This is a genomic window from Porphyrobacter sp. AAP60, from assembly GCF_001296025.1.
Taxonomy (GTDB): domain Bacteria; phylum Pseudomonadota; class Alphaproteobacteria; order Sphingomonadales; family Sphingomonadaceae; genus Erythrobacter.
Window position 1 is genome coordinate 114,088 of the sequence record NZ_LJHV01000023.1, and the last position, 115,343, is coordinate 229,430.

The following is a 115,343-nucleotide window of genomic DNA, read 5'->3' on the forward strand; positions in this document are numbered from 1 at the left end:
GCGTGGAACGTCGCCCCGCGTCCGGGCCGCTCGCGCGGCGGGCGGGGCATGGGACTGCGGGCATCGTGGCACGCCATCCGCGCGCGGTATGGCCAGTGATCGATGGGCGTAAATGGGCGTAAACTTGCTCCCGGGGCGACTTGCCGCTAACGGGCCTGCCACACCGCGGCGGGGGAAGGCGCGGTCACACCAACACGGATTGACGGAACGTAGATGAGCGGCGCTGTGCGCGAGGGAACGGAATATGCGGTGCCGCACGGCGTGCTGGGTCTGAAAGGCCCGGTCGAAAAGCCTGTGCCCGGCACCCTGCCGCTGCGCGGTGATCTGGCGCATATCGCCCTCGCCGGCACACATCTGGCGGCCCACTACGTGATCCCGCATCTGCGCACCGTGGGCGATGACGGCGCGGGCCTCAGGCTCGCCCCGCGCGATGACAGCGAGGTGTTTGCGAGCCTCGATGCCGCCAGCCGGTTCGAACTGCTTGATGTAGCGGGCGAATGGGCGTGGGGCTGCTCCGGCCCGGCCGGCCCGTCTGGCTGGTGCCGGGCGAGCGAACTCGCTCCGCAAAGCGCCTGAGCCGTGGCGATCCGCCTGTTCATTGACGGTGCGGCTGGCACCACCGGTCTCGAAATCCGCGAGCGTTTGCAGGGGCGTGGCGAGTTCGAATTGCTGGTGCTCGACGACGCCCAGCGCAAGAACGAAACCGCCCGCCGCGATGCACTCCACGCCGCCGATATCGCTATCCTGTGCCTGCCGGATGATGCCGCGAAAGAGGCAGTGAAGTTGGCGGAAGGCTCGAGCACCCGTATCATCGACGCTTCCAGCGCCCACCGTGTGGCCGAGGGCTGGACTTATGGTTTTCCCGAGCTGATCGGGCACGAGGCAATCGCCAATGCGCAGCTCGTCAGCAATCCCGGCTGCTATCCGACCGGCTTCCTCGCGCTGGTCGCGCCGCTGGTCCGCGCGGGGCTTTTGCCTGCCGACTGGCCCTATACCGTCAACGCGGTCAGCGGGTATTCGGGCGGAGGGAACGCCCTGATTGCGCGATTCGAAGCCGAAGGTGCGCCCGCGTTTCGCGCCTATGGCTACGATATGGCGCACAAGCATCGCGCGGAAATGCAAGGCTATGCGGGGCTGAAGCACGGCGTAATCTTCGCGCCGTCAGTCGTCCCGGCGTATCGCGGCATGGTGGTCGAAGTGCCGCTGCACCTCGGTGCGATGGCTTCCGAGCCAACCGCCGATCAACTGCGCGGCGCGCTCAGCGAATTTTATGAAGGCTCGGAAGTCATCACTGCCCGGCGCGGTGCCGGTGTCAGCGAGATCCTTCTCGAACGCAGTGCACCGCCATCCGACGCAATGACATTGCACGTGTTCGGCAATGACGGCGGCTGGCACGCCCGCCTTGTCGCGGTGCTCGACAACCTCGGCAAGGGCGCATCAGGCGCGGCGATCCAGAACCTCAACATCATGTGCGGGCTGCCCGAAACCACAGGCCTGCGCCTATAATCGCCGCAGCGTTGCTTAAAATATAGGCAGGCTGCGATCATATGCTGTGCACCATTGCGCAGCGCACCATAATCTTGCTAACCGCACCTTATCGGCGAAAGACATCCCTACCCTTGAGTCTTCAAGCGGCAAGGATCGTTCGCAGCCACCACCTAAAGGCTTGGCACGATTCTTGTTAAGAATTGGTCAGCAATCCAGCCAGGCGCGGATGGGGACAACGTGAAAAAGATCGAAGCGATCATCAAACCCTTTAAACTCGACGAGGTGAAGGAGGCGCTGCATGAAATCGGCGTATCCGGCATCACCGTGACAGAGGCCAAGGGTTTCGGCCGCCAGAAGGGCCATACCGAATTATACCGCGGCGCCGAATATGTCGTCGACTTCCTGCCCAAGGTGAAGCTTGAAGTCGTGGTGGCCGACGATCAGGCCGAACGCGTGGTCGAAGCCATTGCCGCCGCCGCGCAGACCGGCCGAATCGGCGACGGCAAGATTTTCGTTACCGCGATCGAAAGCGCCCTGCGCATCCGCACCGGCGAAACCAACGACGACGCGATCTGATTTTCCACCCTCTCCTGACCTGCCAAACCGGCGGGTTGTCCTAGATTTACCTCGGAGGCACTACACAAATGTCGAAAGCAAAAGACGTCCTGAAGCTGATCAAGGACGAGGAAATCGAGTGGGTCGATCTGCGCTTCACTGATCCCAAGGGCAAGTGGCAGCACCTCACCATGGTCGCCAGCGTGATGGGCGAAGATGAGCTGGAAGACGGGTTGATGTTCGACGGCTCGTCGATTGCCGGCTGGAAGGTCATCAACGAATCCGACATGATCCTGAAGCCCGATCTGACCGAAACCTGGATCGATCCCTTCAGCGCTTCGCCGATGCTGATCATCAACTGCGACATCGTCGAACCTTCGACGGGCGATTGGTACAGCCGCGATCCGCGCACCACCGCCAAGCGCGCCGAAGCCTATCTGAAGTCGACCGGCCTTGGTGATACCGTCTATGTCGGCCCCGAAGCCGAATTCTTCATGTTCGACGATGTGCGTTTCGAAGATGGCTATGCCGGATCGGGCTTTGCCATCGACGACATCGAATTGCCGGGCAACACTTCGAAGGAATATGAAGGCGGCAACATGGGCCACCGCCCGCGGGCCAAGGGAGGTTACTTCCCCGTCGCGCCGGTTGACAGCGCTGTCGATATCCGCGGCGAGATGGTCACAACCATGCTCGAAATGGGGCTTCCCTGTGACAAGCATCACCACGAAGTCGCCGCCGCCCAGCACGAACTGGGGCTGACCTTCGGCACGCTGGTGCAGACCGCTGACCGGATGCAGATTTACAAGTATGTCGTGCATCAGGTCGCCCACGCCTATGGCAAGACCGCGACATTCATGCCCAAGCCGATCAAGGACGATAACGGCTCCGGGATGCACACCCACATCTCGATCTGGAAAGATGGCAAGCCGATGTTTGCCGGCAACGAATATGCCGGATTGTCGGAAATGTGCCTCTATTTCATCGGCGGCGTGATCAAGCATGCCAAGGCGCTGAACGCCTTCACCAACCCGACCACCAACAGCTACAAGCGGCTGGTGCCGGGCTTCGAAGCGCCGGTACTGCTCGCCTATTCGGCGCGCAACCGTTCGGCTTCGTGCCGCATTCCCTATGGTTCGGGCGACAAGGCCAAGCGCGTGGAATTCCGTTTCCCCGATGCCATGGCCAACCCCTACCTGTGCTATTCGGCGCTGCTGATGGCGGGGCTCGACGGGATCGAGAACAAGATCCATCCGGGCGAAGCGATGGATAAGAACCTGTATGATCTGCCCCCGGCCGAACTGGCCGAAGTGCCTACGGTGTGCGGTTCCTTGCGCGAAGCACTGGATTCGCTGGCGGCGGATTACGACTTCCTGATCAAGGGTGACGTTTTCACCAAGGATCAGATCGAAGCCTATGCCGAGCTTAAGTGGGAAGAGGTGATCCGCACCGAAACCACGCCGTGCCCGGCCGAATTCGACATGTATTACAGCATGTAATTTGAGGTGAGGGGCCACCCGGCCCCTCGTTTTCTTGCTCATGCGGCCTCCACATTTTGGTCGCTGCGCGGTCGCCTTCAGCGCATAATCCAAGCCAAAATCAGGCCGTCCGGCATTCCGGGCGGCCGTTTTTCTGTGCACGCCGCCGCATCAGACGGCACAAATGCCGACCTGCCATGTTAGAAGCAGCGCACAATCAGGGGCTTTCATGACACATTCGATTCTGCTGGTGGCCGCGGGCCTCGTTCTGTTGGCTATAGGCGGCGAACTGCTGGTGCGCGGTGCGGTTGGTATGGGAACGCGGATCGGCATCTCGCCGTTGCTGGCGGGGTTGACCATTGTCGGCTTCGGCACATCGATGCCGGAACTGGCGACCAGCGTGCAGGCCGCGCTTGCCGGTTCGCCGGGCATCGCGCTGGGCAATGTGGTGGGATCCAACGTCGCCAATATTCTGCTGGTGCTGGGCGTTTCGGCGCTGATCATGCCGTTGATAGTCAATCCGGCCTCGTTCAAACGCGATGCCATCGCCATGGGCGGCGCCACTGTCTTGTGCACCGGCGCGATCCTGATTGGCGTGATTGGCCCGGTCATCGGCGCGGTGCTGCTGGCCAGTCTCGTGGGCTATATCTGGTATGCCTACAAGTCAGAGGCTGCCGCGAATGACGATGAATGCCACCGCCACCAGGCCGAGGCTGAAGACCGCCCTGTTCCAGCCGACACCGGCCCGGTCATCCTTGGCGGCATGATTGTCGCGGGTCTGGCAGCAGCGATTTTCGGCGCGGGGTTGCTGGTTGACGGAGCCACGGTGCTGGCCAGCGCTGCGGGGGTTTCGGAAAGCGTGATCGGCCTCACCGTAGTGGCTATCGGCACTTCGCTGCCCGAATTGATTGCCTGCGTCATCGCGGTTATCCGCAAGCATGCCGATGTCGCGCTCGGCAATGTCGTGGGTTCGTGCATCTACAACCTGCTGGGCATCCTTGGTGCGACCGCAGTCATCACCCCGATTGCAGTTCCGGCCGAAATCGCCGGAATCGATATCTGGGTTTTGCTGGCCGTCACGGCGCTGCTTATCGTGCAATTGCGCAGTGGTTGGCGGCTTTCGCGCATCGAAGGCGCTGTTCTGCTGGCGCTTTACTGTGCTTACACCGCTTTCCTTGCCGTGCGGTGAGGCATTTGCGCAACGGTGGGAGCCCGTGTGGCGTCCTCACGTGCGTCTGAATTGTAAGAATAATTCGGGTCGCTAATCTGGCATCACCATGCTCGCCTCCAGCCTGCCTCCCCCTGATCAGAGGTTTCCATCCTGAGCTCGAGAGCCCCCCGCACCCGCTTGCTCGCAGGCAGCGCGTTTTGCGCATTGTCGCTCGCAGTCGTCGCCGTGCCCGCGAAGGCCGTTGTACCGAATGAAACAAAAACGCCGGCCGAAATCATCGACAATAATGATGAATTTCGTGGCGTTGGCATGTTCTTCCGTGCGGATGGCTTTGTCTGTTCCGGCACACTGATCAACCCACGCACCGTATTGTTCGCCGCACACTGCGTGAACGATATTCCGGAAGAGGCGTATAACGCCGATGGCACGCCCGCCGCGTGGTCGTTCAACGTCAATGCCCTGCCCGGCTTCCAGAACTGGATTGCCAACAACTTCGCCAGCAACCCGAACCTGGCCGTGTTCAACATCAACCGGGTTTTCTACGATCAGCGTTCGCTGCAAAACCCGCAGGCGCTGGGCTTTATCGAAGCCGATATTGCGCTGGCCAGTCTTGATACCCCGGCTGCCGGCATCCCCACCTGGGCATTATTGTTCAGCACGCTGCCCGCGTCCAATGCCATCGATCCGGTGACTGGCACCGGCTATCATGTCAACATCGTGGGCTATGGCGCAACCGGCAACGCGGCCCAGGGCGCTGTTCTGGGGGTCGATTTCCGTCGCCGCGCTGCTGAAAACATGCTGGGCGCCTTCGCGTCGCTTGATGATAGCGATGCAGTGCTGTCCGGCCCGTCAGCCCCGTTCTTGCCGCAGAACCTGTATCAGCTCGATTTCGATTCCCAGGAACGCAATTTCGACCAGGACATCAACCTTTTCCGCGATAATGCCCTGCCCAATGAAGGGACCACCGCTGGCGGAGATTCCGGTGGGCCGCTGATTCTGGATGCGGCCAGCAACGCCCTTTCGGCCGAAGATCTGGTGATCGGCGTATTATCGGGCGGATCGCGGGTGTTTGACGTGCCGTTCAGTTCGATTGGAACGACCAGCTTCTACCAGCCGCTGTCGCTTTACTGGCAGTATATCGCCGCAACCAATCCCTATCGTTATGTGGGCGCGGCGGCTGGTGACGGCAATTGGGAAGATGCCGATCACTGGGTCACGCTGCTAGATCCGAATTACCGCGTGATCGGTACCAATGGCGCGGTGGTCAACGGCGTGCCGACGACACCCGAACTGGGCCTCAACGGAACCGAAGGCGATTTCGGCGCGGTCTGCGTCGCATCCGGGAATCCTGGCGATTTCTGTGTCGATCTGGTGACTGGTGAGGAGATCGCGACCTTTGTGCCGCCCGCAGCCATGATCGAAAGGTCGCGGTCACAGGTTCAGGCGCAATACGGAGAGGCTGCGCTGCCTGCCCCGTCGCTCGCCAATGGCCTGCCCGGCGCGACCGGGTTTGTGCCGGACAATGTCGATCCGATCATCAGCGCCGATCCGCAAGCCAATGTCGATCCGCGCTATTACGATGTCACGCTCAGCCAAGCTGGTACCACCACGCTGGGCAGCCAAGTCACCATCGACCGGCTCACGCTGCGCGGCAACGGCGGGCTGGTTGTCGCGGGGGCAGGCGATCTGACATCGCTGATCGACGTGACCCAGTTCGGCGGGCGGGTGAACGTCAATGGCGGGATCACTTCTGTAGGCGATTACACGCTGTTTGCCGGAATGCTGGAAGGAACCGGCACCGTCACAGCGCCGTTCCTGACCAGCATTACCGGCATATTCTCGCCCGGCACGATGGGCACCACCCGAACGCTCAACATCGATGGCAATCTGGTGATGTCTTCGGGCACCACCTTCCTCGTCGATCTTGGCAGCGGCGGCCTGTCCGATCGCCTTGCAGTCACCGGCCTCGCCAACGTCGGCGGGGTTGTGAATATCGGTACCGGCGTTACCCAGCAGGTGAACGGACTTGGCCAGCGCTACACCATCCTCACCGCGACCGATGGGGTTTCGGGCGTCTTCACCAACCGTTCCTTGTCCGCAATCCTCAGCCAATCCTTCTTCCATCAGCCCGACGCGGTGCAGATGGAGATTCAGGCCGCCAGCTACAGCACGGTGATCGACACCAATGATCCGGTGCAGGCTGCCTACGCCCAATTGTTCGACCAGAACCGTTCCAACGCGGCATTGGGGGACCTTTACGATCTGGATTTCGCCACCGCCGATACCATCCGCAGCACCTTTGTCGGGCTGGCCCCGGTCAATGAACAGGCAGTGCGTTCGCTTGCGGGCCAGACAATCAACCTGCTGCAAAACTTCAACAACGCTCGCCTGCGCGAAGCCGACAAAAGCCAGGCCGGTGGTAAGATTGCCGTCAGCGGCGCTCCGCTTAATGTGGTGCGGGCCAGCCTTTCCCCCATCGGCCAGCCGCTCGGCAGCGATCTGATGGCGCTACAGGGCGACGACACCTCGCTGACCGAAGCCAACCTGCCTGACAATGTCGGCATCTTCCTTTCGGGAGGCTATGTCTCTGGCGACATCGGCGATCTGCCGGGCTTTGCCCAGCGGCGCGACATGACCGGCCTATTCGTGGCTGGAGGGATCGAATTCTATCCCGGCGATCGCACGATGTTTGGCCTTTCGGGCTATTACAACGCGCTCGAAGCCGACACGCCGCTGGGTCAGCGGGTGGACAGCGATACCTATGCCGCCTCGCTCACCATGCGGCACAAGTTCGATGGCGGGCCTGTGATCGATGGCCAGTTCAGCATGGGCAGCATCGGGTTCGATACCCGGCGCGCAGTGCAGTTTCTGGGCAGCACCCAGAACCTGACCTCATCGACGGATGATCTTCTGGTCTCGGGCGCTGTGGGCATTTCCTACGATCTCGAAAGCAGTTTCGGCACCATCTCGCCCGGAATTGAAGCGCGCTATGCCAGCGTCAACCTGGGAGCTGTGACCGAAACCGGCGGAAACCTGGGCCTTACGGTTGCGCGGGAAAAATTCACCAGCACGCAAGGCCGGGCCGGGTTCGATTACGAAAAGAAGGGCCAGATGGTCGCCCTCAACGCCAATGCCCAACTGGTGCGGGAGTTTGAAAGAGGCCCGCAACTGCTCGCCGCAAACTTCGCGCAAGGCATTGGCCCTTACGCCAACTTCGCGCTTGATCGCGCCGATCACACTTGGGGCGAAGTGGGCGTCACCGCCACCTTGGGCACTGGCCCGCTGCAACTGAGCGCAGGCTTCGATACCACCATCGGGCGCGAAAACGCCGATGTGCGGGTGGTGCGCGGCACCGCAACCTGGCGCTTCTGATCCTTGGCAGTCAGCACCGCACAAGCGGGCGCCTGCCACGCGGCGGGCGCCCTTTTTGCTGCCCGTGAAGTGCTGCAGATCAGCGCAGTCGCAGCATCCCGCGCCGCCCTGCGGCGATAAAGCTCGCCGCCAGCACCAGCACATAAAAGGCGGTCAGCAGATCAAGCGGCGCAGGCGCAGGGGCATAGCCGAGATGCGCGCCGATTGCCCATCCCCCCACCACCACCAGCACCAACCCGTAGGTGATCGCCCCGGCCTCAAGCTGGGTGGCCAGCATCAATTCATCGGCATCGCGGTATCCCTTGACGGCGAAGACCAGCCCTATAATCAATCCCCCGGCGCCGATCGTCAGAGCTACTGGCGGCGCCAGCGGCCCCACGGGCGCAGCCAAAGCAAGCCCCAGCAGCGCAAGTCCCCACACCAGCATCGCGGCGCCCGAAGTGACAAATTGCGACTGCATCTCGCGCACTTCGTCGGCATCTTCGACATTGAGGATCTTCGCGCCAACCGCCGGGCTGATCGAACCCGCCAGCACCAACGCCGACATCAGGATATAGATTACCGCGACCATCCCGGCGATCGTGACTGAAGGCGGTAAACTCTCCAGCCCACGCGCCGCGGCATAGCCGCCAGCCCAATGGCCCGCGCCATAACCCACCAGCGCGCCGAAAATCAGGCCGCCCATCAACTGGAAAAGCAGTTTGCGCCACTTGGTCGAAGCGCGCGGAGGGGTAGTATCGCTTGTCATGCGTCGGGCTCCCAATGGTCGATGAACAGGTCAGGCACTGCCACCTCGAAGAGCCGCGCCATCCGCAGCGCCAGCGGCAGCGAAGGATCGTATTTGTCGGTCTCGACCGCGTTGATCGTCTGCCGCGATACGCCGAGCCGCCGGGCGAGTTCGCCCTGGCTCCAGCCTTTCGTCTCGCGATATTGCTTCAGACGGTTTTCCACGTGATCCTGACCGGTCATTCGATGAATGGCACCCGAGCGCCGCTTGCGATCATGATGCGATGGCGTTCGGTGGTGACAAGAACTCTTTACTGTAAAGAACTCTTGTCAGTCAAGAACTCTTGTCATGCTCACCGTCAGAACGTCCGCAAAGTCATTTTCCTACTGACCCGGTCTGTGCCTAATCATCCGGCCCCGTTCACCCCGCATCCGAGGCCCGTTGTCATGATCCAGCAAACCACTTCCCCGCTGCTTGCCCTGTTCCGCCGCCTGATCAACCACGCCCAACTCACCCCGCCGCCTGCCTCTGCTGTGCCTCCCGCTGCACCTGTCACAGTCAGTGCGCGCGGGGTTGCACTGATCAAGCAGTTCGAAGGCTCCGCGCGGCTGCGCAGCGATGGCCGTGTCGAAGCCTATCCCGACCCCGGCACCGGCGGCGATCCCTGGACGATCGGATGGGGCGCAACCGGCCGCGATCATGTGCATGGCGGCACCATCGCCAAAGGCACTGTCTGGACGCAGGCCGAATGCGATGCACGGCTGGCGCAGGACCTTGTCCGCTATGCCGCCGATGTCACCAGGGCGCTTGGCAAGGCGCCGGTCTCCCAGCCGCAGTTCGATGCGCTGGTGAGCTTCCATTACAACACTGGCGCGATTGCCCGCGCGACCCTGACTGCCAAGCATATCGCGGGGGATCACGAAGGCGCCGCGCGCGAGTTTTCTCGCTGGAACCGCGCCGGCGGACGGGTGCTGAAAGGTCTCGTGCGTCGCCGCGCTGCCGAAGCCGCGCTTTACCTGTCCTGAGCTTCAGTAATCCCGCGATACTTCCGCAAGAACGCTGTCGCGCCCGATGGTCGATACCGTGCCCAGCAGCGATAGCCAGCTGGTGATGCGGTATTCGACCTGGGTTGCGCTGTAACCGCGCCCATCTGTCACCAGCTCCACATAGATGCTGCGGGTGATGTTCTTGCCAATGGCAATGCCTGTCCCGCGCCCGGTCAACGGATCGGCGCTGATGATGCGCAGCTGGTCAAGCCCGATCGAGCGGCGCAGCTGGCCGATCGGATCAAGCCCGCCCTCGCCGCCCTGCAACGCCGCCAGTGCTGCGGCCAATTGCACGGCATCGGTCGCCGAAAGCGAGGTTACAGATCCGCCAAACAGCAGCCGCGAAAGAATTTCCTCCTGCGGCAAGGCCGGGTCGGAAGAAAACTCGATGCTGGGTGACTGCGCGTTGCCGGTGATCGCGATATCGACATTGGTGCCGTTCTTGGATGTTTCAGCCAGCACGTCGAGGCGCGGATTGATCGGCTCGTTCACGTCGAACTGGATGCGCCCGCGCGTCAGTTCAAACCGCGTGCCCGCGAAGGTGTAATCGCCGCGTACCAGCCGTGCGCTGCCGCCGATGCGCGGGTCATCCACGGTACCGCGCAGCGCAATATCGATGCCCCACTCGCTCTCCAGTCCCAGGCCTTCCACCACCACACGGCTCGGCGCCGATGCATTGACAAGATAGCGCCACGCGCTGTCACGCCCGGAAACCTGCGTGCGCCCGCGCCCGGTCTCGCCATTGATTTCGCGCGTGCTGATCCGCGGCAGGGCGACATCCTCTGCCGCCGTGCCCAGCGCCCAGCGTGCGCGATCAATAGTGACTCTGCCGGCAATCGTCCCGCCCAGCCCGCTCGAAACGATCCGCACCGGGCCGGTGATGGTCGCCTCAAGCCCGTTGGCATCCAGCACGCGGCCATTCTTCACTGCAGCGCGCAAGTCGATCTGCGGGCCGCGGGTTGCGCTCATTCCGCCAAGGTCAACCGTGCCGCTGCCCGTAATCGTGCCGCCGCCCGGCGTATTTCCGGCAAAGCGCGACAGTTCCAGCCGCGATCCGGCAAAGCGCCCGCGGGCGGTGATATTTTCGATCCGCGTGCCGGTAAGCGCGCTTTCCAGCTTGAGATCGTCGCTCGCCACTGTGCCGGTTATCCGCGGCGCCGCGAGTGTACCGGTGGCCCGCGCCGCGATGGCAACCGGGCCGGTAAGGTCGAAGGCTTCGACCGCGGCCAGCCGCCACAATGTTTCCGCCGCCCCGTCAAACGCCAGCCGGGCATCAAGCCGCCCGCCCATCAACCGGTCCGTCAGCGCGCCGTCCTCGCCAAGCCCGGTGATGGCAAGCGACACATCACCGCGCCGGGCATCGCCTTCCAGCAGGCGCCCAGCGGCAGTCAGGCGATCAGGCGTCAGTTCGACAACGCCCAGCACGTTGACCGGTTTGGACGACAGCACCAGCCCTGCGCGGCTGAAACGGTCAATCTGCACCCGCGCCGTGGCCGATGGCGCAGCGCGGCCTTGCTGGCTGTAATCGACTGTCCCCGACAAGCGCCCGCCAAGGCCCAGATCAGCCCCCGCCAGATCGAGCAGCCGCAGCGGCATCCGTGCCAGTTTGAGCGAGAGGTCTGTCGCGCCGCCACCAAAGGTACCCTCGGCAATCGTGTAACCACCGCCGAAGCCGACCTGCGTGGGGGCAAGGCGCCAGCCGCCGTCGTCCTGCGCTGTCAGCACGGCGCGGCGCGGCATCGTGATCGCCGCCGTCCCGAACTGACCGCGCGCCACGGCGGCAATCTGCTGCGGTGCGACATCGGCATCGAAATTGAGCGCAAAGCGATCTGCCCGCCGTCCGGAAATCGCGCCGGTCACCTTGCCGCGCCCGTTATTGATCGCGGCCTTGGCGTTCAGGTTGGCGATGCTGAAAGCGCCGTATTCAAACCCGCCAGCGCTGATATCGGCATCGATCTGCGTGTTGCCGTCAGCAAAGCGTCCGGTGGCGGAAATATCGGCGCGGTTCAGCGTGATCGGAGTCGCGCCGCCGAAGGCGGCATTGCGCGCCGCCAGATCAACCGCAAAGCCGATCGCGCCGCTATCCTGCGGGCGGAAATTCACGGTCCCGTTAACCCCGCCGCCGGCCAGCAGCAGATCACCCGATATGCCCGCATCGCCCAACACCACCTCGCCGGTAACATTGGTGCGATAGACTTCAAGCCGGTCAATCGCGATCCGGGTGGGAGCGTCTTCAGGCAGGAACAGCTGCAGCGCGCCATCGAACGGCCCCAGCAGCGATTGCCCTTCGACATCAAGGCCGAAGCCCTGATCGCTTGGCGCCAGCGCCACCCGCACATCCTTCAGCCCGGCTGCCGGATATGGATCGGCCAGCACCAGCACCGCGCGCGGGCCATCGGCAGCGATTTCGGCATCGAAGGTGAAGGGGCCATATTGCTCCTGCCGTCCGCTCCCTGCCAGTGTCGTGCGGATGCCACCACTGCCCGGCACCACCCTGCTATCGAGCCGGGCATTGAGCCGCGCCGACGAAATCACCGTATTTCGCAGCACAATCGGCAGGCCCGCGCCCATGCCCAATTCGCCATTGAACCGGATCTGTTCGCCCGCAAGGTTGACGATGGTGGCATTGCCGATCCGGCTAAGCACGCCAGCCAGATTGGCACGCAGGCTCCACGGCACATTGGGACCGAACTTGGCAAGAATCTTGGCATTGGCGGTCACATCACCAGCGCCATCAACCTTCAGGCGGCTGGCTGTGATCGGGCCAGCCAGCGCATAGGCGCCCGCGGCGATATCGCCGCGCAGGGCCAGCGTGGCATTCAAGCCGGGGAAAGTGATTTGCGCCCGGTCGGCCTCAAGCCGCTGGCGCGTGATATCATAGACCAGCACACCGTTCAGCGTGCCATCGACCAGTCGCGGATCGGCCAGCGCCACCCCGGTCGCCAGCCGCTGCGCCCGCACCGAAAGCGGCAAAGACAGGCGATCACCGTCAAAGATGGCGCTGCCTTCCTGCACCAGCCCGCTGGCAATCACGCCTCCCGACGCCAGCCGCGCGACATCGATGCGGTGGCGGATCGCCAGATCATCAAACGCGCCGCTGACATTGGCGGCGAGCTTTGCGCCCTCCAGCCGCAAGCTTTCCCCGAACAGGTCAGGATCGCGCAAGGTCAGCATAACCCGTGCGCCATCAACGTTCTTGTCGGCCAGATCGACCACACCGGCGCTGCGCCAGTCGATTGCGGAAGATACAGCGGCAATCCGGCCTTCGATCACACTGTCCACCAGCGTAAAGCTCGCCGCCAGCGCCGTTGTCTCGCCCAAGGCACTTCCTGCCAGCGTGGCATCGTCCAGCCCGGCGCGCAGTTGCCCCAACACGCCGTACTTGCCGGCATCATTGGTTATCCGGAACGCAGCAACCGGGCGATCATCCGTATCGGCAGGGGGACTCACACGCCGCGCCACCGCCGCCCCGCGCCAGCGCTTCCATGTTCCGTCGCCGATGATGCGCGCCGAATAGCCTGCCTCAAATCCCGCCAATCCGGCCAGCACCCCGCCCGCAGGCGCAAGGTAATCGCCTTCGAGATCAAACCGGTCGCCGTCAGGTTCGGCATCGAGCAACAGCGCGATCCGGTCTTCCGCCCCCAGCCGAGCATTGGCATCGATCAACACCCGCCCCTGCCGGATATCGATCTTGGCGGTCAGGTTCGCGCTTTCATCCCGATCGGTCGCCACCCCTCTAGCAATCACCAGATCCTGCACTACAAACCGGTCTACCCGGATATCGAAATCGGGCAGCAAAGGCGCATCGGGATCGCCAGGCAGCAATTCGGGCAAACGGGTCAGCCGCCCGCGTTTGGTCGTCACCTCGCGTATATCCAGCCCGCTCCACAGCCAGGTGAGTGGCCGCCAATCCAGCCGCACCTCGGGGATGGTAAGGAACACGCCCTTGGGATCGCTAAGCTCGACTGCGCGCAGCACCGCCCGGTTGAAGATGTCGCCTTCGATCCGGCCGACCTTGATACGCAGGCCCGAAGCCGGGGCCGCAGCAGCGATCTGATCGGCAACAACGCGTTTGCCGATCGGCGTGCTGAGGAACCCTGCGATCAACACAAAAGGCGCCAGCAGCAACGCCAGTGTCCAGCCAAGGCGCTTACCCCAGCGGCGGCGGGACGAAGGCGCAAGCGTTTCCGCAGCGGGTTCGGGTGTGTCGGCCATCAGAATGCCTGACCCAAGCTGACATAGACCACCACAGGGCTATCGAATTCATTCGGATTGATCGGGGTGGCCACATCGACCCGGATCGGACCGAAGGTTGTTTTGTAACGGATGCCGATCCCGGCGCCGAAGCGGATCTCGTCGAAATCGGGGGTCGATCCGCGACTGACCGATCCGGCATCTACAAACGGCACCACTTGAAGCGCACCGTCAAACAGCGGGGTCGGAATTCGTGCCTCAAGCGCGAATTCCAACAGCGAAGCACCACCGGTCGGATTACCATCATCGTCGCGCGGGCCGACGCCCTGGAAGCCGTAGCCACGCACCGACCCGCCGCCACCGCCGTAAAGCCTGCGCGACGGGGCGATATTGTCAATCCCGGCGCCCTGGATCGTTGCCGCACGCACGCGCCCGGCCAGCACAGAGCCGCCGATCGACTTGTAATAGGCCGCATCTGCCTGCGAGCGCAGATAGAAACTCTGCGTTTCTTCCGAACGCGACACTTCCGGCGCGACGAACAAGGTTGCGCGATAACCTTCGGTCGGATCGAGCAGATCGTCGCTGGCATCAAGCGTGACACTGCCGAACAGCCCGCCAATCAGGAAGGCGCGGCGCGGCAGCGTAAGGTCGGTCTGGTTGCGCGCCCGGCGGTTGAAGTTGCGTTCATCGGTGTAAAGCAGTTCTCCGCCAACCTGCCAGCTGACCGGCTTCTGAAACAGGATGGTCGACAATTTCTCGAAGGTCGCTCGCACCCCGCCACCGCGCGAATCGACCGCGAGCGTGGTGATATCGCTGGCGAAAAGATCGGCGCTCAGCACCTGATCGCGCCCACGGAAATTGTTGCGCCGCACACCGACGCTGGCGAGCGCCTCGCGCGTGCCAAGGATACCGCGCAGCCGCAGCGCGCCTTCGGGCGGGAACAGGTTGCGATGTTCCCACCGGCCTTCCAGCTTGAAGCCATCCTCGGTGCCGTAACCGATGGCGCCGGCGATGGTACGAAGCGGCGCGCGTTCGAATCCGACATCCATCGCCACTTCGCCCGGCTGGTCGCCCTGCGGCGCGCGGGTTTCACGCGGGGTTACAGTGACGCTGGACACCAGCCCGGTGGCGATGATCGCGCGGCGCAGATCGGTTTCCAGGCTCTGCTGGAAGACGTCGCCGGTATCGAACCGGGCAATACGGCCGAGATGGCGCGATGACAGGAACTGCGGATCGCTGCTCACCACCTCGCCAAACACGAACTTGCCGCCCGGCTGGACATCCAGCGTCAGATCGCCTTCGGCCCGCGCGTGATCAATCAGCAGTTCGGGTTCTTCAACCGCAGCAAAGGGATAGCCGCTTTCGCCCAGTGCCACGCGCAGTTCGATCTCGCGTTCGACAATGCGATCGGCGTAAAGCGGATCACCCGGCTTGATGCCGAAGGCGGCGATCAGGCGGCTGGCGTCAGGCTCTGCCAAGGCGGGCAATGCACCAAGATCGACCTTGCCGAAACTATAGCGGATACCGGGCAGGATATCGAAGCGGACGCTGGGTTCGGTGGCGCTGTTATCCGCATCGCCGTTGTCACGCGCGCGGCGTCCACCCGAAAGCTGACGCACCACATCGCCGTTGTAATAACCATAGGTGCGCAGGATATCGCCGAGCAGATCTTCATCCGCCCGCGCTCTGGCGGCGATTTGCGGCACGGAATCGTCCCCGTCATCCAGTTCCTGCAACGATGACAGGTCCTTGAAGCGTTGGACAAATTCATCCCGCTCAGGGAAGGCGTCCTCACCTTCGGGCAAGGCCAGCACCAGCGTCTTGTCGATCCGGGTTTCGGCCAGTTCGGGCAGATCATCCATCATCGGCGCTTCGATCGCGGCGAGCGATTCCAGTTCGGGATCGGCCGGGAGACGGTCTGGCACATCCACCGCGAAATCGGCAAAAACCGCATCGACATCGGGAGTTTGACCAAGCGCCGCATCGGCGCTGAACGGATCTGCGAGAGGGTCACTATCCAGCGCACCCGGGACAGAACCGGCAACGCCCTGCGCTGCCCACGTGTCGGGGTCGGTGACGGCATCAGCCGGGATCAGATCATCCAGCGTCAGCGGGACTTCAGCCGGTTCTTCTTCAGGCTGCGCGACCGGCGCAAGCGGCACCGGATCGGCATCGGGATCGGCCACAGGCGCGGCTTCCGGTGCAACTTGCGCTGCAACAGGCGCGGCGCAGAGCGCCAGCGTGACCGGACCCAATCCTGCGGTGACTGCGAGACCGAGCCTTAAAAAGCGGCGCGCTTCAACTTCCCGGAAACTTGACAGGCTGGCCATCCTTGCCTCGCGCGCCGGCCAGCGACGCATCCTGCGGTTGACGCGGGGCGGTTGCCGCGGCGATCAACCGGTGCTGTTCGGCGGGGTCCATCAACTGCCAGCCTTCCCGAGTCAACCGCTCAAGCGGACGATAGCGAACCTTGTATTGCATTCGCGGACTGCCTTCGACCCAATAACCGAGATATACATAAGGCAATGCCTCAGCCGCGGCCCGGCGAATATGATCGAGTATAATAAAATTGCCCAGCCCGACGCGCCCGGCATCATCGGGTTCGTAGAAGGAATAGATCATCGACAGCCCGTCGCCCTGCCGATCGGTCAGACAGGCGCCCACCAGCCGCCCCGGACGACCATTCGGCCCCGGCTCGCGATATTCGGTCACCACACTGGAAACCGGCGTGTGTTCGATCATGTCGGCATAATCGAGTTCGTCCATCGCCGACATGCCGCCATCGGGGTGGCGCGCGCCCAGATACCGCGCCAGCAGCTCGAATTGTTCATCGGTGGCCCAGGGGCGGCATTCACTGACGATCAGATCGTCATTGCGTTTCAGGTCGCGCTTTTGCGTGCCCGAAGGCTGGAACTTGCCAGCCACCACCCGCACCGAAACGCATGCCTGACATTCTAGGCACGAAGGGCGATAGGCGACTGTCTGGCTGCGGCGAAAACCGATGCGCCCCAGCGCTTCGTTCAACTGATCGGCATGCGGCCCCTTCAGTTCGGTGAAGACCTTGCGCTCGCTTCGCCCCGGCAGGTAGGGGCACGGCGCCGGGCTGGTCACGAAGAACCGGGGAAAGCGGATCGGTGCCGTCACGGGTGGGGCGTATCCTCTGGGCATGAATCGCGGAGCGCAATTCTTAAGAAAATCTTATGCCTGCACTGGTGCTCCGGTAAAAGTCCCTTAACCATGAAAATTGCGCGAATTATGCAGGCAAGCGCACGGCTCACCGCAATTGTGGGTCATCACAAGGTCAAAGCGAGACAGGCGTTGCCAGCGAAACTTTCGCTGGAACCCTCGATATTTCAGCCCAGCTCGACCAGCTGCACCACATATCCCTTGGCACGCAGGCCTTCGACCAGCCGTTCCACCTGCTCGGCATCGCGGGCCTCGCATTCGATATCGGTGATAAGGCCCTTGGCCGGCAGCGTTGTGAAGATGCGCTGGTGATAGATTTCGATGATGTTGACGTTGTGTTCGTCAAACAGGCGCATCACCTTGAACAAGGCGCCGGGGCGATCCTGAAGCGTGATCCGCAGCCGCGCCAGCCGCCCCTGCCGCGCCAGGTCGCGCAGCAGCACATTGGCCAGCAGGCGCGTGTCGATATTGCCGCCGCACAGCGCCAGACCGATGGTTTTGCCCTTGAACCGCTTGGGATTTCCCAGCACCGCCGCCAGTCCCGCGGCGCCTGCGCCTTCGACCACGGTCTTTTCGATCTGGAGCAGCAGCGCCACCGCTTTTTCCAGCGCGGGTTCATCCACCAGCAGGATATCATCGACCCGTTCGGCGATCACTTTCGCGGTGAAATCACCCGGCTGTTTGACCGCAATGCCTTCAGCCAGCGTGTCTCCGCCGCACGGTAGGTTTGCGCCCTTGATCCGGTCGAACATGCTGGGGAACAGCCCCGCCTGCACACCGACGACTTCGATATCCGGGTTCAGCGCCTTGGCGACCGTTGCCATCCCCGAAATCAGACCGCCGCCGCCAATCGGCGTAACGATGCAATCGAGATCGGGCATCACCTCCAGCATTTCCAGCGCAACGGTTCCCGCGCCCGCCGCCACATCGGGATCATCGAAGGGGTGCACGAAAGTCAGCCCCAGTTCGATTTCCAGCTTGCGGGCGAAAGCATAGGCTTCATCAAAAGTCTCGCCCTCCAGCACCACTTTCCCGCCGACGCTTTCGGTCTGCATCACCTTCACCGTGGGGGTGGTGCGCGGCATGACGATGGTCACCGGCACGCCAAGCCGGGTGCCGTGGTAGGAAAGGCCCTGCGAATGGTTACCCGCCGAAGCCGCAATCACGCCGCGGGCGCGCTGTTCGTCATTCAGCAGCAGCAGCGCATTCAGCGCGCCGCGTTCTTTATAGGCCGCGGTGAATTGCAGGTTTTCGAACTTCAGCCAGATATCCGCGCCGGTAATTTCCGACAGCGTGATCGAATGCATCATCGGCGTATTGACCACCGAACCTGCAATGCGCGCAGCAGCGGCGCGTACGGTATCGAGGGTCAGGTCAGCCGGCGTGGCGGCGGCACCTTTGGGGCTGGCGGTTAGCGGCTGGGATGACATGGTGAGCGGCGATTAGAGGCTTGGGCGCACAAGGGCAATCGCTCGCTTGCGGATTTCGCATCGGCGGGGGCGTTGGCAAGCGCGCGCGAAGGCGATAGGCACCGCTGCCAACTGTTCTTGCACGCGCTTCAAGGAAAACCATGCTTCGCACATTCGCCACTGTTCTGGCCGCATCCACCGCCCTTGCCCTTGCCGCTCCGGCGCTGGCTGACACACTTGTCGACAATGTCGACGGCGTCACGATTGACGAACAGGGCGCGGTCAAACGCTTCACCGGGCTGGTCTTCGATGATGACGGCAAGGTTGTGGCTGTGCTCGACCGCGGCGAAAAGCGCCCGCAGGTCGATTACCGGCTGGATGGCAAGGGGCAGGTGCTGATCCCCGGCATGATCGACGCGCATGTCCATGTGATGGATATCGGCTTTGCCGCGCTGACGCTCGACCTTTCGGACACCACTTCACTGGAAGACGCATTGGCGAAGATCAAGGCTTTCGCAGACGAAAACCCCGGCCGCCCGTGGATCCTCGGGCGCGGGTGGAATCAGGAAAAGTGGGGGCTGGGCCGTTTCCCCACCGCTGCCGAACTTGATGCCGTGGTTTCCGATCGCCCGGTGTGGCTGGAACGGGCGGATAATCACGCGAACTGGGGCAACACTCTTGCGATCACCACCGCAGGGGTGACTGCGAAGACCGCTGATCCATCAGGCGGCAAGATCATCCGCGATGCCAAAGGCAATCCGGCGGGGGTGTTCGTCGACAATGCCGTCGGGCTGGTGGGCAAGGTGGTGCCCGCACCCCGGCCCGGCGACCGCGATCTTGCCTTTGCCAAGGCTCAGGACGTGCTGCTCGGCCTTGGCGTCACCGCCGTGGCGGACATGGGCACCGAGATGAGCGATTGGGGCACCTATCGCCGCGCGGGCGATACGGGCCGTCTGCAAATCCGCATCATGGCCTATGCCGACAGCTTCGAAACGCTGGAAACCGCCGCCGGGCCGGAACCGACCGTCTGGCTTTATAACGACAAGCTGCGGATGGGCGGGATCAAGCTTTACCTTGATGGCGCGCTGGGATCACGCGGAGCGATCCTGAAGGCGCCTTATCATGATGATCCGGGCGCGCGCGGCCTTCCGCTGCTGACCCCGGCGCAATTGCGCAACCTGATGAGCCGCGCCGCGATGAGCAATTTCCAGACCGCAGTCCATGCCATCGGCGATGCCGCCAACGCCGAAGTGCTGGCCGCGATCGAGGAACTTTCCGATAGCTACACAGGCGACCGGCGCTGGCGGATCGAACACGCGCAGATCGTCGATCCCGCCGACATCCCCAGCCTTGGCCGCCATGGCGTGATCGCTTCGATGCAGCCATTGCACCAGACATCTGACCGGTTGATGGCCGAAGCGCGGCTGGGGCCGGATCGGCTGGACGGTGCCTATCCGTGGCGCAGCGTGATTGCCGCTGGCGGGCGGCTCGCCTTCGGGTCTGACGCGCCGGTAGAGCCTGCCGATCCCTTCGCCGGGATCGCCGCAGCAATCAGCCGCACCGATGCCAATGGCGAACCTTTCGGCGGGTGGTTCCCGCAGGAAACGGTCAGCCGTGAAGCCGCGCTGGCCGGATATACTTCAGGCGCTGCCTATGCCGGGTTCGCGGAAGGGCGGTTTGGGCGCTTGATCCCTGGCGAGCGCGCCGATTTCCTGCTGGTCGATCGCGATCCGCTGCTGGCCTCGCCGGACGAGGTTCGCGCAACGCAGGTGAAGGAAGTGTGGATCGGCGGGGTGAAAGTCCGCGGCGAGTAGCTACTCCGCCGCAGCCTTTTCTGCTGCCTGCTCCGCCTCGCGCGCGGTCTTGTCTGCCTCGACTGCGCGTTCCTGCAGCCGCATCAGCACCAGCGATGCTTCGAACAGAACGATCAGCGGCAGCGCGAGGATGATCTGCGATCCGGGATCAGGCGGGGTGACGATCGCAGCAATCGCAAAGATGGCCACGATGACATAACGCCGCGCGCCCGCCATCTGCGCGCGGGTGATGATCCCCGCGCGGTGCAGCAGCAACAGCAGCACCGGCAGCAGGAAGGTCAGCCCGAAGGCAAGAATGAACTGCATCACCAGCCCGAGATATTCGCCCGCGCTGGGCAGGGCCTGCACCTGCATGCCGCCCGTTTCCCCGCCAAAGCCGAGGAAGAACTTGAACGCGGTCGGCATGACCACAAAATAGGCCAGCGAAGCCCCGCCCAGAAACAGCACCGGCGTGGCCAGCAGAAACGGCAGAAACGCCTTCTTCTCGCGCGCGTAAAGGCCCGGCGCAACAAACGCCCATAACTGGTTGGCGATCAACGGAAAACTGACCATGAAGCCCGCAAACAGAGCGACCTTCAGCTCGACAAAAAACACTTCGGGCAGCTTGGTGAAGATTAGCTGCCCCTCGCCATCGGGGAACGCCTGCTTGAGCGGCCAGACAAGAAAACCGAGGATATCGTCCGCGAAATAGAGGCACGCGCCAAAGCCCACAGCCAAGGCCAGCAAGGCACGGATAACGCGGGTGCGCAGTTCGATCAGGTGATCGAGCAACGGCGCGCGCGATTCGTCCAGATCATCAACCTTGAACATCGGCGCCGCCCTTGGGTGCATGATCAGAAGGGGGCGTTTCCGGCGTCACTTCAGCAGGAGGCACTTCGACAGGAGGCGCGTCAACAACGGGCGGGCCGGTCATCACCGGAGCTTCGGTATCGGTGGTCAGGGCAGCGGAACGGCGCATGATTTCCTCGTTCTGCGCCTTCCACTTCTTTTCCATGTCTTCCAGCTCGGCCTCGCGCACCATGGTGTCGATGCCGGAGCGGAAATGGGCGGAGACGCGCCGCATCTTGCCGATCCAGCGGCCCGCCACGCGCATCGCAAGCGGCAGGTCTTTCGGCCCGATCACCACCACCGCAACGATGATGATGACCAAGAGTTCTGCGGCGCCGATATCGAACATGTGCGGTGCGGCCAGCCGCCTCCTTCAAGCGGGAATTACGCGCCGGTGGTGTCGGTCTTGTCTGCCGGAGCGGGTGCGGGTGCCGGGGTTTCCGTCGGCGCGGGGCCAGCCACGGGCGGTTCGATCCGGGCGCTGGGCGCAGGATCATCAGCCTCGGTCATGCCCTTCTTGAAGCTGGAAATGCCCTTGCCGAAATCGCCCATCATTTCCGAAATGCGCCCGCGCCCGAACAGGACGAGGACAACCACTGCGATAATCGCGATCTGCCAGACGCTGAGACCCATGGGGACACTTTCCTTACTTTGTTCACGGCCAATATAGGAGCCTTGGCGCAGCTATACCACCGTCAATCTGTGTCGCTGTCCTCAGCGTCCCCGGCATCGAATTGCCCCAAATCGTCCAGGGCAGCCTCCATCGCCTCGTCGACGGGATCGAGCAGCCCTGCGGCGCGCAATTCGTCGATGCCGGGCAGATCGCGGCGGCTGGAAAGGCCGAAATGGTCGAGGAACTCTGGCGTGGTGGCATAGATCACCGGCCGCCCCGGCACCTCGCGGCGGCCCGCCAGCCTGATCCACCCGGCCTCCATCAGCACATCCAGCGTGCCAGCGCTGGTCTGCACGCCGCGGATCGATTCGATTTCGGCACGGCTGACAGGCTCGTGATAGGCAATGATCGCAAGCACTTCGGTGGCGGCACGGCTGAGCCTTCGCACCTGTTCCTTCTCGCGCCGCAGCAGGTGGGCCAGATCGGGCGCGGTTTCGAAATGCCAGCGCCCGCCCCGCTCCACCAGTTGCACCCCGCGCTGCCCATAATGCGCGGCGAGCGCGGCCAATGCCTCGCGCACATCGCCCGGTGCCAGCCCGCCAAGATGGGCGGCCAGCGCATCGACGGTCATGGGTTCCTCGGACGCAAACAGCGTGGCTTCAACCGCGCGTTCAAGCGTCGTCGGCTCGCTCACGCAGGCACCTCGGCCTTGAGGCGGCGGATGCGCAAGGGGCCGAACGCGCCGTCTTGATCCAGCTCCGCCCGCCCGCGCTTGGCCAGTTCCAGCGCCGCGACAAAGCTGGATGCGAGCGCCGAACGCTTGAGTTCGGGCGTTGCGTGGGGCGGCAGGAAATCGCGGATTTCCATCCATTCCAATGTCACGCCCAGCATCGCCGAAACGCGTTCGAGCGCGCTGTCGAGCGTCATCACCGGACGGTTCGCCACGTGATAGATGCGCGGGGCAGTGCGCGCCTTGACCTGACCATAGGCCTGGATCAGCGCGAAAATATCGCTGCGCCACACGGTCTTGCGGTCGGTGCGCAGACCTTCGGGCCTGCCGCGAACGAACACATCGCGCCCGATCCGGTCGCGCCCCATCAACCGCGCTGCCGCCTCGCGCATCGCGCCCAGCCGTTGCAACCGCAGTTGCAGGCGCAGCGCGAGTTCTTCGGGCGAAGGGTCTTCCTGCTGATCCTTGGGCAGCAGCATCGCCGACTTCAGGTACGCCAGCCACGCGGCCATCACCAGATAATCGGCGGCCAGTTCCAGCTTCAGCGCCCCGGCACGCTCGATATAGGTGAGATATTGGTCAACCAGCGCAAGGATCGAAATCTGCAGCAGATCGACCTTCTGCCGCCGCGCGAGATCGAGCAGCAGGTCGAGTGGGCCCTCCCAGCCATCAAGTTCCAGATAAAGCGCATCGGCATCGCCGCGCGCGCCCTCGGCTGGCGGAAACATGAAGGGCGCGTCAGGATCGTTCATGCAGGCGTTCCTGCCAGCGCCAGCAGCGCATCGCGCTTGGCGAGGAGTTCGGAGTGCTCGGGCGCGATGGCGGTGGCAATCCGCGTGCCTGCCAGCGCCCGGTCAAGCCGCGCGGTGGTGGCGTCCGGCATGGCGGGCAGCACGTCGCAGATGCCCTGCATGTCGTCCATTTTCGCCCAGCAATTCAGGATGACATCGCACCCGGCTGCATGGGCACGGGCAGCGCGCTGCGGGATCGTGCCGCCCAGCGCCTCCATATCGATATCGTCGGTCAGAAGCAGGCCATCAAAGCCGATCTGCCCGCGAATAATGTCGCGGATCACCGTTTCCGACAGAGTGGCGGGGTTTTCGGCATCCCATTCTGTGAAAACGAGGTGCCCGGTCATGCCGATCAGCGCATGGTTCAGCGTGCGGAACGGGGCGAGATCGGCCTCCAGTTCGTCTGCCGTAGCTGTGACGGTGGGCAGGGCCTTGTGCGTATCCACATCGGTGCGGCCATGGCCCGGCATGTGCTTGACGCAGCCCGTCACCCCGCCCGCCGCCAGCCCTTCCAGCGTGGCACGGCCCAGCGCCGCTACCTGCATCGGATCGCTGCCGAACGCCCGGTCACCGATCACGTCATGCGCGCCCGGCACGCGCAGGTCGAGCGGGGGGTGGTAATCGACCGTGATGCCCATTGCGGCAAGTTCCAGACCCATCGCGGTGGCATTGGCCCGCGCCGCCTCGATCGCGCTGGCGGGGGCGAGCTGGTAAAGCCGGTCAAACACCTCGCCGCACGGGAAAGGCGACCAATGCGGCGGACGCAGGCGGGCAACGCGCCCGCCTTCCTGATCGATCGACACCAGCAAGCGATCGCGCCCGTGAATCTCTCGCAGATCATCGGTCAGGGCGCGCAACTGCTGCGGATCGACGCAGTTGCGCCCGAACAGGATGTAGCCAGCCGGATCGGCCTCGCGGAAGAAAGCGCGCTCGTCAGCGGTGAGCTGCGGGCCGCCGAGGCCGAAGATTGCCGGAATCATGTGCACAGAATCGCAGGCAAGCGGGGCTCACGCAAGGGCAACAGGGTATCAAGGACGGGGAAAAGCCACCCATGCCCTGCCTTTATGCGCCCCGGCCTTACTTGATCTGCCGCCTTTACTTGATCTGACAATCCAGACCGTCACTCTTCAGCGCCGCGCACAGATTTTCCGCTTCGGCGCGGCTGCCGGTAACAGCCTGCAAGCGATAGACCGTGCCGATATCGACCTTGCCTTCGACGATCCGGTATTTGACGCCCGACAGCTTGTCGGTGCGGCGCGACAGATCGCTCCACCCCTGTTCGGCCCGGGCGCGGGTGCCATAGGCGGCCAGCTGCACGCTGGCACCTGGAATGGCGGCTGGCGCGGATGGTGCAGGCGTAGCAGCGCCGGAAGACGCAATCGGGGTCGGCTTGGTGACGGGCGCGGACTGGGTCACCGGCTTTTCGGCCACCACAGCAGGGCGCGTGCCGCCTTCGCCCACGACAGGCGCGACATTCCCGGTGCCGGCGAATTCCTTGCCGCCGGGATCTTCGGGTCGTTCCTTGATCGGGCCGGCTGGCGCTTCGATCACGCTGCCATCGGCCACGGCATCGCCGCCTGCTGCCCTGTTCGAAACGTACCATACGCCGCCAACGACGGCTGCCAGCAACAGCACCAGTCCGGCTGCGAACAGCATGATCTGCCCCGGATCCAATCCGCCTGCGTCATCTTCATCCTCGTCGGATTCAAGCCACGGCAGGTTATCGGTGTTGGCAAGGTCGAGCTCGTCGCCGTGCTCTCCAGTTCCCTCGTCCAGTTCCTCGTATTCGGCATCGATCATGGTGGAACCCCGCAGCCTTTCACAGGCAACTACCCAAAACTACATCGTTTCGACAGCTTCTACGCCAAGCACGCGAAGCCCGTTGCGGATCACTTGCCCGATTGCCGTGCCAAGGAAAAGCCTTGCCGACGTCAGCGCCGCATCCTGTTCCACGATGAACCGCTTTTCAGGGCGGTCGTTACCCAGATTCCAGTAGGAATGGAGGTCAGCCGCCAGATCATAGAGGTAGAAAGCGATCCGGTGCGGTTCGCGCGCGCGCGCAGCGGCTTCGATTTCGCGCGGGAACTGCGCGGCGCGGGCGACCAGCGCCAGCTCTTCGGTGCCGAGCCGGTCAAGCGCCGCATCGGACGGGGCCAGCCCTGCTTCTGCCGCCTTGCGCAGGGTCGAGCGGATCCGTGCATGGGCATATTGCACATAGAACACCGGATTGTCTTTTGACGCTTCGACCACCTTGTCGAAATCGAAGTCCATCTGCGCATCGGGCTTGCGGGTCAGCATGGTGAAGCGCACCACGTCCTTGCCGACCATGTCCACAACGTCCGCCAGCGTAACGAAATTGCCCGACCGCTTGGACATCTTGAACGGCTGACCGCCCTTCAGCAGCTGGACCATTTGCACGAGCTTGACCTCGAACGGCTTCGGCGCCGCGCCGTCGGCGCTGGTCAGCGCGGCCACAGCCGCCTTGATCCGCTTGACCGTACCCGCATGATCCGCGCCCCAGATATCCACCAGCGCATCGGCGCTCTGCGCCTTCTGGAAGTGGTAGGCGAGATCGGCGCCGAAATAGGTCCACGCGCCGTTCGATTTCTTGATCGGGCGATCCTGATCGTCCCCGAATTTGGTCGAGCGGAACAGCGGCAATTGCACCGGCTCCCAATCCTCGGGCGGGGCCTTCCCCTTGGGGGCCTCCAATACGCCATCATAGACGAGATCATGCGCGCGCAGCCACGCCTCGGCGGCATCGACCTTGCCCGATGCCTGCAATTCGGCCTCGGACGAGAACAGATCATGCTTGATGCCAAGCGTGGCGAGATCGTCGCGGATCATGTCCATCATCGCGGCAACAGCGCGGGTGCGGAACAGGATCAGCCAGTCGGCTTCGGGCGCGGCGGCATATGTGCCACCGAATTCGGTGGCAAGCGCCTCGCCCACCGGGACGAGGTAATCGCCGGGATACAGCCCTTCGGGGATGGTGATGCTCTGGCCGAGCGCTTCAAGATAACGCAGGTGCACCGAGCGGGCGAGGACATCGACCTGCGCGCCGGCATCGTTGACGTAATATTCCTTTGTGACCTTGTGGCCCGCGAATTCGAGCAGCCCGGCCAGCGCATCACCCACCACAGCGCCGCGGCAATGGCCCATGTGCATCGGCCCGGTCGGGTTGGCCGAGACATATTCGATGTTCACGCGGGCGCCCTCGCCCGTGCCGGAACGCCCGTAATCGGCACCCAGCGCGGCAATGGCGGCCAGTTCATCCAGCCATGCCGTCGGCGCGAGACGCAGATTGATGAAGCCCGGCCCGGCAATATCGGCGCTGGTAATGGCAGGATATGCGGCGAGCTTGCCCGTGATCGCTTCGGCCAGGCTGCGCGGGTTCATCCCCGCCCCCTTGGCCAGCACCATCGCGGCGTTGGTTGCCAGATCGCCGTGCGCGGCATCACGCGGCGGCTCCAGCGTGACGTTGGCGAAGCTGGTTCTGGCGGGCAGTACGCCGTCTGCCACCAGATCGGTCAGCACGGTTTCGATCAGCGCCGCATAGGCGGCATAAAGGGTCTTGGGTTGGGTCATCGGGTTCTCGTGGCGATGGCGCGGAATATCGCGCGTGCAAGATAGGAAGCGGGGTCCCGGGTCAAGTCCGGAAAGACGAAGGAAACAGGCGGTTACCGGTGCCAAAGGCACCGCAAGGCCGACCGGCCGCCCGCAGGCGCTCCGCAGCGAAGCGGAGGAAACGCGCCGAGGACGAAGGCGCGGAGGCGCCTTCGCAACACATCAACGCGTCACGTTATACGCCAGCTGATCCTCGGTCAGCTGGAAGCCGACCAGCATTTCGAAGCGGGTGCGCGCAATCGCCGCCTTCACTTCGGGATCGGTCAGCGGATCGAGCGCCGCATCGATATCGCCGGCGCGTCGTCGCTTGGTGATCTTCTGGCGGATATCTTCGGGCAAGGAAGCATCGGCGCGGTTGACGAAGCTGCCGACCTTGGCGCTGGCCGTGGCACGTTCCTGCCCGTCAGCAAAAGCCAGCGTCACCTGCCCCACGCGCTTGCTCACCACGGCGCTGCCGCCGCGCATCACGGTGACAAAGTAAGGCAAGGTGACAGTGCGCGCGCCGCTCGTGTCACTGCGGCGGGCGTGCACATCGAAGCTCGCCTCGCTGTAGACCTGTTCTGCGGTATCATTGCAGGTGGCGCGCAGGTTGGTCATCGCCGCGCTGACATCAAGACTGGCCATACTGCGATCCGCCCCGGCGGCAAATGTGGTGACATCGCCCGTATAGTCGGGAATGCCGACCGACGGGCACAAGGACAGCACGCTGACGATGCCAACGCCCTGATCGACCACCAGTTCGCCCTTGTTGCTGCAGGCGGAAAGCGCCGCCACAGTGGCAAGTGCAAGAAAAGCGCGCGCGCGATGCATCATCAAAACGTCCTACATAACCGATCCGTTGCGCGCATAAGGCGCAAGCACGCCCTAGCGAGGACGTGCACAAAGCGCTAGGGGGAGAGATATGAACGCGCCCTTTCCCGCATCGCCCGGTTCCCAAGCCTCTCATGATGCTGCTGTTGCCGAGCGTCCGCCGCTCAACCTGCTGATTGCCGCCCCGCGCGGGTTCTGCGCGGGCGTTGATCGCGCCATCGAGATCGTCGAGAAGGCTCTCGAACGTTATGGCTCGCCGGTTTATGTGCGGCACGAGATCGTCCACAACAAATATGTTGTCGAAGGGCTGAAGGCCAAGGGCGCGATCTTTGTCGAGGAGCTCGATGAAGTGCCCGATGATGCGCCGGTGGTGTTCAGCGCCCACGGTGTGCCCAAGGCGGTGCCGGCCGAGGCGAAGCGGCGCAAGCTGCTCTATGTCGATGCCACCTGCCCGCTGGTCAGCAAGGTGCACCGCCAGGCCGAACGCCAGATCGAAAAGGGCCGCCACATCATCTTCATCGGCCACGAAGGCCACCCTGAAGTGATCGGCACCATGGGTCAGGTCGATCCCGGCCAGATGACGCTGGTCGAAACGATCGAGGATGTCGACAAGCTGCCGTTCGATTCCGACGAGGCGCTGTCCTACCTCACCCAGACCACGCTTTCGGTGGATGACACCCGCGAAGTGATCCAGGCGCTGGAATGGCGTTATCCCAATATCTCCGGCCCGCGCGCAGAAGACATCTGCTATGCCACGTCGAACCGGCAGGCGGCGGTGAAGGAACTGGCGCAGGATTGCGATCTGGTGCTGGTGATCGGTTCGCCCAATTCGTCCAACGCGCTGCGGCTGGTCGAAGTGGCCGAACGGCTCGGCACCCCGTCAAAACTGATCCAGCGTGCCACCGAGATCGATTTTGCCTGGCTTGACGGGGTGGAAACACTCGGCCTCACTGCCGGGGCCTCCGCGCCGGAGATTCTGGTGCGCGAAGTGGTCGAAGCGCTCGGCCAGTATCGCCCGATCCGCGAAAAGACGATCACGGCGGCGGAAGAAAAGATGGTGTTCAAACTGCCGCGCCAGCTGACCGAGTAACCCGGCGGAGCAGGCGCGTGGCGGTTTACACCCATCTGGGGGCCGAAGATCTGGCCCGGCTTATCGCGCGATATGATGTGGGCGAACTTGTTTCGGCCAAAGGCATTGCCGAAGGCGTATCGAACTCCAACTGGCTGGTCGAAACGACGGGCAGCAACAAATCCGGCACCCGTTTCATCCTGACGCTGTATGAACGCCGGATCGATTATGCCGATCTGCCGTATTTCCTCGATCTGCTCGATCACCTCGCGGCCAAGGGCTGCCCGGTGCCGCGCACCATCCATGATCGCAGCGGCGCATCGTGGCGCATGGAACATGGCAAGGCCGCCGCACTGATCGAGTTTCTGCCCGGCGTCTCCCCCAGCCGTGCCTCGCCCGCGCAGGCGCGCGCCGTGGGCGAAGTACTGGCACGGCTTCATCTGGCAGCACTGGATTTCCCAATGCACCGCGCCAATGCGATGGATTTCGCCAATAGTGCAGCGATTCTCGATGCCTGCGGGGCGGAGCGACTGGCGACCATTCACCCTGATCTTCCCGCGATGCTGGATCACGCCCACGCGGCCGCCGCGCTCGATCTGGCGGCCCTGCCGCAATCGCAAACCCACACCGATCTGTTCCCCGATAATGTGCTGATGCTGGGCAACCGGGTGACCGGGCTGATCGATTTCTACTTTGCCTGCACCGGGCCGATGGTGCTCGATCTGGCGGTCACCCACGCGGCATGGTGTTTCGACAGCGCGAACCGGTATCAGAGCGACATCGGCGCAGCGCTGATCGCCGGATATGAAAGCGTCCGCCCGCTGGAGCCTGCCGAACGCGATCTGTTTCCGGATGTGGCCAAGGGCGCGTGCCTCAGGTTCGTCGCCAGCCGCGCCGAAGACTGGCTTGAAACGCCTGACGATGCGCTCGTCACGCGGAAGGATCCGATGCAATTCGTCCAGCGTTGGCACTTCTACGACGAAGCAGGCGCTGCGCTGCTTGCCTGATGCCCCTTTGCCGCTTTAGGGATGGCGGCGATGAAACAGGTCGAAATCTTCACTGATGGCGCGTGCAAGGGCAACCCCGGCCCCGGCGGCTGGGGCGCGTTGCTGCGGATGGGCGCCCACGAAAAGGAAATGTCGGGCGGAGAGCCTGACACCACCAACAACCGCATGGAAATGACCGCTGCGATCAAGGGGCTGAACGCGCTGATCGAACCCTGCGCGGTCGATCTTTATTCCGACAGCAAATATGTGCTCGACGGGATGAACAAGTGGATTCACGGCTGGCAGCGCAATGGCTGGGTCAATGCCAGCAAGAAACCGGTGCGCAATGCCGATCTGTGGCACGATCTGATCGAAGCCGCGCGCCCGCACAAGGTGACCTGGCACTGGGTGAAGGGCCACAACGGCCACCCGGAAAATGAACGGGTCGATGCGCTTGCCAGCGCCGAAGCGGCGCGGATCGCGGCGGGGGGTTAAAGGTCAGAATTTGCGGTATCGGCTTGGCCGAAAACTGCCCCTTTCGTCATTGCGAGCCGCAGGCGAAGCAATCCATGGCCCAAGATTTCCGGGTGTCTCAAGGTTGGTTCATGGATTGCTTCGTCGCCTCCGGCTCCTCGCAATGACGAATCCGGAGGGCGTTTGCTGAAATCAGCTGTTATCTTCGGTCGGCGCATCAGGGCCGTTCTTTTTGATCGAATCGATGGCGTTCTGTGCGCTGGACTTGCTGGAATAGCCCTGGGTCGAGAACATCACTTCCGAATTGTACTTGAACCGCACGCGAAACTCGCCAGCGTTATCCTTGTAGATTTCAAACTTGTGAGCCATCGTTTTTCCTCCCTGCTTATTAAACAAGGTTAGGAAATGGCAGATTGGCCCTGGCTTGGCTAGGCTGATTGCGCCTGGTTTGCGGACTGAAAACGCAGCGGAGTGAACATCGCCGGATCGATCCGTGCCGTCATTGCATCACGCCCCTGCCCCAGCAGTAATTGCGCCCCCAGCCGCGCGGCGGCGGGCGCAGTCTGGATGCCGAAGCCGCCTTGCCCCGCAAACCAGAAGAAACTTTCCGCTTCGGGATCGGCCCCGTAAACCGGCAGGCGATCAGGCGCGAAACTGCGCAGGCCTGCCCAGCGCCGCTCGACCGCTTCGATCCGCCAGTCGGTGACAGCCATGAACCTGTCGATGGCGACGGCGACGTCGATTTCTTCGGGCGCGGCATCGCAGGGGGCCGAAGGGATTTCGTCATGCGGGGATAGCCACAGGCGCCCGGCATCGGGCTTGAAATAGAAGCCGCCATTGATGTCGAGCACCAGCGGCAGATCGGCGGGTGCGTGCGGCGCGACCCGCAGCACGGCGACCGTGCGGCGGAAGGGGTTGATACCGATGGGGCGCACCCCGGCCAGACCGGCAATCTGATCGACCCACGCCCCCGCCGCATTGACGAGCATGGCCGCCCGCCATGTCTCTCCGCGTTCGCTGGTAATCGTCCATGCGCCGCTTTCACGCACGATCCGGGTGATCCGCGCACGGCAGGCGATGGTCACGCCGTGCCGCCGTGCCGCGCCGAGATAATGCTGGTGCAGGCCCGCCACATCAATGTCGGCGCAGGCGGGCTGATGCAGCGCCTCGCTCCATTCGGGCCGGATGTGAGGCACCTTGTCCGCCAGCGCATCAGGGGCAAGCCGCTTCAGCGTCACGCCCGTGGCGGCGAAGGTGGCGACATGGGCATCCATCGCGGCGCGATCCTCGGCCCGCCCCACATAGAGTGCGCCGCGCGGGGTGAGAAAGCCGTGTTCGCCCAGATATGTGCCCGATGCCAAGGTCAGCGGCACCACACCGGGGCCGCCGTAGCATTCCTCCCAGAAGGCAGCGGAACGGCCGGTGGCGTGGTATCCTGGCGCTTCTTCACCTTCCAGCACCAGCACGCTGGCGTGGGGCGCAAGTTCGGCGGCGATGCTCGCGCCTGCCATGCCGGCGCCGATAACTGCAAAATCGTGGATCATGCCGGGGGAACCACCCGGTCAAGAAACTCGGTTATCGCCGCCAGCGCCCGGTCACGCACGGCATCAACCTCGCGCAGGATTTCATGATGCGCTTCGGGGCCAAAGGCGATCATCTCGCCCTTGGGCAGTCGGGCGGCGGCGCGCAGATTGGCGGGGTGACTGACCAGCTTGTCGGCGGAAGTCGACAGGAACAGCACCGGCACCGCCACCCTCTCCAGCGCGCCCGGCGACTCGATCCGCCGCCACGAGGCATAGGCGCGTTCCACCCAGCGCCAGCTGGCCGGCCCCATCACCAGTTCGGGGCGCTGGGTGCGCCACCACACCTCGTCGGCATAGCGATCAGGATCGTGGGTCAGCAGGTGGGCGCGATCTGCCGGAAGCTCGCCCGGCTTTTCGCTCCATTTCCACGCCTGCCGGAATGGATCGCCGACAAGGCACATCAATCGGGCGACCGTCTGGAGCAGCGGCAGCGGCAAGGGCGGGCTGTTCACGCCTGTCATCGGCGCGCTCAGCACCGCAGCATCGGGTTCGATCCGACCGTCCACCAGCGCGCGCAGCACCAGATGTCCGCCCATCGAATGGCCTGCCAACACGTGCGGCCCCGGAGTCGCGGAGGCCCATTCCTGCCAAAACGCAGCCAGATCATCGATCCAGACGCCGAAATCCTCGATATGGCCGGTCACCGCATCCTTGCCCAGCCGCCCGGAGCCCGCCTGCCCGCGCCAGTCTGCCGCCGTCACGCGCCAGCCGGCCCGGTGCCACTGTTCCAGCGTTTCGAGATATTTCTCGTAGAAGTCGCCCCGCCCGGGAAGGAACAGGATCGATCCGCGCGCAGGAACTGCGGCTCCCGCCCAGTCGATCCGGCGGATGCTGTGCCCGTCCCCTGCCTGCCAGCGGCTTTCTTGCGCATGGGCCGGAATGGCCCTGCGATCGATCGCGGCGCTCTGATCAACGTCGAGAATGGCAAGCCTCCGATCGTGGTTACTATTTGGTAAGCCATAGCCTGTAGCAATGTCCCAATGAAGGATCGCCCGTGCATCGTCGCACGGCAACTTCGGGGGCATTATGTCGATGAGTCTCATTTCCTACGGTCTGCTGATCGCCTTGGCAATTGCGCTGGTCGTGGCCGCTTTAACCGATATCCAGCGGCGCCAGATCGATAACTGGCTGAACGGCGCGATTGCGCTGGGTGCGCCGGTGTTCTGGTGGGCCAGCGGGTTGTCGCTGTGGCCCGATGTCGCGCTGCAACTGGGCGTAGCGCTTGTCGCCTTCGCGCTGCTGGCGGGTCTGTTCGCGCTCAAGATGATGGGCGGCGGCGATGTGAAGCTGCTGACCGCGCTCGCCCTGTGGGTGCGGTGGGACGATTTCATGCAGCTGCTGCTGGTCATGGCGATCGCAGGCGGCGTGCTGACCGTGCTGATGCTCTTATGGCACACCGCACGCCGTCAGAAAGAACGCCTGGCCATTCCCTATGGCGTTGCCATCGCATTTGGCGGGCTGTTCGTGCTCGCACCCAAAATCATGCCGGGCGCTGCCCAGTACGCAATGCAGGCCGCGTGAACCCGATTTTAACCAGTCGGGGCTTACGCATCGCAACCATACCTGCCCGCTAACCAAACCTAGGGCGATTACGAGGGGGCTTTTTCAGCCATGGATAGGAAGAAACTGGTTCTGCTGCTCGGCGCGCTGATCATCGCGATCGGGACTGCCTTTGCCGCAAGGAGCATCTTCGCCGGAGGCGCTGCACCTGATGCAACCGCCGCCGCTCAACCCACTGGCCCTCGTGTGCTGGTCGCCAAGCGGGCCTTGACCTCTGGCACGATCATCACCGCCGATGCGCTGGGCTTCCAGCCCTGGCCCAAGGAGCTGGTGCAGGACGCCTACTTCATTGACGGCGAAGCCGACATGAACAAGCTGATCGGCACCGTGGTACGGTATCAGATCACGGCGGGCGAGCCGGTCACACAAGGCTCGCTGGTCGCGCCGGGTGATCGCGGCTTCCTTGCTGCGGCGCTTGGCCCGGGCATGCGCGCCGTGACGGTGCCGGTGTCGGCCATGACCGGCGTTGCCGGGTTCATCTTCCCCGGCGACCGCGTCGATCTGGTGTTGACCCAGCAGGTCAGCAGCCAGGGCGACGAGGCCCCACTGAAGACGGCCGAAACAGTGCTGCGCAACCTGCGCGTGCTCGCCACCGATCAAAGCACCGAACAGACCACCGATGAAAACGGCAAGACCGTGGTGACCGAATTCCGCACCGTCACGCTCGAAGTGACACCCAAGATCGCGGAAAAGGTTGCCGTGGCGCAAACCGTCGGCACGCTCAGCCTGGCGCTGCGTTCGCTGGCCGACAACCCGGCCGATCTGGAACGGGCAATTGCCTCTGGCGATATCACCCTGCCTGCCAACGCCACGCCCGAACAGGAAGAAAAGTTCCTGAAGGCGGCGATGTCACGCCCGATCGACAAGGGTGCCAGCTTTGTCACCGGCGGCGATGTCTCGCGCTTCCAGCGCACGACCATGCCGAGCAAGTCGCAATCGTCGAACGCTGCGCCGCAGTACAGCCCGCAGCCGTCCAATAGCGGCCCAGCGGCCAGCAATGCTGCCCCTGTCTACACCGGTCCGAGCGTGCGGGTGACCCGTGGCAAGGAAACCACCGACACTCCGGTGAGCGGCAAGGCCAACAGCAGCACCGTCATCAGCGGCAAGACCAGCAGCATGCGCAGCCAGGGCGCCGGCTTCCCTCCCACCGGCACCATCGTGTCGACGAATTGAGGGGCATCAGATCATGAAGACCTTTTTCCCGAATGATCCGCTTTTGACCAAGGCGGCCAGTGGCAAACCCAGGGGGGGCCAACCGATGACTCGCATGTTCAAGACCCGGCTTATGGTGGCTGCCCTTGCGGCAGTGCCGATGGCAGCAATGCCGGCCACCACCGCGATTGCCCAGGTTGTGGCTCGCCCCTCGCAGGAAATCGTCCTGTCGATCGGCAAGGGCGAACTGATCACCCTGCCCGGCATCATGGCCGACGTGTTCGTCGCCAATGACGAGATCGCCGATGTGCAGGTGAAATCGCAGCGCCAGTTGTATGTGTTCGGCAAGGCAGGCGGGGAAACCACCGTCTATGCCAGCAACGAACGCGGCGATGTAATCTTTTCGGCCAATATCCGCGTCGGTTCCAACATCGGCAGCGTCGATCAGATGCTGACCTTGGCGATGCCTGATGCCAAGGTGAATGTGTCCACCATGGGCACCAACACCGTGCTGCTGACCGGCACCGTTGCCGCGCCCGATGATGCTGCCGAGGCTCAACGGCTGGTTCAGGCCTTCCTTGGCGAAGAAGCCAATGTGATCAGCCGCCTGAAGACCGCGACCCCGCTGCAGGTCAACCTGCACGTGAAGATCGCCGAAGTGAATCGCAGCCTTCTGCGTGAAATCGGCGGCAATCTCGCGACCGCAGACGGTAGCAGCGGTTTCCGCTTCGGCGTCGGCAGTGGCCGCCGTTTGGGCCAGGAAGGCGGTTTCAACTGGGGTGGTCCGCTGGGCGTCGGTCAGAACGCCGGCGGTGTAAGCACGACCCGTCCGATCCTGGGTGCCAACGGGCTTCCCCTGTTCGACCCATCGACGGGCGCCCCGCTTCTCCAGACGATCACCGGTCCGGGCGTCGATTCCCAGGGCGGGACAACACTCTCGGGTCTCGGTCGCCTGTTCGGCATGAACATGCTCGGCGCTCTCGACCTGTCGGAACGCATCGGTCTGGTCACGACCCTGACCGAACCCAACCTGACCGCGCTTTCGGGTGAAACCGCCACGTTCCTTGCGGGCGGCGAATTCCCGATCCCGATTGCACAGGGCCTGGGCCAGGTGACTGTCCAGTTCCGCCAGTTCGGTGTCAGCCTTGCCTACACCCCGACGGTGCTGGCCAATGGCCGGATCTCGATGCGCGTGCGCCCCGAGGTGTCCGAGCTTTCCACACAGGGTTCGATCGAGCTGAACGGCTTTCAGGTACCTTCGCTGACAACGCGCCGGACGGAAACCACGATCGAGCTCGGCTCCGGCCAGAGCTTCATGATTGCCGGCCTGATGAGCGCCAATTCGCAGCAGCTGATCGACAAGGCTCCGGGTGTTGGCGACATACCGATCCTGGGTAACCTGTTCCGCAGCCGCGAGTTCCGCAAGGGCGAAACCGAGTTGGTGATCATCGTCACCCCCTATCTGGTCAAGCCGGTGGACGCGAAGGACATCAAACTGCCGACCGATGGCTACCGTGTAGCCAACGAGCTAGAACAGTTCCTGGGCTACCAGAACAATGCCGGTGTTTCGGGCCAACAGCGTCCCGGCCCGGTGGCGGCCGAGCCCGATGCGCCCAATCCGAAGGTGAGCGAGGCCGATCCGGCCGCGATCATCCCGACGCAGCAGGAAAAGCCGCGCCGCGCCGACAAGAAAACCCGCAAGCCAGAGCGCGAGGCCAATGCAGCGGCCCCCGGCTTCAGCCTCTAACGTGAGAAAGGTGAAAACGATGCCTGTAGCACGATACAATTCGCTGGCCCGCCCTGCCCTGTCCCGGATGCCCGCCCTTGCTCTTGCCCTGTCGCTAGGCCTCGGTCTGGCCGGCTGCGGCGGGATGCCCACCAACACCTCGCTTTACAGCACCAAACAACCGGTGGTGGAACGCACCAACTTCACGCTGGATGTGAACACCTCCAACGCGGGGCTGCCGATTTCGGAACAGCAGCGGCTGAACGGCTGGTTCGAAACCATGGACCTGCAATACGGTGATCGCATCGCCATCGATAACCCCGGACAGAACCCGGCGGTGACCAATGCGATCCGCGATCTGGCCGGACGATATGGGCTGATGATCAGCGATACCGCACCTGTGACTGGCGGCTTCATCGAACCGGGCCAGGCCCGCGTGGTGATTACCCGTTCCACCGCTTCGGTGCCGGGTTGCCCCGACTGGTCGGCCAAGTCCGACATGAACTACACCAACGGCACCAGCCCCGGTTACGGCTGCGCCGTGAACAGCAATCTGGCTGCCATGATCGCCGATCCGCAGGATCTGCTGGAAGGAAAGAAGGGCGCGAGCGAAACCGTCATCGCGACTTCGAACAAGGCGATTTCGACCTATCGTGACACGGCACCGACCGGCGCAGGCGGCCTTCAGGACGCTTCGACCGGCAGTGGCGGCTCTGGCGGCGGAGGAGGTAACTAAGCCATGAATGCTCCCTGGAAATCCGGCTTGCCCGGCAATCGCGATCCGTTCGCGGCCTATATCTGCGATGACAATGCGCTGGACGTGATCCGTCCGGTGGTGATCGAACTGGGCTGGCAGCCGGAAAAGTGCAACAAGGGCGGCCTGCGCAACGCGGTGCAATCGCTTTCGGTCAGCGCTTCCCCGGCGATCCTGCTGGTTGACCTTTCGGAAAGCGGCGATCCGCTGAACGACATCAACGCGCTGGCCGAAGTGTGCGAACCCGGCACGGTGGTGATCGCCGTCGGCCAAGTCAATGATGTGCGCCTGTACCGCGATCTGCTGTCCAGCGGCATCCATGATTACCTGCTCAAGCCGCTTTCGGCGCAGCAGGTGCATGATGCGCTCAACCAGGCGCTGGCCGTATTCATGTCGCCCAAATCGGGTGATGGCGATGCGTCCAAGCGGCACATCTCCACCGCAGTGGTCGGCACCCGCGGCGGCGTGGGTGCTTCGACGCTGGCGACATCGCTCGCGTGGCTGTTCGCCGAACAGCACAAGGCACCCACCGCGCTGCTCGATCTCGATGTGCATTTCGGCACCGGCGCGCTGGCTCTCGATCTGGAGCCGGGCCGCGGCCTGACCGACGCGATCGAGAACCCCAGCCGCATCGATCCGCTGTTCATCGAACGCGCGATGGTGCGGGCCGGTGATCACCTGTCGATCCTTTCGGCGGAAGCGCCGATCAACCAGCCGCTGATGACCGATGGCGCAGCCTTCGTGCAGCTGGAGGACGAATTCCGTCAGGCGTTCGAAATGACGGTGATCGATCTGCCACGCAACATGCTGATCAACTTCCCGCAGCTGCTGGCTGACGTGAATCTGGTGGTGCTGACCTGCGAGCTGACGCTGGCTTCGGCCCGCGACACGATCCGCATCCTTTCCTGGCTCAAGACCAATGCCAGCCACGCCCATCCGATGGTGGTGGCGAACAAGGTGCAGCCCAGCCTCGCGGAAATCAGCAAGGCCGATTTCGAAGCCTCGATCGAACGCAGGGTCGATTTCGTCGTGCCTTACGACATCAAGGCAGCATCGAACGCGGCCAAGCTGGGTCAGGTCTTCGTCGATGCCAACCGTTCGAGCAAGGCCACCGCAGCGATCCGCCAGATTGCCGAACGGGTGATGGGTGTCAGCCCGGATGACCTTGGGTCGATCGGCGATGAAAAGAAGTCGCTGCTTGGTGGGTTCGATCTCAAGTCCTTGCTGGCCAAGAAGCCCAAGGCCGAAGCCGTCGTCAGCGAATAAGCCTGCACCTTCGCAGCGCCGCATTGCACCGCAGGTGTAGTTCGGCGCTGCGGCGGGCAGCACCGGAACCAATCCGCCGCAAACCGGCGGGACAAGGCAGGACGCACAGATATGGACTTTTTCCAAACCCTGCTGATCACGCTGGTGATTTTCACCGTGCTGGTCGTCGCCTATCTGCTGGTTTCCGGCTCGGGAGCGGGCAAGGCGCAAAAGCGCCGTGTGGAAGCCCTGCGTTACCGCCACTCCGAAAGCCTGGATGCAAAGGTCGATGCGCAATTCAAGCGCGCCATCGCCGCCCGCAAGCCCAAGGCCTACAAGGTCAAAGGCGCAGGTTCGCGCACCGAAGCACTTGCCGCGCGGCTTGACCGCACCGGCAAGTCGTGGACGGTCAGCCAGTACCTCTACACCACCATCGGTCTGGTGATGGGCATCGCGGTGGTGATCTTCGTGCTCAGCCGCACTCCGCTGCTTTCGCTTGGCGTCGGGCTGGTGATCGGCTGCGGCCTGCCGCATCTGGTCGTCAACTACCTGATCAACAAGCGCACCAATGCCTTCGTTAACAAGTTTCCCGACGGCATCGAATTGCTGGTGCGCGGACTGCGTTCGGGCTTGCCGGTCACTGAAACGCTGGGCATCGTCGCCGCCGAAGTGCCAGGGCCTGTGGGCTACGAGTTCAAGAGCGTGATCGATCGCATCAAGGTCGGCAAGACCATGGAAGACGCGCTGCAGGACACGGCCGACCGGCTGGCAATTTCGGATTTCAACTTCTTCACGATCACGCTGGCGATCCAGCGCGAAACCGGCGGCAACCTTGCCGAAACCCTGTCGAACCTTGCCGACGTGCTGCGCAAGCGCGCCCAGATGAAGCTCAAAATCCGCGCGATGAGCTCGGAATCCAAGGCTTCGGCTTACATCGTAGGTTCGCTGCCATTCCTGGTCGGCGGGATGATCATGTACATCAACCCCGAATACATGTCCGGCTTCTTCACCGATGATCGGCTGATCGTGGCCGGCCTGGGGGGTGCGATGTGGATGAGCATCGGCGTGTTCATCATGGCCAAGATGGTCAACTTCGAAATCTGACAGGCGGGGCAACAGACCATGATGAACCAACCCAATGGCCCGGTGCTGCTCGGCTTCGACGTTCTCCTCGTCGGAACTGTGCTGGCTGCGGTTGCCGCCTTTGCGGTGATGCTGGCGATTTACGCCGCAGTCACTATCCGTGATCCGATGGCCAAACGCGTCAAAGCGCTTGAAGCGCGGCGCGAACAGCTGAAGGCCGGGATCGTCGTTGCCGGATCGAAAAAACGCACCAGTCTGGTTCGCCGCACCGACACGACCGACAGGGTCAAGGGCCAGCTTGACCGGTTCAACGTGCTCCAAGAAAGCCAGATCGCGCAGATCCAGCAGAAGATGGCCTATGCCGGTTTCCGCAACAAGGAACTGGCGGTGCTGATCATCGGTGCCCGCGCCATCCTGCCGATTGTGCTGGGCGGCCTTGCCGCGATCATGATCTACTGGCTGGACATGTGGCCCGACTGGGGCCCGATGAAGCGCGTCATGGCGTTCTCCGCCGCCGTGCTGGTGGGCTACAAGGGCCCGGAAACCTACATCAGCAATCTGGCAACCAAGCGGACCAAGGAAATCCAGAAAGGTCTGCCTGATGCGCTCGATCTGCTGGTCATCTGCGCGGAAGCTGGCCTGACAGTCGACGCCGCGTTCAACCGCGTCGCCAAGGAGCTGGGCCGCGCCTATCCCGAACTGGGCGAGGAATTCCAGCTGACCGCAATCGAACTGTCATTCCTCAATGAACGCAAGATGGCATTCAACAACTTCGCCTATCGCGTCAATCTGGAGGCCGTGAAAGGCGTGGTGACCACCATGATCCAGACCGAGCGGTACGGCACCCCGCTGGCGAGCGCCCTGCGCGTGCTGTCAGCCGAATTCCGCAACGAACGCATGATGCGCGCCGAAGAAAAGGCCGCGCGCCTGCCCGCAATCATGACGATCCCGCTGATCGTGTTCATTCTGCCGACGCTCTTCGTCATCATTCTTGGCCCGGCAGCCTGCGCGATCTCGGACAACTTCGTCAACGCGCCGAAATAGCATCACGGGGATTGGGCCGGACGGGGTTAATACCCTGCGCCGGCCCGCTCTTCTTATTCCAACCTATTCGGGCTGTGCCCCGCATTGGCGCGCGAGCAGCATGGCACGCTGGCGCAGGCCTGCCAGCAGACGGCGCAACGCCTCTTCCTCCCCCGGAGCAAGCCCGTCGAGCAATTCATGCTCGGTTGCGCGGGCCAGCGGCATGACTTCGGCATGGATTCTGCGGCCTTCGACGGTCAGTTCCAATAGGTGCGAACGACCATCGCCGGGATTGGGTACCCGCCCCACCAACCCGCGTTCTTCCAGCACCTTGACCGCGCGGTTGACAGCCACCTTGTCCATCACAGTCGCCGCCGTCAGACCCCGCTGGGTTATGCTGCCCCCGTCGCCCAGCACCGCCATGATCCGCCATTCGGTAACCTTCAGGCCGAACCGCTTGCGATACCGCTCCGCAATCAGCCCGCTGACCGCGTTGGAGGCCACCGAAAGCTGATAGGGCAGGAAGCCTGCAAGCTGGCCCGTGCCTTCATTTATAAAAGTGTCATCATTCATAGGGGCGCGCGTCCCACCACGGGTAGAAATCGGGCATGTCAGCGCTGACCTTGCCGGGATACATGGGTTTGCGCTTTTCAAGGAAGCTGGCGATGCCTTCCTTGGCGTCGGCCCCGCGCGAGAGGCGGTAGATTGCGCGGCTATCGATCTTGTGCGCTTCCATCGGGTGATCGGTGCTCATCAGGCGCCACATCATCGCTCGGGTCATGGCGACGGAGATGGCAGAGGTGTTGTCGGCGATCTCGCGCGCCAGAGACTGCGCCTCATGGAGCAGGTCTTCAGGAGCGTGGATCGACCGAACGAGGCCCCCTGCCTTGGCCTCCTCGGCATCGAAGATGCGGCCGGTGTAGCACCATTCGAGCGCCTGCTGGATGCCGACAATGCGCGGCAGGAACCAGCTCGACGCCGCTTCGGGCACGATCCCGCGCCGGGCGAACACAAAGCCGTAACGCGCCGTGGCGCTGGCAAGGCGGATATCCATCGCCAGCTGCATCGTCGCGCCAACACCCACCGCCACACCATTGCAGGCGGAAATCAGCGGCTTTTTGCTTTCGAACAGCCGCAGCGTCAGCAATCCGCCGCCATCGCGCACGCGGGGATCGGACAGATCATCGACCTGTGTGGGATCGGAGAATACATGCCCTCCCCCTTCCGGTGTCAGATCGGCGCCTGCGCAAAAGGCGCGTTCGCCCGCGCCAGTGAAGATTACGGCGCGCACCGCATCATCGGCATCGATATCGTCCATCGCGGCGATGATCTCCTCCCCCATGGTGCGGGTGTAGGCGTTCATCTTGTCCGGGCGGTTCAGGGTGATGGTGGCGATGCCATCGGCCTTGGTGACGATGATCTGGGTAAAGGTGGTCATGCAAAATCCCTCTCTCGGTGCGGCGCCTGTGATGCCATGCTGCGGCCAAAAGAAAACCCCCGCAAAAGCGAGGGTCTTCCTTTGGGCTATCCTGACCGGGTCCAGGCCGGGCCAGACCCGGCCTAGACCCCCCTTAGGTCGCTCTAGACCCCTTCTTGCCTCACCTTGCCGCAATGTTTCACGTGAAACATCGGGCGTTCTGGTTCAGCGCGGGGCCATCCGTATGCCGCCATCCAGACGCACGTCCTCGCCATTGAAATAGCCGGTTTCGATCATGGTCATGGCGAGCTTGGCATATTCCACCGGCATACCCAGACGCTTGGGGAACGGCACAGAAGCCGCCAGCGCATCGCGTACGTTCTGGGGCGCTGCGGCGAGCAGCGGGGTGTCGAAAATGCCCGGCAGGATCGTGTTGACGCGGATGCCTTCGTTCATCAGGTCACGCGCGATGGGCAGGGTCATCCCGATCACGCCAGCCTTCGATGCCGAATAGGCCGCCTGACCGATCTGGCCATCCTCGCCCGCCACCGAAGCGGTGTTGACGATTGCCCCGCGCTCGCCATTTTCGTCGATCGGATCGAGGCTCATCATCCCCGCAGCCGATTTGGCGATGCAGCGGAAGGTGCCGATCAGGTTGACCTGAATGACGAAATCGAACGCGCTGACGGGGAAGTGCTTGATCGAGCCATCTTCCTTGGAACGGCTGGCGGTCTTGATCGCGTTGCCGATCCCGGCGCAGTTCACAAGGATCCGTTCTTGCCCGTGGGCGGCACGCGCCTTGGCGAAACCAGCATCAACGTCTTCATCGCTGGTCACATTGACCTTGCAGAACACGCCGCCGATTTCGGCCGCAAGCGCTTCGCCCTTTTCCTCGTTCATGTCGAAGATCGCGACCTTGGCGCCCTTGGCCGCCAGCGCGCGCGCGGTGGCCGCGCCGAGGCCCGAAGCACCGCCGGTCACGACGGCAGGGGTATTGGTTGAAACTTCCATCTGAGATTTCCTTTTACCGTTCGCCCTGAGCTTGTCGAAGGGCTGCACTTTCTTCTGTCCCGCGTCCTTTCAGGAAGGACTGTGCTTCGACAAGCTCAGCACGAACGGGGTTGGTTGTTGAACTCAAAGCGCCTCGATAATCGTGACGTTGGCGACACCGCCGCCTTCGCACATGGTCTGCAAACCATATTTCTTGCCGTTGCGCTTCAAGGCGTGAACCAGCGTCGCCATCAGCTTGGTGCCCGAGGCGCCAAGCGGGTGGCCCAGCGCAATCGCACCGCCATGGATGTTGAGCCGCTCAGGGTCAGCCCCGGTGTGCTTCAGCCAGGCCAGCGGCACCGAAGCGAAGGCTTCGTTGACTTCGAACAGGTCGATATCGTCGATCGTCAGCCCGGCGCGCTGCAAGGCGCGGTCGGTCGCGAACAGCGGTTCTTCGAGCATGATCACCGGATCGCCTGCGGTAACGGTAAGGTTGTGGATGCGCGCCAGCGGGGTCAGGCCATAGCGCTTCAGCGCCGCCTCGCTCACCACCAGCACCGCCGAGGAACCATCGCAGATCTGGCTGGACGACGCCGCCGTCAACGCACCGTCGGGCGAAAGCAGTTTGACCCCGGCAATGCCTTCCAGCGTCGCATCGAAGCGGATGCCTTCATCCACGGTATGCATCGCCTGACCTTCGGGTGTTTCGATGGCAACCGGCACAATCTCGCGCCCGAAAGCATCAGCCTTGGTCGCGGCGATCGCCTTCTGGTGGCTGGCATAGGCGAACCGGTCGAGATCATCTTTGGTGAAGCCGTGCTTCTTGACGATCATCTCGGCGCCCATGAACTGGCTGAAATTGATGCCGGGGAACTTCGCTTCGATACCGTCGGCCTTGGCATAAAGGCCTTCTTTCATGTGCAGCGTGACGTTCGACCCCATCGGCACGCGGGTCATGCTTTCCACGCCGCTGGCGATCACGACGTCTTGCGTGCCGCTCATCACGGCCTGGGCTGCGAACTGGATCGCCTGCTGGCTGGAGCCGCACTGACGGTCAATCGTCACCGCCGGGGTCGATTGCGGCAGCAGCTTGGACGCAAGCACGCCCATCCGCCCCACCTGCAATGCCTGCTCCCCTGCCTGACTGACACAGCCGGTAATCACATCGTCAATCGCCGCAGGATCGATCCCGCTGCGTTCGACAATCGCATCGAGCGACTGCGCCAGAAGGTCAACCGGGTGCACTCCGGCCAGACGTCCGCCGCGGCGGCCGCCAGCGGTACGCACGGCTTCAACGATATAGGCAGTGGTCATATCTCTCTCCCTTCGCAGGCCCCTTCACCGGGCCGGGCGCGTGGCGGCGCAATCAGTTTCGCTTCGCCACCCGCTTATGGCACCCGCCTATTGGAGCAAGGGGGTCAAATCAAGCGAGCAAAATGGATGGTAACAATGTGACCGGGTGCTTGCCATGCACGCTGCACAGTGGCAGCAGTCCGCCGTGCCTATGCGAACATTGTTTGAACTCAACCCGGCGCTTGACCGCGCAGGCCTTGCAGCACGATTTGCCGCCACCGGCCGCGTGCAGGTGCGAGATGTCCTCACCCCGCAAAGCGCGCGTGAATTGCTGATGGTGCTGGCCAAAGGCACCGCGTGGGGCATGGCGGTGGGTGCTGGCGATGCCCCGCCGCGCAGCTTTCGCGCCGCCGAAACGCGTGATCCGCAAGCCCAGCAGGCCTTGCAGCAAGCCGCCCGCAATGCCGAAGAACACAGTGCCCGCGGCGAATATGGCTTCCGCTTCGCGCATTACCCGATCCTGACTGCGGTACAGGAAGGCTGGGACCCGGGCGGACCGCACGAGGTGCTGCTTGAACACCTCAACGCGCCCGATTTCATGAACTTTGCACGCGAAGTCACAGGGCTGCCCGGTCTGCACAAGGCCGATGGGCAAAGCACCCTGTACGCGCCCGGCCATTATCTGGGCCGCCACATCGACAGCCACGTGGCCGAAGGCTGGGAAGTCGCCTACGTCCTCAATCTGGCGCGGGAAGACTGGCATCCCGATTGGGGCGGCTATCTTCTGTTCCTTGATGATGATGGCGATGTGGTGGAAGGTTTCCGGCCCCGCTTCAACGCTCTCAACCTGTTCCGCGTGCCTCAGCCACATCTCGTCAGCTATGTCCCGCCTTTCGCGCCATTGGGCAGGATGGCTGTGACCGGCTGGCTGCGCAGCGGATGAACACCAAACCGGCCTCCTCAGCTGCCGAAGCGTTGGTCAAGATGCGCATGGCGCTGCATTCGGGCGATATGGCAGGCGCACGCGCCCTTGCCGAAACTGCGCGGCGGGCGTTCCCGGATGATGCACCTCTGGCCGATGCGGCAGGCGATCTGGCGATGAAGGCAGGCGATGCTACCGCCGCCGATGCGCATTTCGCAGCTGCCTGCGCCGCCGCGCCGGCCGTGAACGACTACGCCGTCAATCACGCCATCGCTTTGCAACAGCTTGGCCGCCATGATCGCGCCATTGCGGCGCTGGCCCGGTATGAGGCCGCTGGCCGCCGCGATGCCCGCCATGCCAGCGTGCGCGCCATGTCAGAACGTGCGCTGGGCCGCCCGGCCGAAGCCGCAAGCTGGTATGATATCGCACTGGGGATTGAACCGAACCGCCCCCGCGCACTCCACGGCCGCGCACGGCTGGCGCTGGAACGCGGCGAGACCGATGCGGTGCAAAAGTTCAACCGAGCACTGGCGGCGAGCCCCGGCGATCCCGAATTGTGGCTGGGCAAGGCACAGGCGCTGGAAGTGGCGGGCGATGTTGGCGGCGCGCGGGCCATTGCTGAACAGATCATAGGCCAGTTGCCCGGCTTTCTCGCCGCACTGACTTTCCTGTCCGGCTTGCGGCTTGCAGCGGGAGAGGCCGATTTCACCGCGCCGTTTCGCACAGCCGCACAGCGCATGCCGCAGGATGCAGCCATCGCAGCCACCCATATCGAAACGCTTGCCGGGCTCGACTTCGCCGCAGAAGCTGCCGAAGTCGCAGCCGAGGCACGCCGCCGTTTTCCGGGCGAAGCCCATTTCGCACTGCTTGAGGCGATTCACGCAGGCTCTGCGGGAGACTTCAATCGCGCGGAGGCTATCTTCGCCTCCCTCACGGATGAACGCCCGCTGCGCTTTCTCCATGAGGCACGGCATCGGTTGCGGGTGCGCGATCCCGCTGCGGCTGAACGCTTGCTAGGGCGTGCGCTGGAACCCGATCCATGGGATATTTCGGCCTGGGCACTGCGCGGTATTGCGTGGCGGCTTGCAGACGATCCCCGTGCCGAATGGCTGCACGGTCAGCCCGGCCTGGTGCAATTGCGCCCGTTGGAGGCCGATGGGGGCCTGTTGGATGATGCCATTGCCGAATTGAGAAAGCTGCACGCCGCGTCATCGATGCCCCTTGGCCAATCGCTGCGGGGCGGCACGCAAACCCGCGGCATCCTGTTTCACCGGACCGAACCGGTGCTGGCAAGACTGCACGATGCAATCCGCGCGACGCTGGAAAGCTACCGCAGTGCGCTTTCCCCGCAAGACGACGCGCACCCGCTGCTGCGCCACCGCGATGCTGCCTGGCAGTTGCTGGGATCATGGTCGGTGCGGTTAACCGGCGGGGACGATGGTGCGGGCGATTACCACACCGCGCATATCCACCCGCAAGGGATCGTCTCCTCGGCGCTGTATCTAGTCGTGCCTGATGCTGCCCGGGACGAGGACGCCAGGAATGGTTGGCTGGAGATCGGACGCCCGCCACCCGATCTCGGACTTGATCTTGCACCTTTGCGCGTCATTGCGCCGCAGGAAGCGCATCTCGCGCTGTTCCCATCAACCCTTTATCACGGCACAACGCGGTTCGGTGCGGCAGGCTCTGCCGCAGCGGAACGAATGACCGTCGCCTTTGATGTCGTGACTGCCCCAGGAGCCCGAACATGAACGACGCCGTAGCATGGAGCGATTTCTGGGCTGCCAATACCGGGGCGGGCGGCGGCGGATGTCTGCCGCAACGCTGGGCCGCGATCGAGGACGCACAACGTTCGGCATGGGGCGGCTTTATCGCTAACCTGCCTCAGGCTGCCCGGGTGCTGGATCTTGCCACCGGGGACGGACGTGTGCTGGGCTGGATGCGGACCGAGCGTGATGATCTGGCGCTCATTGGGGTCGACCTTGCCCCTACCCTTCCCGCATCCCCGCAGGGCACAGAGACGCGCGGCGGAATACCGATGGAGGATCTGCCGTTCGACGCAGACGAATTTGGCGCAGTCGTCAGCCAGTTCGGCTTTGAGTACGGCGATGTGGCCAAGACTCCCGCAGAAATTGCCCGCGTGCTGGCTCCCGGCGGCACAGTGGGCCTGATGGTGCATCGCGGTGACGGGCCGATCCTTGAACATAATCTCTCCCGTCAGGCTGGCATCGACTGGGTGCTGGCTGAGCAGCGGCTCGGCACGATCATGGTCACAGCGCTGGAATCCCCGCAAGGTGGCCCACAGGTCGCTGCGCAAGTGGCGGCAGCGATCAGTATGCTGGGTGCCGACAAATTTGGCGAGGCCAGTCCCGCCTGGGAAATCCCCGAAGCGATGCGCCGGGCGGTTTTGATGGGGGCGGATAGCGGCCTGCCGTCAATCATTGCCACCCTTCACGAGATTGAGGCGCGTGCGCAGAACGAGATCGGGCGGATCAACTCGCTCGCCCGCGCTTGCGCGGTCGCCGATCAGCGCGATGCCATCACTTCTGGGTTCAGTGCGCAGGGGCTGCAGCTACGCTCGGAAAATCAGGTTGCCGAGCCGTCTGGTCGGGCGATTGCCTCCTTCCTGACATTCTCCTGAATTTCCTGCCCTTCGCCGTAGGCGGCGGGTCGCTGGCGCCAGTTTATACGCAGACACGAAAAAAGGCGGCGGACCGAAGTCCGCCGCCCTTCTTTTCGGCTTTCGCCCGTTTGTCTTCTTAGAACGAGAAGGCAACCGATGCGAAGAAGTCGCGACCCAGCACGTCATAAACGCTCGGGTAGGTGTTGCCCTGTTCCTGGTTATCGCCAAGCAGCAGGCTGTTCGGACGGTTGGTGACCGTCACACCGTTGAAGGTCGGCGTCCCGGGCAGGGTGTCGAAGATGTTGTTCACACCGATCGAGAAGGTCACGTTCTCCGTCGCTTCAAAAGCGAAGGTCAGATCGAACAGGTCATATGCGCCGATCCGCTCGATGCCGTTGAAGTCGGCAAAGTTGGTATCATCATCGGCATCATCAACCGCCGACAGGTGGCGCCAACGCACGCTGGTGGTCAGCGGGCCGTCGATCATGGTCAGGCGCGAAGCCCACTTGAACGACGAGATCGGCTGACCGCAGTTGCCGCCAAAGCGTCCGGCGCACTCGTCAACATCAGGCAGACCCACCACGGGGGTGAAGTCGTACTTGTCGGTCCAGGTGCCGTTGAAGTTCAGGTCGAACCGCGACGAACCCGTATCGGTCAGCAGCGAGAACGGCAGGCTGCCACGATAGTTGACCTGAAGGTCGACACCCGAAGTTGCGAGGTTCGCAGCGTTGATGCCACCGATCAGCGGGGGGTTGCCCACGTCGATCCGGCCATCGGCATCGCGAATGCCCACAAACGGCTGACAAAGCGGGCTGTTTACGTCCTGAGCCGTGCCGTAGCACAGGTTCAGAAGGCCCTGCAGACCACCACCAGCGATGGTGATGAAGTCTTCTACTTCAATGTTGTAGTAGTCAGCGGTGATTGTCAGACCCGACAGGAAAGACGGCTGCAGAACAACGCCAGCGGTCCAGCTGGTCGAGGTTTCTTCGCCAAGATCGGGGTTGCCGCCGAACAGTGCAGGGATCTGCGCGTTAAGCTGCACGGCCTGACCGCCGCCGATGTTGCCTGCCGGAACGCCGGTAGCAATACAGGTCGCTGCGGCACCAGGATTGGCAGCGATGAAGTCTGCGCTTGCGCAGGGATCAACAGCGCCCGGGAAGCCGATGGCCTGACCACCAAACAGTTCCTGCACGTTGGGTGCACGAACCGCACGCTGGTACTGACCGCGGAACATCACGTCTTCGAACGGACGGAACTGCACGCCGCCGGCATAGGTCCAGACGCCGCCGACATTCTCGAGCGAGTAGTCGGAATAACGTGCTGCACCGTTGACCGTCAGGCTCAGACCACTTTCGGTTTCGATGATCGGGACGATAACTTCAGCGAAGAGTTCCTTGACGTTGTAAGCGCCTTCGGTGGCTTCACCAGCGTTGAAGCCGACGACATCGCCCGACGACAGCGCCGTATCGGGGATGAACTGGGCGGCAACGCGGCGATATTCGGTACCAACGGCGAAGCCGATGTCATCACCGCCAAAACCGAGGTTGCCGAGGAAGCCATTGATGCTTGCTGCAGCAACTTCAACGGTCGAGATATCGCCATTCTGCGCCTGGATGCTGATCTGCTGGACCATTTCCGGCGTCAGTGTGTCGGGGCCGAAGATGTTGATCGCAGGATCGGTGCCATCAAGACCGCGGTTGAACGCCGAGCGCGAGATATTCCCCGACTGCACGTTCGCATTGCGGGTGCGGGCATAGGAATAATAGGCATCGTAGTTGATGTTGTCGGTGATCGCACCGGTAACACCAGCCAGAACACGGAACGCGTTACGCTCATCGAGCGAGTTACGCGGGCCAGTCTCGGTGGTCCGGCGCAAAACGTTTGCGCGGATAACACCAGGCGTGAACAGCGCGGGAAGGCCGTTGGCCACGCGCTGTGCATCAGCGGCCTGCTGGTTGGCATCGAGCTGGTTGAAGGCAGCCAGAGCAGCCGGATCGAGGAACTGCGATACTGCCGCAATGTTCACATTGGTGGTGCCGGTGATTGGCGTTGCCGCCAGTTCCTGAGCGACGCGGTTGTTGACGTAGGTCACTTCGGTGTAGGCGCGGTGCCCATCGGTGAACTCATAATCAGCATAACCGCCGAACAGGTAACGTTCCTGCGGGATCTGCAGGTAGTTCACCGGAGCGTAGTTGTAAGTATCGCCAGCCGTCGGGGTCGCGGTGCCCGGAGCACGGAACAGGCCGTCACGAAGGACGCTGCCGGTCGCCAGGTTGGCGAAGTTCTGCGGGTTGTCTGCGAAGGTGCCGGGGTTGGCGACGATTGCCACGTTGGCCGGAGCCAGAATACGTGCAACCGGAAGTGCGCCCGAACCAAAGGCCTGCAGCTGCGCGCCCTGGGTTTCACCGCCCAGTGCAACTGCCGAGAAGCCGCGATCGCCCTGGAACACGGATTCACGGTTGAAGTATTCACCATAGACGGTGGCGCTACCGCGGCCATCATCAAAGCTGGTGCCGATTGCGCCATAGAGCTGATAGCGGGCGCCATCGCCGCGCTCGGTCAGCGAGTACTGGCCGCCCATTTCGAGGCCTTCGACCTTCTTGAGCTTGAAGTTCACAACGCCGCCAAGAGCGTCCGAACCGTAAACTGCCGATGCACCACCGGTCACGACGTCAACCGATTCAAGCAGGAAGCTCGGGATGGTGTTGAGATCGACGACCTGGTTGGTGTCGAACGACACCCAGCGGCGGCCATTGACCAGCACCAGCGTACGGGTCGAGCCGAGGCCACGCAGGTTGAGCGTGACAGCACCAGTGCCGGGGTTGTTCGAGAACGCGGTGGTGCCCGGAATAACCTGCGGCAGGGTGTTCAGCACGTTTTCAACGTTAACCGCACCCGACAGAGAAAATTCCTCGGCGCCGACGACGGCGACGGGAGCGGCGGTTTCGACGTTGCGCTGCTGAATGCGCGAGCCGGTGACGACGATGAAGTTGTCTTCACGTGTCTCTGCGGCGACTTCGGCCCCAGCGTCCTGTGCATAGGCGGGCGATGCGATAACGGCACCGGCCATGATCGTCCCTGCGAGGAGCGATGCCTTGTTGAAGCGGTTCATTTTATTCCCCTTGATGCACGTGTCGCCATTACGGCGCACGTTATCCAAAAGTCACGAGCGGGTTGCCCGGATGTTGCGCCATTAGGTCATTCGACTCACCATCTGCAATCTGCGAGCGATTTGACCAGGACAGTTCACTGGCAACTGTTGCAATCACGCTACAGTTATGTGGCGGAGAGGCTTCCTCTGGGAATTGTTTGGCTTTATTGATCCCGCATACAGGGCGCAGCCGCGCTCCAGACCTATGGACAGTACCCCCACGAGGAGAGCCGCAGATGACCCGCCCGCACCTTTTGATCCGGATTATCGGGCCGTGCACCGCTGCTGCGGCCTTTGTTGCAGCCACGCTACCTGTCGCGGCACTGGCACAGGATGCCCCGCCTGCCGCATCTGAGGATTATATCGAAGCGCTCAAAACATGCCGCTCCATTGGCGATCCGGGTGAGCGGCTTGCATGCTATGACGCAAAGGCCGGGGCAATTGTGGCAGCCCGCGATGCAGGGGATGTGCGGATCGTCGACCGCGAAGACCTGCGGCAGACCAGGCGGCAATTGTTCGGCTTTACGGTGCCCGAAATCGAAATCCTGAAAGGCGATGATCGGGACAAGGAAACCAGCGAGCGGTTTGAGACCACGATCACGAGCGCACGCCAGCTTAGCGGCAAGGTTTGGCGCTTCACCACTGCAGAGGGTGCGATCTGGGAAATCAACAATGCCCCGGCCCGGCTTGCGCCGATCAAAGGCGGCGAGGCCGTAGAGTTCAAGAAGGCGTCGCTCGGCTTCTTCTTCATCCGCATCAACGGGCAAATGGGGGTAAAGGGCAAGCGTATTCAGTAGGCCAATTTGTTATGTGAAACAAAAAGAGCCCGGTCAGCAATGACCGGGCTCTTTTTGTTTGTGCAGGCTGTAGCGGTCAGAGCCCGCCCGGCCCGCAATCATTGGCGAGGTAATCCAGCATCTTGGTGTAAAGCTGCTGCTGGTGCGTGTACATCAGCGTGTTCGAAAAGTGATCGGCGCCGTCGAGTGTGATGAACTCACCTTCCTTGCCGGTTTTTTCGAAGGCCTTCTTGTAGTCGGTGAAGTGATAATACAGCACGCGCCGGTCGACGTCACCGTGGATCATCAGCAACGGTATGTTGACCTTGCTCACTTCATCGACCGGATTCACTCCGAAGGCGGTGTCCAGCCAATACTTATCAACCGCGCTGTCACGCCCGCGGCCCCATACCAGCTTTAGCTTCGGCCAGTTTGAAACCGCCGCACCGGCAATCGTGCATTGATAGATGTTTTGCTCGCGGCTCGCTGCAACGAGCGCCGCGTAGCCTCCATACGACCAGCCGAACATCGCGATGCGATCAGGATCGACAAGTCCCTGATTGATCAGATGAAGTGCGCCGTCATCCTTATCATCCTGCATTGCCTTGCCGTATTCGCCGAAGCCGGCAAGGAAATGCTCGCGCCCCCAGCCGACACTGACGCGATACTGCGGCTGAAGCACCATGTAGCCCTGATTGGCAAGAAGTTGGGCCCACTCGTCGTAACTGACGACTTCGTTCACCATCGGCCCGCCGTGCGGCATGACGATGAGGGGGAACGGGCCTGTGCCGTTGGGTTTGGTAAGGTATGCCGGGATCGTTCGTCCGTCGCGCGCCTTGTATCGAATATACTCGACATCGGAGAGCGCTTCCGGACTGACCAACGGGTTCCGGCTGCCGAGTTTGGCAAGTTTGCCATCCTTGACCAGCCAGAATGAACCCGGATCGCGAGGGCCGCGATTGGTCACGATCATCGACTGGCCATCGATCGAACGGCTCGAGATGCTGAGCTGATGGGCGTGAGGGATCTGCTGCTCAAGCGCCTCGTACAGCGCCTTTTCTTCCTGGTCGAACCAGTGTCTTTCCATTTTTGCACCGGAATAGATCGCTGCGACCATCCTGTCGTTGCCAGGGACTGAATGCGTCTGGATGCCCATGACATCCGCATCTTTGTCTTGGAAAATCTTTTTGCCAAGCGTGCCTGAATTGAAGTCGAATTCGAACAACGCGGCCTTGTCCTCCCCTTCGGCCCAATTGATGAAGTAACCAAGATTGGGGTTTTCAGGGTCGAGGCCGGCCAGACCGGGAAGACCAGTGTAGACAGTTGCAACGTTGTTCACATCGTTGAGGTCAAATTCGAGGAATTGCGACCAGGAACCGTCTCCCGGCTTGCGGTAGTAGAATTGCAGCTTGTTCGTTGCCGGATCGATGCTCTGAGTAAAGCGCGGGTTGCCTTCATTGTCGAAGGTCGCCTGGGGATACTTGGTCGAACCGCGCAGCACCAGCGTTCGCGCGCCTGTCTCAAGGTTGAACCGGTAGTACGACCGCGGGCGGAACCGGGCGAAGGGATCGCTGCCTGTGGAGTCGCCGACCGCAGTTCCGGTCGAAACGAGGATCTCATTCGGCTCCTTTGGCAAGGTGTTGACCAAGCCGAAATTGCCATCAACCCGGCTGAACTTGTTCTCGTTAAGATCGTAGAAGAACGAAGCGTATTCCCGCACATCCTCTTCCTGGCCTTTGACCGTCTTGCGGACCACCTGCCATGCGGTCCCGTAAATCTTCGTCCCGCTCACCCAGGTTGCTGTGACGATCTCCATGGGATCAGCGTTGAGCCGCCGCAAAGGCTTAGAAAGATCATCAGCGCTATAGATCTCGAGAAGGTAGTCGCCTTCGCGACTTTCGACCTTGTGGACTAGCACGTTTTTACCGTCCGGCGACAACTGCACCTGACTAACAACATCACGCAACGCCCACACCTCGATCGGAACGTTGCCTTGCGCCTGCGTCGGGACGGGGGCGGCAGTGGCAAGGCCGAGTGCAGAGACTCCGACCAATGCGGCGGTGAGCGAGACCTTGAGAAGTTTCATCGGCGTGGTTTTCCTGAAACTGAAGTTTGAACATAGTGATCGATGGTTGGAAAAGAACCTGATCGCTGTGAGGCAGTAAACGAAAAATGCGGCCCCTCGGCAAGTACCGAGAGGCCGCATCTCTAATTCAAATCAGGACATTCGTCAGAAGCGATAAAGCACCTGGCCGAAGAATTCACGGCCGTTGAGATCATAGCCGTTCCCGATCGGGGTGTTGGATATCTGAAGGATGCCGGCACGTGAAGAAACCTGCGGCGGCGCTTCGTCAAAGAGGTTCCGAACGCCGAGGATCAAGCGCAGATCACCATTATCCCAGCGCACCGAAGTGGTGTGCTCGAAATATTCGTCCGCGGTGCCAACCGGCCGGCAGAACACCCCGTCACCCGGAACGACGCCATTGGGCGAGCCGTTGCCAAGACAGGTCGGCGAGAATTGACCTTCCGGTCCGCCACTGAACGCATCGCCAAACCCGATGCGATCGCGCCAGCCCACACCATCCGAGTCCGAATTCCCGATCGCGTCGATATAACGCACCTGATAGGTGAACAGGAAATCTTTCCACCGCGCCCCGAAGGTCGCAAGACCAGTCCACTCAGGGAAACCGAAGCGGTCGGTGAAGTTCGTCGTCACGAAGGTGTCGACGCCTGTCCGCTGGACGTTGGACCGTTCGATCAGGTGGTTGGCCTGCAAGTTAAGCGACAGATCGATGGTCTCGCTGCCAAGATTCAGCGGATAGCCAAAGCTGGAGTTGAGATCGATCCCGCGCACCGATTCCTGGTCACGATTGAGGAAGCCGGCTTGCACACCGCTGATCAGCGAACGATCGCTCGCATCGATCTCGATACGATCGCAGAATTCGCTGCGAGCAGAATCTTCCCGCAGGTAACAGTCATTGATGATGAACTGCCCCGAAGGCTCGATGATCGCGCCCTTGATCTTGATGTCGTAGTAGTTGAAGTTGAAACCGAAGCGGAAGCCGCTGGCCCAATCTTCCTCGAACGCGAAACCTGCTGTGATCGACCGCGAAGTTTCAGCTTCGATGTCGAGCGAACCGCCCTGGGTAATCTCGCCGCTCACCGATGAGATGGTGTTGAGATTCTCGGAGTCGATACCCACGCGGGTCGGATCGCGACCTTCGCGGGTGCAGTTGTCGATGATGAAGGTTTCACGCTGATCGAGCGTCCCATCATAGGCCCCGCTGACAAATGCAGCATCTGGAACGGCGCACGGATCGAACAGGGTCGTGAAACCGGACTGGCCACGCAGGAAGTTCTCGCGCAGGTTTGGCGCACGGAACGATGTGCCATAGCTGAACTTCAGCAGCAGCGGGGCCACGGGACGCCAGCCGCCCTTGAGCGAGAAGGTACCGTTGGTGCCGTAGAACTCTTCGTCGGTAAGACGGCCCGAGACGTTGACAGTCAACTCTTCGACCATCGTTTTGCCTGCCATAAGCGGGACGTCGACTTCGCCGAACAGTTCGCGGATCCACTTGGAGCCGCTAGCGCCGCCATCAGCGAAGAAGCCGAAAAGCAGGCCGTTCGAGGCAAGGAAGCTCGGCTGAGAGTCGATCTTGTCCTCGCGCCATTCACCACCGAACGACACCCCTACGGGGCCCGCAGGCAGTTCAAAGAGGTCGCCGGTGACATAGCCCGACAACATCTTCTGCTCGTAAATCGTGTTGAAGCTGCGGTTATCGAAGAGGTAATCGCGCTCAGCCTGGCTGGCGAAGTCGCCCACGGCACCCGAAAGCACGCTTGGAGCAAAGAGATTGACCGGCACACAGCCGTCAGCAAGGCCCGGTGCGGCAGCACTGGGATTGGCAAGGCCAGCCACGTTGCACTCACCGATGTAGAGCGGATCACCGAAGAAGATATCGATGGCATCGTTGTAGTCGTCCGCAATGCCGTCACCGTCATTGTCGAATACACCGTCGCCGTCAAAATCCGCGGTCGGGTCGATACCGAGCGAGAGCGCCAGACGATCCTCGCGGATACCGAAGCGCGAGGACTTGCCTTGCGACCGCGAGTAGGTGCCAGCGACTTCGAACGTCCACGAAGAGCCGATGAAGGGAAGGTCGCCGCGCACACCGAGAACGCCGCGGTACTGTTCCTGCACGACTTCGAAGTTGTTACGGTCACCACGGATCGAGACGATCGGCAGCGTCGGCACCGGAATGCCAACCGACAATGCGGGCGGCACGCCATTGGTCAGTCCCTGGAGCGCGTTGTCAACCGAACGACAATCAACCCCGTTGGCGTTGGTCACGAAGTTGCAGGGATTGAAGGGGTTTGCTGCCGGAACCGACGGGAAAATCTGCGGCAGACCCGCGCCCGTGTTCTTGATTTCCGCACGAGTGTAGGCTGCCTCGAAGAAGGGTGTGATGTTGCCAGCGCCCGGGAAGGTGTACTCCCCGTAGGCAAAAACGTTGACCAGCTCTTGCCCCGAAACGATGGTGCGGTCGAGTTCTTCCGGGCTCGCATTGGTGTTGACGTTCTGGAAATCCACGTCCCGGATGCCGTCGCCGTTGATGTCGAGCTCTCGTCCGAAGGCGTTGGTGTTTTCCGCGAAATTGAACGGACGACCGGTGCGAGGATCGATCGGGAAGTTGGCAATATTGCCGTTGGCAGGGAAGTATACCGAACCGAAGCGGGCGTAGGGCTGGAAGATACGGCCACCGATCCCGGTGACGGTGCACTCACTTTCCGAAACACCGATGGTATTGTTCGAACGCGAACGAACCACCGCGTTGTCAGAGATGCCAAGACGATAGATGTTACCATCCGCATCTTCTTCAAGATTGGTCGTACAACCGCGCAGGAAGTCGCGATCGCGCAGCTTCCACTCCTCGCGCACCTGATATTCGGCACCGATGCCGAAGACCCCGCGATCGAAGTTCTTACCCCATGCAGCAGAGATGGTGTAGTCTTCACCCTCACCTTGCGGGTTGATGTCACCAACGCCCTGGATTTCAAGCCCGTTGAAATCCTTGCGCAAAATAACGTTGACCACGCCAGCGACCGCGTCAGAACCATAGATCGACGAAGCACCGTCGGTCAGGATTTCGAAGCGGTCAACCAGAGTGCCCGGAATGAGATTGATCGACGGGCTCGTTGGCGCACCCTCCGCACCCGACGGCGACAGGCGCCGTCCGTTGACGAGAAGGAGCGTGCGGCTCGGATCAAGGCCTCGCAGGTTAATCGTTTGCGCACCCGGGCCGTTATCAAGCACAAAGCCATTGAAAGTAGCATCGATCTGCGTACCGGCAGCAGCAGCCGAACGCTGCAGGATCTGCGCCGGGTCGAACGCGCCGACAGCCTGCTGATTTTCGGTGGTAAGCACCTGAAGCGGCGAAATCGAACTGTAAGTGTCGCGCACGATGCGCGAACCAGTCACCGTGATGTTGCCACCATCAGTGCGGCTCGGGGCGGCAGTGGTAACGTCAGCCTGTTCTTCTTCATCCTGTGCCGGCTCGTCAGCATCCTGCGCATAAACAGGGCCAGCGACGACGAACGCAATCGCGGAAGCGGAAAAGGCGAGCGCCTTGATCGAATTACTGTGAAATTTCTTCATGATCACTCCAGTTGCCCAAACCGGAGACATCAAGGCAACCGCACCCGCCCCACAAAATTGCCCCATGTGGAAGGCGAACGCATCAATGGTTACCCAATTCAGTCCCCGCAGTGACTGTTTTGTGCAATAGCGAAAGTTTGATGTCAAAGCGCCCCGCCGTAGCGCCGAACTTTTCCGGGTGGTGTTGCGTTAATCCCACATTCAGGCTCAGACGACGACAAATGACGCAACTTTGTTACTTCTTGCCTTTGCAGATACGAAATCAGAGGGTGGCCTGCACGCAACAAATCGCTGAGCTGTCCGAATTGAACGCAGTAAGGTTACATTCTTGCGTGGCCGCAATGACCGGATCGCGGCGTGCAAATCAGCGAATCGCCATCGTCAATTGACCATCGCCCTCGTCAATCGCAAGCGTACTGCCATCGGGTAGCTTGCCCTCCAGCAGCATCTCGGCGAGCGGATCCTGCAGATACCGCTGCACCGCGCGCTTCAGCGGCCTTGCGCCGTAAACGGGATCATAGCCGACGCGGCCCAGCCAGCGCAGAGCCGCTTCGGTCAGATCGATGGTGATCTTACGATCGGCGAGCAGCTTCTGCACCCGCTTCACCTGAATCTCTACGATCGGGGCCATGTGTTCCTGCGCAAGGCGGTGAAACAGGATGATCTCGTCCAGCCGGTTCAGGAACTCGGGCCGGAAATGCCCGCGCACCACGTCCATTACGTCCTTCTCGACCGTTGCGGGTTCCGCCCCGTCGGGCAGGTTGGCGAGATACTGGCTACCGAGGTTGCTGGTCAGGATGATCAGCGTGTTGCTGAAATCCACAACGCGGCCCTGCCCATCGGTCAGGCGGCCATCATCGAGCACCTGCAACAGCACATTGAATACATCGGAGTGGGCCTTCTCGACCTCGTCGAACAGCACCACCTGGTACGGGCGGCGGCGCACGGCTTCGGTCAGCACCCCACCTTCTTCATAGCCGACATAGCCCGGAGGCGCGCCGATCAGGCGGGCGACAGCGTGCTTTTCCATGAACTCGCTCATGTCAATGCGCACCATCGCGCTATCATCATCGAACAGGAACCCGGCCAGAGCCTTGGTCAGTTCGGTCTTGCCAACGCCCGTGGGGCCGAGGAACAGAAAGCTGCCGAGCGGGCGGCCGGGATCCTGCAGTCCGGCGCGCGCGCGGCGAACCGCCTTCGATACCGCTTCGATTGCCTGCGATTGGCCGATCACCCGCTTGCCGAGGATCGCTTCCATCTGGAGCAGTTTTTCGCGCTCGCCCGCCATCATCTTGTCGATCGGGATACCGGTCCAGCGGCTGACGATGCTGGCAATGTCCTCCTCGGTCACTTCCTCGCGCAGCATCGCATTTTCGGACAATGCCTGGGCATCGGCGAGCTTCTTTTCCAGTTCAGGAATCCGCCCGTAGGAAAGTTCGCCCGCCTTCGCGAGATCGCCGGTGCGCTGGGCCTGTTCGAGCTCCAGCCGGGCGGCGTCGAGTTGTTCCTTGATGCGGCTTTCCGCTTCAATCTTGTCGCGCTCGTTCTGCCAGCGCGTGGTGAGTTCGGCCGATTGCTGTTCGAGGTTAGCCAGTTCCTCGCGCAGGGCGACGAGCCGATCCTTGGAGTTCTGGTCCGTTTCCTTGCCCAGGGCGGATTCCTCGATCTTCAGCTGGATGATCCGCCGGTCGAGCGCCTCGATTTCCTCGGGCTTGCTTTCCACTTCCATGCGGATGCGGGACGCTGCCTCGTCCATCAGGTCGATCGCCTTGTCGGGGAGGAAGCGGTTCTGGATGTAGCGGTCGGACAGCTTCGCCGCGGCGACGATCGCGCCGTCGGTTATGCGCACGCCGTGGTGGAGTTCATACTTGTCCTTGATCCCGCGCAGGATCGAGATGGTGTCCTCAACAGTCGGTTCGGCAATGAACACCGGCTGGAAGCGGCGCTGGAGCGCGGGGTCTTTTTCGACATACTTCTGATATTCGTCGAGCGTGGTCGCGCCGATGCAGTGCAATTCACCGCGGGAAAGCGCCGGTTTCAGCAAGTTAGAGGCATCCATCGAGCCTTCCGATGCGCCCGCCCCGATCAGGGTGTGCATCTCGTCGATGAACAGGATGATCTGGCCATCGGCGTTCTTGACCTCATCGAGCACCGATTTCAGGCGTTCTTCGAACTCGCCGCGATACTTCGCGCCTGCGATGAGCGCGCCCATGTCGAGGCTCATCAGGGTGCGGCCCTTGAGGCTATCGGGCACGTCGCCGTTGGCAATGCGCAGCGCAAGCCCTTCAGCAATAGCGGTTTTTCCGGTACCCGGTTCGCCGATCAGCGCCGGATTGTTCTTTGTACGCCGTGCAAGAATCTGGATCGTGCGGCGGATTTCCTCGTCGCGGCCGATCACCGGATCGAGTTTGCCGTCGCGTGCTGCCTGCGTCAGATCGCGGGCGAATTTCTGCATCGCATCATAGGTGTTTTCGGCGCTGGCGCTGTCCGCCCGCTTGCCGCCGCGTAGCGCTTCTATCGCCGCATTCAGCGATTGAGGGGTGATGCTGGCCGCCTTCAAGGCCTCGCCTGCGGCGGTCTGGGACAGGGCAAGCGCGACCAAAAGGCGCTCTACCGTCACGTAGGAATCGCCCGCCTTGTCAGCAATCTGTTCGGCAGAATCGAGCACCCGCACCGCGTCATTATCCAGCCCCGGGGTCGCCTGCGCGCCGCTGCCGGTGACCGCCGGAATCTTCGCGAGCCCCGCATCGACTGCGGCCACCGCCAGCGCAGGCTGGCCGCCCGCGCGTTGCACCAAGCCGGCGGCCATGCCTTCGCTATCTTCCAACAGCGCTTTCAGCAGGTGCAGCGGGGTGATGCGCTGGTGGTTTAGGCGGATGGCGACGGTTTGCGCGGCCTGCAGGAAGCCCTTTGCCCGGTCGGTGAACTTTTCGAGATTCATGATCGTCTAACCCCTCCAAAGGTTACCGCGCCGAGATAGTGTTGCACATTGGCAACACAAGCCCCTGCGGCACGAAAAAGCAGCGCATAGGTGTATTAGTCAAGTAAGTGGGTTCGTTCGAAGCGCAAGGCAAGAGGGCCTATGCCTGCGCCAGCAACCTTGACCTCCCCCCATGTCCAAGCGATGGAGCACCACGCGATTTGGGAGAGAAATCCGCATGAAATGGTTGAAGGGCGGCCTGATTGCAGTTGTCGCCGTGCTGGTCTTGACCTTTGCAGCGCTGGCCACGTGGGAGCCCTTCTTTGCCAGCGCGGCCAAAGCACCCGCGACGCGAACCTACTCCTCCGAAATTGCCCGCGATAACTTTGGCGTGCCGCGCATTACCGGCAAGACCGATGCCGACACCGCCTTCGGGGTGGCTATCGCCCATGCCGAAGATGATTTCTTCACGCTTCAGGACGTGGTCGCGATGAGCCGCGGGCGTTACGGCGCGATCGCAGGCGAAGAAGGCGCGAAGATCGATTATGCCTACCATCTGATCGACGCACGCGGCACGGCAGAGCGGGAATATCCCAAACTGCCCGCCGATACCCGCGCTCTGTTCGAAGCCTATGCTGCCGGCCTGAACCAGTATGCCGAACAGCATCCGGGCGAAGTGAAGCTCGCCAACCTGTTCCCCCTCAACGGCATGGACGTGGCGGCCGGTTTTGCCCTGCGCCAACCCTTCTTCTTCGGCCTTGACGGCGTTATCGGGCCATTGGTGGCAGGCGAAGACCTGCGCCGCGAACACGGGCCGGACATCCCCGGCTTTCCGCGGCCACCACTGCCAGGTGCCGAACCTGCCGCGGTCGCCGCGCCGGACCAGGCGCGCACGCTCGTGCTTCCCATCGGCGAAGATGCCGAACACCTCGGCTCCAATGCCTTCGCTGTCAGCCCGAAGAAATCGGGCGGGCCGACCACGCTGATTTCGAACTCGCACCAGCCCCTGCGCGGCGGTGTCGCGTGGTATGAACTTGTGGTCGAAAGCGGCGAAGGCTGGCATTTCGCGGGCGCGAACTTCCCCGGATCGCCCTTCCCGTTCCTTGGCCATAATGAACATCTCGGCTGGACAAATACGGTCAACACGCCTGACATGATCGACATCTACCAACTGGAACTCGACGAGGCCGGCACCCGCTACAAGCTGGACGGCGAGTGGCGGGAACTGGAAAGCAAATGGGTGACGTTGCCGGTGAAAGTCGGTCCGGTGGTGCTGCCAATCCGCCGCGAAGTGCTGCGTTCCGTTCACGGGCCGGTTATCCGCAACGAAAAAGGCGCCTTCGCCATCCGCTACGGCGGCATTGGTGAACTGCAACAGCTCGATGCCTATTACCGCATCAACAAGGCGACCACGTTTGCCGAATGGGAGGCACAGATTGCAAGGCTGGCGATCCCTTCGACCAACTTCATCTACGCCGACAAGACCGGCACCATCGCCTATGTCTACAATGCCGCAATCCCGAACAGACCCGAGGGTATCGAGGCCGACTGGCGCAATGTGCTTCCCGGCAATCGCAGTGACCTGATCTGGCAGGGCGCGGTCGATTATGCCGCGTTGCCCAAAATCGTAAACCCGGCGAGCGGGTGGCTGTACAATTCCAACAACGAACCCTTCACGGCTGCTGGCGCGGGGAGCGATCTTTCGCCTGACGCGTTCTCTCCGGTCATGGGTATCGAGCGCAAACAGACCAACCGTTCATGGCGCGCCTACAAGCTGCTGTCCGAAGCCAGCGTTTTAGACCGGGCAACGCTGGAGGCGATCAAGTACGACACCGGCTATGAACGTCAGGGTTATGTTGCGCGGCTGTTCGACGGGATGGCAGAGGTGAAGGCTGACGGAAAACTGGCCGAAGCGCGCGACCTGATGCTGTCATGGGACTTCACCGCCGATGGCAAGGGCAGCGCCGATGCCCTCGCTCTGCTGATGATCCGTGACTTCATGTCCGCCGATTACAACCAGAAACCCTTCCCCGATGTTGCGGAAAAGCTGCAAGCTGCCGCTGACCATCTCACCACCCATTTCGGCCGGCTCGATCCGCCCATGTCCGATCTGCTGCGGCTGCGGCAGGGCGATCTTGATCTGCCGTTGGACGGCGGTTCGGACACTCTGCGCGCTTCGACCACCTGGGATGTTGCCGAAGACGGGCGGCTCAGCCTGAAACATGGTGACAGCTTCATCATGTGGATCGAATGGATGCCGGGCGAGCGGGTATCGTCGCGCTCGATCCAGCCCTTTGGCGCGGCCACCACCCGGCCGCAGAGTCCGCATTACACCGACCAGATGAAGCTGTTCGTCGATCACAAGCTGAAGCCGGTGCATTTCTGGCGCGATGATCTGCTGGCGAATGCCAGCAGCCGGCGCGTGGTGACCAACAGGGTGGACTCTGCGCGCTAACCACTCCAATTTCCGATGACTTTTCTTCCAATGGAGCTTTCGTTCATGACATCTCGTTTTGCAGCCGCCAGCCTTTCGGCGCTCGCCTTTGCGCTTGCCGTGCCTTTTGCTCCCGCGCTGGCCGATAATCACGCCGCCACCGCCGCGCCGCAGGCGACTGCCGATCTGCCCGCACTGGTTGCGCAGGTGCAGATCCCTTACGAAGAGTTTCAGCTCGACAACGGCCTGACCGTGATCGTGCACGAAGACCGCAAGGCGCCCGTTGTCGGCGTTGCCGTGTGGTACAATGTCGGCTCGAAGGACGAGCCCAAGGGCCAGACCGGCTTTGCCCACCTGTTCGAACATCTGATGTTCAACGGATCGGAAAACGCGCCCGATGACTATTTCCAGTACCTCGCCGAAATGGGTGCCACCGATTACAACGGCACCACCAATTTCGACCGCACCAATTATTTCCAGACCGTGCCCCGCCCCGCGCTGGAACGCGCGCTGTGGCTGGAAAGCGACCGCATGGGCTACCTGCTTGGCGCGGTGACGCAGGAGAAGCTCGATAACCAGCGCGGCGTGGTGCAGAACGAAAAGCGTCAGGGCGATAACCAGCCCGGCGGTCTGGTGTTCTACGAACTGCTGGCAACCATGTTCCCCGAAGGCCACCCCTATCACCACTCGGTGATCGGCTCGATGGCCGATCTTGATGCGGCATCGATGGACGATGTGCGCAAGTGGTTCACTGACAAGTACGGCCCCAACAATGCCACGCTGGTGATGGCAGGCGATATCTCGGCCGCCGAAGCGCGCGTGCTGGCGGAAAAGTATTTCGGCCCCATCGCGCGCGGCCCCGTCAACACTCCCGCCGCTGCCGACGTGCCGATGCTGGCACAGGACGTGCGCAAGGTGATGAAGGATCAGGTCGCCGCGACCAATGTCACCCGTTACTGGCCGGGGCCGGGGATCACCGATGCCGATCTGACCGCGCTCAATGTCGGAGCCGCGATCCTTGGCGGTCTGGCCTCGAGCCGCCTCGATGAAGTGCTGGTGCGCGATGAGCAGCTGGCGGTTGGCGTTTCGGCGAGCAGCAGCAACTTCCAGCGGGTCGGCCTGCTTTCGGTCAGCGCGACCGCCAAGCCGGGCGTGGATCTCGCAGTGCTCGAAGCGCGGCTGGACGAACTGGTGGCCAAGTTTATCGCAGAAGGCCCGACCGAGGACGAAGTGCGCCGCGCCGCCACCAGCAGCCTTGCGCGTACCGTGCGCGGGCTGGAACAGGTCGGCGGGTTTGGCGGCAAGGCCGTGACGCTCGCCAATGGCGAAGTGCTGGCGGGCGATGCTTCGTTCTATGCCACCCAGCTCGAACGGCTGGCCAAAGTCACCCCGGCCGATGTCAAGGACGCGATGGCGCGCTGGATGACCCGCCCTGCCTTCACGCTGGTGCTGGAGCCGGGCGAGCGCGATGGCTCATATGAGGAAGCAGCATCGGTCGGCGGTGATGCCAACGCCAGCGAGCGCGATCGCGAGGCCGAAACGCTGACCGTGACGCTGGAACGGCCCAAGCCGGCAATCGACACCACCGCGGAACTCGATTTCCCCGATGTCGAACGCGCCACTCTGAAGAACGGCATGAAGGTTACCTATGCCCGCCGCACTGCGGTTCCGGCGACGTATGTGACGATGAGCTTCAATGCTGGCGGCGCGGCCGATCCGGCGGGCAAGGCCGGGCTTCAGGACATGACCATGAACCTGTTCACTGAAGGCACCGCCAGTCTGACAGGACAGCAGATTGCCGAAGCGAGCGAACGGCTGGGTGTCAGCATCAATTCCGGCGGAAGCGATGACCGGTCGAGCTTCACCATGTCGGCACTGACCGCCAACCTTGCGCCCAGTCTTGATCTGATGCGCCAGATCATGCGCGAACCGGCGTTCAACCCCGCCGATCTGGAGCGCGTGCGCACCCAGACCGTTACCGGCATCCGCCAGTCGATGAAATCGCCGCAGGGCATCGCCCAGCGGACGCTGGCGCCCGAATTGTTCGGTGCGCAGAGCGCCTATGGCGGGGTCAATACGGTCGAAAGCGTCAGCAGCATCACCCGCGAAGATCTGGTTGCCTTCAAGGACAGCTGGATCCGTCCGGACAATGGCGAAGTCTTCGTGATTTCCGATCGTCCGCTGACCGAGATCGTAACCGCTCTCAACGCCAGTTTCGGTGACTGGAAAGCACCCGCTGCCGCCAAGGGCACCAAGCAGGTTACTGCGACACAGGCAGGCGCGGGCAACCGCATCATCCTCGTGAACCGCCCCAACTCGCCGCAAAGTTTCATCATCGGCGCGCAGGTCACGCCGCTGGATGCGGGCGATCCGGGCTTCATCGCCTTCAACAGCGCCAACAATTCGCTGGGCGGCAACTTCCTCGCTCGTCTCAACATGAACCTGCGCGAGACTAAGGGCTGGAGCTATGGCGTGCGCGGCGGCACGCAGGCGCGTGAAAACGCGGTGGTCTATGCCATTTCGGGTGGGGTGCAGGCTGACCGCACCGGGGATTCGCTGGCCGAAATGCTGCGCGAGACCAAGGAATTCCTGACCGAAAAGGGCGTGACCGCAGCAGAACTGGATCGCAGCATTGCCTCTTCGGTCGGCGCGCTGCCCGGCCAGTTCGAAACCTCGCCCGCCGTGCTTGGTGCGATGCAGGGCAATGCCCTGTTCGGCCGGCCCGACAACTATCAGGAAACCCTGGCCAGCATCTACCGCGCGCAGACCACCGAAAGCCTTGATGCTGCAGCGCGCGCGGCGATCGATGCGGATAAATTCGTCTGGGTGGTGGTTGGCGATGCCAGCAAGGTACGCGCCCAGCTCGAACCGCTCGGCCTGCCGATCGAACAGCGCGAAATGGAAGGCGAGTAACCGGATGGCAGCGCGCTTCGGCCCAAATCCGGTTGAAGCGCGCTGACATTGGTGTAAGTAACGCAGCCTGAAATCCCGGTTCGCCAGACGGGCCGGATCAAGCCAAGGAGTGGATTATGTCTGTTGCAGGTACCTACAAGACCATCGTGAAAAGCCCGATGGGCGACCAGACCGGCACCCTCACCGTGGTTCCCGATGGCGATACCTTTTCGGGTTCGCTGGTCGGCAGCCTCGGTTCGATGGATATCAATGACGGCACTGTCAGCGGCAACACCATCTCGTGGAAGATGAACATGGTCGTGCCGATGCCGATGACGCTCGATTGCGAAGCGACCATTGATGGCGACACGCTGACCGGTTCGGTCAATGCTGGTGCTTTCGGCGCAATGCCGCTTTCGGGCACCCGCGAAGCCTGATCGCTTCTGCCAGATCAAGACGTGAAAAGCCGCCGGAGTTCGCGCTCCGGCGGCTTTTTTCATGGCAGGATGATGCAGCAGATTGCCTGCATTCATCATCGCACCTTACTTTAACGGGCAGTCCATGCATCAGGAGTGACAGGGGATGAAGTTTGGTGTCGTACTTGCCGCCGGTATCGCAATGCTTGGCCTTGGCGCCTGCATGACCATTCCCGATATGCACCCGCTGGCGGGCACCGAATGGCAGCTGGTGTCGATCGACACCTCGGGCAGCACCACCACGCTGACGCCTGCGGTACAGCGGCGACACACGGCGGCGTTCCGTGATGGCGGCGATCTTGAGCTTCAGCTCGATTGCAATCGCGGCCGTTCCAGCTGGACGGCCGGTCAGCCGGCCAACGGGGCCGGTAACATCAACATCGGCCCGGTGGCAGGCACCCGGATGTTCTGCCCGCAGCCCAGCTTTGGCGACCAGATGGCGAGCGGCCTTGCCGATGCGCAGCGGTTCACCACTACGCTGGACGGGCGGCAGCTGGTGATCGAGACCCCTGATCTGCGCTTCACCTTCGCCGCCATCGAGTAGCCTCGCCCCGCTACCCTACATTCCCGGCCATGCGACCAAGGTCTAGCTATCAAGCCGGGCCCTGACGCGCGACGATGCAATCCTCGACAAGGGCGCCGCCATGTGGTCGCCAGGGGACGAGCAGAAAAGCGGGAGACGGATAATGGCGACGGCATATGATGACGCCCTGCCCAAGCATCACAAGGTTACGGGGACGGAAAAGCGCGTCATCCTGGCCTCGTCGCTGGGCACGGTGTTCGAATGGTACGATTTCTACCTTTATGGCCTGCTGGCCACGATCATTTCGGCGCAGTTCTTTTCCGGGGTAAACGAGACCACCGGCTTTATATTCGCGCTGGGCGCGTTTGCAGCCGGGTTTGCGGTGCGGCCCTTCGGCGCGCTGGTGTTCGGGCGGCTGGGCGATCTGGTCGGGCGCAAATACACCTTTCTTGTCACCATGGGGCTGATGGGCTTTGCCACCTTTACCGTGGGTGTGCTGCCGAACTATGCCAGCATCGGTGTTGCTGCCCCCGTCATGCTGGTGGTGCTGCGCCTGTTGCAGGGCCTTGCGCTGGGCGGAGAATATGGCGGCGCGGCAACCTACGTTGCCGAACATGCCCCCAACAACAAGCGCGGGCTGTACACCAGTTTCATCCAGACCACTGCCACGCTCGGGCTGTTTGCCGCGCTGCTGGTGGTGATCGGTACCCGCACCATGATCGGGGAAGAAGCCTTCAAGGAATGGGGCTGGCGCGTGCCGTTCCTGATTTCGGTGCTGCTGCTGGGCGTGTCGCTGTGGATCCGGATGCAGTTGCAGGAAAGCCCTGTCTTCCAGAAGATGAAAGAAGAAGGCACCAATTCCAAGGCGCCGATTTCCGAAGCCTTCGGCAACTGGAAAAACGGCAAGTGGGCGTTGATCGCCTTATTGGGCGCAGTCGCGGGGCAAGCCGTGGTGTGGTACACTGGCCAGTTTTACGCGCTGTTTTTCCTCGAGAAGATCCTGATGGTGGACGGCGCGACCACCAATATCCTGATCGCGGTGGCGCTGGCCATCGGCACGCCTTTCTTCATCTTCTTCGGCTGGCTATCGGACAAGATCGGCCGCAAACCGATCATCCTGACCGGCTGCGCGCTGGCGGCGGTGACATTCTTCCCCGCGTTCCACGCCCTGACCGAAGCGGCCAATCCGGCACTCGCCAAGGCGCAGGCCAGCGCTCCGGTTAGCGTGATCGTGAATGATGATGATTGTTCGGTGCAGTTCGACCCGATCGGCAAGAACAAGTTCGACAGCAAAAGCTGCGACATTGCCAAATCCTTCCTTGCCAAAAGCGGCGTCAGCTACAGCAAGGTCGAAGCCGCAGCGGGTACCATCGCACAGATCACAATCGGCGAAGAAACCTTCTCCGCGCCCGATCCGGCCAAGGTGACAGGCGATGACCGCAAGGCAGCGATTACGGCGTTCCAGGACGAGGCAAAGGCGGCGCTGGTCAAGGCTGGCTATCCCGCCAAGGCCGATCCGGATGCCATTAACACGCCCGCCGTGATCGCCATCCTCACCTATCTCGTGCTGCTGGTGACGATGGTTTACGGGCCGATTGCCGCGCTGCTGGTGGAACTGTTCCCCACCCGCATCCGCTATACCGCGATGAGCCTGCCCTATCACATCGGCAATGGCTGGTTCGGCGGGTTCCTGCCTACCACCGCCTTTGCGATGGTGGCAGCGACGGGCAATATCTACTTCGGCCTGTGGTATCCGGTGGCGATCTGCGCGGCCACGGTGGTGATCGGACTGCTGTTCCTGCCCGAAACCTTCCGCCGCAATATCGACCAATAGCTTGCCCGCAAGGGTCGCAAACGGGGGCGGTGCCGCATGGTGCCGCCCCTTTGCTTTGTCGCAGCCTTGGAGTAGTTTGAGCAACGGGAGCGAGGGGACGCAGACATGATGCTGGGTGCGGCGCTGGTTGCCGCCACAATCTATCTGGGCGGGCTGTTCTGGCTGGCATCGTGGCGCGACCGTGCAGCCGGTGGCGGCGCGCTTGAGCGCCATTCGGGCACGATCTACGGCCTCAGCCTTGCTGTCTATTGCACAAGCTGGACGTTCTTCGGCGGGGTAGGCACAGCGGCCACCGCGGGGCTCGATTACCTGCCGATCTATCTTGGCCCGATCCTGCTGTTCACACTGGGCTTCGGCCTGATCCGCAAGATCCTCGCACAGGCGCAGGCGCAGCACTCCACCTCGATCGCGGATTTCCTCTCGGCCCGGTACGGCAAAAGCGCCAGCCTCGCCGCCTTGGTGACGGTAATCGCGAGCCTGGGCACCTTGCCTTATATGGCCTTGCAGCTGGAATCGGTCGGCACTGCAATCCTGACACTCGATCCGACATTGCGCGCGCAGGTCGCGGCGGACGAGCTGGTGTTGGTGGTGGCAGCGCTGATGGGGCTGTTCGCAATCCTGTTCGGATCGCGCCGGGCCGACCGGGCAGGCGACAATGCCGGGCTGGTGCTGACCATCGCGACCGAGGCGGTGGTCAAACTTGCCGCGCTGCTCGCTGTCGGCGGGCTAGCGGTGTGGCTTCTTTTGACAGGCGATGCGCCGGCACCTGCTGCTCCGGCTCTGTTCGCTGCCGATCAGATCGATGCACGTTTCATCACGTTGACGGTGATCGCCGCTGCCGCCGTGCTGTGTCTGCCGCGCCAATTCCACATGAGCTTCATCGAAGCGCCGGGAGAGCGGACGACCCCGGCGATGCAGTGGGTGTTTCCCGCCTATATTGCGCTGACCGCGCTGGTGATCGTGCCGGTGGTGCTGGCGGGTCTTGCAGTGCTGCCTGCCGGCACCGATGCAGATACCATCGTGCTGGCCCTGCCGCTGGCGACCGACAATGTGGCACTGGCGGTGCTCGTGTTCCTTGGCGGCTTTTCCGCTTCCGCCGGGATGATCGTGGTAGCGAGTGTGGCGCTGTCGATCATGATCACCAATGACCTGATCGCCCCGCTGCTGCTGCGCCGCGCGCTGGCGGGCAAGGGTGATCGCAGCCGCATTGCTGCCCGCCTGCTGCTGATCCGGCGGTTGGTGATCGCGGCGCTATTGCTGGCTGCCTATGCCTTCTACCGGGGCTTTGCCGGGATCACGAACCTTGCGGGTCTTGGCACCCTTGCCTTTGCTGCCGCTGCGCAATTTGCGCCGGGGCTGGTGCTGGGGATGGTGAGCCAGCACGGCAACCGCGCCGGGATGCTGGCAGGGCTCTCTGCCGGGTTCGCGCTCTGGCTCGTCCTGTTGATCTGGCCTGCGGCGAGCGGCGCTGTGCCCCTCATCAGCATCCACTCCGATCCGCTGGTATCGGGCGTGGCAATCAGCCTCGGGATCAACACGCTGCTCTACTGGTTCGGATCAGCACTCGCCCGCCCTTCGCTGCTCGATCAGGCGCAGGCGGCGGCGTTTGTCGGCACGCCCATGCCGGGCAGCGTTCCGCGCCACGCGACGGCCAAGCGGATGGGCGATGTGCGCGCTTTGCTGACCCAGTTTGTCGGACGCGAACGGGCGGATTCCGCGCTCGCCCCGCTGGCCTTGCGCAATGGCGATCCGGCCAATGCTGCGGTACTGGAACTGGCCGAGCGGGTGATTTCCGGCGTGATCGGCACCTCGTCGGCGCGGATGCTGGTCGGATCATGGGCGGGCGGGGATCCGATTCCGCTGCCTGAAGTCGTGGCGATGTTCGACGAGACCCACCGCCGCCTCAGCTTCTCCGCCGACCTGCTCCAGACTGCAATCGAGAGCATCGATCAAGGCGTGGCGCTGGTCGATGACGAGATGCGGCTCGTCGCTTGGAACAGCCGCTATCAGCAGATATTCGACCTGCCCGACACTCTCGTGCAGGTCGGCACACCGATTGCCGATTTGATCCGCTTTAATCTTGAACGCGGGAACCTGCCCGAAACCGAGATTGCCGAGCAGATAGGCCGCCGCCTTGGCCATATGCGCGCCGGGCGCGAACACCGGATCGAGCGCGAGCAGCACGATGGCAGGGTGCTACGCATCGTCGGCGCGCCGACACCGGGCGGCGGCTATACGACCTCATACACCGACATCACCGCCGACCGCAGGGCAGAGCAGGCGCTTGAGGAAAAGGTCGCGACACGCACCCTCCAGCTCAGCATCGCCAACGCCGCGCTGGCGCAGGCAACGCAATCCAAGACGCGGTTTCTGGCAGCGGCGAGCCACGATCTGATCCAGCCTTTGAACGCCGCCCGCCTGTTCGCTTCTGCGCTGGGCGAGGAAGTGACGGGCAAGCCGCAGCTTGAAAAGCTGGTGGCCGATCTCGATGGCTCGATTATCTCGGCTGACCGGCTGATCCGGGCGCTGCTCGATATCTCCAAGCTGGATAGCGGCGGGGTCGTGCCCGTGCCTGAACCCGTTGCGCTCGACCAATTGTTCGAGGATGTCGCGCGCGAATTCGCGTTGCAGGCGCAGGCCAAGGGCTTGCGGCTCAAGCGGGTGCGCACGTCTGCATGGGTCATGGCTGACCGGGCGCTGCTGACCAGTGTGGTGCGCAACCTTGTCAGCAATGCCGTGCGCTACACCCAAGCTGGCGGGGTCCTGATCGGACCGCGACGGCGCGGCACTGACGTATTGATCTGCATTCACGACACCGGACGCGGCATCGCCCCTGCCGATATCGAGCGAATCTTCGGCGAGTTCGAACGCGGGGCTTCGACCGACCGCGAGGGGCTCGGCCTCGGTCTCGCCATCGTGCGCCGCGCGGCGCGGCTGCTGGCGGTGGAAATCGAGACCACCTCGCAGATCGGGCGCGGGAGCCGTTTCGCTTTCGCCCTGCCGGTGTTGCGGCGCGAGGCCACCCCCGCTGCCCCGATGCCCGCCCCCCGCCGCCAGAACAGGCAACTGGGCGATGCGAAGGTGCTGGTGGTGGAAAATGATCCCGCAGCCCTCGCCGCGCTGGCAACGCTGCTCGGCAAGTGGGGGTTGCAGGTCTTGGCTGCGGGGAATCTTATAGAGGCGCTCGCCCTCGCCGCGCAAGCACCCGACATGGCGATCATGGATTACCGCCTTGATGCAGACGAGCGCGGCGATGCCGCCTATGCCGCGCTGTGCGAAGAGTGGGGTGTGCGCCCGCCGGTGATCCTGCTGACGGCGGAAAGCTCCGACGAAACAGAGGCCGCCGCGACGCGAATGGGGGCCAACCGCTTGCTCAAGCCCGCTGCCCCTGCTGCCCTGCGCGCCCTGATCGCCACCTGCCTGGCGCAGCGCCGGGAGGGCAAAAATCAGGCCTTGGCCGAATCCGCCACCGGCTGATCGACATCCAGCTTGGCCGCCAGCAGCACCGCCTGCGTGCGGCTGTTGACGCCGAGCTTGCGCAGGATCGCGGTGATATGCGCCTTCACCGTCGCTTCGCTGATGCTGAGTTCATAGGCGATCTGCTTGTTCAGCATTCCCTGCCGGATCGCTGCAAGAATGCGCCGCTGCGCCGGGGTGAGGCTGGCGATGCGGGCGAGATCATCATCCTGCCCCTCGCCCGTTTCGGGGAACCACAGGTCGCCATCGCGCACGGCGGCCAACCCTTCGCGCATGGCATCAAGGCTGGAAGACTTGGGAATGAACCCCGCCGCGCCCAACTGCGCCGCTGCCGCCGCAACGCGGGGTTCCTCGGAAGCCGAAACGATCACGATCGGCAGCGCTGGGTAATCCTGCCGCAGATCCATCAACACGGAAAGCCCGGTGGAATCCGCCATATGCAGATCAAGCAGCAATGCATCTGCCGCAGCTTCAGCCAACGCGGTGCGCGCCCCGGCCGCGCTGCTGGCTTCGATGATCGCCGCTCCTTCCCACACCTTGCCGACCGCATGGGCCAGCGCGCTGCGGAACAGCGGGTGATCATCGGCGATGATGATGCGGGCCGTCATGGCGTCAGCGGTGCCTGTTCATCGATTTTGGCGCCCTTCGATCAACCGCTCGACCAGCGAAGGATCGGCCAGCGTCGAGGTATCGCCCAGCGCGCCGAAATCGTTCTCGGCGATCTTGCGCAGGATGCGGCGCATGATCTTGCCCGAACGGGTCTTGGGCAGGCCATCGGTAAAGTGGATCACATCGGGCGTGGCAACGGGGCCGATTTCCTTGCGCACCTGTGCTTTCAGATCGGCCAGCAGAGCATCGGAGCCGTCTTCTCCCGCATTCAACGTGACGTAGCAATAGATGCCCTGCCCCTTGATATCGTGCGGGTATCCGACCACGGCCGCCTCTGCCACCTTGGGGTGCAGCACCAATGCGCTTTCAACTTCGGCGGTGCCCATGCGGTGGCCGGAGACGTTGATCACATCATCCACCCGCCCGGTGATCCAGTAATACCCGTCTTCGTCACGCTTGCACCCGTCGCCGGTGAAGTACTTGCTTTTGTAAGTGCTGAAATAGGTCTGGCCGAAGCGTTCGTGATCGCCATAAATGGTGCGCGCCTGCCCCGGCCAGCTGTGCGTGATGCACAGGTTACCCTCCGCCGCGCCGTCAATCACGCCGCCCTCGTTATCGACGAGTTGCGGGCGGATGCCGAAGAAGGGGAGCCCTGCGCTGCCCGGTTTCATGTCGTGCGCACCGGGGAGCGTGGTGATCATGCAGCCGCCGGTTTCGGTCTGCCACCAGGTGTCGATGATCGGGCAGCGGCCCTCGCCGACCACATCGAAATACCAGCGCCAGGCTTCGGGATTGATCGGCTCGCCAACGCTGCCGAGCAGGCGCAGGGACGCGCGCGAGCGGCTCGTCACGTGGGTGTCGCCCTCGCGCATGAGGGCGCGGATCGCGGTGGGGGCGGTGTAGATGATATTGACCTGATGCTTGTCCACCACGTCCCAGAACCGCCCGTGATCGGGGTAGTTCGGCACGCCTTCGAACACCACGGCGGTCGCCGCGTTGAACAGCGGGCCGTAGACGACATAGCTGTGCCCCGTGACCCAGCCGATATCGGCGGTGCACCAGAACACCTCGCCCGGCTGATAATCGAAAATGTAGTGGAAGGTGGTTGCCGTCCATACGCCGTAGCCGCCGGTGGTGTGCAGCACGCCCTTGGGCTTGCCGGTGGAACCCGAGGTGTAAAGGATGAACAGCGGGTCTTCCGCGTCCATCACCTCACACGGGCAATCATCGTCGCTGGCGAGGTCTTCCAGCCAGTGATCGCGGCCTTCCTGAATCGCGATTTCGCCGCCGGTATGGCGGATCACCAGCACGCCATCGACCGCGACGCCATCATGCGCGAGCGCCGCGTCGACATTGGCCTTCAGCGGCACCCGCTTGCCGCCGCGCAGGCCTTCATCGGCGGTGATGACAAAGCGGCTGCCGCAATCCTCGATCCGGCCTGCCAGCGCCTCGGGCGAGAAGCCGCCGAACACCACCGAATGCACCGCGCCCAGCCTTGCGCAGGCGAGCATCGCGGTCACCCCTTCAAGGATCATCGGCAGGTAAAGCGTCACCCGGTCGCCGCGTGTCACGCCCAGCTTTTTCAGGGCATTGGCCATGCGCACCACTTCGGTGTGAAGCTGGCCATAGGTGAGGCTGCGGCCTGCCGAAGCAGGATCATCCGGTTCGAAGATCAGCGCGACTGTTTCGGCGTGGGTAGCAAGATGCCGGTCAACCGCGTTGTGGCACAGGTTGATCTGCCCGTCTTCGAACCATTTGATCGCCACGGGATCGTATGACCAATCGCCGCCCTTGGTGGGCGCATTCACCCAGTCCAGTCGCTGCGCCTGTTCCAGCCAGAAGGCGTCCGGCGTTTCCACCGATGCGCGATACATTTCGGCATATTGCTCGGGCGTGCAATGCGTGGGGGTGTGGGCTTGGGGCCGCTCGACTGCGTGGATCATCTCGACTCTCCCTATTCTTGGGGACGCTTTTACAACAGGCTACACGCCCCGCCCCATCAGACAAAGGTCTTACGACCATCCGCTAGCTGTGCGCGGCCCACCGATCCCGCCATCCTTGCCCGGATAAAAGAATGCGGGAGGGTCTTATGGTTCACACAGCTTCAGCCCGGATATTGCGGGCGGGGTTGCTGGCGGCAACGATGCTGACAGCAACCCCCGCGCTGGCGCAGGAGGCGAGCGTCGATGCCGATGTCAGCGCACGCCTCGCCCGGCTGGAACGGCTGGTCGAAGGGCTGGTGGCGCGGCTCGATGCCGATGCCGGCACGCAGGCGCAGCAGGCTGAGGCGCTGCGGGCCATCCGCGCGGAAACCGGCGCGATCCAGGCCCAGCAGCAGGCGATGCGCGCCGAGGCCGATGCCGCGCTCGAGACTACCCGCACGCTGGCGACACGTCAGGCGGAGATGTCGGAAAAGCTGGTCGATTTCGCGATTGCACCGGGCGAAGGTTTCCGCATGGGCAGCACCCGCGTCACCTATGGCGGCTATGTCAAACTCGATGCGACCAGCCAGCGCACCAGTGGCGGGCAGTTGCCGGGCAATTCGATCCTGCGCGATTTCCTGTTCCCCTCGTCGACCCCGGTCGGCGGGCAGCCGAGCGGGTTCGATACCGATTTCTCCGCGCGGCAGACCCGCTTCCTGTTCAAGACCGAAACCGATGTCGGCACCGATCACAAGCTGAGCGGGCTGATCGAACTCGATTTCAACGTCACCGAAGGCGGCAACGAACGGGTATCGAACAGCTTCGTGCCGCGCATCCGCAACGCCCTGATCAATTACGATAACTGGACCTTCGGGCAAGGCTGGTCGACCTTCCAGAATGTCGGCGCGCTGCCGGATTCGCTCGATTTCATCGGGGTCACACCGGGCACGGTGTTCGATCGCCAGCCGCTGATCCGTTACACCAAGGGCGGGTTGCAGATCGCTGTCGAGCAGCCAGAAACCGTGGTCACCGCCCCGAACGGCAGCATGGCCACGCCGGGCGACGACCAGATTCCGGACATTGTGGGCCGTTACAACTGGAGCGGTGACTGGGGCAGTTTCACTGCGGCCGGGATCGTGCGGCAGTTGCACATTTCGACTGACGATCTGCTGGGGGTAGACGATTCCGAATGGGGATATGGCCTCAGCCTGTCGGGCAAGCTCAAGGTGGGGGAGCATGACGATGTCCGCTTCATGGCTACCGCAGGCGATGGGCTGGGGCGCTATATCGGGGTCAACATCGTCAATGATGCCGCGATCAGGCCGGACGGCACGCTCGATCCGATCTTCACATATTCGGGTTTTGCCGCCTACCGCCATGTCTGGTCGGATCGCCTGCGCTCCAATCTGGCAGGATCATATTTCAAGGCGGATAACCCTGTCGCGCTCACCACCAATCAGGTGACCGACGAAAGCTGGAACGCCTTTGCCAACCTGATCTGGAACCCGGTTGGCCCGCTGAATGTCGGGGTGGAGGTGATGTATGCCGCCCGCACGCTGGAGGACGGTCGCAGCGGCAATCTGCAACGGGTGCAGTTTTCAACCCAGTACAATTTCTGAAGCCCGACCACGTGAACCGATTTGGTAATGTTTCACGTGAAACATTACCGGATTGGCAAGCGAAACGGCAGCAAATAGGGGTCACGACGAGGCTAGAGGGGGTCTAAATCGACCTAACCGGCACCTGGATCGGTCTGCACAGGCCCGAAAAACCCCGCCAGCGCATCCACTGGCGGGGTTTTTTGATTCCGCAATCCTGACGGGATCAGAAGCGGTAGGCAAGCCCGGCGCTGATCACCCACGGATCCAGCTTGTGTTCGGTCTCGATCGCCAGCGTGTTGCCCACAAACCAGCGCGCGGTGGTATCGATGAAATACCGCTTCACATCGACGCTGAGGCCCAGCCCCTTGTCATTCACCGGCAGATCGAAACCGGCTTGCAGCGCAAAACCGAATTCGTCCGACAGGTTGGTTTCCGTCACCCCGAGCGGCAGGGTGGCTGCGCCCGGATCATCCTTCAGCCAGATGAAATAGGCCACACCCGCGCCGAGATAGGGTTTGAAGCCGCCAGCATCGAAGTGCACTTTCGCCGTCACGGTTGCTGGCAACAGCAGCGCGTCCGACACCAGTTCCGCCCCTGCGGGTAGCCCGGCGACCGCATCGACATCATGCTGGGTGGTTCCGGCGATGGTCTCGATCGAGACGTTGTTCGTCAGGAAATATTCCACCGCCAAAGTCGGCACGAAATTGTCGCTAGCCTTCGTCTGGGTGGTCGCGGGCAGGCCCGGCAGGTTCACGTTGATATCGGTGATCTTGCCATCCGGCAGCACGGCGGTGCCCAGCACCTTCACCTGAATGTCACCTGCGCGGTCATCATTGTCCTGCGCCATCGCGGGCGTTGCGGCCATTGCCGCGGCGGCGCCTGCAAGCATCAGAAAAGTCTTCATTTTCCTTATCCTTCAGCGGCAGCAGTGGCCACCATGTGCGGCCCAGGATTGTTGCTGCCTGTGAGGGCCGGATAGAACCACGTGCCCCGTCCGCTCATTGATCCGGATCAAAGACCGTTGAGCAATATTGCCTCATTCCGGCTGGCATCATGGCGACGATCAGCCCTCCTCAGCCCGACACCGGGCCCGACACCGCAATAGCCGCCTTCCGCGCGGCATTGCCGCTGGATGCGGGGTCCGGTTCCGGCGATGCGCTGATAGCAGACCGGCTGTGTGCCATCGGCCGCCCGGCGCATCTCGCCAAGGGCGAAGCCTTGCTGCCCGATCCCCGCGAAGACCGGCTGGTTTTTATCGCCGCAGGCTGCGCCAAGCTGGTTGCGCCTTCGGGCCAGAACGCGCCCGTCAATCAGGTGCTCGCATTCCATTTTGCCGGCGATCTGGTGTCGGTGCAGCGCCGGAGCCCTGGCGAACCACGCGGCGATTTCCGCCTGATTGCGCTATCCCCGTGCGAGGTTGTGATTTTCCCCGCCGATCGCTTTCTCGACATTGCGCAGGGCGATCCGGCCGTCCTGCGAGCAGTGTTGACACGTTCGCTGCAAGCCCTACACCGAAGCCGGACCCGGATGATGCAGATGGGGCACAAATCCGCAGGAGCGCGGATCGCCGATTTCCTTGTATCCATGGCCGAACGGCTGGCGGACTGCACAGCAGGCGCCTGCGCCTTTTCCCTGCCGATGAGCCGCCGTGATATCGGCGATAGCCTTGGCCTCACGATCGAGACTGTCAGCCGCCAACTGACCGAATTGCGCGACGCCGGGCTGGTTTGCACCGAGGGGCGATCAAAGGTCTGGCTTTCCGACATTGCCACGCTTGCCCGCATTGCCGGGCGTACGCACTGCCAGCCGGGCCTCACTTCCAAAAACTGATCAGATTTGATCTGGATCAACAACACAGGTTTCAGACGCGCGCAAAGCGGGCCGACGAAAGGGATTTTTCAACATGGAAGCAGTCGTGAAACGGCTGGGGGTCTGGGCGTTTGTCCTGCTCGCAGCCATTGCCGCTATCGCGCTCACCCCCGACAGCGGGTTTGCCATCCACATGGGGATCGTGGCGCTGGTCGCAGTGATCCTGATCTTTGCCACGGCCACCAGCTATGATCCGCTGGCGCGCGCGCAGAGCATTTTCAAAATGCCTCCCGGCCCGTCGCGTTATGATGATGACGTGGTGCGCTGGGGCGTGATCGCAACCATGTTCTGGGGTCTGGCAGGGCTGCTGGCAGGCGTGTTCATCGCCGCCCAGCTGGCCTTCCCCGATCTCAACCTTGAACCCTACCTCAATTTTGGCCGGGTGCGCCCGCTGCACACCAGCGCGGTGATTTTCGCCTTCGGCGGCAATGCCCTGATCGCGACCAGTTTCTATGTGGTGCAGCGCACCTGCCGCACCACGCTGGCCTTCCCCGGCATGGCCCGCTTTGTGTTCTGGGGATACCAGCTGTTCATCGTGCTGGCCGCGACCGGTTATCTGCTCGGCATCACCCAGTCGAAAGAATATGCCGAGCCCGAATGGTATGTCGATCTGTGGCTGACAGTGGTGTGGCTGGCCTATCTGGCAGTGTTCGTGGGCACGCTGCTGCGCCGCCATGAACCGCATATCTACGTGGCCAACTGGTTCTATCTCGCCTTCATCATCACTGTGGCGATGCTGCATGTGGTCAATAATCTGGCGATGCCGGTCAGCCTGCTGGGCGGCAAAAGCTACAGCGCCTTTGCCGGCGTGCAGGATGCGCTGACCCAGTGGTGGTACGGCCACAACGCGGTGGGTTTCTTCCTGACCGCAGGCTTCCTGGCTATGATGTACTACTTCGTGCCGAAGCAGGCGAACCGCCCGGTCTATTCCTACCGCCTGTCGATCATCCACTTCTGGTCGCTGATCTTCCTCTATATCTGGGCTGGTCCGCACCACCTCCACTACACCGCCCTGCCCGATTGGGCGCAGACGCTGGGCATGGTGTTTTCGATCATGCTGTGGATGCCCAGCTGGGGCGGGATGATCAACGGTCTGATGACGCTGAACGGCGCGTGGGACAAGGTGCGCACCGATCCGATCATCCGCATGATGGTGCTGGCGCTCGCCTTTTACGGGATGAGCACCTTCGAAGGGCCGATGCTGTCGATCAAGGCGGTCAACAGCCTGTCGCACTATACCGACTGGACCATCGGCCACGTCCATTCCGGCGCGCTGGGATGGAACGGGATGATCACCTTCGCCTGCGTCTATTACCTCGTGCCGCGCCTCTGGAAGAAGGAACGGCTGTATTCGCTGCGGATGATCAACTGGCACTTCTGGCTCGCGACGCTGGGGATCGTTTTCTACGCTTCCAGCATGTGGGTCGCCGGGATCACGCAGGGCCTGATGTGGCGCGAATACGGGTCCGACGGTTATCTGGTGAACAGCTTCGTCGATACCGTCGCCGCGCTTCACCCGATGTATGTTCTGCGCATGATTGGCGGGCTGATGTACCTCAGCGGGTCGATCATCATGGCTTACAACATCTGGATGACCATCGCCGGGCATCAGCGGGTCGAAGCCCCGATGGGCGACACCGCCCATGATGAAACCGCCGATCGCCCCATCATCGCCGAACCGGCCGAATAAGCGCTGCTGCGCAAGGAACGCGAACCATGACACAACCTGCTCGCAAGGAACCCTTCGAGGGCCACAAGAAGCTCGAGAAGAACGTCACGCTTCTCGCCGCCGCCACGCTGGTGGTGGTCGCCATCGGCGGTATCGTTGAAATCGCCCCGCTGTTCTGGATCGATAACACGATCGAGAAGGTCGAAGGCATGCGCCCCTACACCCCGCTCGAACAGGCGGGACGGGATATCTACATCCGCGAAGGCTGCTACACCTGCCACAGCCAGATGATCCGCCCGTTCCGGGACGAGGTCGAACGCTATGGCCATTACAGCCTCGCCGCCGAAAGCATGTATGATCACCCCTTCCAGTGGGGATCGAAACGCACCGGGCCGGATCTGGCGCGGGTGGGCGGGCGCTATTCGGATGAATGGCACGTCCAGCACCTGAAGGCGCCGCGTTCGGTGGTGCCGGAAAGCATCATGCCCAATTACAGCTTCCTTGCCGAAGCCGAATTGCAGATGCCCGATCCGGCGGCCAACCTCACCGCGCTGCGCCGCGTGGGTGTGCCCTATTCGGATACCGACATCGAAAACGCCGCCACCGATCTGATGGCGCAGGCCGATCCGAATGCCGATGCGGGCGATCTGGCGACCCGTTATCCCAAGGCGCAGATCCGAGATTTCGACGGTGATCCCGCCCGCGTGACCGAAATGGATGCGCTGGTTGCCTACCTGCAAATGCTGGGCACGCTGGTCGATGTGAACAGCGCCGCCGCGCAGGAAGTGCTGACCGGGGAGAAGGGCCGATGAGCCTTTACGAAACCCTGCGCCACTTTGCCGACAGCTACGGGTTGGCGGTGATCTTCGCGCTCTATCTGACGCTGTGCCTGTGGCACTTCCGCCCCGGCGCGGGGGTGCATGTGGACACGGCCAAGCACTCGATTTTCAAGGATCAAGACGATGTCTGACAAGATTGGGGTAAACAAGCGCATCGACGCACCCACCGGCACCGAAACCGTCGGCCATGAATGGGACGGGATCGAGGAACTCAACACGCCGCTGCCGCGCTGGTGGCTGTGGACGTTCTATGCCTGCATCGCCTGGGCGGCGGTCTATGTCGTGCTCTATCCCGCCTGGCCGCTGATCGACAAGGCGACCGCAGGCACGCTCGGCTGGTCGAGCCGCGGCGATCTCGCCAAGGAAATGAGCGCGGCAGACATGGCCCGCCAGGGCATGGTCGAACGTATCGCCGTGACCGATATCGAAAAGCTGCCCGCCTCGCCCGAAATGATGCAGGCAGCGGTTGCGGGCGGCGCGGCGGCGTTCAAGATCAACTGCGTGCAGTGCCACGGCGCGGGCGCGGCGGGATCGCCGGGCTACCCCAACCTCAATGATGATGACTGGATCTGGGGCGGCACCCTGACCGAGATCGAATATACCCTCAACCACGGCATCCGCTGGACAGCCGACGATGCAACCCGCGTGAATTACATGCCCGCATTCGAAGGCATGTTCCAGCCCGCGCAGGTCAAAGCGCTGACGGGGCATGTGCTCTCGCTCAGCGGCAAGGCCAAGCCGAATGCGGCGGGCGCGCAGATGTTCAGCGAGAATTGCGCGGCTTGCCACGGCGCAGCGGGCGAAGGGCAGCCGGAAATGGGCGCGCCCGCGCTCAATGATGCGATCTGGCTGTTCGGCGGCACCGAGGCCGAGGTGACACAGCAGATCCTCAAGCCCCGCCACGGCGTCATGCCCGCGTGGAAAGACCGGCTCGATCCGGTGACGATCAAGATGCTGGCCGCCTATGTTCACTCACGCGGGGGCGGGCAAAAGGCCGCTCCGGCCCAGCCTGAAACCGATGTTGCCGGCGATGTCGCCAGCACAGCCAAGGCCGAAAATGATGGCTGATTCCATGGAGTCCGGGCGTACCCCCCAGCAAGCGGACAAGCCCCGCGACTGGGCCGGTGCGCTCGGTTCCAACCCTGCGCCCACCGCAGATCCGGCAGAGGCCGGGTTCATGGGCGCCGCGCTGTATGAAAAGGGCAAGACGATCCACAACAAGCGGATCGACGGCCCCTTCCGGCGCTTCAAGTGGCTGGTGATGCTGGTGACGCTGGCGATCTATTACATCACCCCGTGGATCCGCTGGGATCGCGGGCCTTACGCGCCGGATCAGGCCGTGCTGATCGATCTTGCCCATCGCCGGTTCTACATGTTCGATATCGAAATCTGGCCGCACGAGTTTTACTTCGTCGCCGGAATGCTGATCATGGCCGGTATCGGCCTGTTCCTCGTCACCAGCGCCGTTGGCCGTGCATGGTGCGGCTATGCCTGCCCGCAAACGGTGTGGACCGATGTGTTCCAGCATGTCGACCGCTTCTTCGATGGTGATCGCAATGCGCGGATGCGGCTGGACAAGGCGCCATGGACGGCATCCAAGATCGCGCGGCGCAGCGCCAAATGGGCGGTCTATCTCGCCATCGCCTTCTGGACCGGCGGCGCATGGATCATGTATTTTGCCGACGCGCCGACGCTGACGGTGGATTTCTGGACGGGTGAGGCCGCTCCCGTCGCCTATGCCACTGTCGCGATCCTCACCGGTACCACCTTCTGGCTGGGCGGGTTCATGCGCGAACAGGTGTGCATCTACATGTGCCCCTGGCCGCGCATCCAGACCGCGATGCTGGACGAGAAATCGTTGATCGTCACCTACAAGGACTGGCGCGGCGAACAGCGCGGCAGCCTGAAGAAAGCGGCCAAGAACCCCGAAGCCTACGGCGACTGCATCGATTGCCTGCAATGCGTTGCAGTCTGCCCCACCGGGGTCGATATCCGCGAAGGCCAGCAGATCGGCTGCATCACCTGCGGGCTGTGCATCGACGCCTGCGACAAAGTCATGGCCGAAGTCGGCCGCCCGCGCGGGCTGATCGATTATGCCACGCTTGACCAGTGCGAGGCAGAAAGCGCGGGCGCGCCTGCCACCCCTGCATGGAAGGCGCTGCTGCGCCCGCGGGTGTTCATCTATTTCGGCGTCTGGGCGGCGATTGGCGCGGGTCTGCTGTTCATGCTCGGCACCCGCACCCACACCGATCTGACCGTATCGCCCGATCGCAACCCGCCCTTCATGCTGTTGAAGGATGGTTCGGTGCGCAACGCCTACACCCTGCGCCTGCGCAATATGGAGGCCCGCCCGCGCGATATGGAGGTCGCCCTTGTCGGCCTGCCCAGTGGCGCAGTGATGTGGACGGAATCGGTCAGCATGGAAAATGCCGCCCCCGTGCAGGTCATCGACGTCAACGCCAACGAAACCAAAATCGTGCGCGCCTATGTGCTGCTGCCTGAGGGCGCGAGCGCCGACGCCTTCACCTTCCGCCTGACCAGCCTTGACGAACAGCGCGAGACCGATCTTGCCGAAACCACCTTTGCCATGCCGGGGAACGAATGATGACAAGCAAAAGCAAAGCCTTCACCGGAAAGCACATGGCGGCGGTGTTCCTTGGCGGATTTGCCATCGTGATCGCGGTCAACCTGTACATGGCTTCGCACGCGGTCGGCGGGTTTCACGGCACGGTGGTCGATAACTCCTATGTCGCCAGCCAGAAATACAACGGCTGGCTGGCCAAGGCCGAAGCATCGAAAGCGCTCGGCTGGCAAGCGGTGCCGGAACGGCGGGCGGACGGGCGCGTGGTGCTGGAAACGCTGGGCCTTCCCGCAAGCGCGACCATCACTGCCGAGGCCGAGCGCCCGCTGGGGACACGCGATACCGCCGCGCTGACCTTCGCTGATCAGGGCGGAGGGCGCTGGATCTCTGCCGAGACAATCGGCGAAGGCCGCTGGCAATTGCGCATGGCAATCCGTGCGGGGGATGCAGCATGGGCCGGGGAAAGCGAAGTGCGATGAACGCCCCTGCCGCCATCAACGCTGACGCGGCGCGCACGTTCGCCACCAGCCGCTTTACCGTGCCGGGGATGAAGTGCGCGGGCTGCATCGGCAAGATCGAGCGTGAATTGCCCAAGGTTGACGGGATTATCACCGCGCGCGCCAATTTCTCGGCCAAGCGGGTGGCGATCAGCCATGATCCCGCGCTGGGCGAGGATGCGCTGGTTGCCGCGCTGCTCGGCCTCGGCTTCGAAGCGGCCCCGGTGTCCGAAAACCCGATGGGGGTGGAGGATGCCGAGCGCAAACGCCTGTCGCGCGCGCTGGGTGTTGCGGGCTTTGGCATGATGAACGTGATGCTGCTTTCGGTCAGCATCTGGTCGGGCGCGGAGGGGACGACGCGGGATCTGTTCCACTGGCTTTCGGCGCTGATCGCGCTGCCGGTGATCGCCTATTCGGGGCGGCCCTTTTTCGCCAGCGCATGGATGGCGCTGAGCCACAGGCGTACCAATATGGACGTGCCGATCAGCATCGGCGTGATCCTGGCGACCTGCCTTTCGCTTTACGAAACCATCACCGGCGGCGGGCACGCCTATTTCGAAAGCGCGGTGATGCTATTGTTCTTCCTGCTGGCGGGCCGCGCGCTGGATGCCGAAATGCGCACGCGCACTCGCGCAGGGATCGGTGCGTTGCTGGGGCGGATGGGCAAGAGCGCATCCGTGATCGGCCCCGATGGTTCGACCCGCCGGGTCGCTGCCAAAGACCTTGAACCCGGAATGCTGGTGCTGGTCGCCGCAGGCGAAGCGCTGGCCGCAGATGGCGAAGTGACAGACGGCACAAGCGCGATCGACAACGCCATGCTGACCGGCGAAAGCGCGCCCGAGCCTGCCGGGCCTGGCAGCGTGGTGCACGCGGGCGCGATCAACCTGTCCGCCCCCTTGCGCATCCGCCTGACCCGCGTGGCCGAAGACACCGCTATCGCCGAAATCGCCCGGTTGATGGACGAGGCCGGACAATCGCGCAGCACCTATGTCCGCATCGCCGACCGCGCCAGCCGCCTTTATGCGCCGGTGGTGCACAGCCTCGCCGCATTGGCCTTCGTCGGCTGGATGATTGCGGGCGCGGGCGTGCACCAGTCGCTTACCATCGCGATTGCCGTCCTCATCATCACCTGCCCCTGCGCCATGGGTCTGGCCGTGCCCGCCGCACAGGTGGTGGCGAGCGGCGCGCTGTTGCGGCGCGGATTGCTGGTAAAGGACGGCAGCGCGCTGGAACGCCTCGCCGAATGCGACATTGCGCTGTTTGACAAGACCGGCACCCTGACCCTTGGCGAGCCGCGTGCGGATACTGGCGCGCTGGATGCGCAGGAGAGAAGCGTCGCGCTTGGTCTCGCGCAAGCCAGCCGCCATCCGCTCAGCCGGGGTCTCGCAGCGGCGCTGCTGCGCGAAGGCGTGGTGCCTGCGGTGATCGCCGATGTGCGCGAGGTTAGCGGCGCGGGACTGACCGGGCGCTGGCAGGGTATGGACGTCGCGCTCGAACGGCCCGAAGGCGAGGTGCTGAACCTCGCCACACGGCTGAGGATCGGCAAGCACCTGCAAACCATCACCTTCGCCGATCCGCTGCGCGCCGATGCCGCCGCGACCATCGCCGCCTTGCAGGCCGAGGGGATCGGCGCCAGCATCCTGTCGGGCGACCGCGCAGCGCCGGTGGCACGCGCGGCGCAGGAACTGGGGCTTGCATCAGTTGCCGAAGCCAGCCCGCAGGCGAAACTCGCCGCGCTGGAGGCCCTGAAAACAGCTGGCCGCCGCCCGCTGATGGTGGGGGATGGGCTCAATGATGGCCCCGCGCTGGCTGCCGCCCATGCCTCGATCGCGCCCGGCACCGCGTCCGACGCGAGCCAGCAGGCCGCCGACGCGGTGTTCATCGGTGAGGCGCTGATGCCGGTCGCGCTGGCGGTACGGGTGGCGAAGGCCACGATGAGGATCGTGCGGCAGAACTTCGGCTTTTCGATCGCCTACAACATCCTCGCCGTGCCGCTCGCCCTGTTCGGCCTCGTCACGCCGTTGATTGCCGCGATTGCCATGTCGGTCAGCTCGCTGGTGGTGGTTGCCAATTCGCTGCGCCTCGCACGGAGCGCCAGGGCATGACCGGCCTCGCTATCCTCATCCCCATCGCGCTCGGCATGGGCCTGATCGGCCTTGGCGCCTTCTTCTGGTCGATGAAGGACGGGCAGTATGAAGACATGGACGGCGCGGCCAACCGCATCCTGATTGATGAGGAGGACGAGCCGGTATGACATCCCTCCCCTTCGCACTGCTCGCACTGATCCCGGTGATGATCGGCCCCCTGCCCGTTCAGGCCGAAACGATCACCGCCAAGCTGTGCAACGGCGGCACCATCACCATTCCGCTGGGTGATGGCGAGGCTCCCGTGCAGGACGAGAACTGCCACCCCAAAGGCTGTCATGCCGGCAGCTGCCGCGAGGATAAACTTGGCAAATTGATTTCGCGCAAAGACGGGTGACGGCCGGGGCGCTTTAAGCGCACTCATGTGGACATACATTCCAGAACTCCTCGCCAAGCCGGTGCCGCGTTACACCAGCTACCCCACCGCTGCCGATTTCGGCCCGCTGGCAGAAGGTGCGATCGAAAGCGCCATTGCCGCAGCGGACGGGGACGTCTCGCTTTACCTCCACATCCCATTTTGCGAACAAATCTGCTATTATTGCGGCTGCAACACCGGGGCATCGGGCAAGCGTGCGCGGGTGGAAACCTATCTGGCCGCGCTGCATCAGGAAATCGCCACGGTCGCCAGCCTGCTGCCCCCCGCCGCCCGTGTGAGCCGCATCGCCTTTGGCGGCGGCAGCCCCAACGCGATTGCCCCGGGCGAATTCATGGCGCTGGTGGACGCGCTCCACGCCCATTTCCCGCTTTACGCCCCCGCATGGTCGATCGAACTCGATCCGCGCAGTCTGACAGCAGAGTGGAGCCATGTGATCGGCGAGACAGGCATCACCCGCGCCAGCATGGGGGTGCAGACCTTCGCTGCCCATTGCCAGAAAGCCATCGGGCGCGAACAGCCCGCCGCCATGATCTGCCGCAGCATCGATTGGCTGCGGAGCGGCGGTGTCACCTCGCTCAATTTCGATCTGATGTACGGCCTGCCGCACCAGACCACGGCCGATCTTGTCGACAGTCTGGAAATGACATCCAAGCTGGGGGCAGACCGGGTGGCGGTGTTCGGTTACGCCCACGTGCCGCATCTGGTGCCGCGCCAGAAAATGATCCCCGAAGCCGCCCTGCCCGGGGCCGAGGCCCGCTTTGCCATGGCAGCACAGGCCCACGCGTTTCTGACCGCGCATGGTTATGACGCGATCGGCTTCGATCACTTTGCCCTGCCGCATGATCCGATGGCGCGGGCAATGCGCGATGGTTCGCTGCGGCGCAATTTCCAGGGCTTCACCGATGATCCGGCCGAAGTGCTGATCGGCATGGGATCGACCGCGATCAGCGGCTTTCCCGGCTTGCTCGCCCAAAACGACAAGCACAATGGCCGCTATCGCCAGCTATCGGGCGAAGGGCGGCTTTCAGCCAACCACGGCATCGCCCGCAGCGCGGCAGACCGGCTGCGCGGCAGCGTGATCGAGGCATTGTTGTGCCGCAACCAGGCCACGCTTTCACCCTGTCTGCTGGCCGAAGTGCAGGATCGGCTGGCCCCGTTCCTAACAGCAGGCCTTGCCACTCTTTCCGGTGACCGGCTGACCATCCTGCCCGGCGGCCTGCCCTATGCCCGCGTGATCGCATCGCTGTTCGACACTTACCGCGCCGTAACGCAGCGCAGTTTCAGTTCGGCGATCTGATCCCCCCTCATCCTTGCCAGCGCGGCGCATTGCGCGGATAGTTTGCCGCAATTCGACAAGCGGCATTTCTAACGGGCGCGTATAGCCGCGTTTTGGGGGAGAAATTATCATGGCAGTCAGCGATCACGTCGACCTGAACGGGTTCATGGAGGGCGTGAAAAAACGCAATCCGCACCAGCCCGAATTCGTGCAGGCGGTGCAGGAAGTGGCCGAGGATATCTTCGGCTTCATGGAGGACAAGGAAGAATACCATTCGGCCCAGATCCTGCGCCGGATTGCCGAGCCTGACCGTGTCGTCAGTTTCCGGGTCTGCTGGGAAGACGATAATGGCAATGTCCGCGTGCAGCGCGGCTGGCGGGTGCAGAACAACAACGCGATCGGGCCCTACAAGGGCGGCATCCGCTTCCATTCCAGCGTCAATGAAAGCGTGCTAAAGTTTCTGGCCTTCGAACAGACCTTCAAGAACGCGCTCACCGGCCTGCCGATGGGCGGCGGCAAGGGCGGTTCCAACTTCAACCCCAAAGGCAAAAGCGTGCGCGAGATCATGCGTTTCTGCCAGAGCTTCATGACCGAACTGTACCGCCATATCGGCCCCGATGTGGACGTGCCGGCGGGCGATATCGGCGTCGGCGCGCGCGAAATCGGCTATATGTTCGGGCAATATAAGCGCATCACCAACCACTGGAACGGGGTGCTGACCGGCAAGGGTCTGGAATGGGGCGGCAGCCTGATCCGTACCGAGGCGACCGGATATGGCGCGGTCTATTTCCTCCAGAACATGTTGGCGACCAAGGACGAAACCCTTGAAGGCAAGACGGCGGTGATCTCCGGCAGCGGCAACGTGGCCACCCATGCAGCGGAAAAGATCGTGCAACTGGGCGGCAAGGTGCTGACCCTGTCGGATTCAGGCGGGTTCATCCATGATCCCGATGGCATCGATCAGGAAAAAATCGACTGGGTGAAAAAGCACAAAACCTATCGGCGCGGGCGGATCGAGGAATATGTCGCCGAGTTTCCGAATGCGACCTTCCACGAAGGCAAAACGCCGTGGGGCGTGCCCTGCGATGTCGCCCTGCCCTGCGCCACGCAGAACGAATTGCTGGGCGATGATGCCAGGCTGCTGGTCAAGAACGGCTGCAAGGCGGTGTCCGAAGGCGCGAACATGCCGACCGATCTGGACGGGGTGCATGTCTTCAAGGAAGCCAAAACCCTCTACGCGCCGGGCAAGGCGTCCAACGCTGGCGGGGTTGCGGTATCGGGTCTGGAAATGAGCCAGAACTCCGAACGCCGGTCGTGGAAGGAAGATGAACTCCAGCAGATGCTGAAGGATATCATGGCGGGCATCCACGATTCCTGCATCCGTTACGGCGATCAGGGCACCAAGGACGGGGAACGCTATATCGACTATGTGAAGGGCGCGAACATCGCAGGCTTCAAGAAAGTGGCCGATGCGATGCTGGCGTTCGGGGTCGTGTGACAAGGCAGCGACGCAAACAAGGCCCTCGCGCTTCACAGGGCGCGGGAGCTTTTTTGCGTTCAGCGAACGGCAGCCCCGGGGTATCGCGGGAAAAAAACCGCCGTTCGGGAATCGACCCCGTTGCGGAAATTTTCGGCATGCCTCAATTTAGTCCCATGAAAATGGCAACGCCGACCTTTCTTCTTCTGCTTGCCCTTCTTGCGGCTTGCCAACAGCCTATCCAATCAGACGCAAACCGGGATGCTTCGCCGTCGCCTCCCTCGTCCCCACGGGCTGGGTCAGTCGCGGTCATCACCCTTACTGGAGAGTGGCGTGTCGCAGGGATCGACGGTCACTCAGTCGAAGAGCCGCTAGCGTTGTCGTTGACCGGAGACGATAATCAGCTTTGGTGGCAGCCACGGTGCGCGAGGATGGCGCGGGCATATCGCATTGATGGTCAGTCAATTGCATTCGGATCAACCGAGCCGCCGCCACGAGCGGGGGAGCTTCCTCCGCCCGTTTGCGCCATTGGATTACCGCCGCAGCTCGACGATGTGTTTCGTGCACTTGACGATGCGGAAAGCATCGCCCGATCGCCAAGCAATGGCGTTCTGATTTCGGGACCCAATCACAGCCTGCTGCTGTTCTCGCAATAGGGTCAACGAGGCTCTGTCTGGAAACCACCCACTTGTTGCCGGTTTGGTGAACGTCGGACATCGACAAAAGCGGCCATCGGAGCTCGCCCGACGGCCGCCAGCATTGTCAGATCTCGATGCGCTCCGCTAGGACAAGAGCATCCTCCACGTCGACCCCGAGATATCGGACTGTGTTCTCGATCTTGGAGTGGCCGGGCAAAATTTGGACCGCTCGCAGATTTCCGGTTGTTCGGTAGATCATGGCCGCCTTGGTGCGCTGCATGGAGTGGGTGCCGTAGTATTCCCGCCGCAACCCGACCGCAGTGACCCATTCATCGACGAGGCGAGCATACTGCCGCGTGCTCATTGGTTGGCCGGAACGGATCCTGCTTGGGAACACGAAATCATCGATGGTGCCACCCCGCCGCACCAGCCATGTTGCGAGGCTCGAGCGGGTGTCCGCCGTAACTTCGAAATGCACGGGTCGTCCGGTCTTGCGCTGAATGATCATCGCGCGGTCGCGGAGACGCTCCTCGCGATCAAGGAAGAACCGGATCGCCCAAATTTGCTTTTGGGCGAGCGGCCGCTTGGTGCCGACGGTTCTGCCAGCATTCCACGAAACCCGGTTCTGCATGGCCGGGTCGAGGTGTGAGTAGGTCATCATCTTTCTCCATGGCCTTGATTGGCCAAGAGGAAAGAACGGGCAACGACCCGGCCACATCGCCTTAGCGCTGCAAAGGCAGCGTGATAAAGGGCTCTGGTGCCTGAGGCTCGCACATGCAAAAGGGCAGCTTTGGGGATCCCGATGCGCGCCCGCTTATGACCAAAGATGGGTGGAAATCGGACGAAAGTTTACCAGCCCTCGCCCGACCTCACAAAGTCTCCAAGCTCTGACCGCCAGTTTTCACCTGTTGCGTGACGGAGCCGTTTACGAAGTTGGGTTTCTACCTCCTGCGGATCGAAGCGCAGGACGATCAGCTTTCGACCACTCCAAAGGCTCGAATGCTTCTCGACTTCTTTTATAAGCCAAGCGACAGAGCACACATCAAAGTAGTAGTCCGAGAAGTCTTCACTGCCCACTGAGCCTATAAGTGCCCGGACATGAATGCAGAACTCGGCTGTCGTCGGAATCACGTCAGAGAGAGGGATGCCATCGTCCGTGGTAATAGCTCGTAGCTCTGCTTGCATCGCGGCAAGGTAGCTCAACCGCGAATGTCTGCAATGGGGTCGCTTCCCGAACGGCAGCAATTTTTTGCGAGCGAGGCAAAGCCGCCGCCGTGCAGCTTTCGAGGGGCAGAGCGCGGAAAGTACGCTAAGCAACGCTAAGCATGAGCAAGGCACGGACATTGCGACGCGGGCATCCCAATTCGTGGCCGGAGCCGGATGCTCACTTGACGAACTTCACCTCATCTCAAATGTCAGGTGGCAGCTTTCCCCTGGCCTGATCGCCTGTCAATGCTGGCAGCACCAATGACCGCAACGAGCGCAGACACGTTGGCTACAGCCTCGATTACTCCCCGCTATCCGCCCTCCTGTTCGCCAAAAAATCATCGACCGACATGCCCGGCAGATCGGCATATTTGGCAAAGGTGGCTTTCACCTTGTCGAGGACCTGCTCCAAGGAGCGAAGCGTTACCTCCTCGTCGCCTACCTCCAGAATCAATGTTCCCCCCTTTTCAAGACCAAGCTGTTTGCGGATGGCAGCCGGGAGAACCAAGCGGCCATTCTCCACCACTTTGACCTTGATGCCCATAAATCTCACTCCAAAGCCTTTGGTGCATAATGCGTTCGAAAGCCGACCATATTTTTCGAAGGAGGGCGTTTGGGGACCAGCAACACCTGATCAGGAAGCTGGTAAAGGAAACGTTCGAATTTCGAACTTAGCGAACCATCTCAATCGATAAGCCTATATCGAGGTCGGCCCAAGCTTGGTCTGCAGTGACAGCAACCGCGTTGCGGCTTGCCGCCAGCGCAAGGCAGTATCGATCGCCAAGAGAAAGGCCCTTCCCACGGGTTTCAGCGCGCAGCAGCCCTGCCCTCATGGCCAATTCACGGTTGGCCGGCACGACCTCGACATCCAGCTGCTCCATGATCTCGACAATCTGCTCAGCCGGTGTGCCGCGATCGACGAGCTTCGAAACCACCTCGGAATAGTTCACCGAACACAGGAGCGCGCCGCCCATCCTTTCGGCCACGACATCTGCGCCCGGCTCGTCGAAGAACGCTGCCAACACAGCTGACGCATCGAGGACATAGACTGGCTTAGTCACGTGCGGCCTCAGCACGGCGATCAGCAATCAGTTCATCAGCGACGGAGCCTGATTCCGGCGCATACGGACGAAGCATCGTCTGAATGCGCTTGAGAACGTCGCGACGCGGCCGAACATGCAGTTCGCCATCGACGACCTGCATGATCACCTGATCACCATCGGCCAGTCCAAGTTCGCGGCGGACGTCAGCCGGGAGCTGCAACCGTCCGCCACTGACGAGGCGCCCTTTGTGCATGTGCATTGTATTATCCTTTGGGATGCTACAGAATGATTTATGCAATACAGATGTTCGACCGTTTCGACAAGATCATCGTGCGGACGAAAGGGATCGCTCAACGGACACTTTTTGAGGCAACGACAAGAACCGGAGGTTAGACCCCCCTCGCAGTCGCGACGTCGGCGGCGATGATCGGGCAAGCTGTGGCTGCGTCCCGGCACTGCCTGCCCCGCTCCTGCAGGAAATAGGGATAGCCGCGCGTCACTGTCAGCACCTGGTCCACGGCGTCGTCCGTGATGTCGCATTATTCGGCCGTGATCGGGTTGGCCAGTGCTGCGCGGGCAACATCGGGCGGAAGCGGGCCGATTTGCGCGAACACGAACAATCGCTCGGCATAGCTCTTGGCCCGGCCCATCTGTCCGGCGAGCTGCGGCAGGCCTGCTCCCACCAGCGTGATCGGGCGATCATTCTGCCGCGCACGGTGGAGGGCGGCGCGAAGGGCAGGCACGATCAATGACGGCAGGGATTGACCATCACTCTTGCGGTCCCGGGGCCAATCAGGCCCGCAACGTACGCCGGGCAAAGTCGCATCCGGGTCTTGTGTCGCAACGCCGCCAGAAACGGTGCCGGCCAAACCTCCAGATCGCCGCGCCAATCTTCCGCCATCACCAGCCTTCCATAAGCTGTAATCCTATGAACCAGGGAAATTGCCGCTTGGGAATCGAAAGATCACATTTCTGCCAACCTAGTCCTAGAATCCCGTCAGACTATTTTAGCATGGTTGAAAATTGTCGGGGAAGATGACAACGGAAAATCGGGCTGAGGGGACGCGTCAATTTCAACCATGCGGGAATTTATGGGAAGCAGGCGGGGGATAGCGGTCCTTGGCCTTGCGATCGGTACGATTTCAGGCTGGGTTGCGCATGCCAACTGGCCTGTCACACCGGACGATGCGAAGTCCGATCAAAGCGCTACTGCCCAGATCGAACAATTCCAATGTCCGCGCGGGTTGACGAAGATTGTCGTCATGCACGGACAGGAAGATAACTTTGCTGCCGGTGCGGCGGAGCCTGCTGCCATCAGGCCGGCGCTTCTTCGGTTCGAACAATTTCTGCAATTCTCGGAGGACCGCCACGGCATGTTCTCGTTCCGTGATTACGACGAGCCGGGCACAGACAAATTCCTGATCGACCATTTCGAACTGCCACGAGGGGTGGTTTCCGGACAGATTTTAACCCGCCTTCGCGAATTTCCGGGCTCGAAAACAGACTCGGTATCGGTTGGAAATTTGGACCCGACTGCCGCGCCGGCGGCCTTTCGCGGCGAAATCATGTATGGAATCCCTGCGCTTCGCCAATTCCCAGCAGATGGGACAGGCTTGATCAAGGCCGATTTCAAAGACCTGCCACCCAAACCCAGCAAGATGAAAGGCGCGCCAACGTTTATCGAGTACCTCAATACGCGCAGTCGTCCCGATGCGGTCGATCTGAAAATCCAGGATGATACGGCCGTCGATTTTTTTGCCTTTCTGCTGTGTCAGGAACCATCGGAGCCCAAGGGCACCAGCCTGTCTGAGGTCGATGGAAATATTTCCGAGATCGGAATGTCCTATCTGAGCTGTATTGAAGACCTTACTCAACCTAGCTGCAATCCATATTCCGGAGACAGGCTCTGCAGTTTGCAGACCCCAATTGCCTGTTACCGAGACGGCGAACGTGACATTCCCAAGGAATTAATGAACGAAAACAAATACTTTGCACCAGATGATGCTTTCGTCGGTGGTGAAGTCCGCATGTCTCGCCCGGTTCGCGCAGATGGCCTGCCAACACTGGATAGCGCAAACGGGTTCTGTGCCGCCGAATTCGGAAAGGGTTGGCGCGTCCTTTCGTATCACGAGGCCGGTGGATCGGGAGTTCTATCATATAGCAAAATCCAGCCCCGCAACTTCGGATTGGTCCACACCGGCGGCCATCCCTACGCCAATTGCTGGGACCGCCCGGCCAGCGTAATCCGGCCATGACCACAATCTCTGTAGGGGTGGTCGAAGACGATCCTGAAATGCGCGCTTATCTGGTGCAGATGATTGACGAGGCTGAAGACCTGGCACTCGCCTTTGCCTGCGGCACATATGCCGAAGCCGTAAATAGCCTGGCGACCCATTCAGATGTCTGCCTGGTCGATATCCGGCTCCCCGACGGCAATGGTATCGATTTCATTCGCAAATTGCGGGAAAGCGGCGACAGCAAATCCTTGATCCTGACAGTTCTTGGGGATCGGGCGAGTGTCCTGCTGGCCTTTGAAGTCGGGGCAAACGGATATCTGCTGAAAGATACGCCCTCTGATCAGATTTGCCGCGATATCAGGGCTCTGGTTGCAGGCGGCAACCCTATCAGCCCGCAGGCAGCATTTCATGTCATTCAGATGATGGGCAAAAAGTCCGGTCACGATGCAGCTGTCAGTCAAACGATCGACCACGATCTCACCCCCCGTGAACTGGATGTCCTGACCATGTTTTCCCGCGGACTTTCCTACAAGGAAGCTGCGGCTGCACTGGGAATGTCAATCAATACGGTTAGCGGCCACGTGAAATCGATCTATTCAAAGATGAGTGTGCATTCGCGCAATGAAGCGATCTTCGAAGCTGTTCAGAACGGTTGGCTCGAACTTTAATTTGTTGGGGTTGTGGGCAGATAAAGCCGCACAATTGTGCCGTGTTCGCCGGTGTCCCATTTTATTTCAGCACCAAGCTGCGCGGCACGGGTTCGCATGTTTTGCAACCCCTTGCCCACCACATTCTGGGTCATGTCAAAACCCTTGCCATTGTCGCTGATCGTGATTTCCAGCGCTCTGATATCGTGGGCCGGATGGACCGAGACTTCTAGCCGGTCGGCTTGTGAATGGCGCACACTGTTTGAAACCGCTTCCTGCATTATCCGGTATAGGCTGAGAATCTGGCGGGCGCCGAGCGAATAGGGGCCCAGCTCTTCTGCCTGATTCCATTCAAACGAGATATTGGCCGTCTCCAATTGTTGGCGAGAGCGGGTATTGAATACGGCCAATGCACCTTCAAGATCGCTGCCGACCTGGTCCATTGCATCGACCACCAGCCTGAGGTCGGCCAGACCGCGCTGAAGCTCATATTCGACATCGGTCATCTCCAGCATTCCGCTGCGGGCCCGCAGCAGGAGCGATAACAGCTGGCCACCAATGCCATCGTGAATGTCACGAACGAAACGTTGGCGTTCCTGCAGGACGGCCTTCTCGCTGATCTGGAGGTGGAGCGCGGTTTCCTGTTCCATGATGATCGTTTCCTGCTGTTTCACACGATTTTGTGTTTCCCGAAACGACCGGAAAAATTGACGGATATCGGCAAGCAGCAGGCACGGCATGCCAATCGCCAAGAATAGCGCGAGGCACGCCGCAACATACAACGCCATTGGCAAACTTGACTCAGCAATACCGCCCGCAAACCCGGCGAGGATGATCGCCATGGGAGCAGAGATGCCTACCAATCCCAGACCAATGCAGATTACACCCAAGGTGCCCGGCAACTTGCGCAGCGAAAAGACGAAACAACACCCTGCAAGCAAAACGAGAACAATCGCGAGAGAAGCTGGTTTGAAGGCACCCATGTGAAAGTTTGCCAGGGCCGGTATCAGCGCAGGCAGTAGCACGCTGGCCGCGATGGCAATTCCTGAGCCCGACGCAAGACGATGCGCGCCCAGCAGAAGGCCCGCAAGCCCGGCGATCAGGCCTATCCAGCCCGCGATCTGAAGTAGGCTTGCCAGTCTGGTTCGCCGCAATTCGAGGTGGACAACGCTGCTTGACCCGACTTCGCCATAAGCCAGATAAACCCCGCCCAGACCGATGCCCCCGGGTGCGCCATCCTGAAGGATGTCAATCCGGTTGCCCTCAGCTTGCAGGGCCTTCCGATTCAGTGAAGCCAGCAGCGGTCCGGATGATGTTTCCGAGCTGGTGACCGGAACGCCGTTGAGCGACAATCTGGCAGCCCCGCCCAGCCGCGGTACGTAAATCGCTGCGGGCCAACCAGCTTCGGTATGATCGTACAACTTGAAGTGGAATTGCGCGCTCGCCCCGGCCGGCCATCTGGCCTGCTTGTGCAGAGGAAAGGTTGCGCTGCTCGCCACCACCCGGCGAACCTGCGCATTCCGGCCAGGATCAACGATCACGATGCTACTGTCAGGCACCTGTTGAAGCCCGGGAAGATCCTGTCTTGCCAGCAGCGCCAACGGCAAGGCGATGCCTGCGAAAAGCGCAATCGCCAGTAGCCAGTGAACGTATCGGCGGCCGACCCTCACATTATTTTGCCAAGGCCACGCGCACGCACTTCACCTCGTTAACTGACCCCCTCTTTAAACCGCAGATGCCTGCTGCCGGTCGACCCCCATAATCATGGGATGCGGCAAACAGTATCCTGAACGAGAGTCTGCGGAGCCGATATTTGGAACCAATTCATGCGAAAAACAATGGCGGTGGCTGCATTCATGTTGATCGGTATCAGCCATCAGGCTGCCGCGATAACCGTCATCGGTTCCAACCCAGTTCATTTCGCCAATCATCCGGGCAGCTTCAGCCCCGTGTCTGAAGTGAGCGCAGTCATCGGGCCGATCCGAGGTACCGACGATGGCTTCATTGTTCTCGATGACAGCGATTTCCTTGGCGTGCCCGATGGCGAAGACCGTCTGGAAGGATCGCGTGCCGCAGTCAGTCTTGCAAGCGCAAGACTTCTTGATGGGCCTGCCGCGGCGGTGCCCGGTTTGCGTGCCGAAACGCGCATCGATTTTTGACATTTGAAGCAAAGGGATACCGGCAAGTTTATGACCATGACCAACGCAAAATCGGCCCTGTTCCAGACGGTAAACGTGGCCAGCGTAACAGCGATTGCTGCGATGATGGTGGCAGGTTCACAGGTCGGCGCGGCGGATTCCCAAATCACAGATGAGCCACAAAGCGCCAGACAGTCTGACATAAAGTTCGCCAATGGTCGCCAGCGGCAGCAATCACTTCAGCGCCCTTCGCCCGAAGCCCGAATGCCTCGGACGCAAACCACTGCGCAGCGCAGGGCCTCTGCTGCAATAGTGGCCGCTGGCGCGCATTTGATCGTGCTTCCGACCAGGAAATTGGGGCGCGAGGTACGCCCAGATGTCGCGGCAGCGCGCGCACAAGCGCTGAAGACCGGCAGGGCCTTGCTTGAAACTGTAAATGCCGATGCCTCTGTGATCAGTACCATCAAAGTGACCACTGGCGCCTTGGATGTGATCTACGTCGCGGGTTTGGATGCGCAGCAAGTGTCAGCCTTGCAGCGCGACCCGCGGGTCGCTTCCGTGGACGCGGTCGTTGAATTTGCAGTCGACGGGATTGATACAAATACGCAAAATTGGGGTGCCGACAGGATCGATCAGGTCAATCTGCCGCTCGATACCACCCATGAATATTCGGATGCTGCAGACGTCGATGTCTACATCCTTGATAGCGGCGTTGACGCTGCACATCAGGAATTCGGCGGCCGTGTTATCGAGGCAGTCAACTTCACAGGCGAAGCGGCACAGACCTGCGACAACCACGGCACCTATTCAGCTTCATTCGCGGCAGGATCAACCCGGGGTATCGCCCGCAATGCCCCGATCCATGATGTCAAGGTAGCCACCTGCACCGGAGGCGGGACCAACTTCGATTTGATCGCCGGGATCAACCATGTGGTGAATACACGCACCGGGCCAGCGGTTATCAATATCAGCCTGTCCTTCAATGCTTCGGTTGCGAACGTAAACAACGCGGTCGTGAATGCTGTCAACGCGGGTGTGGCTGTGGTCACCTCCTCTGGCAACGATTCTGGCCTCGCGTGCATTCGCTCGCCCAATATGGTGTCGGAAATCCTGACTGTGGGGGCGACCCGCGCCAATGACTCGCGGCCTGCATTTTCCAATCGCGGCTGGTGTGTCGACCTTCATGCACCTGGCGAACTCGTTAATGGTGCGCAGGTCGGCGGCGGGTATGGCACTGTCAGCGGTACGTCGGAATCCGCCCCCGCTGTTGCAGGAATTGTTGCAGCGATCTGGTCGGAAAATCCGGGCATGACAGCGGCTCAGGCGATGCAGGCAACAATAGATGCGGCCACCCCTGATATTCTGACAAACATTCCCTCCGGCACGCCGAACCGTCTGGCACATTACCGACCGGGGAGCGGGACGAGTGCCGGTAACGCCCCGCCAATCGCCTTTCCCAAAGTGAACTGGTCTTACGTTTTCAGTGGCCGGCCCGGTGTCACACTGGATGCAAACCAATCGAGCGATCCCGATGGCAATCTGCCACTGACATATCAATGGACCCAGACGTTGGGCCCGCCGGTGGTACTGTCAAACCCTAACAGCCCAACGCCAACCTTCACCGCGCCGGTCGTTACGAGCAACCAGAACCTCAATTTCGATCTGGTTGTAACTGATGCTCTTGGCCTGCAGTCTGCCCAGCAAGCACTGGTCGCAGTGGTTGTGACGCCAGATGCCTGCACTCCCTACAATGAACAGCGATTGCTGGCAGAGTTTCCGATACTGACTGGTGGGCCAAATTCGTCTTCGACTGTTCGCATCAATCAGGCCAAGGTTGAAGCAACCCTGACTCAATGGCTTGCGACCACACAAGCCTCCAATCCCGTGGTGAGCGGAGCCATACTGACGGCAACGCTGGCGGATTTGGGAAATGGTACGCTGCCGGGCAACTTGCCGGGGTCGGCGATACCGGGCGCTGCCCTTCATTCGGCCTCGCTTACGCAAAACGGTTTCGTAATTGGCAATCAATCAGGTCCCGCGGCCAGTTTCTGGGATGGCACGCCGATTGCGATGGACCGGTGGTACCGGCTCAGGACCAATTTGCGCCCGCTCAACAACGCCGGTGGCATGTCCAATGACTGCACCGATGCATCGATCGTCTTTCGTTTGCCCAAAAGCAGCGGGCCCAGGCCACCGCGGGTCACTGTCCGGCCAGTAGATATCTGGGACGGAAAAAGCGGCACGACCCGCTCAGTCCCGATCCGGACATTTACACTTCCAGCCAACAACACAGGTGCGGTCGCAAAAGATGTGAATGTGACGCAGCGGCCACAATGACCATGGCCTGCCTCAACATCGCGCACCTGTCGCGACCTACGCCCTTTACCCTGATCAAGAGAACCCGGTTGATGATTTACCGCTTCAATTGCGCCCTTAAGCAGTTCGGCATTGTTAGCGTTGCCTTGATGCCCGCCACTGCGATGGCGCAGATACCGCCCGATAACCAGATGGTGCGCAACAATCCTGACATTGTCGTCTCCGCTGGCACTTATAGCCCGGCGCTTCCGGTCGTTAATGTCTCGATTTATGCGGTCATTAATGCCGGCCAGGCATTCCCGCCGTTTTCAGAGGAATATCTTGAAATCAGCGCCGATAATACGGCGCCAGCCAATATCGACATTGCCCAATATTGTGCGCGTAGCGGGGCGATGGGGCGCGCGCTGGAGTGCCAGATACCGTTCGAGCTGTCTGCGACGGACGCGGCCAATCCATCCACGCAAATTGGTGCACGCCTGCTCGCGCGAAAGACCACCCCTGTATGGCAGGGCTATATCGTCGGGCGCAAACTCACCTCAAGGCAGGATGGTCAGGGCGGCGCTGCCGGAACTGGTGCCAATAGTGGCGGTAGCGGAGCAACCAGTGCAGGAGGCCCCTGCTGGACCGAAACGCAGCCATTGATGCCGACCACGACGCAAAACGGTTCGTTCGTGTTTATCATTCAGCCCGGCGACCTATGCGGTGGGACATTCTACATCGATCCGCCCGTTGCCGTTGGTTATGATTTTTCCGTGTCGGGCGGCAGCATTACCAAAATCACCATGCCCACGGCGCAAACCGTGCCCGATCCCGATGGCTACCAACTGCTGTTTCCCGGCCTCTCGGTCCAGCCAGTCAATCTCATGCCAGGGCAGGATCATAGCCCGGCCTCTGCGCAAACCGAGTTCAAATTGCGCGGCATCGATCCCGCGCTTGCGCTAGACCCATCCGATCAGACCGCGTTTTCTGTGGGGCTTGCGATAACGCCTCTCCAGGGGCCGATCATGATCACGCAAACCCCTGTTACCGCACCGTCGCCACCGCCCCCTCCAATTAATGGGCTTGGTGGTGATACCATCACGTTGCTCCAGCAGAACAACGCCAACTACCCCGCGACGGCAATAGTGACGCCGGCCGTGGAGTTTCAAAACTACGGCACCTTTCCCCTGTCTGCCAACACCCTGCCGCCGCGCTGGAATATCGACGTAGACTCCGCGCAAATCCGCATCGAATTCGTTCATCCCGGCGGAATGGCCTCATACGGTCCTGGCTTTGTATTCAATTTCAAAGATCTTGACCCGAAAATCCCCGGCTGCACCGGCATGCCGATCATCGCAGCCGGAATAACAACCTCCAGCAGAAACGATGCGCCCTTCACCATCACTGGCACTCAGTTCCGCGCGCATGAAGTCGACATTCCGCTGGGTCCGCCAACCAGCGAACCTGGCACGACATATGATTGGGCCGTGGGTGACTGGGTCGAGACCAAGTTGGTGTACGCCTGCGCCCCGCTGCCACCGCCATCAGGCGCAAACGTGGCCACATCGGCTGCCTCTGACGGACGAAAGTCTGATCGCGCGGTTCCCGTCCGAAAAACTCGCAAGAAGACAGCACCGGCAGCTCCAAGCAGGCGCAAGCGGGCACAATTTTAAAAGTTAACCTGAAAAAGACTTCGTCAAGGATTTTGGCTATGCGTACTGCAGACAAGGCAATTCGGTTCATCGCGGCACTCTTCGGCCGGTTCACCGAACGTCAGGCGGGTTTGCTCACATTAATCTGCATGGCCGGATTAATTGCAGTCACTGCCACCGCGACATGGGCGAACATCGATGGAACCCGCCCTGTCGCGCAATTTGCCTTGTCGAAATCGCTTTGTGTGGGAGATCCTGCGACAGATCCCGATGCGATCAATTGTCCGCTTGCCTCGGTCGTCCCAGCAAATGCACCGGTCTTCTACATCTTTCGTATCACCAATCCCCTTGGGCAGCCGCAGCAACAGGTAACGCTGACGGATCCCGTTCCAACAGCCTTTCAGCCCACCTCAGGGCTGATATGCAGGCTTCCCGACGGGGCTGGTGTGCCAGTCCAGCCATCGCAGGGCGCAAACGGGCTTGGGTCTATAACGCTGCCCGTGGGGGAAACGGTCATATGTTTCCTGCCTGGCCGGTTTACGGCCGCCGGTCAGTTCAAGAACACTGTCAGTGCGGAAAACCAGTTTGGTTTCAGCATCGCAGGAGACGTCAATACTGCCGTGCAGCCGACCACCCCTATCGGTGTCGATCTGGCTGTGACCAAAACGGCGCTCACGCCGTCGCTTGATGTCAGCAATGGCCCCGGCATTCTGGAATACACCATCACGGTGAAAAACAATGGCAGCGGCCCTGCCGATGTTGGCAGCTACTTTCAGCTGCATGATACGATGTCGCTTCCACCGGGGAGCGTAGCCTTCCGTGCCGAACTGATCAGCGCGACGTGTTCTGCCACCGGAGGCAGCGATTGCCTCGACCTGGCAGGGCCAACATCTCAGGGCAACATTCTGGTCGGCACGATGGGCGCAAAGCACCTGTTCAGCTGGGGCTTTGCCAATGGCCAAGGCATAATTGCCGACGGCGGCATTTTGACGATCAAGGTCAAAATCAGTGTGGAAAAGCTGTTTGGTCTGAGCTGCTACAAACTGCCCGGTGCCGATGGCATCCGCAACACCGCCTTTTTTACACTCGCCAATAACAACTCGGCTTTCACCGAAGCCAATCCGGCAAACAACACCGCGACAGCCGATGCAAAACTTCTGACCGGCGCGACCACCCAAGATGAAGATTGCGGCGCCGGCCATCTCAAGGTGACCAAACAGGAGATAAAGCCAGGCGGCGGCAAGGCAGCCTGGGGCAGCACCGTCGTGTATCGCATTACTATCAGGAACCAGTCTCTTCCGCAGCAGCCCATCACGATTGCAGCCGGGGATCTGCAAGACTGGGTGCAGCAGGGTATCAATACTCCGCCTTTCACCCGCAGCCATGTCGCGACAAATTGCGTGTCGTCCACAGCACCGGGCCTTTGCGCCCAGATCAACGGACAATTGGGCCCGTCACCATCCTACACCTACGGCTTTTACGGGGAGTCCAATCTTGCCTGGAAGTCAGCGCCGGCTGGCTCTTTTACCCTGCAACACGGGCAGGATGTGGTTATCGATACGGCCTTCAGCTACGAAGATCCTGACTGCGAAACCGTGCCAAATGCACCGCAAAAGCCGATCAACAACACAGCTGTCGTGAATTATATGGCAACCGAATATGGTGCGCCCTCGGCATCCGCGCCGCAGCAGTCTTTCCGGCAAGCCGCGTCAGCCCGCACGCTGATGGAAGACCAACCGCCCTGCAACTTCAAAGTGACGAAAAAGCGGGTGCCTGACAAGAAGATCAAGTCCAACTTCATCCATTTCGGCAAGCCATTCACCTATGTGGTAAGCTTCGAAAACAACGAACCTGAACGTAGCGTCGGGACGGTGATGGATGTCATGCGGATCAATCGCAATGATTACACCAGCGGCTTGCCGTTTCAGGCCACGTGGTCCTGCAGCAACACCGGCAGCGTGACCGGATACGCGCCAAATGGCATGGTCAATGGCATCGTTCGCCACACCAGCACTCCGGTGCAAGGCAGCTCCGCAGTGGACTTCCGCGCGGTAGGTAATGAAGCAATCAAGTTTGCGCAGGGCAGCAAGCTGACCTGTACTGTAACGGTTGTTCTGAAAAAGCCGGCAAATAGTGACCCTTATTGCCTGAACGACGATGTTCGGCTGGAAAACCTGGCGCTGATGGACGTCACTGATCCGCTGAACACCAATATCAACTGGCCGCCTTCGGGCAGCTACAACCCCGCCGCTTTCAGCAATCCTGCACCGCAGGATCGCAATTGGGCGATGGCCGGCGTGCGCCTTCCCCGCTGTATCGATGCGCAAGTCAACAAGGCTGCAAGCGTGGACGGACTGCCGGCCTACTCGGCGGCGTGGACGTTCCAGAACGGCCCGCAAATCCTTTATTCGGTCAAGATCGACAACCTTACGAAAGGTGCTCTCAACTCGCTTGGCACAGGCTTTTCGCCCTTCCACGGCGTGTTGGTGACTGACACGCTGGATCCCCCTTATCAGGGACAGGCAGGGAATGTTGCACAACAGGCCTGCTTGCCGGCAGGGTTCTGTCAGCCGAACGCTAACGCAGCCAATTACCTTGGGATTGCCAGTATCCCGATCAACGGAAACGGCATCTGGTCTTATGCCTTCCCCGGTAATGGCACGGCGTCGCTGCAACCCAATACCACGGTCCGCAATTGCGTGTCTCTCAGCCCCTCGGGAGACATGGACCCAGCCAATGGATACTTCTATACCAAGCGTCCTTCGCCGTTGTCGGAAGCTTGCACCGAAGTTCCCGTGATCCCGACGACGAGCATCACGGTGACCAAACAGATCGACGACCAGACTGGCGCTGGCGTGACGCAAGGCGGCCCCTTCGACGTCGAAGTCCGATGCACACCCTATGCGTTGTTCGGCACAACCGGCAATTTTTCACTCAACAGCGGCGCCAGCCACACTGTTCAAAATGTGCCAGTTTCATCGAGCTGCACCATCCAAGAAAAAACCCTGCCGCCGGTACCTGCTGCCGCAACCGCCGCTTGCCAGACAAAAGACCCTTTTGCGGTGGCTGAATGGGGTGAACCTTCGCTGCAGCCCGGCAGCTTGCCCGCGCCGCTGAACGCCGCTGGTAACGCAGTTCTGTTGAAGAACACCCTCGTCTGCAAGGCCGGGCAAGCCGGAACGATCCGCATCAACAAGTCAATCAGATCCTGGGAGCCAAAATTCGGGCCGACTTCGGTGACCTTTGCGATTGCCTGCACGCCTGCCGCCAGCCCTTCGGCAATCACGATTGCTATGGCGACGGGCACAGTAACCGGGACCACCCAGGCACCGGTTGGTGCACAATGTACCATTACCGAAACCATGCCATCGTTCCCGGCTGATCTCACGACCTACTGCAACAACATCGAACCGCTGGGAACCATGGCACCCGAATGGGATCCACCAGCTTACGGTCCGGGCAATAGTTTCACCGTCCAGGCTGGCATGAATGATATCGATGTGCGGAACATGTGGTCCTGCAAGCCCAAAGTGCTGACGCCAGATCCGGGTACCGTTTCGATAACCAAATTGTTTTCAGGCGACCAGGCGCTGCAAATTATCGCCAGGTCGGTTCCGGTCACCGTTACGGCCAATTGCACTCCGGCTGCGGCTCAGCCGACATTGAACCTCAACATCCCGGGCGGTCAGACCACTGGCACAATCACGGTCCCCGGTCAGGCGAATTGCCAGATTTCCGAAACACTGGCCAACGTGCCTGCCGCAGCCAAAGCATACTGCACCAAACAAGGCAGGTTCATGCGAGCGCGCTGGGCCGCGCCGGTGTTTGTTCCGGCGCAGTCTGTCACAGTTGACGCTGGCAGCACTGCCGGTGTCAGAGTGGTCAACCGATTGGAATGCTACAGGCCCACTGTCCAGGAACAGGGCGAAATTATTCGCGTTCCCAATCTCTCAGGCGGAGGTGCGACCCCAATTCCGACCCCCACGCCCGGTACTGGCGGGGCAGGCAATCAAACCTCCGATCCGGTCGGCGGAATCCTCATTCCAGGTAAGAAGGCAGAGCCGAAAATGCTTCCGTTGATCAAGCGTAGCCTAGGAGGAATATCGCCCAAAAAAGAAGAACAGAAGAAGCCAGAATGAGCCGGATCTAGCGATTATCACATCACAGTTTTGCCTCCCTTCCGATAAATTTCTGCCCTTCAGGTTCTGACCCCAGAGTGGACGTTGATTGTTGATCATCAGTAACTTAGTCGAGCCATAATCGGAGAGACAAATGATGGCTCGCCTTCTGATAGCTGTAGCGGTCTTGCTGCTGACCCCCTTCAAAGCACACGCTGATGTGCTGGTGACAGTTTCCTATCGTGAGACAGCAGACCTGTTTTCCACGATGGACAACATGAGTGACTGGCTCCCGGGCAACACTATTCCGGCCTATCGCGAGGAATGGGAGGCACGGTTCGGATGGACCGAGGCGGATCAGCAATGGGTTGGTCGCTATAAGGAATACCGCCGCCGGACGATTTTAAAGGGGCAAAGGCCTCGCAATCCGAGATCATCCCCGGATGGCATCTTCGCGTCGCGCGATCAATTGACTGCAGCTTCTGACCCCCTCGCGGCGCACTTTCTTGAACACGCAACAATTGAGGCAGCACTGGCCACCCTAGAAAGGGCTGCAAGCGTAGATGATGCCAAGATGTTAAGGGGCTTCTACCGGCACTTCAAACCACAGTGGCGCTTGCTGCTCGCGGACAGTTCGGCGCTTCAGGAACGTGCTTCGAAACTTCACGCGAGGTTCAAGTCGTTAGCAGCGGCAGATTTCATCGCGTCGGTCGCGAAATTCTATCGAAGCGATCTGGATGGCGAATTCACTGTGCTCTTCACACGCCGACCGCCCGGCGATGTGGCATCAGCCGAACCTATCGCTGGCTCATTTATTCTGCTTCAAAGTCCGCCGACCGAGACCGACCCATCCTACTGGGACACCATAGTATTTCACGAGCTGGTTCATTTCATCTCATCGAGGCAGCCAATAGCGCAAAAGCAAGCACTTACCACCCGATTTTTTGCTCGTTGCCCGGCCCCGCCGAGCATCAATTGGGGATGGTTTGTGGAGGAACCTTTGGCAGTCGCGTGGGGACAAGCTGCCTATTCATCCAAGGTTCTGGGATCGCCGCTTGACCCCAAGGAGAACTGGTATGCTGATCCTTGGGTCAACCTCGTGTCCCGCGCATTAGCACCAACCATAATCGATCAGTATGACCGCGGGTCAGATATTGAAGACCTCGTAGATCAAGCGGCTGACCGATGCATTGACCTGATGTCTGTCGTCGGCTCGCAGCAAAAGAGATGAATTCTGCGGGGCGTGGTCGGCTAGTGCGACCCTCCAAAAGTGCACCAAACTGGCCATTCAGCAACCCACCCACATCCAGCCATGATCGGCAATATTTCGCTTTCCCGAAAGCTGCCAGTCATCGCCGTGTCCCCACCGACGTGGCTGCTCTGGTGGAGGCCGGGGATCGGGATTTGGGCTCTCGTGATGTCAAATGCAGCGCTGCGAAAAGCCAAGGCCCGTGTCAGGCACAGGGGTATGGCAGGAAGAAGCGTGACCCTACCCCTTCCGCGGCATCCGGTATGGCAGCATGAACTGCACCAGCGGGGACGAGAAACGCCGCATGTCGAGGCTTTCCTGCACCGCCACCACTTCTTCGCCCGCAAAGCGCGAGGCCAGCTCCGACCGTGCGTAGAACGGCGTATCCTCCCACGTGCGGCGCACTTCGGCCACGCCGATGTCCGACCGGGTGCGGCGTTCGACGCGCCACCTGCTGGGCGGCAGGGCGGCAATCGGCGGCAGGTCGACCGGTTCGGGAACGCCATTGGCATCGAACCGCAGCGCGCTGGCGAACAGCGATCCATCGCCGCGCTCGCCTTCGTAACACACCAGCGCGCCGTCCTTCAGATGCGCGCGTGACCAGTGCCAGGTGTTGAAGCCCTGCTCCAACGGTTCACTGCCACGGTTGTGATCAAGATAGGCCTTGCCGCTCCACGAAATGCCCGGCTCGTCCATCTCCACCTCGATCCGAGCGCGCGGGGCGAGGCAGTGCCAGATGTGGTTTTCCTGCGCGTCGAGCGCGAAGGCGACGCGGTTCAGCGCTTCGGGGAACACCCGCACGCGGCCCGCCACTTTGCGCTGGAACGGGTTGAACAATCGCTTGTCTTGTTCGTGAATGTCGATTGTCAGCGCCTCACCGTCCCAGCGCACAGCGCTCGGCCCGATCACCAGATTGCCGGCATCACGCTCCACCGCGCCGCGCCCGCGCTCGGTCATCGCCCAGCGCGCCTGCGGCCCGTAAAGCGCGACATTGAGCGAGGAATGGTTGATCGGATCGCCCCGCCCGCTGCGCTTGTAATAGGGCGAGAACACGCTGCCCAGAAAGGCGATGATCGTCAGCCCGTGCTGCCCGTCGTCGGAGATGGCATCGACATACCACCAGCTGTAACCGCCAGCCGGGATGGCTTCATCGAAGCGAGGTCCCGTGCGATTACCCGCGCTGCCAGCTGCCCTGACAAGGCTGCCATGGGCACCCCAGCCGCCGGATGGGTCGCCCCGCCCGTGCAATAGAGACCGGGCAGCCGCGTCTTCGGCCCCTGCCGCTGGAAAGAGGCCGCCCAGCCGTGCGACGCTCGCCCATAAAGGGCGCCGCCCGTAGCCGGGAACAGGGCGTCCCAATCCTGCGGGGTCATGAGCTGATGCGGCATCGGGTCTTCCAGCGTCAGACCGCAGCGGCCTAAGCTTGCCATCATGGCCCTGGTGCATCGCTCTTTCTCCTCGGGTGTATAGTGGTGAACGTCTCCATTGGCGGGGGCGTTGACGATGATCTGGATGCGCTCACGTGTTCCGGGCGCTGGCACGGGGTCAGCCTCCTTCGCGCCGCGATCGATGGCGCACAGGTAAGCCGTGGGATCGGAAGGGGTCTGCCCGGCAGCAATCTCGCAGAATTCGCGCGCGTAATCGGGCGAGAAAAACACGTTGTGATGGCTGAGATCGAAGCCCGATGTTTCGGCGTGGGCATACCAGACCAGTGCCGAGAGCGAGCGTTTGGCGGGCGGCAATCGCGGCACGGCCCGCGCGGCGCTGTCTCCCAGCTTCGCCGTCGCCAGCGCCGCAGGATCGCCGTTGCAAATGACGATGTCGGCGGGAATCACCTCACCCGAAGCCAGCCGCACACCACTGGCCCGGCCCTGCGTGGTCAGCACCTCGGCCACCGGAGCATCGGTGCGCACCTGCGCGCCCTGGCGCGTGGCCAGCCCGGCCAGCGCCTTGGCCAGCGCGTGAATCCCGCCATCGATCAGCCACACGCCCTGCGCCTCGACATGGGCGATCAGCATCAGCGTGGCCGGCGCGGCATAAGGCGATGATCCGCAATAGGTGGCATAACGGCCGAACAATTGCTGCAGGCGGCCGTCCTTGAAATGGCCGCCAAGCGCGTTCCACATCCCGTCAAACGGGCGCATGGCGAGCATGTCGCCCAGCCGCCACGGCCCGATCCGCCACATCATCGGCAACGGCGTGCTGGCCTTCTCTCCGCGCAGGAACGGGTCTTCGAGCACGTTGAAGATGCGTGCCGCCTCATGGCGGAAATTGCGATAGCCGCGGGCGGCCTCTACTCCGGCAAAGGCGCCGATGGCATCTTCGCTGCGCAGGGGGTCGGCGAACAGATCAAGGGTTTCTTCCGCCCCCCAGGCGTGGCGCGCGATCACATCGGCGCGGCGGGCGGTAATGTGGTTGTCGAGGCTTTCACCGCAGGCTTCGAACACGGCATCGAACACATCGCGCAAGGTGAAGACGGTGGGCCCGCCGTCGATCTCGGCACCGTCAACCGCAACGCGGCGGGCCTTGCCGCCAACCCATGCCTCTTTCTCGAGCACGGTGACATGATGGCCCTGCGCCGCCAGCAAGGCCGCGCTGGTGAGCCCGCCAATACCTGCTCCGATGACGGCGACTCGTGCGATGACCCGTCCTCCCTGCCTCGATCCCTCGCGATTATCATTGACCTTACGCAAGCATCTGTCCAATTATTTAGACATATGGTCTGTGAAACACATTGTTCGTGAGCAAATGGGCCGCCCTGCGGATCGGCTATGTCGCGCGCCGCAACCGGATTTTCGCCAGTCCCCTCTTCCAGCACTGGGCTGCCCGCCTGCCGTTGATCCGCTGGATTGCACGCAGCCGCGCCGATGCCGCGTTCGATCTGCTCGCCGGGTTCGCCTATTCGCAGGTGCTGCGCGCCTTTGTGGAAGGCGGGCTGTTCGATATTCTCAAGGATGGCCCGCTGGCGGCTGACGCAATCGCCGCCCGCATGGGGTTGAGCCATGACGCCGCCCTGACCCTGCTGCGCGCAGGCCGCCCGTTGATGCTGGCGGAGGAACCGGCGCACGATCAATGGATGCTGGGCGAACAAGGCGCTGTTTTCGCGTCCAATCCCGGTGTGCAGGCGATGGTGCGGCATCACCGGCTGCTCTATGCCGATCTGGCCGATCCGCTGGCGCTGCTGCGGGCCGACCGGCGCGAGCCGACCGACCTTTCGCGCTTCTGGACCTATGCAGGCGCGCTTCAGGGCGCGACCGAACGGGGTGAGGATACCGCGGAATATTCGCAGCTTATGGCCGCCTCGCAGCACTTTGTTGCCGACGAGGTGCTGGCTTCAGTCAGTTTCAACCAGGTGAAACGGTTGCTGGACGTGGGCGGCGGGCACGGGGCCTTCCTGCGGGCGATCGGCACCGCAAACACGCATCTTCAACTCGGATTGTTCGATCTGCCGGAAGTTGTGGAAACCGGACGCACCGTGCTGGGCGACGCCGTCGGCGCTGCCCGCGTCACCGCGCACCCTGGCAATTTCTTCAGCGATTCCATACCGCAAGGCTATGACATGGTCTCGCTGATCCGCATCCTGCACGATCATGACGATGGCCCGGCACAGGCGCTGCTCAGCAATATCCGCAAGAGCCTCGCCCCCGGAGCGCGCCTGCTGATCGCCGAGCCGATGGCCCGTATTCCGGGCGCGCAGCCGATGGGGGAGGCGTTTTTCGGGCTCTACCTGTGGGCGATGGGATCAGGCCGCCCGCGCAGCCCGGCGGAAATCACCGCCATGCTGCGCGCGGCGGGCTTTGCCAGCATTCAACCCGTCGCAACTGCGCAACCGGTTAACGCAAGCGTCATCATGGCACGCGCCTGACGGAAACTTGTCCAGATTATTTGACAGTCCAACGCGTAAGGCGTAGCACACAGTCGGGAGAACGCAGCGGTTGAGTTTTCGACTCGGCATCTGCGGCGCGAATGAACTTCGGGGAGACCGACATAATGAATACGCTGGCAGTCATTCTCGAAGCACCGGAGCGTCTCGCTCTGCGTGCACTTGAGATGAAGCCGGTGGATGCATCGGATGTCGTCATCGAAGTCGCTTTCAGCGGAATCAGCACCGGAACCGAAAAACTGTTGTGGAGCGGGCGGATGCCGCCCTTCCCCGGCCTCGGCTATCCGCTGGTGCCCGGTTACGAATCGGTGGGCCGGATCATCGATGCCGGTCGTGAAGCGCATGGCCGCATTGGTGACTGGGTGTTTGTGCCCGGCGCCAACTGCTACACAGATGCCCGCGGATTGTTCGGCGGCACGGCCAAGAAGGTCATCGTGCCTTCTGCCCGCGCCATTCCGATCCCCGAACACCTTGGCGAATCCGGCGTGCTGTGCGCGCTGGCGGCCACGGCGCTCCACGCGATCAAGGGCGGCTTTGACTGGCGTGAAGCACTGCCCGATCTGATTATCGGCCACGGCGTGCTGGGCCGCCTGCTTGCGCGGCTCACGCTGGCACTGGGCGGCGCTGCGCCGACCGTGTGGGAAACCAACCCTGCCCGCCGCCTTGGCGCAGAAGGTTACAACGTGATCGACCCGGCCTCTGACGAGCGCCGCGATTACCGTGCCATTTACGATGCCAGCGGCGATGCCGGGCTGATCGATGATTTGATCATGCGCCTCGCCAAGGGCGGCGAGATCGTGCTGGCGGGCTTTTATTCCGAGCGGGTGAGCTTTGCCTTCCCCGCTGCCTTCATGCGCGAAGCCCATTTCCGCGTGGCCGCCGAATGGCAGCCCGGCGATCTGGCTGAAACCCGCGCGCTGATTGAATGCGGGCGATTGGGCCTTTCCGGCCTGATCACCAACCGGCGTCCGGCCGGTGAAGCGACGGAGGCCTACCCCCAGGCCTTCACTGACCCTGACTGTCTCAAGATGGTTCTCGATTGGAGCGAATGCTGATGTCTGTGCTCGACACCCGAACCCTCGAAGATCAAGTTGCCGCGCTGCGCGATGAAGCGTCGCAAGAACCCGATCCGGTACACACCGGCGAAGTGAAGTCCGAAACGCAGGTCATCGCGATCTACGGCAAGGGCGGCAGCGGCAAGAGCTTTGCCCTGTCCAACCTCAGCTACATGATGGCCCAGCAGGGCAAGCGCGTGCTGCTGATCGGTTGCGATCCCAAGTCGGACACCACCAGCCTGCTGTTCGGCGGCAAGAGCTGCCCGACGATCATCGAAACCTCCTCGAAAAAGAAGGCCGCTGGCGAAGAAGTCCGCATCGAAGATGTGTGCTTCCAGCGTGACGGCGTCTTTGCAATGGAACTCGGCGGCCCCGAAGTCGGGCGCGGTTGCGGTGGTCGCGGGATCATCCACGGGTTTGAACTGCTCGAAAAGCTGGGCTTCCACGATTGGGGCTTTGATTACGTCCTGCTCGATTTCCTCGGCGATGTGGTGTGCGGCGGCTTCGGCCTGCCGATTGCCCGCGACATGTGCCAGAAGGTTATCGTGGTCGGCAGCAACGATCTGCAATCGCTCTATGTCGCCAATAATGTCTGCCAGGCGGTCGAATATTTCCGCAAGATGGGCGGCAATGTCGGCGTGGCGGGCATGATCATCAACAAGGATGATGGCACGGGCGAAGCCCACGCTTTCGCTGAAGCGGTCGGCATTCCGGTGCTTACCGCGATCCCGGCGAATGAAGACATCCGCCGCAAGAGCGCCAATTACCAGATCATCGGCATTCCCGGCGGCGAATGGGCAAGCCTATTCGAAGACCTTGCCATCAACGTGGCCGAAGCACCGCCGGTGCGCCCGACCCCCTTGTCACAAGACGGATTGCTGGGCTTGTTCAGCGCCGATGTGACCGGCGCCGGCGTCGAGCTTATCCCCGCCACGCAGGCCGACATGCGCGGCGGCGTTTACGAAACCCGCCCCACCCTCGAAGTGATCTACGACGAGGCTTGATGCGATGAGCGATGCCTTCCCCACCAGCGGTAACCGCGCCCCCGACCGGATCGAGCTTGATCCGGCTGCGGTGACGAGCGGCGGCGCATGCTCATCGAAAGACACGATGCTCGATGCTGCGCGTGACGCGGGCAAGAGCGACATCCTTGATCAATACGCTGCCGATTATCCGGTCGATCCGCAGGCTGGGCCGCATGATCAGCCGCAATCGATGTGCCCTGCCTTTGGCTCGCTGCGCGTCGGATTGCGGATGCGCCGCACCGCCACGGTGCTGTCAGGCTCGGCCTGCTGTGTTTACGGGCTGACCTTCACCTCGCACTTTTACGGCGCGCGGCGCACGGTGGGCTATGTGCCCTTCTCCAGCGAAACGCTGGTCACCGGCAAGCTGTTCGAAGACATCAAGGAAGCGGTCGAAGGCCTCGCCGATCCTGAAAATTACGACGCGATCATCGTCACCAACCTCTGCGTCCCCACGGCGAGCGGCGTGCCGCTGCGGCTGCTGGGCAAGGCGATCAACGGCGTGCGGATCATCGGCATCGACGTGCCGGGCTTCGGCATTCCGACCCACGCCGAAGCCAAAGACGTGCTGGCCGGTGCGATGCTCAATTACGCCCGAGAGGAAGTGGCCGCTGGCCCGGTCGCCGCGCCGCGTGAACGCTCCGACCTGCCGACCGTGACGCTGCTGGGCGAAATGTTCCCGGCTGATCCGGTGGTGATCGGGCAGATGCTCGCACCGCTTGGTCTGGCTGCTGGCCCGGTTGTGCCCACCCGCGAATGGCGTGAACTTTACGCAGCGCTTGATTGCGCGGTCGTGGCTGCGATCCACCCCTTCTACACCGCCAGCATCCGCGAGTTCGAAGCTGCTGGCCGTCCGATCATCGGTTCGGCTCCCGTCGGCGCGGATGGCACCGCTGCCTGGCTGCAATCCATCGGCGATACGCTGGGCCTGCCGCAGCACAAGGTCGATGGCGTCAAGAACGCCATGATCGCCGCCTGCCGCGGCGCGCTGGACAAGATGCCGATCAGGGGCCGGATCACGGTTTCGGGCTATGAAGGCTCGGAATTGCTGGTCGCCCGCTTGCTGGTCGAAAGCGGGGCAGAGGTGCCTTATGTGGGCACTGCAACCCCGCGCACCAAATGGTCGGACCCCGACCGCGAATGGCTCGAAGCGCGCGGCGTGCATGTGCAGTTCCGCGCCAGTCTGGAACAGGACATCGCGGCAGTGGATGAATACCGCCCCGATCTCGCCATCGGCACCACGCCGGTGGTGCAGCACGCCAAATCGCGCGCGATCCCTTCGCTCTATTTCACCAACCTGATCTCGGCCCGTCCGCTGATGGGCCCGGCAGGCGCTGGCAGCCTTGCCACCGTGATCAACGCGGCGATGGGCAACAAGGCGCGCTTCGATGCGATGCGCGATTTCTTCGAAGGCGTCGGCACCGAACATGCGGCTGGCGTATGGGAAGACCTGCCCGTCGACCGGCCCAAGTTCCGCAAGAAATACGCTGCCCTGAACGAAGCGGCGCGCAAGGCTTCGGAGGCGATCGGATCATGACCCTCATCCTCGATCATGATCGCGCTGGCGGCTACTGGGGCGCTACTTACGTCTTCACCGCGGTGAAGGGCCTACAGGTCATCATTGATGGCCCGGTCGGGTGCGAGAACCTGCCGGTCACATCCGTGCTCCACTACACCGACGCACTGCCGCCGCATGAACTGCCCATCGTCGTCACCGGCCTTGGCGAAGAAGAACTCGGCAAGACCGGCACCGAAGGCGCGATGAAGCGCGCGTGGAAAGCGCTGGATACCGAACTTCCCGCCGTGGTCGTCACCGGCTCCATCGCCGAAATGATCGGCGGCGGCGTGACGCCTGAAGGCACCAACATCAAACGCTTCCTGCCGCGCACCATTGATGAAGATCAGTGGCAATCGGCAGACCGCGCGCTGACCTGGCTGTGGACCGAATTCGGCCCCAAGAAAATGCCCGCCCCGCGTGAGCGCAAGGAAGGCCAGAAGCCCCGCGTCAATATCATCGGCCCCAGCTACGGCATGTTCAACATGCCATCCGATCTGGCGGAAATCCGCCGCCTGATCGAAGGCATCGGCGCCGAAGTCGGCGTGGTCTTCCCGCTCGGCAGCCACCTTGCCGACATCCGCGAACTCGCCACCAGCGATGCCAACGTTTGCATGTACCGCGAATTCGGTCGCAACCTGTGCGAGACGCTGGAACGGCCCTATTTCCAGGCGCCGATCGGCCTCACCCAGACCACCAAGTTCCTGCGCGCATTGGCAGCGGAACTGGGCCTTGATCCCGAACCGTTTATCGAGCGCGAAAAGCACACCACGATCAAACCTTTGTGGGATCTGTGGCGTTCGGTCACGCAGGATTTCTTCGGCACGGCCAGCTTCGGCATCGTCGCCAACGAAACCTATGCCCGCGGCATCCGCCAGTTTCTTGAAGGCGACATGGGCCTGCCCTGCACGATCTCGGCTTCGCGCTGCGCCGGTGTGAAAACCGATAATGACGCGGTGCGCACATCATTGCACAGCAACCCGCCGCTGGTGATGTTCGGCAGCTATAACGAACGCATGTATCTGGCCGAAAAGACGGGCAGCGGCTACGGGCCGAGCACCCAGTTCATTCCTGCCAGCTTCCCTGGCGCGGCGATCCGCCGCCACACCGGCACGCCCTTCATGGGTTATTCCGGCGCGACCTATCTGGTGCAGGAAGTGTGCAATGCGCTGTTCGATGCGCTGTTCCACATCCTGCCGCTGGGCACCGAGCTCGACAAGATCGAGCCGACCCCGCCGCGCGGCGAAGCGCAATTGACCTGGGACAATGACGCCAAGGCGCGGCTCGACCAGCTTGTCGAAGCGCAGCCGGTGCTGGTGCGGATCTCCGCTGCCAAGCGCCTGCGCGACACGGCCGAACGCACCGCGCGCGCGCGCGGCGTGACAACAGTTACCGCAGACTGCCTTGAGGCATCGCTGCTTGAAGGAGCGGAGGCATGATCAGCATGTCCGCGCCTTCCAACCCTTTGTTGCAGCCGCGCGCTGCACAATCCCATGCCCCCTTCGAGGGGGCTCTCCAATCCACGTGGGGGATCACGCGGGGACGCCGACGGAAGCTTTCGGGCTTCCAAACATACCCAACTGAACGGAGACAACCCGATGAACGAACGTATCGGAACCCACCTGACGCCTGAAGAGGCTCAGGAAATCCACAAGGGCTTCATGGGCACTTTCACCCTTTATGTGGTGATCGCTATCGTGGCCCACGTGCTGGTCTGGGCTGACAAGCCCTGGCTGCCGATTGGCTGATTATTGCGATGATCGGCTGAAGGTGGCTGGGTAACCCCCCGCGACCGCTGCCGGACAACGCTTTTCTGAAAACATTTCAAAGGAATTTCCCATGTGGAGACTTTGGTTCTATTTTGACA

95 protein-coding genes and 1 pseudogene (2 of these 96 only partly in view) are annotated in these 115,343 nt (G+C 62.2%); 57 read left to right on the forward strand and 39 right to left on the reverse strand.

What is annotated here, in order from left to right; all coding sequences use genetic code 11:
- The 7 genes from IP79_RS13775 to IP79_RS13805 all read left to right on the forward strand — a co-directional run.
- Positions 1 to 99 carry the end of a leucyl aminopeptidase family protein gene (locus IP79_RS13775; protein WP_054119867.1) on the forward strand. It extends 1,287 nt beyond the left edge of the window, so 99 of the gene's 1,386 nt are visible here — the last part of the coding sequence; its start codon lies off the left edge, out of view; it ends in the stop codon at positions 97 to 99.
- Positions 100 to 213: 114 nt separating this feature from the next.
- Complete coding sequence (locus tag IP79_RS13780) at positions 214 to 576, forward strand: hypothetical protein (RefSeq protein WP_054119868.1); 363 nt, start codon at positions 214 to 216, stop codon at positions 574 to 576.
- Positions 577 to 579: 3 nt separating this feature from the next.
- Positions 580 to 1,506 carry an N-acetyl-gamma-glutamyl-phosphate reductase gene (gene argC, locus IP79_RS13785; protein WP_054119869.1) on the forward strand — a complete coding sequence of 309 codons (927 nt, stop codon included), beginning with the start codon at positions 580 to 582 and terminating at the stop codon, positions 1,504 to 1,506.
- A 219-nt stretch (positions 1,507 to 1,725) separates the two neighbouring features.
- Positions 1,726 to 2,064: a P-II family nitrogen regulator gene (locus IP79_RS13790; RefSeq protein WP_054119870.1), complete on the forward strand. Its 339-nt coding sequence runs from the start codon at positions 1,726 to 1,728 to the stop codon at positions 2,062 to 2,064.
- Positions 2,065 to 2,132: 68 nt separating this feature from the next.
- Complete coding sequence (gene glnA / locus IP79_RS13795) at positions 2,133 to 3,542, forward strand: type I glutamate--ammonia ligase (protein ID WP_054119871.1); 1,410 nt, start codon at positions 2,133 to 2,135, stop codon at positions 3,540 to 3,542.
- 208 nt (positions 3,543 to 3,750) lie between these two features.
- On the forward strand, positions 3,751 to 4,710 hold the full coding sequence (locus IP79_RS13800) for a calcium/sodium antiporter (RefSeq protein WP_054119872.1): 960 nt from the start codon (positions 3,751 to 3,753) through the stop codon (positions 4,708 to 4,710).
- A 186-nt stretch (positions 4,711 to 4,896) separates the two neighbouring features.
- A complete protein-coding gene (locus tag IP79_RS13805) occupies positions 4,897 to 8,064 on the forward strand; it encodes an autotransporter domain-containing protein (RefSeq protein ID WP_156318346.1) in 3,168 nt (1,055 codons plus the stop codon).
- A gap of 79 nt (positions 8,065 to 8,143) precedes the next feature.
- On the opposite strand, the gene IP79_RS13810 is transcribed toward IP79_RS13805, so the two are convergent.
- Entirely contained in the window at positions 8,144 to 8,812 is a 669-nt protein-coding gene (locus IP79_RS13810; protein ID WP_054119874.1) for a hypothetical protein, read from the reverse strand.
- Entirely contained in the window at positions 8,809 to 9,033 is a 225-nt protein-coding gene (locus IP79_RS13815) for a helix-turn-helix transcriptional regulator (RefSeq protein ID WP_197273831.1), read from the reverse strand. The genes IP79_RS13810 and IP79_RS13815 overlap by 4 nt, the downstream gene beginning before the upstream one ends.
- 204 nt (positions 9,034 to 9,237) lie before the next feature.
- On the opposite strand from IP79_RS13815, the gene IP79_RS13820 reads away from it, so the two are divergent.
- Positions 9,238 to 9,816, forward strand: coding sequence for a lysozyme (locus IP79_RS13820; RefSeq protein ID WP_082337230.1), 579 nt, complete (start codon positions 9,238 to 9,240; stop codon positions 9,814 to 9,816).
- 3 nt (positions 9,817 to 9,819) lie between these two features.
- Here IP79_RS13820 and IP79_RS13825 read toward each other — a convergent pair whose 3' ends face one another.
- From IP79_RS13825 to IP79_RS13840, 4 genes are all read right to left on the reverse strand, one after another.
- The gene (locus IP79_RS13825) at positions 9,820 to 14,052 is read right to left on the reverse strand and encodes a translocation/assembly module TamB domain-containing protein (RefSeq protein ID WP_054119875.1); all 4,233 of its coding nucleotides are present in this window, start codon (positions 14,050 to 14,052) and stop codon (positions 9,820 to 9,822) included.
- Positions 14,052 to 16,361 carry an autotransporter assembly complex protein TamA gene (locus IP79_RS13830; protein WP_156318347.1) on the reverse strand — a complete coding sequence of 770 codons (2,310 nt, stop codon included), beginning with the start codon at positions 16,359 to 16,361 and terminating at the stop codon, positions 14,052 to 14,054. Before IP79_RS13830 ends, IP79_RS13825 begins: the two co-directional genes overlap by 1 nt.
- Positions 16,330 to 17,175 (reverse strand): arginyltransferase, encoded by an 846-nt coding sequence (locus IP79_RS13835; protein WP_054119877.1) that lies wholly within the window; start codon positions 17,173 to 17,175, stop codon positions 16,330 to 16,332. The genes IP79_RS13830 and IP79_RS13835 overlap by 32 nt, the downstream gene beginning before the upstream one ends.
- 209 nt (positions 17,176 to 17,384) lie before the next feature.
- Positions 17,385 to 18,647: a threonine ammonia-lyase gene (locus tag IP79_RS13840; protein WP_054119878.1), complete on the reverse strand. Its 1,263-nt coding sequence runs from the start codon at positions 18,645 to 18,647 to the stop codon at positions 17,385 to 17,387.
- A gap of 140 nt (positions 18,648 to 18,787) precedes the next feature.
- On the opposite strand from IP79_RS13840, the gene IP79_RS13845 reads away from it, so the two are divergent.
- Entirely contained in the window at positions 18,788 to 20,440 is a 1,653-nt protein-coding gene (locus tag IP79_RS13845; RefSeq protein WP_054119879.1) for an amidohydrolase, read from the forward strand.
- Here the strand turns inward: IP79_RS13845 and tatC are convergent, their stop codons facing one another.
- The 9 genes from tatC to IP79_RS13890 all read right to left on the reverse strand — a co-directional run bounded on the left by tatC (position 20,441) and on the right by IP79_RS13890 (position 27,842).
- Positions 20,441 to 21,250, reverse strand: a complete 810-nt coding sequence (gene tatC / locus IP79_RS13850) for a twin-arginine translocase subunit TatC (protein ID WP_054119880.1) — start codon at positions 21,248 to 21,250, stop codon at positions 20,441 to 20,443.
- Complete coding sequence (gene tatB / locus IP79_RS13855; protein WP_054119881.1) at positions 21,237 to 21,617, reverse strand: Sec-independent protein translocase protein TatB; 381 nt, start codon at positions 21,615 to 21,617, stop codon at positions 21,237 to 21,239. The genes tatC and tatB overlap by 14 nt, the downstream gene beginning before the upstream one ends.
- A 35-nt stretch (positions 21,618 to 21,652) precedes the next feature.
- Positions 21,653 to 21,901 (reverse strand): twin-arginine translocase TatA/TatE family subunit, encoded by a 249-nt coding sequence (tatA, locus tag IP79_RS13860; protein WP_054119882.1) that lies wholly within the window; start codon positions 21,899 to 21,901, stop codon positions 21,653 to 21,655.
- 62 nt (positions 21,902 to 21,963) lie between these two features.
- The gene (gene scpB, locus IP79_RS13865) at positions 21,964 to 22,575 is read right to left on the reverse strand and encodes an SMC-Scp complex subunit ScpB (RefSeq protein ID WP_054119883.1); all 612 of its coding nucleotides are present in this window, start codon (positions 22,573 to 22,575) and stop codon (positions 21,964 to 21,966) included.
- Positions 22,572 to 23,363 (reverse strand): segregation and condensation protein A, encoded by a 792-nt coding sequence (locus tag IP79_RS13870; RefSeq protein WP_054119884.1) that lies wholly within the window; start codon positions 23,361 to 23,363, stop codon positions 22,572 to 22,574. The genes scpB and IP79_RS13870 overlap by 4 nt, the downstream gene beginning before the upstream one ends.
- The gene (gene nagZ, locus IP79_RS13875; RefSeq protein WP_054119885.1) at positions 23,360 to 24,382 is read right to left on the reverse strand and encodes a beta-N-acetylhexosaminidase; all 1,023 of its coding nucleotides are present in this window, start codon (positions 24,380 to 24,382) and stop codon (positions 23,360 to 23,362) included. The genes IP79_RS13870 and nagZ overlap by 4 nt, the downstream gene beginning before the upstream one ends.
- 115 nt (positions 24,383 to 24,497) lie before the next feature.
- Positions 24,498 to 25,202, reverse strand: a complete 705-nt coding sequence (locus tag IP79_RS13880) for an SPOR domain-containing protein (protein ID WP_054119886.1) — start codon at positions 25,200 to 25,202, stop codon at positions 24,498 to 24,500.
- Positions 25,203 to 25,241: 39 nt separating this feature from the next.
- Positions 25,242 to 26,990 (reverse strand): arginine--tRNA ligase, encoded by a 1,749-nt coding sequence (argS, locus tag IP79_RS13885; protein WP_054119887.1) that lies wholly within the window; start codon positions 26,988 to 26,990, stop codon positions 25,242 to 25,244.
- Between the two features lie 201 nt (positions 26,991 to 27,191).
- The gene (locus IP79_RS13890) at positions 27,192 to 27,842 is read right to left on the reverse strand and encodes a hypothetical protein (RefSeq protein ID WP_054119888.1); all 651 of its coding nucleotides are present in this window, start codon (positions 27,840 to 27,842) and stop codon (positions 27,192 to 27,194) included.
- An 88-nt stretch (positions 27,843 to 27,930) separates the two neighbouring features.
- Here IP79_RS13890 and ispH point away from each other — a divergent pair, with 88 nt between their 5' ends.
- From ispH to rnhA, 3 genes are read left to right on the forward strand one after another with little or no spacing between them, the layout of a single operon-like run.
- The gene (gene ispH, locus IP79_RS13895) at positions 27,931 to 28,929 is read left to right on the forward strand and encodes a 4-hydroxy-3-methylbut-2-enyl diphosphate reductase (RefSeq protein WP_054119889.1); all 999 of its coding nucleotides are present in this window, start codon (positions 27,931 to 27,933) and stop codon (positions 28,927 to 28,929) included.
- A gap of 17 nt (positions 28,930 to 28,946) precedes the next feature.
- Entirely contained in the window at positions 28,947 to 29,915 is a 969-nt protein-coding gene (locus IP79_RS13900; protein ID WP_054119890.1) for a homoserine kinase, read from the forward strand.
- 30 nt (positions 29,916 to 29,945) lie between these two features.
- Positions 29,946 to 30,389, forward strand: a complete 444-nt coding sequence (rnhA, locus tag IP79_RS13905; RefSeq protein ID WP_054120013.1) for a ribonuclease HI — start codon at positions 29,946 to 29,948, stop codon at positions 30,387 to 30,389.
- Positions 30,390 to 30,560: 171 nt separating this feature from the next.
- Here the strand turns inward: rnhA and IP79_RS15290 are convergent, their stop codons facing one another.
- From IP79_RS15290 to IP79_RS13915, 3 genes are read right to left on the reverse strand one after another with little or no spacing between them, the layout of a single operon-like run.
- Positions 30,561 to 30,737 (reverse strand): YegP family protein, encoded by a 177-nt coding sequence (locus IP79_RS15290; protein ID WP_082337232.1) that lies wholly within the window; start codon positions 30,735 to 30,737, stop codon positions 30,561 to 30,563.
- A gap of 59 nt (positions 30,738 to 30,796) precedes the next feature.
- Positions 30,797 to 31,912, reverse strand: coding sequence for an NAD(P)/FAD-dependent oxidoreductase (locus IP79_RS13910; protein WP_054119891.1), 1,116 nt, complete (start codon positions 31,910 to 31,912; stop codon positions 30,797 to 30,799).
- The gene (locus IP79_RS13915; RefSeq protein ID WP_233994227.1) at positions 31,909 to 32,994 is read right to left on the reverse strand and encodes an alpha/beta hydrolase; all 1,086 of its coding nucleotides are present in this window, start codon (positions 32,992 to 32,994) and stop codon (positions 31,909 to 31,911) included. The genes IP79_RS13910 and IP79_RS13915 overlap by 4 nt, the downstream gene beginning before the upstream one ends.
- Between IP79_RS13915 and IP79_RS13920 the strand changes: the two genes are divergently transcribed.
- The 7 genes from IP79_RS13920 to IP79_RS13950 all read left to right on the forward strand — a co-directional run bounded on the left by IP79_RS13920 (position 32,978) and on the right by IP79_RS13950 (position 40,515).
- Complete coding sequence (locus IP79_RS13920) at positions 32,978 to 33,472, forward strand: A24 family peptidase (RefSeq protein WP_054119892.1); 495 nt, start codon at positions 32,978 to 32,980, stop codon at positions 33,470 to 33,472. The two genes, IP79_RS13915 and IP79_RS13920, sit on opposite strands and share 17 nt — an antisense overlap.
- A 90-nt stretch (positions 33,473 to 33,562) precedes the next feature.
- The gene (gene cpaB / locus IP79_RS13925; protein WP_054119893.1) at positions 33,563 to 34,684 is read left to right on the forward strand and encodes a Flp pilus assembly protein CpaB; all 1,122 of its coding nucleotides are present in this window, start codon (positions 33,563 to 33,565) and stop codon (positions 34,682 to 34,684) included.
- 85 nt (positions 34,685 to 34,769) lie between these two features.
- The gene (locus IP79_RS13930) at positions 34,770 to 36,410 is read left to right on the forward strand and encodes a type II and III secretion system protein family protein (RefSeq protein WP_054120015.1); all 1,641 of its coding nucleotides are present in this window, start codon (positions 34,770 to 34,772) and stop codon (positions 36,408 to 36,410) included.
- Between the two features lie 19 nt (positions 36,411 to 36,429).
- A complete protein-coding gene (locus IP79_RS13935; RefSeq protein ID WP_054119894.1) occupies positions 36,430 to 37,125 on the forward strand; it encodes a CpaD family pilus assembly protein in 696 nt (231 codons plus the stop codon).
- 3 nt (positions 37,126 to 37,128) lie between these two features.
- The gene (locus IP79_RS13940; RefSeq protein WP_054119895.1) at positions 37,129 to 38,409 is read left to right on the forward strand and encodes a pilus assembly protein CpaE; all 1,281 of its coding nucleotides are present in this window, start codon (positions 37,129 to 37,131) and stop codon (positions 38,407 to 38,409) included.
- Positions 38,410 to 38,520: 111 nt separating this feature from the next.
- The gene (locus tag IP79_RS13945) at positions 38,521 to 39,492 is read left to right on the forward strand and encodes a type II secretion system F family protein (protein ID WP_054119896.1); all 972 of its coding nucleotides are present in this window, start codon (positions 38,521 to 38,523) and stop codon (positions 39,490 to 39,492) included.
- 18 nt (positions 39,493 to 39,510) lie between these two features.
- The gene (locus tag IP79_RS13950; RefSeq protein WP_054119897.1) at positions 39,511 to 40,515 is read left to right on the forward strand and encodes a type II secretion system F family protein; all 1,005 of its coding nucleotides are present in this window, start codon (positions 39,511 to 39,513) and stop codon (positions 40,513 to 40,515) included.
- Positions 40,516 to 40,578: 63 nt separating this feature from the next.
- Here IP79_RS13950 and IP79_RS13955 read toward each other — a convergent pair whose 3' ends face one another.
- The 4 genes from IP79_RS13955 to IP79_RS13970 form a co-directional block, all read right to left on the reverse strand.
- Positions 40,579 to 41,067: a MarR family winged helix-turn-helix transcriptional regulator gene (locus tag IP79_RS13955; RefSeq protein ID WP_054119898.1), complete on the reverse strand. Its 489-nt coding sequence runs from the start codon at positions 41,065 to 41,067 to the stop codon at positions 40,579 to 40,581.
- Positions 41,060 to 41,932 (reverse strand): crotonase/enoyl-CoA hydratase family protein, encoded by an 873-nt coding sequence (locus IP79_RS13960; protein ID WP_054119899.1) that lies wholly within the window; start codon positions 41,930 to 41,932, stop codon positions 41,060 to 41,062. The genes IP79_RS13955 and IP79_RS13960 overlap by 8 nt, the downstream gene beginning before the upstream one ends.
- 204 nt (positions 41,933 to 42,136) lie before the next feature.
- Positions 42,137 to 42,922: an SDR family NAD(P)-dependent oxidoreductase gene (locus IP79_RS13965; protein ID WP_054119900.1), complete on the reverse strand. Its 786-nt coding sequence runs from the start codon at positions 42,920 to 42,922 to the stop codon at positions 42,137 to 42,139.
- A 123-nt stretch (positions 42,923 to 43,045) separates the two neighbouring features.
- Entirely contained in the window at positions 43,046 to 44,215 is a 1,170-nt protein-coding gene (locus tag IP79_RS13970) for an acetyl-CoA C-acetyltransferase (protein WP_054119901.1), read from the reverse strand.
- Positions 44,216 to 44,405: 190 nt separating this feature from the next.
- Between IP79_RS13970 and IP79_RS13975 the strand changes: the two genes are divergently transcribed.
- From IP79_RS13975 to IP79_RS13985, 3 genes are read left to right on the forward strand one after another with little or no spacing between them, the layout of a single operon-like run.
- Positions 44,406 to 45,137, forward strand: a complete 732-nt coding sequence (locus IP79_RS13975) for a 2OG-Fe(II) oxygenase (RefSeq protein WP_054119902.1) — start codon at positions 44,406 to 44,408, stop codon at positions 45,135 to 45,137.
- Complete coding sequence (locus tag IP79_RS13980; RefSeq protein WP_054119903.1) at positions 45,134 to 46,867, forward strand: tetratricopeptide repeat protein; 1,734 nt, start codon at positions 45,134 to 45,136, stop codon at positions 46,865 to 46,867. Before IP79_RS13975 ends, IP79_RS13980 begins: the two co-directional genes overlap by 4 nt.
- Positions 46,864 to 47,757 carry a class I SAM-dependent methyltransferase gene (locus IP79_RS13985; protein ID WP_054119904.1) on the forward strand — a complete coding sequence of 298 codons (894 nt, stop codon included), beginning with the start codon at positions 46,864 to 46,866 and terminating at the stop codon, positions 47,755 to 47,757. Before IP79_RS13980 ends, IP79_RS13985 begins: the two co-directional genes overlap by 4 nt.
- Before the next feature lie 118 nt (positions 47,758 to 47,875).
- Here the strand turns inward: IP79_RS13985 and IP79_RS13990 are convergent, their stop codons facing one another.
- Positions 47,876 to 50,851 carry a TonB-dependent receptor domain-containing protein gene (locus tag IP79_RS13990; RefSeq protein ID WP_054119905.1) on the reverse strand — a complete coding sequence of 992 codons (2,976 nt, stop codon included), beginning with the start codon at positions 50,849 to 50,851 and terminating at the stop codon, positions 47,876 to 47,878.
- A gap of 275 nt (positions 50,852 to 51,126) precedes the next feature.
- Here IP79_RS13990 and IP79_RS13995 point away from each other — a divergent pair, with 275 nt between their 5' ends.
- Positions 51,127 to 51,687, forward strand: coding sequence for a hypothetical protein (locus IP79_RS13995; protein WP_054119906.1), 561 nt, complete (start codon positions 51,127 to 51,129; stop codon positions 51,685 to 51,687).
- A gap of 76 nt (positions 51,688 to 51,763) precedes the next feature.
- Here the strand turns inward: IP79_RS13995 and IP79_RS14000 are convergent, their stop codons facing one another.
- The 3 genes from IP79_RS14000 to clpB form a co-directional block, all read right to left on the reverse strand.
- The gene (locus IP79_RS14000; RefSeq protein ID WP_054119907.1) at positions 51,764 to 53,752 is read right to left on the reverse strand and encodes an alpha/beta hydrolase family protein; all 1,989 of its coding nucleotides are present in this window, start codon (positions 53,750 to 53,752) and stop codon (positions 51,764 to 51,766) included.
- Positions 53,753 to 53,896: 144 nt separating this feature from the next.
- Positions 53,897 to 57,322 (reverse strand): TonB-dependent receptor domain-containing protein, encoded by a 3,426-nt coding sequence (locus IP79_RS14005; protein ID WP_054119908.1) that lies wholly within the window; start codon positions 57,320 to 57,322, stop codon positions 53,897 to 53,899.
- 364 nt (positions 57,323 to 57,686) lie between these two features.
- Positions 57,687 to 60,263 (reverse strand): ATP-dependent chaperone ClpB, encoded by a 2,577-nt coding sequence (clpB, locus tag IP79_RS14010; protein WP_054119909.1) that lies wholly within the window; start codon positions 60,261 to 60,263, stop codon positions 57,687 to 57,689.
- Between the two features lie 217 nt (positions 60,264 to 60,480).
- On the opposite strand from clpB, the gene IP79_RS14015 reads away from it, so the two are divergent.
- The 6 genes from IP79_RS14015 (at position 60,481) to IP79_RS14040 (ending at position 71,878) form a co-directional block, all read left to right on the forward strand.
- Entirely contained in the window at positions 60,481 to 62,697 is a 2,217-nt protein-coding gene (locus IP79_RS14015) for an acylase (protein WP_082337234.1), read from the forward strand.
- Between the two features lie 45 nt (positions 62,698 to 62,742).
- Positions 62,743 to 65,589: a M16 family metallopeptidase gene (locus IP79_RS14020; RefSeq protein ID WP_054120017.1), complete on the forward strand. Its 2,847-nt coding sequence runs from the start codon at positions 62,743 to 62,745 to the stop codon at positions 65,587 to 65,589.
- A gap of 116 nt (positions 65,590 to 65,705) precedes the next feature.
- Entirely contained in the window at positions 65,706 to 66,005 is a 300-nt protein-coding gene (locus IP79_RS14025) for a hypothetical protein (protein ID WP_054119910.1), read from the forward strand.
- A 145-nt stretch (positions 66,006 to 66,150) separates the two neighbouring features.
- On the forward strand, positions 66,151 to 66,588 hold the full coding sequence (locus IP79_RS14030; RefSeq protein ID WP_054119911.1) for an META domain-containing protein: 438 nt from the start codon (positions 66,151 to 66,153) through the stop codon (positions 66,586 to 66,588).
- Between the two features lie 142 nt (positions 66,589 to 66,730).
- A complete protein-coding gene (locus tag IP79_RS14035) occupies positions 66,731 to 68,401 on the forward strand; it encodes an MFS transporter (protein WP_054119912.1) in 1,671 nt (556 codons plus the stop codon).
- A 105-nt stretch (positions 68,402 to 68,506) separates the two neighbouring features.
- On the forward strand, positions 68,507 to 71,878 hold the full coding sequence (locus IP79_RS14040; RefSeq protein WP_054119913.1) for a PAS domain-containing hybrid sensor histidine kinase/response regulator: 3,372 nt from the start codon (positions 68,507 to 68,509) through the stop codon (positions 71,876 to 71,878).
- Here IP79_RS14040 and IP79_RS14045 read toward each other — a convergent pair.
- Together IP79_RS14045 and acs are read right to left on the reverse strand one after the other, a co-directional pair.
- Positions 71,848 to 72,486 carry a response regulator transcription factor gene (locus tag IP79_RS14045; protein ID WP_054119914.1) on the reverse strand — a complete coding sequence of 213 codons (639 nt, stop codon included), beginning with the start codon at positions 72,484 to 72,486 and terminating at the stop codon, positions 71,848 to 71,850. The two genes, IP79_RS14040 and IP79_RS14045, sit on opposite strands and share 31 nt — an antisense overlap.
- Before the next feature lie 18 nt (positions 72,487 to 72,504).
- A complete protein-coding gene (acs, locus tag IP79_RS14050; protein WP_054119915.1) occupies positions 72,505 to 74,430 on the reverse strand; it encodes an acetate--CoA ligase in 1,926 nt (641 codons plus the stop codon).
- 146 nt (positions 74,431 to 74,576) lie between these two features.
- Between acs and IP79_RS14055 the strand changes: the two genes are divergently transcribed.
- Entirely contained in the window at positions 74,577 to 76,028 is a 1,452-nt protein-coding gene (locus IP79_RS14055) for a DcaP family trimeric outer membrane transporter (protein WP_233994228.1), read from the forward strand.
- Between the two features lie 205 nt (positions 76,029 to 76,233).
- On the opposite strand, the gene IP79_RS14060 is transcribed toward IP79_RS14055, so the two are convergent.
- A complete protein-coding gene (locus IP79_RS14060; RefSeq protein WP_054119917.1) occupies positions 76,234 to 76,914 on the reverse strand; it encodes an OmpW/AlkL family protein in 681 nt (226 codons plus the stop codon).
- Positions 76,915 to 77,063: 149 nt separating this feature from the next.
- Here IP79_RS14060 and IP79_RS14065 point away from each other — a divergent pair, with 149 nt between their 5' ends.
- The 12 genes from IP79_RS14065 (at position 77,064) to gdhA (ending at position 88,759) form a co-directional block, all read left to right on the forward strand.
- Positions 77,064 to 77,840, forward strand: a complete 777-nt coding sequence (locus IP79_RS14065) for a Crp/Fnr family transcriptional regulator (RefSeq protein WP_054119918.1) — start codon at positions 77,064 to 77,066, stop codon at positions 77,838 to 77,840.
- Positions 77,841 to 77,913: 73 nt separating this feature from the next.
- Entirely contained in the window at positions 77,914 to 79,569 is a 1,656-nt protein-coding gene (ccoN, locus tag IP79_RS14070) for a cytochrome-c oxidase, cbb3-type subunit I (RefSeq protein WP_054119919.1), read from the forward strand.
- A 26-nt stretch (positions 79,570 to 79,595) separates the two neighbouring features.
- On the forward strand, positions 79,596 to 80,360 hold the full coding sequence (gene ccoO, locus IP79_RS14075) for a cytochrome-c oxidase, cbb3-type subunit II (RefSeq protein ID WP_054119920.1): 765 nt from the start codon (positions 79,596 to 79,598) through the stop codon (positions 80,358 to 80,360).
- Positions 80,357 to 80,518, forward strand: coding sequence for a CcoQ/FixQ family Cbb3-type cytochrome c oxidase assembly chaperone (locus IP79_RS14080; protein ID WP_054119921.1), 162 nt, complete (start codon positions 80,357 to 80,359; stop codon positions 80,516 to 80,518). Before ccoO ends, IP79_RS14080 begins: the two co-directional genes overlap by 4 nt.
- Complete coding sequence (gene ccoP, locus IP79_RS14085) at positions 80,511 to 81,455, forward strand: cytochrome-c oxidase, cbb3-type subunit III (protein WP_054119922.1); 945 nt, start codon at positions 80,511 to 80,513, stop codon at positions 81,453 to 81,455. Before IP79_RS14080 ends, ccoP begins: the two co-directional genes overlap by 8 nt.
- On the forward strand, positions 81,448 to 82,992 hold the full coding sequence (ccoG, locus tag IP79_RS14090; RefSeq protein ID WP_082337251.1) for a cytochrome c oxidase accessory protein CcoG: 1,545 nt from the start codon (positions 81,448 to 81,450) through the stop codon (positions 82,990 to 82,992). Before ccoP ends, ccoG begins: the two co-directional genes overlap by 8 nt.
- The gene (locus tag IP79_RS14095) at positions 82,989 to 83,447 is read left to right on the forward strand and encodes a FixH family protein (RefSeq protein ID WP_082337235.1); all 459 of its coding nucleotides are present in this window, start codon (positions 82,989 to 82,991) and stop codon (positions 83,445 to 83,447) included. Before ccoG ends, IP79_RS14095 begins: the two co-directional genes overlap by 4 nt.
- Positions 83,444 to 85,570 carry a heavy metal translocating P-type ATPase gene (locus IP79_RS14100; protein WP_054119923.1) on the forward strand — a complete coding sequence of 709 codons (2,127 nt, stop codon included), beginning with the start codon at positions 83,444 to 83,446 and terminating at the stop codon, positions 85,568 to 85,570. Before IP79_RS14095 ends, IP79_RS14100 begins: the two co-directional genes overlap by 4 nt.
- Entirely contained in the window at positions 85,567 to 85,719 is a 153-nt protein-coding gene (gene ccoS, locus IP79_RS14105) for a cbb3-type cytochrome oxidase assembly protein CcoS (protein WP_054119924.1), read from the forward strand. Before IP79_RS14100 ends, ccoS begins: the two co-directional genes overlap by 4 nt.
- Positions 85,716 to 85,946: a hypothetical protein gene (locus tag IP79_RS14110; RefSeq protein WP_054119925.1), complete on the forward strand. Its 231-nt coding sequence runs from the start codon at positions 85,716 to 85,718 to the stop codon at positions 85,944 to 85,946. Before ccoS ends, IP79_RS14110 begins: the two co-directional genes overlap by 4 nt.
- A 25-nt stretch (positions 85,947 to 85,971) precedes the next feature.
- Complete coding sequence (hemN, locus tag IP79_RS14115) at positions 85,972 to 87,282, forward strand: oxygen-independent coproporphyrinogen III oxidase (RefSeq protein WP_054119926.1); 1,311 nt, start codon at positions 85,972 to 85,974, stop codon at positions 87,280 to 87,282.
- A gap of 109 nt (positions 87,283 to 87,391) precedes the next feature.
- Positions 87,392 to 88,759 (forward strand): NADP-specific glutamate dehydrogenase, encoded by a 1,368-nt coding sequence (gene gdhA, locus IP79_RS14120; protein ID WP_054119927.1) that lies wholly within the window; start codon positions 87,392 to 87,394, stop codon positions 88,757 to 88,759.
- 741 nt (positions 88,760 to 89,500) lie between these two features.
- On the opposite strand, the gene IP79_RS14125 is transcribed toward gdhA, so the two are convergent.
- From IP79_RS14125 to IP79_RS14145, 5 genes are all read right to left on the reverse strand, one after another.
- Positions 89,501 to 90,034, reverse strand: a complete 534-nt coding sequence (locus IP79_RS14125; RefSeq protein ID WP_054120020.1) for a tyrosine-type recombinase/integrase — start codon at positions 90,032 to 90,034, stop codon at positions 89,501 to 89,503.
- Positions 90,035 to 90,225: 191 nt separating this feature from the next.
- Entirely contained in the window at positions 90,226 to 90,579 is a 354-nt protein-coding gene (locus IP79_RS14130; protein WP_197273832.1) for an Imm8 family immunity protein, read from the reverse strand.
- A gap of 304 nt (positions 90,580 to 90,883) precedes the next feature.
- Positions 90,884 to 91,126 (reverse strand): AbrB/MazE/SpoVT family DNA-binding domain-containing protein, encoded by a 243-nt coding sequence (locus tag IP79_RS14135; protein WP_054119929.1) that lies wholly within the window; start codon positions 91,124 to 91,126, stop codon positions 90,884 to 90,886.
- Positions 91,127 to 91,253: 127 nt separating this feature from the next.
- Complete coding sequence (locus IP79_RS14140) at positions 91,254 to 91,670, reverse strand: type II toxin-antitoxin system VapC family toxin (RefSeq protein ID WP_197273833.1); 417 nt, start codon at positions 91,668 to 91,670, stop codon at positions 91,254 to 91,256.
- Positions 91,636 to 91,809, reverse strand: a complete 174-nt coding sequence (locus tag IP79_RS14145; protein ID WP_233994236.1) for an AbrB/MazE/SpoVT family DNA-binding domain-containing protein — start codon at positions 91,807 to 91,809, stop codon at positions 91,636 to 91,638. Before IP79_RS14145 ends, IP79_RS14140 begins: the two co-directional genes overlap by 35 nt.
- Between IP79_RS14145 and IP79_RS15825 the strand changes: the two genes are divergently transcribed.
- Entirely contained in the window at positions 91,759 to 91,914 is a 156-nt protein-coding gene (locus IP79_RS15825) for a hypothetical protein (RefSeq protein WP_233994237.1), read from the forward strand. The two genes, IP79_RS14145 and IP79_RS15825, sit on opposite strands and share 51 nt — an antisense overlap.
- A 250-nt stretch (positions 91,915 to 92,164) precedes the next feature.
- Here IP79_RS15825 and IP79_RS15730 read toward each other — a convergent pair whose 3' ends face one another.
- Positions 92,165 to 92,374 (reverse strand): hypothetical protein, encoded by a 210-nt coding sequence (locus tag IP79_RS15730; RefSeq protein ID WP_054119932.1) that lies wholly within the window; start codon positions 92,372 to 92,374, stop codon positions 92,165 to 92,167.
- A 32-nt stretch (positions 92,375 to 92,406) separates the two neighbouring features.
- Positions 92,407 to 92,526, reverse strand: a pseudogene (locus tag IP79_RS15915) (IS701 family transposase); the annotation flags it as partial.
- A gap of 343 nt (positions 92,527 to 92,869) precedes the next feature.
- Here IP79_RS15915 and IP79_RS14155 point away from each other — a divergent pair.
- Both IP79_RS14155 and IP79_RS14160 read left to right on the forward strand, forming a co-directional pair.
- Positions 92,870 to 93,880: a hypothetical protein gene (locus tag IP79_RS14155; RefSeq protein ID WP_156318348.1), complete on the forward strand. Its 1,011-nt coding sequence runs from the start codon at positions 92,870 to 92,872 to the stop codon at positions 93,878 to 93,880.
- A complete protein-coding gene (locus IP79_RS14160; protein ID WP_054119934.1) occupies positions 93,877 to 94,530 on the forward strand; it encodes a response regulator in 654 nt (217 codons plus the stop codon). The genes IP79_RS14155 and IP79_RS14160 overlap by 4 nt, the downstream gene beginning before the upstream one ends.
- Here the strand turns inward: IP79_RS14160 and IP79_RS14165 are convergent.
- Complete coding sequence (locus IP79_RS14165; protein WP_156318349.1) at positions 94,527 to 96,110, reverse strand: sensor histidine kinase; 1,584 nt, start codon at positions 96,108 to 96,110, stop codon at positions 94,527 to 94,529. The genes IP79_RS14160 and IP79_RS14165 overlap by 4 nt on opposite strands.
- Before the next feature lie 225 nt (positions 96,111 to 96,335).
- Between IP79_RS14165 and IP79_RS14170 the strand changes: the two genes are divergently transcribed.
- The 5 genes from IP79_RS14170 (at position 96,336) to IP79_RS14190 (ending at position 105,943) form a co-directional block, all read left to right on the forward strand.
- A complete protein-coding gene (locus IP79_RS14170; protein WP_233994229.1) occupies positions 96,336 to 96,668 on the forward strand; it encodes a hypothetical protein in 333 nt (110 codons plus the stop codon).
- Between the two features lie 30 nt (positions 96,669 to 96,698).
- Positions 96,699 to 98,984, forward strand: coding sequence for a S8 family serine peptidase (locus IP79_RS14175; RefSeq protein ID WP_054119937.1), 2,286 nt, complete (start codon positions 96,699 to 96,701; stop codon positions 98,982 to 98,984).
- Positions 98,981 to 100,615: a hypothetical protein gene (locus IP79_RS14180; protein ID WP_054119938.1), complete on the forward strand. Its 1,635-nt coding sequence runs from the start codon at positions 98,981 to 98,983 to the stop codon at positions 100,613 to 100,615. The genes IP79_RS14175 and IP79_RS14180 overlap by 4 nt, the downstream gene beginning before the upstream one ends.
- Before the next feature lie 38 nt (positions 100,616 to 100,653).
- Positions 100,654 to 104,733 (forward strand): DUF5979 domain-containing protein, encoded by a 4,080-nt coding sequence (locus IP79_RS14185; RefSeq protein ID WP_054119939.1) that lies wholly within the window; start codon positions 100,654 to 100,656, stop codon positions 104,731 to 104,733.
- Positions 104,734 to 104,866: 133 nt separating this feature from the next.
- Positions 104,867 to 105,943: a hypothetical protein gene (locus IP79_RS14190; protein WP_054119940.1), complete on the forward strand. Its 1,077-nt coding sequence runs from the start codon at positions 104,867 to 104,869 to the stop codon at positions 105,941 to 105,943.
- Positions 105,944 to 106,201: 258 nt separating this feature from the next.
- Here IP79_RS14190 and IP79_RS14195 read toward each other — a convergent pair whose 3' ends face one another.
- Together IP79_RS14195 and crtD are read right to left on the reverse strand one after the other, a co-directional pair.
- Positions 106,202 to 107,014, reverse strand: a complete 813-nt coding sequence (locus IP79_RS14195) for a carotenoid 1,2-hydratase (protein WP_054119941.1) — start codon at positions 107,012 to 107,014, stop codon at positions 106,202 to 106,204.
- 23 nt (positions 107,015 to 107,037) lie between these two features.
- Positions 107,038 to 108,654 (reverse strand): 1-hydroxycarotenoid 3,4-desaturase CrtD, encoded by a 1,617-nt coding sequence (gene crtD, locus IP79_RS14200; RefSeq protein WP_233994230.1) that lies wholly within the window; start codon positions 108,652 to 108,654, stop codon positions 107,038 to 107,040.
- A gap of 47 nt (positions 108,655 to 108,701) precedes the next feature.
- Here crtD and IP79_RS14205 point away from each other — a divergent pair, with 47 nt between their 5' ends.
- The 7 genes from IP79_RS14205 to pufA form a co-directional block, all read left to right on the forward strand.
- Positions 108,702 to 109,826: a methyltransferase gene (locus IP79_RS14205; protein WP_054120022.1), complete on the forward strand. Its 1,125-nt coding sequence runs from the start codon at positions 108,702 to 108,704 to the stop codon at positions 109,824 to 109,826.
- Positions 109,827 to 109,951: 125 nt separating this feature from the next.
- Complete coding sequence (gene bchC / locus IP79_RS14210) at positions 109,952 to 110,899, forward strand: chlorophyll synthesis pathway protein BchC (RefSeq protein WP_054120023.1); 948 nt, start codon at positions 109,952 to 109,954, stop codon at positions 110,897 to 110,899.
- Complete coding sequence (locus IP79_RS14215) at positions 110,893 to 111,903, forward strand: chlorophyllide a reductase iron protein subunit X (protein ID WP_197273834.1); 1,011 nt, start codon at positions 110,893 to 110,895, stop codon at positions 111,901 to 111,903. Before bchC ends, IP79_RS14215 begins: the two co-directional genes overlap by 7 nt.
- Positions 111,904 to 111,907: 4 nt before the next feature.
- Positions 111,908 to 113,458: a chlorophyllide a reductase subunit Y gene (gene bchY, locus IP79_RS14220; RefSeq protein WP_054119942.1), complete on the forward strand. Its 1,551-nt coding sequence runs from the start codon at positions 111,908 to 111,910 to the stop codon at positions 113,456 to 113,458.
- Entirely contained in the window at positions 113,455 to 114,915 is a 1,461-nt protein-coding gene (gene bchZ / locus IP79_RS14225) for a chlorophyllide a reductase subunit Z (RefSeq protein WP_054119943.1), read from the forward strand. Before bchY ends, bchZ begins: the two co-directional genes overlap by 4 nt.
- 159 nt (positions 114,916 to 115,074) lie before the next feature.
- The gene (gene pufB, locus IP79_RS15295) at positions 115,075 to 115,224 is read left to right on the forward strand and encodes a light-harvesting antenna LH1, beta subunit (protein ID WP_082337237.1); all 150 of its coding nucleotides are present in this window, start codon (positions 115,075 to 115,077) and stop codon (positions 115,222 to 115,224) included.
- Between the two features lie 91 nt (positions 115,225 to 115,315).
- A protein-coding gene (gene pufA / locus IP79_RS14230; protein WP_054119944.1) for a light-harvesting antenna LH1, alpha subunit crosses the window boundary here: on the forward strand, positions 115,316 to 115,343 show its 5' portion. Its footprint extends 164 nt past the window's final position; the window shows 28 of its 192 coding nt (coding positions 1–28); it begins with the start codon at positions 115,316 to 115,318; the stop codon falls past the right edge of the window.

Coding starts and splice junctions, on each gene's coding strand:
- IP79_RS13780 (WP_054119868.1), top strand. CDS start 214: ATGAGCGGCGCTGTGCGCGAGGGAACGGAATATGCGGTGCCGCACGGC.
- glnA (WP_054119871.1), top strand. CDS start 2,133: ATGTCGAAAGCAAAAGACGTCCTGAAGCTGATCAAGGACGAGGAAATC.
- IP79_RS13800 (WP_054119872.1), top strand. CDS start 3,751: ATGACACATTCGATTCTGCTGGTGGCCGCGGGCCTCGTTCTGTTGGCT.
- IP79_RS13810 (WP_054119874.1), bottom strand. CDS start 8,812: ATGACAAGCGATACTACCCCTCCGCGCGCTTCGACCAAGTGGCGCAAA.
- IP79_RS13815 (WP_197273831.1), bottom strand. CDS start 9,033: ATGACCGGTCAGGATCACGTGGAAAACCGTCTGAAGCAATATCGCGAG.
- IP79_RS13820 (WP_082337230.1), top strand. CDS start 9,238: ATGATCCAGCAAACCACTTCCCCGCTGCTTGCCCTGTTCCGCCGCCTG.
- IP79_RS13825 (WP_054119875.1), bottom strand. CDS start 14,052: ATGGCCGACACACCCGAACCCGCTGCGGAAACGCTTGCGCCTTCGTCC.
- IP79_RS13830 (WP_156318347.1), bottom strand. CDS start 16,361: ATGGCCAGCCTGTCAAGTTTCCGGGAAGTTGAAGCGCGCCGCTTTTTA.
- IP79_RS13840 (WP_054119878.1), bottom strand. CDS start 18,647: ATGTCATCCCAGCCGCTAACCGCCAGCCCCAAAGGTGCCGCCGCCACG.
- IP79_RS13845 (WP_054119879.1), top strand. CDS start 18,788: ATGCTTCGCACATTCGCCACTGTTCTGGCCGCATCCACCGCCCTTGCC.
- tatC (WP_054119880.1), bottom strand. CDS start 21,250: ATGTTCAAGGTTGATGATCTGGACGAATCGCGCGCGCCGTTGCTCGAT.
- tatB (WP_054119881.1), bottom strand. CDS start 21,617: ATGTTCGATATCGGCGCCGCAGAACTCTTGGTCATCATCATCGTTGCG.
- tatA (WP_054119882.1), bottom strand. CDS start 21,901: ATGGGTCTCAGCGTCTGGCAGATCGCGATTATCGCAGTGGTTGTCCTC.
- IP79_RS13870 (WP_054119884.1), bottom strand. CDS start 23,363: ATGAACGATCCTGACGCGCCCTTCATGTTTCCGCCAGCCGAGGGCGCG.
- nagZ (WP_054119885.1), bottom strand. CDS start 24,382: ATGATTCCGGCAATCTTCGGCCTCGGCGGCCCGCAGCTCACCGCTGAC.
- IP79_RS13880 (WP_054119886.1), bottom strand. CDS start 25,202: ATGATCGATGCCGAATACGAGGAACTGGACGAGGGAACTGGAGAGCAC.
- argS (WP_054119887.1), bottom strand. CDS start 26,990: ATGACCCAACCCAAGACCCTTTATGCCGCCTATGCGGCGCTGATCGAA.
- IP79_RS13890 (WP_054119888.1), bottom strand. CDS start 27,842: ATGATGCATCGCGCGCGCGCTTTTCTTGCACTTGCCACTGTGGCGGCG.
- ispH (WP_054119889.1), top strand. CDS start 27,931: ATGAACGCGCCCTTTCCCGCATCGCCCGGTTCCCAAGCCTCTCATGAT.
- rnhA (WP_054120013.1), top strand. CDS start 29,946: ATGAAACAGGTCGAAATCTTCACTGATGGCGCGTGCAAGGGCAACCCC.
- IP79_RS15290 (WP_082337232.1), bottom strand. CDS start 30,737: ATGGCTCACAAGTTTGAAATCTACAAGGATAACGCTGGCGAGTTTCGC.
- IP79_RS13910 (WP_054119891.1), bottom strand. CDS start 31,912: ATGATCCACGATTTTGCAGTTATCGGCGCCGGCATGGCAGGCGCGAGC.
- IP79_RS13920 (WP_054119892.1), top strand. CDS start 32,978: ATGTCGATGAGTCTCATTTCCTACGGTCTGCTGATCGCCTTGGCAATT.
- IP79_RS13915 (WP_233994227.1), bottom strand. CDS start 32,994: ATGAGACTCATCGACATAATGCCCCCGAAGTTGCCGTGCGACGATGCA.
- cpaB (WP_054119893.1), top strand. CDS start 33,563: ATGGATAGGAAGAAACTGGTTCTGCTGCTCGGCGCGCTGATCATCGCG.
- IP79_RS13930 (WP_054120015.1), top strand. CDS start 34,770: ATGACTCGCATGTTCAAGACCCGGCTTATGGTGGCTGCCCTTGCGGCA.
- IP79_RS13935 (WP_054119894.1), top strand. CDS start 36,430: ATGCCTGTAGCACGATACAATTCGCTGGCCCGCCCTGCCCTGTCCCGG.
- IP79_RS13940 (WP_054119895.1), top strand. CDS start 37,129: ATGAATGCTCCCTGGAAATCCGGCTTGCCCGGCAATCGCGATCCGTTC.
- IP79_RS13945 (WP_054119896.1), top strand. CDS start 38,521: ATGGACTTTTTCCAAACCCTGCTGATCACGCTGGTGATTTTCACCGTG.
- IP79_RS13950 (WP_054119897.1), top strand. CDS start 39,511: ATGATGAACCAACCCAATGGCCCGGTGCTGCTCGGCTTCGACGTTCTC.
- IP79_RS13955 (WP_054119898.1), bottom strand. CDS start 41,067: ATGAATGATGACACTTTTATAAATGAAGGCACGGGCCAGCTTGCAGGC.
- IP79_RS13960 (WP_054119899.1), bottom strand. CDS start 41,932: ATGACCACCTTTACCCAGATCATCGTCACCAAGGCCGATGGCATCGCC.
- IP79_RS13965 (WP_054119900.1), bottom strand. CDS start 42,922: ATGGAAGTTTCAACCAATACCCCTGCCGTCGTGACCGGCGGTGCTTCG.
- IP79_RS13970 (WP_054119901.1), bottom strand. CDS start 44,215: ATGACCACTGCCTATATCGTTGAAGCCGTGCGTACCGCTGGCGGCCGC.
- IP79_RS13975 (WP_054119902.1), top strand. CDS start 44,406: ATGCGAACATTGTTTGAACTCAACCCGGCGCTTGACCGCGCAGGCCTT.
- IP79_RS13980 (WP_054119903.1), top strand. CDS start 45,134: ATGAACACCAAACCGGCCTCCTCAGCTGCCGAAGCGTTGGTCAAGATG.
- IP79_RS13985 (WP_054119904.1), top strand. CDS start 46,864: ATGAACGACGCCGTAGCATGGAGCGATTTCTGGGCTGCCAATACCGGG.
- IP79_RS13990 (WP_054119905.1), bottom strand. CDS start 50,851: ATGAACCGCTTCAACAAGGCATCGCTCCTCGCAGGGACGATCATGGCC.
- IP79_RS13995 (WP_054119906.1), top strand. CDS start 51,127: ATGACCCGCCCGCACCTTTTGATCCGGATTATCGGGCCGTGCACCGCT.
- IP79_RS14000 (WP_054119907.1), bottom strand. CDS start 53,752: ATGAAACTTCTCAAGGTCTCGCTCACCGCCGCATTGGTCGGAGTCTCT.
- IP79_RS14005 (WP_054119908.1), bottom strand. CDS start 57,322: ATGAAGAAATTTCACAGTAATTCGATCAAGGCGCTCGCCTTTTCCGCT.
- clpB (WP_054119909.1), bottom strand. CDS start 60,263: ATGAATCTCGAAAAGTTCACCGACCGGGCAAAGGGCTTCCTGCAGGCC.
- IP79_RS14015 (WP_082337234.1), top strand. CDS start 60,481: ATGAAATGGTTGAAGGGCGGCCTGATTGCAGTTGTCGCCGTGCTGGTC.
- IP79_RS14020 (WP_054120017.1), top strand. CDS start 62,743: ATGACATCTCGTTTTGCAGCCGCCAGCCTTTCGGCGCTCGCCTTTGCG.
- IP79_RS14025 (WP_054119910.1), top strand. CDS start 65,706: ATGTCTGTTGCAGGTACCTACAAGACCATCGTGAAAAGCCCGATGGGC.
- IP79_RS14030 (WP_054119911.1), top strand. CDS start 66,151: ATGAAGTTTGGTGTCGTACTTGCCGCCGGTATCGCAATGCTTGGCCTT.
- IP79_RS14035 (WP_054119912.1), top strand. CDS start 66,731: ATGGCGACGGCATATGATGACGCCCTGCCCAAGCATCACAAGGTTACG.
- IP79_RS14040 (WP_054119913.1), top strand. CDS start 68,507: ATGATGCTGGGTGCGGCGCTGGTTGCCGCCACAATCTATCTGGGCGGG.
- IP79_RS14045 (WP_054119914.1), bottom strand. CDS start 72,486: ATGACGGCCCGCATCATCATCGCCGATGATCACCCGCTGTTCCGCAGC.
- acs (WP_054119915.1), bottom strand. CDS start 74,430: ATGATCCACGCAGTCGAGCGGCCCCAAGCCCACACCCCCACGCATTGC.
- IP79_RS14055 (WP_233994228.1), top strand. CDS start 74,577: ATGGTTCACACAGCTTCAGCCCGGATATTGCGGGCGGGGTTGCTGGCG.
- IP79_RS14060 (WP_054119917.1), bottom strand. CDS start 76,914: ATGAAGACTTTTCTGATGCTTGCAGGCGCCGCCGCGGCAATGGCCGCA.
- IP79_RS14065 (WP_054119918.1), top strand. CDS start 77,064: ATGGCGACGATCAGCCCTCCTCAGCCCGACACCGGGCCCGACACCGCA.
- ccoN (WP_054119919.1), top strand. CDS start 77,914: ATGGAAGCAGTCGTGAAACGGCTGGGGGTCTGGGCGTTTGTCCTGCTC.
- ccoO (WP_054119920.1), top strand. CDS start 79,596: ATGACACAACCTGCTCGCAAGGAACCCTTCGAGGGCCACAAGAAGCTC.
- IP79_RS14080 (WP_054119921.1), top strand. CDS start 80,357: ATGAGCCTTTACGAAACCCTGCGCCACTTTGCCGACAGCTACGGGTTG.
- ccoP (WP_054119922.1), top strand. CDS start 80,511: ATGTCTGACAAGATTGGGGTAAACAAGCGCATCGACGCACCCACCGGC.
- ccoG (WP_082337251.1), top strand. CDS start 81,448: ATGGCTGATTCCATGGAGTCCGGGCGTACCCCCCAGCAAGCGGACAAG.
- IP79_RS14095 (WP_082337235.1), top strand. CDS start 82,989: ATGATGACAAGCAAAAGCAAAGCCTTCACCGGAAAGCACATGGCGGCG.
- IP79_RS14100 (WP_054119923.1), top strand. CDS start 83,444: ATGAACGCCCCTGCCGCCATCAACGCTGACGCGGCGCGCACGTTCGCC.
- ccoS (WP_054119924.1), top strand. CDS start 85,567: ATGACCGGCCTCGCTATCCTCATCCCCATCGCGCTCGGCATGGGCCTG.
- IP79_RS14110 (WP_054119925.1), top strand. CDS start 85,716: ATGACATCCCTCCCCTTCGCACTGCTCGCACTGATCCCGGTGATGATC.
- hemN (WP_054119926.1), top strand. CDS start 85,972: ATGTGGACATACATTCCAGAACTCCTCGCCAAGCCGGTGCCGCGTTAC.
- gdhA (WP_054119927.1), top strand. CDS start 87,392: ATGGCAGTCAGCGATCACGTCGACCTGAACGGGTTCATGGAGGGCGTG.
- IP79_RS14125 (WP_054120020.1), bottom strand. CDS start 90,034: ATGACCTACTCACACCTCGACCCGGCCATGCAGAACCGGGTTTCGTGG.
- IP79_RS14135 (WP_054119929.1), bottom strand. CDS start 91,126: ATGGGCATCAAGGTCAAAGTGGTGGAGAATGGCCGCTTGGTTCTCCCG.
- IP79_RS15825 (WP_233994237.1), top strand. CDS start 91,759: ATGCAGTTCGCCATCGACGACCTGCATGATCACCTGATCACCATCGGC.
- IP79_RS14160 (WP_054119934.1), top strand. CDS start 93,877: ATGACCACAATCTCTGTAGGGGTGGTCGAAGACGATCCTGAAATGCGC.
- IP79_RS14170 (WP_233994229.1), top strand. CDS start 96,336: ATGCGAAAAACAATGGCGGTGGCTGCATTCATGTTGATCGGTATCAGC.
- IP79_RS14175 (WP_054119937.1), top strand. CDS start 96,699: ATGACCATGACCAACGCAAAATCGGCCCTGTTCCAGACGGTAAACGTG.
- IP79_RS14180 (WP_054119938.1), top strand. CDS start 98,981: ATGACCATGGCCTGCCTCAACATCGCGCACCTGTCGCGACCTACGCCC.
- IP79_RS14185 (WP_054119939.1), top strand. CDS start 100,654: ATGCGTACTGCAGACAAGGCAATTCGGTTCATCGCGGCACTCTTCGGC.
- IP79_RS14190 (WP_054119940.1), top strand. CDS start 104,867: ATGATGGCTCGCCTTCTGATAGCTGTAGCGGTCTTGCTGCTGACCCCC.
- bchC (WP_054120023.1), top strand. CDS start 109,952: ATGAATACGCTGGCAGTCATTCTCGAAGCACCGGAGCGTCTCGCTCTG.
- IP79_RS14215 (WP_197273834.1), top strand. CDS start 110,893: ATGCTGATGTCTGTGCTCGACACCCGAACCCTCGAAGATCAAGTTGCC.
- bchY (WP_054119942.1), top strand. CDS start 111,908: ATGAGCGATGCCTTCCCCACCAGCGGTAACCGCGCCCCCGACCGGATC.
- bchZ (WP_054119943.1), top strand. CDS start 113,455: ATGACCCTCATCCTCGATCATGATCGCGCTGGCGGCTACTGGGGCGCT.
- pufB (WP_082337237.1), top strand. CDS start 115,075: ATGAACGAACGTATCGGAACCCACCTGACGCCTGAAGAGGCTCAGGAA.